At 57.0% G+C, this 115343-nt stretch carries 102 protein-coding genes and 2 pseudogenes (2 of these 104 running past the window's edge); 46 read left to right on the top strand and 58 right to left on the bottom strand.

All coding sequences use genetic code 11. The features are described from left to right. Both DYI22_RS09595 and DYI22_RS09590 read right to left on the bottom strand, forming a co-directional pair. Positions 1 to 1064 carry the 5' portion of an AmpG family muropeptide MFS transporter gene (locus DYI22_RS09595; RefSeq protein ID WP_416234585.1) on the bottom strand. Its footprint begins 310 nt before the window's first position, so 1064 of the gene's 1374 nt are visible here — the first part of the coding sequence; its start codon is at positions 1062 to 1064; the stop codon falls past the left edge of the window. A 39-nt stretch (positions 1065 to 1103) separates the two neighbouring features. After that, on the bottom strand, positions 1104 to 1586 hold the full coding sequence (locus DYI22_RS09590) for a YajQ family cyclic di-GMP-binding protein (RefSeq protein WP_213477838.1): 483 nt from the start codon (positions 1584 to 1586) through the stop codon (positions 1104 to 1106). Between the two features lie 116 nt (positions 1587 to 1702). Between DYI22_RS09590 and DYI22_RS09585 the strand changes: the two genes are divergently transcribed. Both DYI22_RS09585 and DYI22_RS09580 read left to right on the top strand, forming a co-directional pair. Beyond that, positions 1703 to 2674: a response regulator gene (locus DYI22_RS09585; RefSeq protein ID WP_213477837.1), complete on the top strand. Its 972-nt coding sequence runs from the start codon at positions 1703 to 1705 to the stop codon at positions 2672 to 2674. 282 nt (positions 2675 to 2956) lie between these two features. Beyond that, positions 2957 to 3982 (top strand): AraC family transcriptional regulator, encoded by a 1026-nt coding sequence (locus tag DYI22_RS09580; protein ID WP_213477836.1) that lies wholly within the window; start codon positions 2957 to 2959, stop codon positions 3980 to 3982. On the opposite strand, the gene DYI22_RS09575 is transcribed toward DYI22_RS09580, so the two are convergent. The 6 genes from DYI22_RS09575 to DYI22_RS09550 all read right to left on the bottom strand — a co-directional run bounded on the left by DYI22_RS09575 (position 3979) and on the right by DYI22_RS09550 (position 9515). Further along, positions 3979 to 5190, bottom strand: coding sequence for an argininosuccinate synthase (locus DYI22_RS09575; RefSeq protein WP_213477835.1), 1212 nt, complete (start codon positions 5188 to 5190; stop codon positions 3979 to 3981). The genes DYI22_RS09580 and DYI22_RS09575 overlap by 4 nt on opposite strands. A gap of 104 nt (positions 5191 to 5294) precedes the next feature. Beyond that, entirely contained in the window at positions 5295 to 6074 is a 780-nt protein-coding gene (locus tag DYI22_RS09570; RefSeq protein WP_213477834.1) for a transporter substrate-binding domain-containing protein, read from the bottom strand. A gap of 96 nt (positions 6075 to 6170) precedes the next feature. Further along, positions 6171 to 6569 (bottom strand): flagellar export chaperone FliS, encoded by a 399-nt coding sequence (fliS, locus tag DYI22_RS09565; protein ID WP_213477833.1) that lies wholly within the window; start codon positions 6567 to 6569, stop codon positions 6171 to 6173. Positions 6570 to 6598: 29 nt separating this feature from the next. Further along, positions 6599 to 7969: a flagellar filament capping protein FliD gene (gene fliD, locus DYI22_RS09560; protein WP_213477832.1), complete on the bottom strand. Its 1371-nt coding sequence runs from the start codon at positions 7967 to 7969 to the stop codon at positions 6599 to 6601. Positions 7970 to 8166: 197 nt separating this feature from the next. Then, a complete protein-coding gene (locus DYI22_RS09555; RefSeq protein ID WP_213477831.1) occupies positions 8167 to 8604 on the bottom strand; it encodes a flagellar protein FlaG in 438 nt (145 codons plus the stop codon). Positions 8605 to 8681: 77 nt separating this feature from the next. Continuing rightward, positions 8682 to 9515 carry a flagellin gene (locus tag DYI22_RS09550; protein ID WP_213477830.1) on the bottom strand — a complete coding sequence of 278 codons (834 nt, stop codon included), beginning with the start codon at positions 9513 to 9515 and terminating at the stop codon, positions 8682 to 8684. A gap of 384 nt (positions 9516 to 9899) precedes the next feature. Here DYI22_RS09550 and DYI22_RS09545 point away from each other — a divergent pair, with 384 nt between their 5' ends. Together DYI22_RS09545 and DYI22_RS09540 are read left to right on the top strand one after the other, a co-directional pair. After that, positions 9900 to 11063 carry a flagellin gene (locus DYI22_RS09545; protein ID WP_213477829.1) on the top strand — a complete coding sequence of 388 codons (1164 nt, stop codon included), beginning with the start codon at positions 9900 to 9902 and terminating at the stop codon, positions 11061 to 11063. Positions 11064 to 11085: 22 nt separating this feature from the next. Beyond that, positions 11086 to 13086 (top strand): tetratricopeptide repeat protein, encoded by a 2001-nt coding sequence (locus DYI22_RS09540; RefSeq protein WP_213477828.1) that lies wholly within the window; start codon positions 11086 to 11088, stop codon positions 13084 to 13086. 104 nt (positions 13087 to 13190) lie between these two features. On the opposite strand, the gene sbcB is transcribed toward DYI22_RS09540, so the two are convergent. The 22 genes from sbcB to cysQ all read right to left on the bottom strand — a co-directional run bounded on the left by sbcB (position 13191) and on the right by cysQ (position 38064). Then, positions 13191 to 14639, bottom strand: a complete 1449-nt coding sequence (gene sbcB / locus DYI22_RS09535; protein WP_213477827.1) for an exodeoxyribonuclease I — start codon at positions 14637 to 14639, stop codon at positions 13191 to 13193. Positions 14640 to 14696: 57 nt separating this feature from the next. Then, on the bottom strand, positions 14697 to 15581 hold the full coding sequence (locus DYI22_RS09530) for a hypothetical protein (RefSeq protein ID WP_213477826.1): 885 nt from the start codon (positions 15579 to 15581) through the stop codon (positions 14697 to 14699). Between the two features lie 320 nt (positions 15582 to 15901). Beyond that, entirely contained in the window at positions 15902 to 16270 is a 369-nt protein-coding gene (locus DYI22_RS09525; protein ID WP_213477825.1) for a histone-like nucleoid-structuring protein, MvaT/MvaU family, read from the bottom strand. A gap of 145 nt (positions 16271 to 16415) precedes the next feature. Then, entirely contained in the window at positions 16416 to 17678 is a 1263-nt protein-coding gene (gene tviB, locus DYI22_RS09520) for a Vi polysaccharide biosynthesis UDP-N-acetylglucosamine C-6 dehydrogenase TviB (protein ID WP_213477885.1), read from the bottom strand. Between the two features lie 37 nt (positions 17679 to 17715). Continuing rightward, positions 17716 to 19209, bottom strand: a complete 1494-nt coding sequence (locus DYI22_RS09515) for an MBL fold metallo-hydrolase RNA specificity domain-containing protein (protein WP_213477824.1) — start codon at positions 19207 to 19209, stop codon at positions 17716 to 17718. Between the two features lie 41 nt (positions 19210 to 19250). After that, the gene (locus tag DYI22_RS09510) at positions 19251 to 21194 is read right to left on the bottom strand and encodes a polysaccharide biosynthesis protein (RefSeq protein WP_228300935.1); all 1944 of its coding nucleotides are present in this window, start codon (positions 21192 to 21194) and stop codon (positions 19251 to 19253) included. Then, on the bottom strand, positions 21194 to 22360 hold the full coding sequence (locus tag DYI22_RS09505; protein ID WP_213477823.1) for a DegT/DnrJ/EryC1/StrS family aminotransferase: 1167 nt from the start codon (positions 22358 to 22360) through the stop codon (positions 21194 to 21196). The genes DYI22_RS09510 and DYI22_RS09505 overlap by 1 nt, the downstream gene beginning before the upstream one ends. A gap of 12 nt (positions 22361 to 22372) precedes the next feature. Then, positions 22373 to 23005, bottom strand: coding sequence for an acetyltransferase (locus DYI22_RS09500; protein WP_228300934.1), 633 nt, complete (start codon positions 23003 to 23005; stop codon positions 22373 to 22375). Then, positions 23005 to 23601 carry a sugar transferase gene (locus DYI22_RS09495; protein WP_213477822.1) on the bottom strand — a complete coding sequence of 199 codons (597 nt, stop codon included), beginning with the start codon at positions 23599 to 23601 and terminating at the stop codon, positions 23005 to 23007. Before DYI22_RS09495 ends, DYI22_RS09500 begins: the two co-directional genes overlap by 1 nt. 29 nt (positions 23602 to 23630) lie before the next feature. Further along, positions 23631 to 24899 (bottom strand): glycosyltransferase family 4 protein, encoded by a 1269-nt coding sequence (locus tag DYI22_RS09490; RefSeq protein WP_228300933.1) that lies wholly within the window; start codon positions 24897 to 24899, stop codon positions 23631 to 23633. Then, on the bottom strand, positions 24899 to 26020 hold the full coding sequence (locus DYI22_RS09485) for a glycosyltransferase family 4 protein (RefSeq protein WP_213477821.1): 1122 nt from the start codon (positions 26018 to 26020) through the stop codon (positions 24899 to 24901). The genes DYI22_RS09490 and DYI22_RS09485 overlap by 1 nt, the downstream gene beginning before the upstream one ends. A gap of 613 nt (positions 26021 to 26633) precedes the next feature. Next, positions 26634 to 27794, bottom strand: coding sequence for a glycosyltransferase (locus DYI22_RS09480; RefSeq protein WP_213477820.1), 1161 nt, complete (start codon positions 27792 to 27794; stop codon positions 26634 to 26636). Then, positions 27769 to 28962 (bottom strand): hypothetical protein, encoded by a 1194-nt coding sequence (locus tag DYI22_RS09475; RefSeq protein ID WP_213477819.1) that lies wholly within the window; start codon positions 28960 to 28962, stop codon positions 27769 to 27771. Before DYI22_RS09475 ends, DYI22_RS09480 begins: the two co-directional genes overlap by 26 nt. Continuing rightward, positions 28959 to 30125 (bottom strand): hypothetical protein, encoded by a 1167-nt coding sequence (locus DYI22_RS09470; RefSeq protein WP_213477818.1) that lies wholly within the window; start codon positions 30123 to 30125, stop codon positions 28959 to 28961. The genes DYI22_RS09475 and DYI22_RS09470 overlap by 4 nt, the downstream gene beginning before the upstream one ends. Beyond that, complete coding sequence (locus tag DYI22_RS17635) at positions 30119 to 30658, bottom strand: acyltransferase (RefSeq protein WP_213477817.1); 540 nt, start codon at positions 30656 to 30658, stop codon at positions 30119 to 30121. Before DYI22_RS17635 ends, DYI22_RS09470 begins: the two co-directional genes overlap by 7 nt. After that, positions 30655 to 31980 (bottom strand): hypothetical protein, encoded by a 1326-nt coding sequence (locus DYI22_RS09460; protein WP_213477816.1) that lies wholly within the window; start codon positions 31978 to 31980, stop codon positions 30655 to 30657. Before DYI22_RS09460 ends, DYI22_RS17635 begins: the two co-directional genes overlap by 4 nt. Continuing rightward, positions 31973 to 33106, bottom strand: coding sequence for a glycosyltransferase family 4 protein (locus DYI22_RS09455; protein ID WP_213477815.1), 1134 nt, complete (start codon positions 33104 to 33106; stop codon positions 31973 to 31975). Before DYI22_RS09455 ends, DYI22_RS09460 begins: the two co-directional genes overlap by 8 nt. A gap of 238 nt (positions 33107 to 33344) precedes the next feature. Continuing rightward, positions 33345 to 34100, bottom strand: coding sequence for a lipopolysaccharide biosynthesis protein (locus DYI22_RS09450; RefSeq protein ID WP_213477814.1), 756 nt, complete (start codon positions 34098 to 34100; stop codon positions 33345 to 33347). Between the two features lie 223 nt (positions 34101 to 34323). Continuing rightward, positions 34324 to 34803 (bottom strand): transcription/translation regulatory transformer protein RfaH, encoded by a 480-nt coding sequence (rfaH, locus tag DYI22_RS09445; protein ID WP_213477813.1) that lies wholly within the window; start codon positions 34801 to 34803, stop codon positions 34324 to 34326. Positions 34804 to 34875: 72 nt separating this feature from the next. After that, positions 34876 to 36642, bottom strand: coding sequence for an SLC13 family permease (locus DYI22_RS09440; RefSeq protein ID WP_213477812.1), 1767 nt, complete (start codon positions 36640 to 36642; stop codon positions 34876 to 34878). A gap of 16 nt (positions 36643 to 36658) precedes the next feature. After that, positions 36659 to 37261: an adenylyl-sulfate kinase gene (gene cysC, locus DYI22_RS09435; RefSeq protein ID WP_213477811.1), complete on the bottom strand. Its 603-nt coding sequence runs from the start codon at positions 37259 to 37261 to the stop codon at positions 36659 to 36661. Between the two features lie 44 nt (positions 37262 to 37305). Then, positions 37306 to 38064 carry a 3'(2'),5'-bisphosphate nucleotidase CysQ gene (gene cysQ / locus DYI22_RS09430; RefSeq protein ID WP_213477810.1) on the bottom strand — a complete coding sequence of 253 codons (759 nt, stop codon included), beginning with the start codon at positions 38062 to 38064 and terminating at the stop codon, positions 37306 to 37308. A 173-nt stretch (positions 38065 to 38237) separates the two neighbouring features. Between cysQ and DYI22_RS09425 the strand changes: the two genes are divergently transcribed. Next, positions 38238 to 39599 carry an MBL fold metallo-hydrolase RNA specificity domain-containing protein gene (locus DYI22_RS09425; protein ID WP_213477809.1) on the top strand — a complete coding sequence of 454 codons (1362 nt, stop codon included), beginning with the start codon at positions 38238 to 38240 and terminating at the stop codon, positions 39597 to 39599. Between the two features lie 66 nt (positions 39600 to 39665). On the opposite strand, the gene DYI22_RS09420 is transcribed toward DYI22_RS09425, so the two are convergent. Beyond that, on the bottom strand, positions 39666 to 41210 hold the full coding sequence (locus DYI22_RS09420) for an O-antigen ligase family protein (protein WP_213477808.1): 1545 nt from the start codon (positions 41208 to 41210) through the stop codon (positions 39666 to 39668). Positions 41211 to 41686: 476 nt separating this feature from the next. Further along, positions 41687 to 41813: pseudogene (locus DYI22_RS17690) on the bottom strand (pilin); the annotation flags it as partial. Positions 41814 to 42210: 397 nt separating this feature from the next. On the opposite strand from DYI22_RS17690, the gene pilB reads away from it, so the two are divergent. The 12 genes from pilB (at position 42211) to DYI22_RS09355 (ending at position 56198) form a co-directional block, all read left to right on the top strand. After that, positions 42211 to 43926, top strand: a complete 1716-nt coding sequence (gene pilB, locus DYI22_RS09410) for a type IV-A pilus assembly ATPase PilB (RefSeq protein ID WP_213477807.1) — start codon at positions 42211 to 42213, stop codon at positions 43924 to 43926. A gap of 2 nt (positions 43927 to 43928) precedes the next feature. After that, a complete protein-coding gene (locus DYI22_RS09405) occupies positions 43929 to 45149 on the top strand; it encodes a type II secretion system F family protein (RefSeq protein ID WP_213477806.1) in 1221 nt (406 codons plus the stop codon). Between the two features lie 78 nt (positions 45150 to 45227). Continuing rightward, the gene (locus DYI22_RS09400; RefSeq protein ID WP_213477805.1) at positions 45228 to 46103 is read left to right on the top strand and encodes a prepilin peptidase; all 876 of its coding nucleotides are present in this window, start codon (positions 45228 to 45230) and stop codon (positions 46101 to 46103) included. After that, complete coding sequence (coaE, locus tag DYI22_RS09395; protein ID WP_213477804.1) at positions 46103 to 46714, top strand: dephospho-CoA kinase; 612 nt, start codon at positions 46103 to 46105, stop codon at positions 46712 to 46714. The genes DYI22_RS09400 and coaE overlap by 1 nt, the downstream gene beginning before the upstream one ends. Beyond that, entirely contained in the window at positions 46707 to 47792 is a 1086-nt protein-coding gene (locus DYI22_RS09390) for a hypothetical protein (protein ID WP_228300932.1), read from the top strand. The genes coaE and DYI22_RS09390 overlap by 8 nt, the downstream gene beginning before the upstream one ends. Next, positions 47789 to 48520: a tRNA (N6-threonylcarbamoyladenosine(37)-N6)-methyltransferase TrmO gene (tsaA, locus tag DYI22_RS09385; RefSeq protein ID WP_213477803.1), complete on the top strand. Its 732-nt coding sequence runs from the start codon at positions 47789 to 47791 to the stop codon at positions 48518 to 48520. Before DYI22_RS09390 ends, tsaA begins: the two co-directional genes overlap by 4 nt. A gap of 49 nt (positions 48521 to 48569) precedes the next feature. Beyond that, the gene (locus DYI22_RS09380; protein ID WP_213477802.1) at positions 48570 to 50921 is read left to right on the top strand and encodes a response regulator; all 2352 of its coding nucleotides are present in this window, start codon (positions 48570 to 48572) and stop codon (positions 50919 to 50921) included. Positions 50922 to 50964: 43 nt separating this feature from the next. Next, complete coding sequence (gene yacG / locus DYI22_RS09375; RefSeq protein ID WP_213477801.1) at positions 50965 to 51162, top strand: DNA gyrase inhibitor YacG; 198 nt, start codon at positions 50965 to 50967, stop codon at positions 51160 to 51162. 139 nt (positions 51163 to 51301) lie between these two features. Then, positions 51302 to 51862: a YfaZ family outer membrane protein gene (locus DYI22_RS09370; RefSeq protein ID WP_213477800.1), complete on the top strand. Its 561-nt coding sequence runs from the start codon at positions 51302 to 51304 to the stop codon at positions 51860 to 51862. Between the two features lie 136 nt (positions 51863 to 51998). Next, positions 51999 to 54206 carry a hypothetical protein gene (locus DYI22_RS09365; RefSeq protein ID WP_228300931.1) on the top strand — a complete coding sequence of 736 codons (2208 nt, stop codon included), beginning with the start codon at positions 51999 to 52001 and terminating at the stop codon, positions 54204 to 54206. Between the two features lie 105 nt (positions 54207 to 54311). After that, entirely contained in the window at positions 54312 to 55238 is a 927-nt protein-coding gene (locus DYI22_RS09360; RefSeq protein WP_213477799.1) for a glucosaminidase domain-containing protein, read from the top strand. Positions 55239 to 55262: 24 nt separating this feature from the next. Further along, positions 55263 to 56198 (top strand): acyltransferase, encoded by a 936-nt coding sequence (locus tag DYI22_RS09355; RefSeq protein WP_213477798.1) that lies wholly within the window; start codon positions 55263 to 55265, stop codon positions 56196 to 56198. A gap of 15 nt (positions 56199 to 56213) precedes the next feature. Here the strand turns inward: DYI22_RS09355 and DYI22_RS09350 are convergent, their stop codons facing one another. From DYI22_RS09350 to zapE, 5 genes are all read right to left on the bottom strand, one after another. Further along, a complete protein-coding gene (locus DYI22_RS09350) occupies positions 56214 to 58910 on the bottom strand; it encodes a helix-turn-helix transcriptional regulator (protein WP_213477797.1) in 2697 nt (898 codons plus the stop codon). Positions 58911 to 59184: 274 nt separating this feature from the next. Further along, on the bottom strand, positions 59185 to 60546 hold the full coding sequence (locus tag DYI22_RS09345; protein ID WP_213477796.1) for a DUF1329 domain-containing protein: 1362 nt from the start codon (positions 60544 to 60546) through the stop codon (positions 59185 to 59187). Between the two features lie 33 nt (positions 60547 to 60579). Next, positions 60580 to 62433, bottom strand: coding sequence for a DUF1302 domain-containing protein (locus DYI22_RS09340; RefSeq protein WP_213477795.1), 1854 nt, complete (start codon positions 62431 to 62433; stop codon positions 60580 to 60582). A 569-nt stretch (positions 62434 to 63002) separates the two neighbouring features. Continuing rightward, positions 63003 to 64187, bottom strand: a complete 1185-nt coding sequence (locus tag DYI22_RS09335) for a thiolase family protein (RefSeq protein WP_213477794.1) — start codon at positions 64185 to 64187, stop codon at positions 63003 to 63005. Positions 64188 to 64258: 71 nt separating this feature from the next. After that, complete coding sequence (zapE, locus tag DYI22_RS09330) at positions 64259 to 65356, bottom strand: cell division protein ZapE (RefSeq protein WP_228300947.1); 1098 nt, start codon at positions 65354 to 65356, stop codon at positions 64259 to 64261. Between the two features lie 243 nt (positions 65357 to 65599). Here zapE and DYI22_RS09325 point away from each other — a divergent pair, with 243 nt between their 5' ends. Next, positions 65600 to 66046: a YhcB family protein gene (locus DYI22_RS09325; RefSeq protein WP_213477792.1), complete on the top strand. Its 447-nt coding sequence runs from the start codon at positions 65600 to 65602 to the stop codon at positions 66044 to 66046. A 189-nt stretch (positions 66047 to 66235) separates the two neighbouring features. Here the strand turns inward: DYI22_RS09325 and DYI22_RS09320 are convergent, their stop codons facing one another. The 11 genes from DYI22_RS09320 to DYI22_RS09270 form a co-directional block, all read right to left on the bottom strand. Next, entirely contained in the window at positions 66236 to 66979 is a 744-nt protein-coding gene (locus DYI22_RS09320; RefSeq protein WP_213477791.1) for a Nif3-like dinuclear metal center hexameric protein, read from the bottom strand. Between the two features lie 163 nt (positions 66980 to 67142). Next, the gene (hisC, locus tag DYI22_RS09315) at positions 67143 to 68195 is read right to left on the bottom strand and encodes a histidinol-phosphate transaminase (protein WP_213477790.1); all 1053 of its coding nucleotides are present in this window, start codon (positions 68193 to 68195) and stop codon (positions 67143 to 67145) included. Then, positions 68192 to 69502, bottom strand: a complete 1311-nt coding sequence (hisD, locus tag DYI22_RS09310) for a histidinol dehydrogenase (protein WP_213477789.1) — start codon at positions 69500 to 69502, stop codon at positions 68192 to 68194. Before hisD ends, hisC begins: the two co-directional genes overlap by 4 nt. A 239-nt stretch (positions 69503 to 69741) precedes the next feature. Next, positions 69742 to 70392: an ATP phosphoribosyltransferase gene (gene hisG / locus DYI22_RS09305; protein WP_213477788.1), complete on the bottom strand. Its 651-nt coding sequence runs from the start codon at positions 70390 to 70392 to the stop codon at positions 69742 to 69744. Between the two features lie 46 nt (positions 70393 to 70438). Then, entirely contained in the window at positions 70439 to 71701 is a 1263-nt protein-coding gene (murA, locus tag DYI22_RS09300) for a UDP-N-acetylglucosamine 1-carboxyvinyltransferase (protein WP_213477787.1), read from the bottom strand. A gap of 30 nt (positions 71702 to 71731) precedes the next feature. Continuing rightward, positions 71732 to 71974 (bottom strand): BolA/IbaG family iron-sulfur metabolism protein, encoded by a 243-nt coding sequence (locus tag DYI22_RS09295; RefSeq protein WP_213477786.1) that lies wholly within the window; start codon positions 71972 to 71974, stop codon positions 71732 to 71734. Between the two features lie 60 nt (positions 71975 to 72034). Then, entirely contained in the window at positions 72035 to 72358 is a 324-nt protein-coding gene (locus tag DYI22_RS09290) for an STAS domain-containing protein (protein WP_213477785.1), read from the bottom strand. Further along, entirely contained in the window at positions 72355 to 73008 is a 654-nt protein-coding gene (locus DYI22_RS09285; RefSeq protein WP_213477784.1) for an MlaC/ttg2D family ABC transporter substrate-binding protein, read from the bottom strand. Before DYI22_RS09285 ends, DYI22_RS09290 begins: the two co-directional genes overlap by 4 nt. A 35-nt stretch (positions 73009 to 73043) precedes the next feature. Continuing rightward, positions 73044 to 73493 carry an outer membrane lipid asymmetry maintenance protein MlaD gene (mlaD, locus tag DYI22_RS09280; RefSeq protein ID WP_213477783.1) on the bottom strand — a complete coding sequence of 150 codons (450 nt, stop codon included), beginning with the start codon at positions 73491 to 73493 and terminating at the stop codon, positions 73044 to 73046. Positions 73494 to 73551: 58 nt separating this feature from the next. Further along, positions 73552 to 74334 (bottom strand): lipid asymmetry maintenance ABC transporter permease subunit MlaE, encoded by a 783-nt coding sequence (gene mlaE / locus DYI22_RS09275; RefSeq protein ID WP_213477782.1) that lies wholly within the window; start codon positions 74332 to 74334, stop codon positions 73552 to 73554. Beyond that, the gene (locus DYI22_RS09270; protein ID WP_213477781.1) at positions 74331 to 75143 is read right to left on the bottom strand and encodes an ATP-binding cassette domain-containing protein; all 813 of its coding nucleotides are present in this window, start codon (positions 75141 to 75143) and stop codon (positions 74331 to 74333) included. Before DYI22_RS09270 ends, mlaE begins: the two co-directional genes overlap by 4 nt. 188 nt (positions 75144 to 75331) lie before the next feature. On the opposite strand from DYI22_RS09270, the gene DYI22_RS09265 reads away from it, so the two are divergent. The 12 genes from DYI22_RS09265 to yjgA all read left to right on the top strand — a co-directional run bounded on the left by DYI22_RS09265 (position 75332) and on the right by yjgA (position 84586). Then, the gene (locus DYI22_RS09265; RefSeq protein ID WP_213477780.1) at positions 75332 to 76330 is read left to right on the top strand and encodes a KpsF/GutQ family sugar-phosphate isomerase; all 999 of its coding nucleotides are present in this window, start codon (positions 75332 to 75334) and stop codon (positions 76328 to 76330) included. Positions 76331 to 76340: 10 nt separating this feature from the next. Further along, a complete protein-coding gene (locus DYI22_RS09260; protein WP_213477779.1) occupies positions 76341 to 76898 on the top strand; it encodes a KdsC family phosphatase in 558 nt (185 codons plus the stop codon). A gap of 13 nt (positions 76899 to 76911) precedes the next feature. Next, positions 76912 to 77529 (top strand): LPS export ABC transporter periplasmic protein LptC, encoded by a 618-nt coding sequence (gene lptC / locus DYI22_RS09255; protein WP_228300929.1) that lies wholly within the window; start codon positions 76912 to 76914, stop codon positions 77527 to 77529. Next, positions 77501 to 78055, top strand: a complete 555-nt coding sequence (lptA, locus tag DYI22_RS09250) for a lipopolysaccharide transport periplasmic protein LptA (protein WP_213477778.1) — start codon at positions 77501 to 77503, stop codon at positions 78053 to 78055. Before lptC ends, lptA begins: the two co-directional genes overlap by 29 nt. Next, a complete protein-coding gene (lptB, locus tag DYI22_RS09245) occupies positions 78033 to 78758 on the top strand; it encodes an LPS export ABC transporter ATP-binding protein (protein WP_213477777.1) in 726 nt (241 codons plus the stop codon). The genes lptA and lptB overlap by 23 nt, the downstream gene beginning before the upstream one ends. 139 nt (positions 78759 to 78897) lie before the next feature. Then, a complete protein-coding gene (locus tag DYI22_RS09240; protein ID WP_213477776.1) occupies positions 78898 to 80424 on the top strand; it encodes an RNA polymerase factor sigma-54 in 1527 nt (508 codons plus the stop codon). A gap of 84 nt (positions 80425 to 80508) precedes the next feature. Further along, positions 80509 to 80817, top strand: a complete 309-nt coding sequence (hpf, locus tag DYI22_RS09235; RefSeq protein ID WP_213477775.1) for a ribosome hibernation promoting factor — start codon at positions 80509 to 80511, stop codon at positions 80815 to 80817. Positions 80818 to 80916: 99 nt separating this feature from the next. After that, positions 80917 to 81387, top strand: coding sequence for a PTS IIA-like nitrogen regulatory protein PtsN (ptsN, locus tag DYI22_RS09230; RefSeq protein ID WP_213477774.1), 471 nt, complete (start codon positions 80917 to 80919; stop codon positions 81385 to 81387). Between the two features lie 26 nt (positions 81388 to 81413). Then, positions 81414 to 82301 carry an RNase adapter RapZ gene (gene rapZ, locus DYI22_RS09225; RefSeq protein ID WP_213477773.1) on the top strand — a complete coding sequence of 296 codons (888 nt, stop codon included), beginning with the start codon at positions 81414 to 81416 and terminating at the stop codon, positions 82299 to 82301. A gap of 6 nt (positions 82302 to 82307) precedes the next feature. Continuing rightward, positions 82308 to 82577, top strand: a complete 270-nt coding sequence (locus tag DYI22_RS09220) for an HPr family phosphocarrier protein (RefSeq protein ID WP_213477772.1) — start codon at positions 82308 to 82310, stop codon at positions 82575 to 82577. Between the two features lie 102 nt (positions 82578 to 82679). Next, complete coding sequence (gene mgtE / locus DYI22_RS09215; protein ID WP_213477771.1) at positions 82680 to 84041, top strand: magnesium transporter; 1362 nt, start codon at positions 82680 to 82682, stop codon at positions 84039 to 84041. A gap of 20 nt (positions 84042 to 84061) precedes the next feature. Then, positions 84062 to 84586, top strand: coding sequence for a ribosome biogenesis factor YjgA (yjgA, locus tag DYI22_RS09210; protein ID WP_213477770.1), 525 nt, complete (start codon positions 84062 to 84064; stop codon positions 84584 to 84586). Positions 84587 to 84597: 11 nt separating this feature from the next. Here yjgA and DYI22_RS09205 read toward each other — a convergent pair whose 3' ends face one another. From DYI22_RS09205 to DYI22_RS09175, 7 genes are all read right to left on the bottom strand, one after another. Beyond that, complete coding sequence (locus tag DYI22_RS09205) at positions 84598 to 85446, bottom strand: carbon-nitrogen hydrolase family protein (RefSeq protein WP_213477769.1); 849 nt, start codon at positions 85444 to 85446, stop codon at positions 84598 to 84600. Between the two features lie 38 nt (positions 85447 to 85484). Next, positions 85485 to 89216: a YhdP family protein gene (locus DYI22_RS09200; protein WP_228300928.1), complete on the bottom strand. Its 3732-nt coding sequence runs from the start codon at positions 89214 to 89216 to the stop codon at positions 85485 to 85487. Positions 89217 to 89254: 38 nt separating this feature from the next. After that, complete coding sequence (rng, locus tag DYI22_RS09195; RefSeq protein ID WP_213477767.1) at positions 89255 to 90733, bottom strand: ribonuclease G; 1479 nt, start codon at positions 90731 to 90733, stop codon at positions 89255 to 89257. 44 nt (positions 90734 to 90777) lie between these two features. Further along, positions 90778 to 91356 (bottom strand): Maf family protein, encoded by a 579-nt coding sequence (locus DYI22_RS09190; RefSeq protein ID WP_213477766.1) that lies wholly within the window; start codon positions 91354 to 91356, stop codon positions 90778 to 90780. Between the two features lie 9 nt (positions 91357 to 91365). Continuing rightward, entirely contained in the window at positions 91366 to 91842 is a 477-nt protein-coding gene (gene mreD, locus DYI22_RS09185) for a rod shape-determining protein MreD (RefSeq protein WP_213477765.1), read from the bottom strand. After that, the gene (mreC, locus tag DYI22_RS09180; RefSeq protein WP_213477764.1) at positions 91842 to 92768 is read right to left on the bottom strand and encodes a rod shape-determining protein MreC; all 927 of its coding nucleotides are present in this window, start codon (positions 92766 to 92768) and stop codon (positions 91842 to 91844) included. The genes mreD and mreC overlap by 1 nt, the downstream gene beginning before the upstream one ends. Before the next feature lie 95 nt (positions 92769 to 92863). Further along, a complete protein-coding gene (locus DYI22_RS09175; RefSeq protein WP_213477878.1) occupies positions 92864 to 93904 on the bottom strand; it encodes a rod shape-determining protein in 1041 nt (346 codons plus the stop codon). Between the two features lie 364 nt (positions 93905 to 94268). On the opposite strand from DYI22_RS09175, the gene gatC reads away from it, so the two are divergent. The 5 genes and pseudogenes from gatC to DYI22_RS09150 all read left to right on the top strand — a co-directional run bounded on the left by gatC (position 94269) and on the right by DYI22_RS09150 (position 98858). Beyond that, entirely contained in the window at positions 94269 to 94556 is a 288-nt protein-coding gene (gene gatC, locus DYI22_RS09170; protein WP_213477763.1) for an Asp-tRNA(Asn)/Glu-tRNA(Gln) amidotransferase subunit GatC, read from the top strand. 50 nt (positions 94557 to 94606) lie between these two features. Further along, positions 94607 to 96064 carry an Asp-tRNA(Asn)/Glu-tRNA(Gln) amidotransferase subunit GatA gene (gatA, locus tag DYI22_RS09165; protein WP_213477762.1) on the top strand — a complete coding sequence of 486 codons (1458 nt, stop codon included), beginning with the start codon at positions 94607 to 94609 and terminating at the stop codon, positions 96062 to 96064. A 21-nt stretch (positions 96065 to 96085) separates the two neighbouring features. Beyond that, a complete protein-coding gene (gene gatB, locus DYI22_RS09160) occupies positions 96086 to 97537 on the top strand; it encodes an Asp-tRNA(Asn)/Glu-tRNA(Gln) amidotransferase subunit GatB (protein ID WP_213477761.1) in 1452 nt (483 codons plus the stop codon). 391 nt (positions 97538 to 97928) lie between these two features. Next, positions 97929 to 98174: pseudogene (locus DYI22_RS17470) on the top strand (biotin/lipoyl-containing protein); the annotation flags it as partial. An 18-nt stretch (positions 98175 to 98192) separates the two neighbouring features. Further along, the gene (locus DYI22_RS09150; RefSeq protein WP_213477759.1) at positions 98193 to 98858 is read left to right on the top strand and encodes a carbonic anhydrase; all 666 of its coding nucleotides are present in this window, start codon (positions 98193 to 98195) and stop codon (positions 98856 to 98858) included. A 63-nt stretch (positions 98859 to 98921) separates the two neighbouring features. Here the strand turns inward: DYI22_RS09150 and rimO are convergent, their stop codons facing one another. Continuing rightward, a complete protein-coding gene (gene rimO, locus DYI22_RS09145) occupies positions 98922 to 100265 on the bottom strand; it encodes a 30S ribosomal protein S12 methylthiotransferase RimO (RefSeq protein ID WP_213477758.1) in 1344 nt (447 codons plus the stop codon). A 282-nt stretch (positions 100266 to 100547) separates the two neighbouring features. On the opposite strand from rimO, the gene DYI22_RS09140 reads away from it, so the two are divergent. From DYI22_RS09140 to DYI22_RS09120, 5 genes are all read left to right on the top strand, one after another. Continuing rightward, the gene (locus DYI22_RS09140) at positions 100548 to 100958 is read left to right on the top strand and encodes a PilZ domain-containing protein (RefSeq protein WP_213477757.1); all 411 of its coding nucleotides are present in this window, start codon (positions 100548 to 100550) and stop codon (positions 100956 to 100958) included. Between the two features lie 131 nt (positions 100959 to 101089). Next, a complete protein-coding gene (gene cysD, locus DYI22_RS09135) occupies positions 101090 to 102028 on the top strand; it encodes a sulfate adenylyltransferase subunit CysD (RefSeq protein ID WP_323132900.1) in 939 nt (312 codons plus the stop codon). Position 102029: 1 nt separating this feature from the next. Next, positions 102030 to 103688, top strand: a complete 1659-nt coding sequence (gene cysN, locus DYI22_RS09130) for a sulfate adenylyltransferase subunit CysN (protein WP_213477755.1) — start codon at positions 102030 to 102032, stop codon at positions 103686 to 103688. 108 nt (positions 103689 to 103796) lie between these two features. Continuing rightward, entirely contained in the window at positions 103797 to 104810 is a 1014-nt protein-coding gene (locus DYI22_RS09125; protein ID WP_213477754.1) for a nucleoid-associated protein, read from the top strand. Between the two features lie 18 nt (positions 104811 to 104828). Then, complete coding sequence (locus DYI22_RS09120) at positions 104829 to 105395, top strand: DUF2931 family protein (RefSeq protein ID WP_213477753.1); 567 nt, start codon at positions 104829 to 104831, stop codon at positions 105393 to 105395. Between the two features lie 8 nt (positions 105396 to 105403). Here DYI22_RS09120 and trmH read toward each other — a convergent pair whose 3' ends face one another. Then, a complete protein-coding gene (gene trmH / locus DYI22_RS09115; RefSeq protein WP_213477752.1) occupies positions 105404 to 106153 on the bottom strand; it encodes a tRNA (guanosine(18)-2'-O)-methyltransferase TrmH in 750 nt (249 codons plus the stop codon). A gap of 175 nt (positions 106154 to 106328) precedes the next feature. On the opposite strand from trmH, the gene miaB reads away from it, so the two are divergent. The 5 genes from miaB to lnt all read left to right on the top strand — a co-directional run bounded on the left by miaB (position 106329) and on the right by lnt (position 111939). Further along, positions 106329 to 107675, top strand: coding sequence for a tRNA (N6-isopentenyl adenosine(37)-C2)-methylthiotransferase MiaB (miaB, locus tag DYI22_RS09110; RefSeq protein ID WP_213477751.1), 1347 nt, complete (start codon positions 106329 to 106331; stop codon positions 107673 to 107675). 431 nt (positions 107676 to 108106) lie between these two features. Next, positions 108107 to 109090, top strand: a complete 984-nt coding sequence (locus DYI22_RS09105; protein WP_213477750.1) for a PhoH family protein — start codon at positions 108107 to 108109, stop codon at positions 109088 to 109090. Continuing rightward, positions 109087 to 109560 carry an rRNA maturation RNase YbeY gene (gene ybeY / locus DYI22_RS09100; RefSeq protein ID WP_213477749.1) on the top strand — a complete coding sequence of 158 codons (474 nt, stop codon included), beginning with the start codon at positions 109087 to 109089 and terminating at the stop codon, positions 109558 to 109560. Before DYI22_RS09105 ends, ybeY begins: the two co-directional genes overlap by 4 nt. Beyond that, positions 109557 to 110402 carry an HlyC/CorC family transporter gene (locus DYI22_RS09095; protein ID WP_213477748.1) on the top strand — a complete coding sequence of 282 codons (846 nt, stop codon included), beginning with the start codon at positions 109557 to 109559 and terminating at the stop codon, positions 110400 to 110402. Before ybeY ends, DYI22_RS09095 begins: the two co-directional genes overlap by 4 nt. Further along, positions 110392 to 111939, top strand: a complete 1548-nt coding sequence (lnt, locus tag DYI22_RS09090; RefSeq protein WP_213477747.1) for an apolipoprotein N-acyltransferase — start codon at positions 110392 to 110394, stop codon at positions 111937 to 111939. The genes DYI22_RS09095 and lnt overlap by 11 nt, the downstream gene beginning before the upstream one ends. A gap of 6 nt (positions 111940 to 111945) precedes the next feature. On the opposite strand, the gene DYI22_RS09085 is transcribed toward lnt, so the two are convergent. Further along, positions 111946 to 112494: a zinc ribbon-containing protein gene (locus tag DYI22_RS09085; protein ID WP_213477746.1), complete on the bottom strand. Its 549-nt coding sequence runs from the start codon at positions 112492 to 112494 to the stop codon at positions 111946 to 111948. Between the two features lie 296 nt (positions 112495 to 112790). Between DYI22_RS09085 and leuS the strand changes: the two genes are divergently transcribed. Beyond that, a protein-coding gene (gene leuS / locus DYI22_RS09080; RefSeq protein ID WP_213477877.1) for a leucine--tRNA ligase crosses the window boundary here: on the top strand, positions 112791 to 115343 show its 5' portion. It continues 33 nt past the right edge of the window; 2553 of the gene's 2586 nt are visible here — the first part of the coding sequence; the start codon lies at positions 112791 to 112793; the stop codon falls past the right edge of the window.

The raw sequence follows: 115343 nt of genomic DNA, 5'->3' as shown, positions 1-115343 counted from the left end.
CTGACCACCGCCGCCAGGGTATAAATGTTTGGCGGGTACTGCGCCAGGAGCACGAACAACAGATTGGTGGCTGCTGTCATGACCGCGCCCAGCAGGAGAATGTTGCGAACCCCGTAGCGCATCACCATCACGCCACCTACCAGGGAACCGGCAATAGTCATGAAAAAGCCGAAGACCTTGGTTACGTCCGCCACCTGAACTTTACTGAAACCCATGAAATCCAGATAAAACGGATTGGCCATCACCCCCATGGCGATGTCCGAAATCCGGTACACCGCGACCATCAGCAGGATCAGGATGGCCAGTTCTTTGTAGCGGCGAAAAAAATCCAGGAACGGGCCGGCGACGGCGGCGTAGAACCAGCCGATGATGCGAGCGAGCCGGGGATTCAGATGGGCGCGTTTGCTGGCCTCCTGCTCGATCTTGTGGGCGATGTCCTGGGCCGCGGCAAAATGGTTCACCGCAGGCTCACGCACCAGCAGCACGGTGACCGCCCCGACGCCCACCAGTAGCGCCATCACTTCGTAGGACACCTGCCAGGACCAGAACTCGGCCAGGTACAGGGCGCCCGCCCCGGCTACCAGCAGCGCCAGCCGGTAGCCAAAGATGTAAGTGGCTGCCAGCGCAGCCTGCAGGCGTTCTTCGGCAATCTCGATGCGGTAGGCATCAATGGCCACATCCTGGGTGGCGGAGGAAAACGCCACCAGCAGCCCGCACAGGGCCATCATCTCCGGTGCCGCAACGGCATCCACATGGGCCATCAGATACAGCCCGGTGGCGATGCCCGCCTGGGCCAGCAGTATCCAGCTACGGCGCTTGCCCAGCAGCCGGTCCAGCAGAGGCAGTTTGAGCCGGTCCACCACCGGCGCCCAGAACACCTTGATGGAATAGGTGATGCCCAGCCAGCTGAAAAAGCCGATGGTGGCCGTCTCGACACCGACATCCGCCAACCGCGCGTTCAGGGTGGAAAACACCAGCAGGAACGGCAGGCCGGCGGAGAACCCCAGGAACAGCAGGGCAATGACCTGCCAGCGGGTGTAGGTGTAAAGCGCGTCCTTGAACAGGGCCAGGCGGGTTCCGGAGTTGATGGTGCAGCCCCCGGATCAGTCGCGGAAGTTGTTGAACTGCAGCGGAATCTCAAGCTCCGCTTCTTTCAGCAGCGCGATCGCCGTTTGCAGGTCGTCGCGTTTCTTGCCGGTCACCCGCACCTTGTCACCCTGAATGCTGGCCTGAACCTTCAGTTTGGCGTCCTTGATCATCTTGACGATCTTCTTCGCCATGTCGGTTTCGATGCCCTGCTTCAGCAACAAGTGCTGCTTGACCAGCTTGCCGGACTTGCTTTCGCCGTCTTCGGAAATGGCCCGGCTGTCAATGTTGCGCTTGGCAAACGCCATGCGCAGCATGTCCAGCAGTTGCTCCAGCTGGAACTCCTGCTCGGCGCTGATGGTAATGCCCTTGTCGTCACTCTCGATATCCGCTTCCACATTCTTGAAATCCCAGCGGTTGCCCAGCTCCCGCTTGGCCTGATCCACCGCGTTGGTGACTTCGTGCATATCGATTTCTGAAACAATGTCAAAAGAGGGCATGGTCGTTATTCTCCATAAACCGTTAAGGGTATAATCTGGCCGTTAAAATAAGGGCAAAGCATAGCAAGCCCCGCACCTTACCGCATCTGACAACGGACTGGTAAAAGTAGATAACAATGCCAAATCTGGATCTCCCCATCCTTGTAGTAGACGACGCAAAGTTCAGTAGTATGGTGGTTGGCCGCACCCTGCGAAATGCCGGTTATCGCGACGTACGCATCGCCAACAACGCCCCGGCGGCGCTGGCACTGATTGAGCAGCGCCCGGTCAGCGTGCTGATTGCCGACTGGCTGATGCCGGAAATGGACGGCCTGGAGCTGACCGATCAGGTGCGCCAGCAGGACGAACAGAACAACCACTACACCTACGTTATTCTGCTCACCGCCAGGGAGAGCGTGGAAGCGCTGTCCGAAGCCTTTGATCGCGGCGTAGACGATTTCATCTACAAATCCGACATGACCAAACAGCTGATTCCGCGGATCTTTGCTGCCGACCGCATGGCCGACCGTCAGAATACCCTGTTGCGGGCCAATTCCCTGCTGATCGAGAACAACCGGGAGCTGGAAGCCACCAACATCATTGATCTGGAAACCGGGCTGTGCAACAACAAATACGCCCGTGAGCGGCTGGCTAAAACCCTGCGCCACGCTGAATCCCGCAACGGCTCCACCGCCTACGTGCTGTGCGGCATCCGCAACTGGCAGGAACTCAAGCGTAAACATCCGCCCTCGGTGATGAGCGAGCTGGCCATCGGTATTGCCCGGCGCCTCAGCCATCTGATCCGGCCCATGGACGCGCTGTGCCGGGTTGGCGACAATCAATACGCCATTGTGGCCTACTTCCCCACCAGCGATAACTGCACCGCCACGGCGTTCCGCCGGGTGTTTGACGGCATCAACCACAAGGCGCTGAAAACCACTGCCGGCTACATCTCTGTCGAGGCGGGCATGGTGCTGTGCAAATCCGACGCGCAGGCCGGCACACCCACGGTTCAGGACGTGGAACGCGCCGCGGTTCAGGGGCTGGTGGATGCCTACGAGACTCGCCGGTTCACCGAAACCGCACCAGAAATGAAAGCCGACGCCTAAAAAACAAACAGTAACACTGGGACACACTTCACAAACAGACTTGCCGGCGCGAAAGCCCTATTCTGCAATTGTGGATTTAAGCAGTATCCGCCCAATGGCGGAGGAGCCGTGTAGTACCTCCGCCGCCGTTTGGGTAACGATCCACCGGATTAACGAATTTTTCAGGCACTTTCGTTCTTTCCTTAAGTTTTGATTTCAAGCCAGCTCACATGAGCTGGCTTTTTTATTGCCTGCTTCCGCTATACTCTCGTGACAAACACTACAACAACATGCGCTGTCACCATGAAAACCCTCGGAACCGCCTCCGTGGCGGCCCTGCGCCAGTACGTGCGCGCCGCCAACGCCAACGGTATTGACACCCACACTCTGCTCGCTGACTGCGGGCTGGACCCGGCAATCCTCACCAGTGACGAGGGGCGCATCAACGGCGAACACTTCCAGGCCTTCATCCACCGCCTGTGCGAGCAAACCGGCAACCCGATCCTCGGCCTGGAAACCGGCGATTTCGTGCAACCGGGCTCTTACAGCGTTTTGGGCTACATCACCATGAGCTGCGCCACGCTCGGCGAAGCCGTGATGCGCATTACGCCGTTCGAAAAACTGGTCGGCGACATGGGCACCACCCGCATCCTGCAGGAGGGCGACTACCTGCGCCTGGTGTGGACCTGCAATTACGATGACCCGCTGATCCGGCCGCAGATGGTGGACAACGTGTTCGCCTCCTGGATCAACTACGCCCGTTGGCTGGGTGACCAGCCAGAGGCCGGTCCGGCAGAGGTGGAACTGCAGCGACCTTCGCCCGGAACCGATTACGAAGCCGCTTACAAACATCGGTGGCACTGCCCGGTCAGGTTCGGCGCGCAGCGGGATTCGGTGCGACTGCACCGGGATCTGCTCACCCTGCCCCTGCGCCAGCCCGACCCGCTGCTTCGCAAAACCCTGGAAGCCCACGCCCTGAGCCAGCTCGCCGCGCTGGAAAGCGACACCGACCTCACCTCGCGAGTGAAATACGCCATTCAACAGCAGCTGATGCATGGCATTACCCGGCAGGACTTGGTGGCGGAGCAACTGGGCATGACCAGCCGCACACTGCAACGCAAGCTGAGCCAGGAAGGCGCGGCGTATCAGCAATTACTGGATGAGGTGCGACAGCAGATGGCGGAGGACTATCTGCAGAATAGTAAACTGGGAATTCCGGAGATTGCCTTGCGGCTGGGGTACAGTGAAACCACGTCGTTTCACCGTAAATTCAAAGCGGTAGCGGGAAAGACGCCCGGAGAGTTCCGGGCGTCTAAAGCGGCCAGTTAAAGCTTGCGGCCCTTGCCAGCGGCAATACGCAGCCGCAGAGCGTTCAGCTTGATGAAGCCTTCCGCGTCTTTCTGATCGTAGGCACCCTGATCTTCCTCAAAGGTGGCGATCTTCTCGTCAAACAGCGAGTCGTCGGACTTGCGGCCAACCACGTCCACGTTGCCCTTGTAGAGCTTCAGACGCACGGTACCGTTGACGTAATGCTGTGTCTGGTCGATCAGCGCCTGCAGCGCTTCACGCTCCGGTGACCACCAGTAACCGTTGTAGATCACTTCGGCATACCGCGGCATGATGCTGTCTTTCAGGTGCGCCACTTCACGGTCCAGCGTAATGGACTCGATGGCACGGTGCGCCCGCAGCATGATGGTACCGCCCGGGGTTTCGTAGCAGCCGCGGGACTTCATGCCCACGTACCGGTTCTCGACAATGTCGAGACGACCAATGCCGTTCTCACCCGCCAGCTTGTTCAGGGTTTCCAGCACCACATGGGGCTTCATGTCCTGACCGTCGATGGCAACAATGTCGCCCTTTTTGTAGGTCAGCTCAACATAGGTGGGCTGATCCGGCGCGGCTTCCGGAGACACACTCCAGCGCCACATGTCTTCCTCGGCTTCTGCCCACGGATCTTCAAGGTTGATGCCTTCGTAGGAGATATGCAGCAGGTTGGCGTCCATGGAGTAAGGGGACTTGCCCTTTTTCTTCTCCACCGGAATGTTTCGCTCGTCGCAGTAGGCCAGCAGCTTCTCGCGGGAATTCAGATCCCACTCACGCCAGGGCGCAATCACTTTCACACCCGGCTTCAGCGCATAGGCGCCCAGCTCGAAACGCACCTGGTCGTTGCCCTTGCCGGTGGCACCGTGGGAAATCGCGTCGGCACCGGTTTCATTGGCAATGTCGATCAGGCGCTTGGCAATCAGCGGGCGAGCAATGGAGGTACCAAGCAGGTACTCGCCCTCGTAGATGGTGTTGGCGCGGAACATCGGGAACACGTAATCACGCACGAATTCCTCGCGCAGATCCTCGATGTAGATCTCCTTCACACCCAGGGCTTCCGCCTTGGCACGCGCAGGCTCCACTTCCTCGCCCTGGCCGATGTCGGCGGTAAAGGTCACCACCTCACAGTTGTAGGTGTCCTGCAGCCAGCGAACGATGACAGACGTATCCAGGCCACCGGAATAAGCCAGCACCACCTTCTTGATATCAGACATACCCTTGCTCCAAATCCTGAAATCGGGGTCAGTAAAATAAGGCGCATATTGTACGGGAGCGTGGGGGGAATGGCTATTGAACTGAAGTCACTGAAAGGGACGGGTTAATTCGCAGAGAGCAGCTTACCCGCTGACACCGGTCCCGCCTGACCAAAAAACAGACGGTTAAGCTCACCACTGCGCTCCATCGCCTGCAGTGCCTGGGCGAATTTCTCACCGTGGGCGGGATTGCTGCCACTGACGGAGCGGTACATCATCGCCGGCTGTCCCGTCACATGCTGCCGGTAACGGAAGTCACGGAAGGTCAGTCCCCGCTGCTGGATACTGCGCAAAATGTTGTGATCGCTGGCGAGGACTGCCGAGATGCGCTGCATCTTCAGCAGATCGATCGCCTGGGACACGCTGGACACCGGCACTTTGACCACATCCTGATCATACTCGAAGGCCTCGCCCAGATACGTGCCGCGAATAAAGGCGACCCGAGTTCGACCCAGCTTATTCAGATTCAGCGGGTAATCGGTATCTGCCATCGCCAACAACAACAGATTAACGTCAATAACCTTCCCGACCGGCACTGCCTTCTCATCCAGCTCGGGGCTGCGAAACAGAAAGGTAAATCCCACCTCACTGTTGGAAATTTCCATGATCACTCGCCGCAACGGGCGCAATTTGGTACGGATCGGGATTCCGGAAATGTCCGATAGGCGGCGAGCCAATTCCACCAGACTGCCCTGCTGCTGGCCTTCGGCCGACTCATATGCCCAGGGCCAGACGTCGGGCAGTGAAAACATCACCGCCTCCGGCTCGGCACGAGCCACGGCAACGCCAGTCGCCAGCAACGCAGCCAGGAAGCCGGCACAACAACGGAGCAGAAATCGGTACATAGACGGCCATCGCTCAGCTGGAACGTGTAAAGCAAGTATAGTTAAGCGGGCAAAAAAATGGCCCGTTTTACGGGCCATTTTCACTGCACATCCGGTTCAGACCGCCTGCTGCTGGTTCACCACCTCTTCGCGGATGCCGTCCCAGCCGTCTTTGATGGAGCGAAGGAGGTTGGCCACTTCGTCCAGTTTGGTGATGTCGTTTCTCATGCTGGCTTCGAGGAGGGTGCGCTCCATATACTCGTAAAGCGATGCAAGACGCTGGGCCAAATCGCCGCCCTTCTCCAGATCCAGGAACTCCCGCAGACCGCCGACAATCTCAATAGCCTTGGAGATCAACCGGCCTTTGCCTTCGTAATCTTTCGCCTGCATGCGGGCCTTCGCCATGTTGATCCGCTCCAGCGCGCCGTTGTACAGGAGCTGAATCAGCTTATGGGGATCAGCATCGGTGATGCTGGTCTGGGTGTTGATACGCTGGTATTGCTGAAGACCGTTCATAACGTGACCTCTTGGGATTTCAGCTAAAACTATTTCTGGTTGTTTTGCGGAGCCAGAGCTGCCAACTGCTGGGCAACGTAGTTCCCGCTACTCTGGATCTGTGAAATAAGCGAGTCCGCTGCGGAAAACTGCTTGATCAGGCGCTCCTCGTAGGATGCAATACGCAAATCCAGGCGATCACGCTTGTCCTGGATATCCTGCAACGCAGCGTTTAACCCTTCGGTGCGAGTTGCCAAAGCCCCGTCACTGGCCAAAAAGTCGGTCACGGTATTGACGGTGCGCTCAGCAATGCCCTCAACACCGTCCTTTTCCGCGAACAACGCCGTCATGGCTTCCGGATTCGCCTCAAGCTGTTCCGTAAACTTCGCCTGATCAAACTCCAGCTTGCCCGTGCTGGGATCGGTTTTGATCCCAACGTCTGCCAACATTCGCACCGGTGAACTTTCCAGCCCCTCGGGGATGGTAGTCAACATTCGGCGGAGCTCACTCTGGATACCGCGAACTGTCGAATCTCCACTGAGAATACCGCCCTCACCGGAAACCGAATTGAAGCCTGAGAACTTTTTGATCACGTCCTGCAGGCCGTTGAACTTGTCAACAAACTCCTGCACCCGGCCGGCCACGGCTTCCGAGTCCTGCTCCACCTTGACGGTGGATGTACCCACAGACTTGACGTCAAAGGTCACGCCGTCGATAACACCCTCAACGGTGTTGCCGGACCGAGTGATCTCAATGCCGTTTATTTCCATCACCGCGTCTTTGGCGGCGACGGTTTCTTCCATGTTCGCAACAAACTGCGTCAGATCAGCATCTGCACCAGCAACGGACATTTGAATTGCGTTCTCAGCGCCGGTCTCTTCCGAAGACAAAACCAGGCGAAAGCCCGACCCCGTATCAACAATACCCGCAGACACGCCAGCATTCGCCTCATTGATAGAAGCTGCCAGCCCCTCGAGGGTGTTGTTGGTCTCGTCGACTGTAATGTCAGTTGCGACGCCACCAACATTCAAGGTCAGCGTCCCTGTCCCTACTGCGGTTGCATCCCGGTCCGCAAAAACGTCAGACGCCAATGACTGAGCCTGGGCAAGTTGGGTTACTTCGAGACTGTAGGAGCCACGGCTGGCCTTGGTGGGATCCACCGATACTCCTGCAACCCCTTCATTCGAGGACGTTGAGGTAAACGCCTGAAGTCCCTCGGCACTGCTCAACTTCTCCATAGGAGCCCGCAACGCCTCAACGGCACTGCGAAGCGACCCGTACGCGGAAATCTTGGCCTGAGCCTGAGACTGCTCCAGATCCAGCCGCTGCTTTGCTGGCGCTCTTTCTGCGTTGACCAGCTGATCTACCAGGTCATTGCTGAAAATGCCGGAGCCCGCTCCCAACGATGTAATAGATGCCATGATTCCGCCTCCTGAAAGGCTGTGTGACTCGGTTACTCTGTATAACGGCCAAAAGCGGCAAAACTTTGCCTTTATCCATCGGCCTTTTGTTACAGAGTGTAAAATCCAAACCTGTTAAACGCATAAAGCCGCCGGACCCTTGCGGGTGCGGCGGTGCTGTAAAGCCATTACTCAACTAAACCGCAAGCGGCAAGGTATTACACCTTTGCGTTGAATAACGTCAGCGGTTCGTCCTGCTGCAAGTTCTCTGCCAACCTCAACGCCACGTCGTCCGGAATCTGCCGAATAACTTCCTGGGTGTCCTGATCCACCACACGCACGATGGTCTCACCCAGCTCATTATTCACTTCGAACTTCAGATCCCGCTGGACTGTCTGAACATAATCGTTCAGTTGGGTCACGGCATCGTCCAGCTGCTCCCGCTGCTGATCATTCCTCGCTTCCAGCCTGGCGGCTTTCGACGATTCCTGGATCTGGGAGGGCTGCACCGACACTGACCGGCCAGCTGACGAAGCTGCAAACTGAGCGGAGGCATTGCTGCCTTCGTTCTGAGGTGACGCGGGCGCCCGAGCCGGAGCTTGCTCACTGGAGCGTACCAGCTTCAGATCCGGGCTGTTCAGGTTCACGTCATTCATAGCTTACCTCGCTATCCTCTAACGGCGTGAAGCTACCCCTTCAGATCGAAAGGGTAGCTGCCGTCACGATGCCCCGATTACTGCAGGAGGGACAGAACCTGGTTAGGACGGGCGTTGGCCTGGGCCAGAACCGAGATACCGGCCTGCTGGAGTACGTTGGACTTGGCCAGCTTGGCGGATTCCGATGCAAAATCCGCATCGAGAATTCGGCTCTTCGATGCTTCAGCACTTTCCACAGATGCAGCTAGCGTGTTCAGGACACTGTCCATGCGGTTTTGAGCCGCACCGAACTCCCCTCTCTTTGCGTTAACGTTGTCCAGTGCGGTATCAATATCGTCGATCGCGGTTTGGGAGGTCGTCGCGTCAGTCACATCTTGCGACTGAGGAACAGCACTCGTTGCACCTGCTGTAGCCAAGTCCGCAAAGCCTACCGTGACAGTATCGTCTGCAGTTGTATTCGCGCCAACTTGAAAGTCCACATCAGTCGCGGCACCGCTCAACAACTTGATACCGTTAAACTCAGCAGAATTAAGTGTGCGGGTAATTTCCGCTGCGCGATCATCCATCTCTTCCTGAATTGCCGCGCGCTGGTCGGCCCCGTTACTACCGTTGGCAGCCTGAACAGCCAACTCTCGCATCCGCTGGAGGTTATTTACCACCTCATCAAGAGCGCCTTCAGCCGTCTGGATCATTGAGATTGCGTCATTAGCATTTCTTGAAGCAACAGTCTGGCCTCGAATTTGAGAGTCCAAGCTCGTTGCGATCTGCAAGCCGGCCGCATCATCTTTGGCAGAGTTAATGCGAAGACCAGAGGACAAACGTTCCAAAGCCTGAGCATTAAGACTCTGAGACTTATTCAGTTGATTCTGAGCATTGATGGAGGCGATGTTTGTGTTGATACCGAGAGCCATATTGCTTCTCCTTCGACCGATGTCGTTATTTCATGGAAAAGGTCTGGCGCCCGTTTTTTGGTTTGAAGCGCCGCCCTGTTACCTCACTTAACGGCACCCCTTTCTCATCCTTTAGAAAAATCTTCAGAGATTTTGTTAATCATTGTAAAAAGAGCCAAAAAAGCGGCAAACCACTTCCGCGAACCGCAAAAACCGATCTTCGCCACCCACAACCCCATTCCAATAAATTAATAATTATCAGTATTTTAAAAACCTAAAGACTAACATGGCACGGCTTTCGCTTTGCTCTCGTCAAACGGCAATTCCATGAATGTCCGCCGGCAATGCGTTCCCAATCTTGATCGGGCACGGGGTTACCGGCACCTCAGAGCAGGGAGAAATACTATGCCTCAGATCATCAACACGAACATCGCGTCGCTTAACGCACAGCGCAACCTTAATGCATCCCAATCTGATGCAAATACCGCGCTCGAGCGCCTCTCGTCTGGCCTACGCATCAACTCCGCTAAGGACGATGCAGCGGGGCTCGCCATATCCGAACGCTTTCAGTCGCAGATTACGGGTCTGAACATGGCTCAGCGCAACGCGAACGATGGCATTTCCCTCGCTCAGACTGCGGAAGGCGCCCTGGACGAGATTACCGCTAACCTGCAACGCATTCGTGAGTTGGCAGTGCAATCAGCTAACGGCTCCAACAGCCCCTCAGACCGGGAAGCTTTGAACTCTGAGGTCCAGCAGCGCATCGCTGAAGTTAATCGGATCGCAGGCCAGACTTCCTTTAACGGCCTCAATGTCCTGGACGGAAGCCTTCTTACTCAAACCTTCCAGGTCGGCGCAAATGCCGGCGACACTATTAGTGTTAGTGGTTTTGATAGCCGTGGCAGCCAGCTCGGCTCCGTTATCGGGCAATCAACAAATATCCTCGACCTGACCGACGGAACCGACTCACTTGAAGATATCTTTGCAGACGGACGCACGGCTGACTTTACGGTCACCCTCACTGACGCAGACGGCAACGATACCGTCGTAAGCGTCAGTGAAGCCCGTTCATTGCAGGATGCGCTTGGACAAATCAATGCCCAAACGCCAACCACAGGCATTTCCGCCAATATGAACCGTACAAACGACGAACTGATATTTTCATCACAGTTCGGCGAAGACTACGCAGTGAATTTCTCAGTTGACGGCGGTACCAACCAAGACATCGATCCGGATCCGGCGGCAGACACAGTCACGTTGAATGACACCGACATTTCCACCCAGGACGGTGCAGACCTGGCGATGATCCTCACAGATTTCGCCATCGATAGCATCAACGGCATCCGGGCCGAGCTCGGCGCGGTTCAGAACCGTTTTGAATCGACCATCGCGAATCTGAGCACCACGTCTGAAAACCTGTCGGCGTCCAACAGCCGCATCCGCGATGCGGACTTCGCTGCTGAATCCGCCGAGCTTGCCCGTACCCAGGTGTTGCAGCAGGCCGGTCTCTCCGTGCTGTCGCAGGCCAACGCACGGCCCCAGCAGGTTCTGCAGTTACTGCAGGGTTAATAAGAAAGGCAAGAGGTGTCCCATGCAAGCACAGCATCACATTCAGGCTTCAGAATCCCGGCAGGCGCATGTGGCGCGGCTGGTGTTGCAGGCAAACCTGGCCTATGGCGAGTCCAACAGCGGGGCCGGGTCGTTTGTTCAACGACTCAATGCGCGGCATGAATCCCGCAGCTACCTGGATGAGGCGCTGGCGCTGGAGCCGGATCACGCCGGTGCGCTGGGCCTGCTGGGGCGGGTGGAACTGGATGATGGTCAGCTTGAGAAGGCCCATGCGCTGTTCAACGCCAGCCTGACCCACCAGCCGGATCAGGCGCAGCAGTACGCCAACCTCGGCTACTGGGCGATGAAGAGTGAACGCCCGGCGCTGGCGGAGCAGTATTTCCTGCAGGCGCTGGAGCTTGACCGGCAATCCGCCGCCGCTTTTTGTGGTGTTGCCCACGCCAAACGGCTGCAGGGGCAGTTTGATGTAGCCTACCTGCATTACCGCAAGCTGCTGGAAACCGGCGCCCAGTGGGAATCGGTCTACAGCGGCATGATGACCTGCGCCGCACAGCTGAACGTGAACAAGGCCGACGCCACCCTGGCGCAGGATGCCATCGCGCTGCTGAACAAAGACGGCCTACCCCATCAGGAACTGGGTCAGTTTGTGGCAGCCATCATTCGCCAGCAATACGATCTGGACAATCCACAGGCCCAGATTGTGCTGGATGCGGCCAGTGAAGACGAGCTGCTGATTCTGGCGCTGGAAAAAACCTTGATGCCGGACCCGGCGGTAGAAGAGCTGGTCACCCTGCTCCGTCGAGCCGTGATTGCTGAAGTGGCGCATACCGCGGAACTGAGGGAAGAGCTGCAGCCACTCACGCTGGCGCTGGCCCGCTACGCCGACCGCACCGGCTACGCCCTGACAGCGGACGAAGACGAAGAGCGCCTGATCGACACCATCAACAACAGCATCAGTGCGCAGCTTGCAATGGGTGAACCCCAGGACGCGATCACCGGGTCTCTGCTGTTGAGCGCCCTTTACAGCGCGCTGTTCCATCAAGACTTTGCGATGGATCTTGGCCGCTGGAGCCTGGTGGACTGGCCTCTGGCGATGCAGCCGGTACTGGCCGCCAGCTACTACGACCGCGCCGCCGAAGAAGCCATCAAACAGAATTTTGACGAGAAAGCCGACGAGCTGTGCCTCGATAAGGCTGACGTGCCCCAGGCCTGGCCGAGCTGGTCACAACTGGCGTACCGCGCGGAAAGCAGCCTGAAGGTGCTAATGGCGGAAGAACTCAGACTCGCCACCGACAACCTGCCCGCCACACTGCGGATCATGGTGTGTGGCGCCCAATCCGGCCAGCGTGCCATGGAACTGGCGCACTATCTGGACGATGTGGAAGTCATCGCCGTGGACGAGTCCCTGGCCAACATCGCCAAGGCCTCCCGTATGGCCAACGACATGGGCATCGACAACATCGTTTTCTGGCCCTGGTCCATCGCCCAACGATTTGTTGCCGATGGTCACAAGGTGCATTGGGTGGAAGTGGGGCGCCTGCCCTCCACGGCGATGACCGAAGTATCCCTGGCGGCACTGGTCAGTTCAGCCACCCAGAACGGCGCCGTGGTGCACATGCACACCGCCGTGGCCGAGCAGACCGAGGGTGATCGCCGCATTCGCCAGTTGATCAGCCAGCACAAGCTCTCGCCCACCCGCACCGCCCTGCGTCAGCTTCGACGCATCGTGCTGAACAACAAAGAGGACGGCGCGTGGCAAAGCCTGCTCAACGAGGAAGACTTCTATTCCCTCGGCGGCTGCCGCGACCGCTGGTTCCGTCCACAGGACATTCACCAGCTGAAAGAAATGATGGCACTGGTGAGCAACGAGGTGGAGTGGAAACTGATCAAAGCACGGGATTCCGATGGCCATAGCCTGGCGACCGGGCCAGTACAGAAACTGGTGCAGGCCGAGGCGCTGGGCAGCGAGGTGCTAAGCCTCGTGGGTCAGGGGCTGAGCGTGTACTTCATGAAGCGGCGGTGAGGGGGTGTCGGATTACGCCTGCGGCTAATCCGACCTACGGGGGAGGTGGCAGTGGCAATAGTAGGTCGGATTAGGCAAAGCCGTAATCCGACACCGAGGCCGGGTTACATATAAGGAATCAACGACTCCCCATACAGATGCAGATCCTCCAGGATCTGCATTTTTTCTGGCGCCAGCGCCGGATCCGCTGCCAGCCGCTGCAACTCATGCCCGTAGGCCTCCAGTGAGCGCCAGCCCTTTTTCGGCTGCATCAGACGCTGGCTGCGGAAGCTTTCCCAGCGTTCCACTTCCTCGCCCATCAGACTGCCAGGATAATTCCGGGCACGATAACGGAACAGCATTTCCGGCAACCGCTCGTCGTCAAAGCGCACATCCAGTTCACCCAGGGTTTCTACCGGCTGCTGCAGCACCCAGTTCAGTTTCTCGCGATCGGTCTTGCTGATAAATCCGCCGGCATACAGCTGCTCGTCCGGATCGGTCAGGTCGCTGCCCTCAAAATCCTGATTAAAGGCCTCGGCAATGCGGGCCGGCAGGTCCGGGGCTTTCCTGAGCATCGCCAGATGGGCACGAAGTTGCTCACCATTGAGCTGCAACTCATCCAGCCGTTCCGGTGACAGGGTCGAGAGCATCGTCGGCGGCGCCAGTACCGGGCATTTGTTCAGTTGCACACCCTTGAGCGGAAATCGGCTTTTCCCCTCCCCCAACTCAGCCTGAGAAGTGAATACCCGCTCACGAATCTGGTCAACACTGGCGTCGATCAACTCGCTGGGGTCTTCCCGCAAGTCGTAAACAATCACCAGGTTCTTGTTGGTGGGGTGCTCGGCCACCGGAGCGACCATGGCGCAGCACCCGCGAGACGCAGGGTATTTGGCCGAAATGTGGAACACCGGCTTCAGGGTGGCGGTGTCCAGCATCGCCCGGGCGGAGTGTTTGTCTTTGTTGTTCAGCACAAAATCAAACAGCTTGGGCTGCTTGTCCTTTATCAGCTTGGCCACGGCAATGGTGGCTTCCACGTCAGACATGGCATCGTGCGCCGCCTCGTGGGCGATGCCATTGGCCACGGTCAGCTCTTCGAGGCGAAAGCTCGGGTTGCCGTCTTCTTTGCGCGGCCAGTTGATGCCCTCCGGCCGTAACGCGTACGTCAGCCGCACCATATCAATAATGTCCCAGCGTGAGTTCCCATTCTGCCACTCACGGCCGTAGGGATCGCGCAGGTTGCGGTACAGGGCATGGCGGGTCACTTCGTCATCAAAGCGCAGGCTGTTGTAGCCCACCACGCAGGTGCCGGGCTGACTGAACGCTTCGTTAATCTGCGCGATAAACTCGGCTTCGGGAAACCCGTCTTCCAGGGCCTTCTGGGGGGTAATGCCGGTAATCAGGCAGGCTTCGGGCGATGGCAGGTAGTCGTCCGCCGGTTTACAGTAAATCACCAGCGGGTCTTCGATGATGTTCAGGTCCGCATCGGTCCGCACACCGGCAAACTGCGAGGGACGGTCATGAACCGGGTCCACGCCGAAGGTTTCATAATCGTGCCAGTAGAAAGTGCGGATCACCGGGAAAGCTCCTGCGTCAGGTTAATGGACCAGACGCAGTGTAGTGGAATCCGACAATCAGAACATCCCCGTGCCGCGGTCGATGTAGTGGGTCTGCTCCCGCGGAATTCCGTTCTGGAACACTGTGGTTGCGTCCAGGGTCATGCTGGTCGGCAGATTGAGAAACACACCTTTTCCGGCCTCAATCACGTTACCGCCTTCGGGGCTCTGCCAGTTCACACCTTCGCGTTGGAACGAAAGAAAAAAGTCGTTGGTGAATTTGGCGGGGTCTCCCTCAGCGTCTGGCGCGTCGCCAATGTCCAGGGTGCGCAGAAAATTCAGGGGCGCGCACTGACCACCGCCGTCAACGCTGCAATCGGTGGCCGCGTCGGCAATGCCGAAATGGGTGGCGCGGAAATTGGTGGCGTTGGTGTTCGCATCAAACAGGGTTGCGGGCGTGATGGTGCCATCTGCCTGCTCGATCTGTAGGCCGATATTGCCGCTGAACGATTCCATATCCGACGAGAAGGTACCGCGGGCCTGTTTGAAGCCCATGCGGAAACCGGCCAGTTGGTTATCCACTTCCGCCAGTTCAATGTAGGGTTTCAGGCCGACGAACGGAACCGCATCGCCCTTGCTGTAAGTCTGCCCGTCAATGCGCTGAACGCCGTCTTCACGGGCAATATGGCCCAGCGCAACATTGCTGGCCTGAAAATCGGCTCCGCCATCAATGCTCCCGAGAGTGACACTGTCCGCGTTCACGCGGGTTTCCGCATCAATGGTCAGCGACATGCGCGTGAACTGATGAGTACCGTCATCCAGGTTCTCGATGCTCATGAATCCCTGCCCCTGCACCTCACTCATTTCCTGCTCGGAAATAGGTTCCAGCTCTGCCTGGGCAACGGGCACCATACCCAGGCAAGCCAGTGCAAGAACAGCGTATCCGTACGCGTTCTTTTTCATCGTTCTGTGTCTCTGATTGGTGTTGTTTGAGCCTGCTACTGCGTGTTCCGACGCCCGGCTCACTGCCTGCGGTGTTTTTTATGGAGTTCGTGCCCGCTTGGACAGGCGGCTGCTCTGATGAGCTTTGTAACGATATGTTTCTTATTGGCCGCAAATGCACTATAGCTCAGGCACTGAAGCCAATAGAGTGAGCGCCGTCACATTGGGGGATTACAAAACGACAAGGAAAGGGGGAGTTTGATGTGGGTCACAGATGATGGAAAGGAGTATGAAAAGAAGTGCGGAACGCCCTCCCCCAGCAGGAGAGGGCGCAGAGAGATTCAGTCCTGCTGCCAGCCCTGAACCGCTTCTTTACCGTGCTTCTGACGCCACTCATTCAGCGTCTTGTGATTGCCGCCACGGGTTTTCACCACTTCACCGGTGTGCGGGTTCTTGTAAGTCTTCAGGGGGCGCTTGGCGCGGGTGCCGGTGGATGTGTCGGCTTTCGCTCCGGCTACCGAAGGATCAATGGCACTCAGAATCTGCAGTACGTCTTTTGGTGCCTTATTGTACTGCTTCATCAGGTCACGAACTTTATTCTCGAATTCCAGTTCGCTCTTCAGAGCCTGATCCTGTTCCAGCTGGGCCAGTTCTTCAGAGAGCTTTTCCATAAGCTGTTTTTTCTGGTAGTAATCGTTAATCTTCGCCATGAATAAAAACCCTTATGTTTTATGACCAAAAGTCGTCACAAATAATAAGTTAAATACTGTCATTTAGCAAAGCTATTTATTTACCAAGCGGTAATAAAAAACCAGCCCGAAGGCTGGTTTTAAATAGCAAGAAACCAAATACTATTTACAGTCTTAAATCGGCTTCGCCCAAGGGAAGTACACCTTTCAGGTCGAAGAGCACGCCGTTGTCTTTCAGATAACCCCGAATTTCTTTTGAAGACAGTGCAGCGTATTCCCGGTGAGGCACGGCAAGAAGCACCGCGTCGTAGTGTGCGTTTTTCGCATTATCTATTAAAGAAACACCGTATTCATGCTCGGCTTCATCGTTGTCTGCCCAGCAATCGGTGATATCAACCGTACAACCAAAATCACGCAGCTCTTTAACCACATCAATTACGCGGGTATTACGCAGATCCGGGCAGTTTTCCTTGAAGGTAAACCCCATCACCAATACACGGGCATTGGCAATGGTATGGCCAGCCTTGATCATCGCCTTAACCAATTCCGCCGCCGCATAAGGGCCCATATTGTCATTCACGCGGCGCCCGGAAAGAATAATCTCCGGGTGATAACCAATGGCCTGGGCCTTGTGGGTCAGATAGTAAGGATCCACCCCGATACAATGCCCGCCCACCAGGCCCGGCTTGAACGGCAGGAAGTTCCATTTGGTGCCCGCGGCAGCCAGCACTTCATGGGTATCAATCTTCAGGCGGGAGAAAATCATCGACAGCTCGTTCATCAGCGCGATGTTCAGATCGCGCTGGGTGTTTTCGATCACCTTGGCCGCCTCCGCCACTTTAATTGAACTCGCTTTGTGGGTTCCCGCGGTAATGATACCGGCATACAGTGCGTCTACTTCATCCGCAATCTCCGGAGTTGAGCCGGACGTCACTTTCATAATGGTGGTAACACGGTGCTCTTTATCACCGGGATTGATTCGCTCGGGGCTGTAACCCGCATAGAAATCCTGGTTGAATGCCAGGCCAGAGACTTTTTCCAGAACCGGAACACACACCTCTTCGGTCGCACCGGGGTACACCGTGGATTCATAAATAACGATATCGCCCTTCTTGAGCACTTTGCCCACACTTTCGCTGGCCTTAACCAAAGGCGTTAAATCCGGCGTTTTGAACTCATCAATGGGCGTTGGCACGGTCACGATATAAATCTGGCAATCACGAATACCGTCCAGGGAATCCGTAAATGACAAATCACCCGCCGCGGCCAACTCCTCAGAAGACACCTCCCGTGTAAGGTCCACGCCGTCTTTCAGTTCGGCGATTCGCTTGGCGTTAATATCAAATCCGACCACCTTACGCTTTTCACCGAATGCCACAGCCAATGGCAGACCCACGTATCCCAAGCCAATAACGGCAATTGTCTTCATCATTTAGCTAATCCTATTCATTCGAGCGTTAAAGGCACTATTGAGGAATCATTATCCCTGTTAGCCCTAAACCTTGGAACCTGTTCTTCAGTGCCCGCTTGGCGGCCGGATCACCGTGCACAATCCGGATCTCCGATGGCGGCAGGCCGATACCTGCTACGAAACGAAGCAAATCAGCCTGCCCTGCGTGGGCCGAATAACCACCCACCTGGTGCACCTGCGCGCGAATGTCGTATCGTTCGCCGTCCAGCTCTACCCAGCCGCCACGGGGTCCATAATTCAGAATGTCACGCCCAGGCGTGCCGGCCGCCTGGTAACCCACGAACAGCACATCGTTGCGCTCATCCCCCAACATCGCCTTGAGGTAATTCACCACCCTTCCCCCGGCGCACATGCCGGAACCGGCCAGCACCACACAGGGCCGGTTGGTACGGGCCAAATAATCCACCGCTTCCAGATGATCCCGGTGATCGTCAATGACTGTCAGTTGCTCGAACGACAACGGGTGGCGACCTTCGCGAACCAGTGCCATTGCCTCATCATCCCAGTATGGCCGTAGCCGGTCATAAATCCGGGTGAACTCCGCAGCCAGAGGGGAATCCACCACAATTTCCAGGTTATTCCAAGTTAAAGGCTGATTTGTCGGATTACGGCATTGCCTGATCCGACCTACAGGTTCGCCTTCTTCACCGTAAGTCGGATTAGCGTCGCCCCGCGACGCGTTATCCGACTTCCCGGCATCAATGGAATCATCCCCGAACTCCTCAATCAGGCTTTCAATCTCATACAGCAACTCCTGCGTACGCCCGATACTGAAGGCAGGCACCAGCACCGTACCTCCATCCGCCAGCGCATGCTCCAGTATCGCCTTCAAGCGGTAACGCCGGGTTTCCCGATCTTCGTGGTCCTTATCACCGTAGGTGCTCTCGATGACCAGGCGATCGGCCTTTTCAGGCGGCTGAGGCTCCGGTAGCAGCGACGCATGGGGCGCACCGAGATCCCCGCTGAACACGATACGCTCCCGGGCGGAACATGCATGGGCATCGCACTCAACATACGCTGACCCCAGAATGTGCCCGGCCCGCTGTAACCGAACCTGCAGCGCAGCGTCGTCCTCATCAAACACCGAATGCCACTGGCCGTAGGGCACTGCCACAACCCGCGAGCGAATCAGGCCAAGAACCCGTTCGATCAGAGCACGGTCCCGGGTAAACCCAATTTTGAGCGCATCCTCCAGAATTTCCGGCAGCATGATCGCGGACGGTTCCGAACAGATGATCGGCCCGTCAAAACCGGCAGCCAGCAGATAGGGAATACGCCCCACATGATCAATGTGAACGTGGGTTACGATCAACGCACGAATGTGCTCAATGGGAAAATCGATGGCGAGATTATGGGCGCCTGAGCCATGGCCTTTTTCCTCGCCCTGGAACAGCCCGCAATCAATCAGAACGCCTGAATTACCGACGATGAGTTCGTGACAGGAGCCGGTGACGCCTGCGGTGGCGCCGTGGTGTTTGATATCAATCATTACAACGTCCGTGTTTAAGAGGGAAACTTATCCGGGAAAAGCTACACCGGTAATCGACGAACATTGCCTTCATTCGTCACAGCAGGTGGCTGCGTAGACCCCACACACCAAACCAGATCCGCCACCTCACCATTCGGCGCGTACCCGGTAGGTGCCGTACGCAGCACCTCCACCACAGAGCGGCAGTCAAAGCTCTGGCTAGCCCGCATCAGCTTATCAAGTGTAGCTTCCACCTCCGTCCACGACATGGAAGCTTCCCGCGCCATCATAATGCGCGGGTGGGCGGTACCCTGCGGGTCGTCGCCGATCAGCAGCTCCTCATACAATTTCTCGCCGGGGCGCAAACCGGTGTATACCACCTCCACGTCACCATCGGGATCGTCCTCGGTTTTTTCTTCCAGACCCATCAGGTGAATCATCTTCCGGGCAAGGTCGGCAATTTTCACCGGCTCGCCCATGTCCAGCACAAACACTTCACCGCCGACCCCCATGCTGCCGGCTTGCAACACCAACTGGCTTGCCTCCGGAATGGTCATGAAATAGCGGATGATATCCGGATGGGTCACCGTAAGCGGGCCACCGTCACGAATTTGATCGCGGAACAATGGAACTACGGAGCCGGAGGAACCTAGCACATTGCCAAACCGCACCATGGAAAATACCGTGTTAGTCTGGCGCTGGGCCAGGCCCTGTAAAACCAGCTCCGCCAGGCGCTTGCTGGCCCCCATAACATTGGTAGGCCGCACCGCCTTATCAGTGGAAATCAGCACAAAGCGCTCAACATCTGCGGCCACTGCTGCTTCGGCTGCATGCCAAGTGCCGAACACATTGTTCTGAACACCTTCGATCACATTGTGTTCTACCAGAGGTACATGCTTGTACGCCGCGGCGTGATAGACAGTCTGAATTCCAAAGGCTTTCATGACGGTTTCACAGCGGCGACGATGCGAAACACTCCCCAGAAGGGGGTGCAACTCTACCCCGAGCCCCTCGACTAAGTTGATGGACTGAAGTTCCCGCTCAATGGCGTACAGAGAGAATTCCGATTGTTCGAACAGCACCAAAGTGCGGGGCTTGTGACGAAGAATCTGGCGACACAACTCGGACCCGATGGAACCACCGGCGCCGGTTACCATTACCGCCTTCTGATACAGACTGTCCGCGACAATGGCAGTATCAGGCCGCACTGGGTCACGACCCAACAGATCCTCAATTTCCAGATCACGAATATCATTAATACGTGCCTGACCGGCCACCAGCTCGGACATGGAAGGCACCGTTTGCACCGGCAAGGAGAGAGGCTCAAGTTGTTTCAGGAGCGCCTTCCTATCCACTCGGCTATCCGCGTCCAGTGCCAAAAGCAAGCGCTGAACCCGATGTTTGGCCGCGTGCTTAGCAATGTGATCAACACTGACCACCGGCAGACCATTGATCATGGCCTTATGATTGGCCCGCTCAAAGGTAACAAACAACACTGGACGGTATTCGGTACCCTGGCTCAGAGCAGAGGCCAGCTGCATGCCAGTCTGACCCGCGCCGATTATAGCAACAGCCTCCTTGCGGCGTTGGCGGGGGTGATTTACCAGCATACGCACACCAAGGCGAGAGCCACTGACAAACAAGAAAGCCAGGGCGCCGTATATGACTGGCACCGAGCGCGGAACAAATACCTGCAGGAGGTACCCAAGTACAATCAGAGAAAGGCTGGAGAGAGCCACGCCATAAATAATGGTCAGGAAAGCCTTGTCACTCAGATAGCGGATGACCGCACGGTACAACCCCAGACGGATAAACGCCGCGATTGTAAAAAAAACAGTCACGGCTGCGACAACTACCTGATCCCAGTTTGGCACCCACAGATGTTGCTCCAGGCGCAAAGCGAACGCAGCCCAGATAGCGAAAAAAAGAACCACCATGTCAGAGACCACCGAAATGATTCTTTTCTGATATCTGGGGAGATTAAGAAACGTCTCAATCACGCTCATTACAGAAAGTCCCGATTAAGTTCCATCACGACGTCCGTCATCACGTCACAGGTTTTATTTATTTCTTCCCCGGTTAGTGTCGGATGGACCAAAAACATGAGGCTGGTTTCACCGAGCTCCCTCGCAGTCGGGAGTGGCTTCTCCGGGCGCCAACTGGTGTTATCAAATGCCCTTTCAAGATAGACCTCAGAGCACGAGCCTGAAAAACAGGGAACACCGTTCTCATTGATTGCCCTCATTATGTCGTCCCGATTGCCCGACTCAACAAAAACATAGCATTTGTAAGCGCCGTGCTCGACACACTCCGGCACCTCCGGCACACGCATCCCTGGTAAATTCCGGGCCGTTTCCCAGATCCTCCTGGCATTGTTCAAACGGATACTATGCCACTCATCCATTCGCGTGAGCTGCACACGGCCAATCGCCGCTTGCATTTCTGTCATCCGCCAATTAGTGCCGAATGAATCATGCAACCAACGGAACCCCGGGGGATGCTCCCGCTCATAGACGGCCTCCCAGCTCTTGCCATGATCCTTAAATGACCACATTCGGGACCAAAGCGCGGAGTCATTGGTAGTCACCATACCGCCTTCTCCACCAGTGGTCATGATCTTATCCTGGCAGAACGACCAGCACCCCACATCGCCAAGCCCACCGACCGACCGCCCACTGTACTTCGCGCCGTGGGCCTGCGCACAATCTTCAATCAGAAACAGTCCGAATTCGTCCGCCAGTGCCCGAAACGCTTCCATTTCACAGGGCCAGCCCGCCAAATGCACACAGACAATTGCTTTGGTCTGCCGTGTCAGAACCAATCGAACAGTGTCTGGAGTGACGTTTTGTGAATCACGATCAACATCCGCAAATATTGGTGTCGCTCCGGCTGTTACGATAGCCGAAACGGAAGCCAGAAAGGTTCGGGATGTAACAACGACTTCGTCTCCGGGCCCGATACCGAGCCCCCTCAAAGCCAAATCCAGCGCTACCGTGCCGTTCGCAACTGCAATGGCGTATTCCGTCTCAGCGAACTCTGCAAATTCCCGTTCGAACTTGCGCCCCTCCTGACCAGTCCAGTAATTGACTTTATTGGACAAAAGAACGTTCTTTACGGTACAGGCTTCCTCTTCAGTGAATGAGGGCCATGGCGAAAACGATGAACTCAACATACTTGACTCAAATTAGGAGATTTTTCGATTAAGAACCCGGGCCGGGCTACCAATCACAGTCGTGCCAGCAGGAACATCACGGGTAACCACTGCGCCCATACCCACAACCGAAAATTTACCGACCTCAACTAACTGCTTAACGGACGCAGAAGCTCCAATCCAGCTCCCAGCACCTATCTGTACACCGCCCGCCAACACCGCATTAGGGCTGATATGAACGAAGGCATCAAGCTGACAGTCATGCTCGATAACAGCACCAGTATTGATAATGCTGCCCTCACCCACCATCGCGCAAGCATTTACCACGGCATTGGCAAAGACGACAGAGCCCGCCTTTATCAGGGCGTAGCGACTGACGTGGGCCGCAGGATGCACAATGGTCACCAACTTTGCGCCAAGCCCCATCAGCTGTTGCTGCTTCTGCCTTCGAATTCGGTTATCACCGATTGCGACGACTATCCCATCAAACCCGCTCATTCTGGCAAAAAGCTCAGCATTCCCCCCCTCAACCGTCCAAGGACCATTTGACTCGAGATTTGGCCAGGCATCATCAAAAAAGCAAACCTCTTGCCAGCCACTTAACTCTGCAGCGTCTGCAACTACTTTACCGTGACCGCTGGCTCCCAATATAGCAAGGCGCATCATCAGTCTTTGTTCCCCGTAAAACGAGACATTGTCACCTCACCTTCGCCCCTGATCCCATCCCGAATCAGCACTTTCTTGAGAGTGAAAAACAAAATTTTCAAATCCAACCAGAGACTACGGTTATCCACATACCAGACATCGAGTCGGAACTTTTGCTCCCAAGAAATAGCGTTGCGACCATTTACTTGCGCCCAACCCGTTAAGCCAGGCCTGACTTCATGGCGGCGGTATTGCATCTTGGAGTAGAGAGGAAGGTATTCCATTAGTAAAGGGCGAGGGCCTACCAAACTCATTTCACCTCTGAGCACGTTCCATAATTCAGGCAATTCATCGAGGCTAGTTGAACGCAGAAATCTACCGAATTTCGTCATACGCTGATTATCAGGAAGGAGTTTACCCTGCTTATCTACGCCATCCAGCATGCTTCGGAACTTAATCATCAGGAAAGGCTTACCATCCTTTCCCGGGCGAATTTGACGAAAAAAGATGGGAGAGCCGAGCTTTCGACGAACCTGGACAGCGACAATAGCAATAACCGGCGCTAAAAGTAAAAGACCGATTCCAGAAGCGATAATATCAAAAAGTCGTTTAAGCATTTAACCCAATGACTCTTATGACCATGAAATTAATGTGGCTTGAAATGATAATGGCCGGGCGCAATTGCAGATGCTTGTTGAGCACGGTCAGCTACAGCTGACTCCAACACTTCAATTAACTGGGCCGCCAATACCTCGCGGTCGAAGTATGTCTCTGCCAAATTTCGCGCAGCTAGCCCTGCTTGCACCAGCCACTCTCGATTATGCATCTTTTTGTCCAGTGTTTCTGCAACCTCATCAATTGACTTTTGCCACACGGCTAAACCGCAATCGCGTGCGTTAATCAGTTCATGCATCCATCCACCATGGTTAACCAAAATCGGTTTGCCTGCGGCCAAGGCATCAAAAAACTTATTAGCTGAATTTGCCCGAGCTTCTGGCAAATCGGTAACAAGATTGGACGCAACCGTTGCAGCACTCAGCAAGCCTGGCATCTTTTTCTTGGGCAAAGGATCCTCAATGAAAAGATTCTTCTGAAAGACTCCTGCCTTAAACGCAGCGTCTTTCACGTTAAATCTCTCTGCCCCTTCTCCCACAAGGAGAATACGAACATCAGATCCTCGGGCCAGTAACGCTCTTGCTAGATCCACCATATAGTCAACGCCATTTACTTTACCGAAGGTGCCCGCATAGACCAATAGTGGTTTCTGTCCCAACCAATCTCTTTCAGCGCGAAACTTCTGCGCCGCGTCCGCATCATAGGAGAACTCCTGAATGTCGCTACTGTTGGGGATGACAGCAACTTTCTCAGCAGGGTAACCACTACGCACCACACCCTCTTTCATCCCTGGCGACAAAGCAACTACCGCAGACGAGTTTTTGTATGCCCATCGTTCTAACCATTGTGCTGCGAAACGCAGCAGAGGATTATTTAGCGCCCCCATTGCAATCGGCATTTGAGGCCAGAGATCACGGACCTCAAAGACCATTGGAATCTTCTTTTTCCGGGCGGCAGGTATAGCCGGTAGCGCAATGGTCAACGGTGTACTTGTCGCGAATATCACATCTCCTTCCAGCTGGATCGTTTTTCGACGAGCAGCTTTGGCGAAGGACAAAAACGCTGAAATGCGCTCCTTATAACTCATATGGTTCGAATAGGGTACGGGATACCAATGAACATAAATCCCGGCTTCTTCAGTGTCGAACCATCCTTTGCACTGGCTGTTAGATTCGCGGAAGCTAGTCACTATGTGAACTTCATGCCCCGCCCTGACCATACGACGTGCCATTTCATAAGAGCGAGTACCACCTGCCATTTCCGGAGTATTAAAGTACTGGTGTAAATAGATAACCTTCATTAAGGCTTCTCCCCCTTTAACAACTTAGAACAATACTCTCTAGCGATAGCTGCCCAAGAAAATCGATCGCGATAATACGCACTAACACATTCATCAAGGCGTATTCTAGAAGCCTCCAAAATCGCTTCTGCAATCGACTCACTCGAGGAAGGATCACACCTTCGCCCGTGTTCTTCACCCACCAACCCATCCACCCCTTGTCCGCGAGTGTAAACAACTGGCATTCCACATGACAGCGCCTCTATGAATACGAGACCAAATGTTTCATGAAACGAAGGGACTACCAAAACTCCGCCGCCGCAATATTCAGCGGCTAAGCGTTCCTTGCTCACTATACCGTAGGTATTGACGGACATATTCGATAGCAACTCAGCGTCCTTAATAGTTTTATCCAGAAACTCAGGATCTACTGCGCCAAAAACATCAAACTGTACTTTAGAAAACGGCCTTTTCTCTGCCAATAAGATCAGCGCCTTAATCAAGCCCACTAGATTTTTATTCGGACTATCATTACCAACAAAAATAATCCTAAGCACGCTGTCTTGAAAGGCCACGTTCCGAGATCGATAAACTGGATCAATCCCGTTCGTAATTACCGAACTCTTATCACAAAATTCGTTACCATAGATATTCTCAAAGTTTTCCCTCATCGCAATGCTTGGAAATATTACCGACTCGGCATTCTTCAATATTAATCGGCCACAGCTCTTCGAAAAAGGAAAGTATCTCAGATAGAAAAAAACATCACTGTTTCGCACGGTCACAATCAATCGTTTCTTGAAAAAACAAGAAAAAGCGAATCCAACAACCCCATCTGAGAAAAGCGTGTGAGCATGAACGAAGGTCGCCTTTTTTGCGAAGCTACGAACCTCACTATTTCGTAAAAACACCAGAAACTTAAAAATTCCTTTTAACAATATGAACGGACCAATAATACGTGGAACTTTTGAGAAAAAATAATATTTTACACCAGGACTGTCCGCCGCATTCAAAGTTGATCCAGGTTTTGCGGCACATAGCACAAGTTGTTCATTGACGGCGTAAGTTTTACTTAAAGATAAAAACAAATCATTATACACTGAGGAGCCGACAGCATAATTCGCAACGTGAATAATATTCAATCAACCTCCATTTAACTATTTATTGACCCAATTTAGCATAGTTTCACCAAAAAATAAAAAATATTAATATATTTCACAATAAACACTTACACAAAAAAACAGACCAATAACCTGGGCGAAGACTGATTAAATCGTAATCTAATTTTTACCATTTAAGCAATATACCTATGGGACCAGTGACGAAATTAACAATATAAGACCTTCATAACCCGCGCACTAACCCTCTTTAATATCACATCTAAAACAGACAAGATTCATTATCACTCCAGAACACCTTTAAAATATTGATTCTGCACCAGAGGATAAAGCTTTTTCCACGACTACGCTCACCCAAGTTGTTTATAATAAACAAAAATTACTTATACATTCCTGACTGGTGGAGCTTACCTTTTCCGCATTGATTTATACTACCCCTAAAAAAACCGCACCACCACTAAGAAGGCGTAGCCAAAGGTGAAATCGGTACATTATACCTTTTAACGAAAAATAAAACGCCTCGCCGGATAAATTGTTAGTGGATCTAAATAAATGCGGAAAACTAAAAATCAAAATGAATATAGAGTTTAACTTCAGGAATTTCTGAGCCCGAATTCAAGCTCTCTAAGAGAAGCGCTCAGTCATTAGCCAACGAATAAATCTCTGACAGTTTTGTTTTGAATGATTCGCTGGATAACTCATGAATTCTCCTTGGACTTTGCGCGGTCGTTTTAGGTGAAACCAATTCCAACCTGACATCTAGAAGAGCTCCAACCAACTCTTTAACCGAATCTTCTTTGAATACACGGCCCCAACTAGCGTACTGAGCTGTATCCGGCAAACCGCCGACATCGCTCACCACAACCGGCAATCCCATTACAGCTGCTTCAGCCACAGCAAGCCCAAATGATTCTTCCTGCCCTTTTACAGTATCGATCCTAGATGCTTGTACTAGCACATCATTTGCAGCGTAATAAGCTGGAATATCTGCGTGAGCTATATCACCAATGAATGATATTTGTGAGTCCAGACCAAGCATCCTTACCAACCTATCGAGCTCATCTCGCAGATCGCCACTTCCGATGATGGTCATTTGGACCGGAAGCCCTTTGTCCCGCAACTCTCCAATTGCCTCGATAACTAGGTCATGACCTTTACACCTTATCAGACGGCCAACGCTCAGAACCTTAAGAGATGCCGCCGAGGTCTTTGCTGCAGCATCACCTGGTAGCCTTCTCGAAAAGAAAACCTCGTTAACGGGGTTTGGTAGTACGTGTACTAGCGACGAGGGAATACGCATCAGTCTAATCGCCTTGTATCTCAAGAAATGAGAGGGCGTTATAACGGAAACAGAAAATTGGCATTCGGAAAAATCAAAAGCAGCATGATATGCTCTAAACCAACTGTGAGATCTTCTGACATCAGTTCCATGCAGACTTACGACGAGGCGTCCTGTGTAACGAGTCTTTTTCAAAGCTAGAACTGTTTCCGGCACAGACCAACCAAAGTGACAATGCACAACGTCGGGGGAAAGCTTCTGTACAGCCTTTTGAATCGAACGAACGCCTCCAATTTGTCGCCAAAAGCCAAGTCTATACAAAATTTTGATTAAAAAACTGAATCTAAAGAAAAATAGGAACCTAAAAGACTCGACTGATTCAGTTACAGACTTCTTTCGGTAAGGAACTCTAGAAATAACCAAGACCGTTTTCGATATCTGCGAAGAAATCGATACCTGATCTCGTACGAACGTTTCTGTAACACCAGAAAAATCATGCACAACGTGAAGAATGCGCATCAACCTTTTCCTTATACCTAGCTAAAACTGTTATTAAAAAAATATATAAAGGAAACACCGTGTTATGATAAAAAAACGGAGCCACAAAGCAGTACAAGGTTAGACAAAACCCAAAGACCAAATAAATAAAATTTAACTCTAAACGCTTTGCAAAGAAAAAAGGACAATAGACTAATAAAAGCAGCAAGATCACGCCAACAACACCATACAACCTCCAAATATATATCCATTCATTATCCACGGTTATAAATGACTCAAGCCTAGTCGGCCCGATACCAAAAATCGGGAACTCATTTCGAACGATTATGTCAAGAGATTCTCTCCAGTTATCAAACCTTGTCAGCAAACTACCATCTGACAAAGGATCTAGTACGGCTAGCAATCTAAAGAAAACACTTTCGGCAATAGCAAAATTCAGATAACTTGAAATTAAGGTGAAAAAGGTTAACAAACAAAGAGTAAAAAATAAGCTAAAGCGAAGAAGCATAAATAAAACAAAAATAAGAGATATTCCTAAAACGCTGCGTGACATCGTAATCGCAGAGCTCAGCATCAGGAATAAAGTTACGAAAAATAAAACAAAAATTTTATTTTTTCCTCCATACCAAAAAACGTAAAGAGATAATCCCAGCATGAATAACGCCAATCCGAAGGCATTAGGATTTCCAACCATCCCTATTGCCCGAGGATAAGGGTAGCCATCTAGAAGAGTGAACGCGTGAACATTTGATACATATGAAATATAATATGAATTGACTCCTAATGGATTAAACCACTGGATAATGCCTAACGCCAAGGCACCAACGGAAATCCAAGTGATGGACTTTCGAAATTGCATCCACTCTTCGAAACTTCGACTACTGGAACTAGAGACCAAATAAATCACTAATGAATATTTAACGAAACGAATAATTTGATTGAGATCTTGAAAACCAGCCGTCCAACCTTGAAAAAGGCCGTTAAATACCGAGCATGCCCACACAACCGAGAACAGAAAAATAATAAATAAAATGAAGAGTTCAAGCTTGGAAAAATCTATTTTATTATTAGCCATTAAACAACGGTAAAAAAATATACTCAAAAGCAAAGGATCTTCTAACCTGAACGCAGGCCCGAAACCAAGCGAAATCTCTGGAGTAAAAACTACGGCAAGTAAAAGATATATCATGAAAAGTTACGCTTCAAAAAGCTATAAATACGCTTCCTCTTGCTTAACGCATGACTTTCATAACCGCTAAATTCCTCGTTAGACATCATATCGTACATGACTTCCAACCTCTCAAGCACATCTGTATCTTGAGTTGATGATGTTTTCAAACTCGCGGCCAAAGCCGAAAATATCCAGGCCTCAGAACGAACCATATAGCCATGATCGATAATACGCCCATCCAATGAGAAGGCATCTGCATAGTAACCGGAAGGCAACAGCAAGTCGTTCAAGAGAGATATGTGTCGATTCACTATATCATCGGACTTTGGAAACTTACTTCTAACTAATGGATGAGAAAACACTGATATCACTGAAACATAGCCCCATGTTTGGTGGAACCCTCCAGAATACTGATCTCTATTATAATAAGGGACAATCTGAGTCGCGTAGAGAGAATAAATATAACTCACTACTTCTAGCGCAATACGCTCTTGCAGCTCACTCTTATAAATGTCGTTGCTGATAAGATGGACTTCGGCCTGTTGGAGCGCGTGGTAGTTATCTATTTTTTCTTTTGTATATACATCCAAATCGTTTCTATCTTGATCATTATAAAACCAAACAGCCCCCTCTACTTTGAGGTCTCGATGTAATGCGCTATCCAAAAACTCAAGTAACTCTTCAAAAATTTTGACTTCTTGCTCACTTTGTTTGGTAACACCTAGACACGCTCCGAGTGCAGAAGCAGTAAATGATGTACCGTTGTAAACATACAGTTCATGCGAGTTTTCTGGAGAGTAAGGTGTGTAGGTACCTCTTGCAGTTTTCTGAATCGCGTTTACAATCCAATTGACTGATTTATTTAGGCTAGGGGATACATTAATCGCGCCACCAATCCTCGCGTAGTAGCATAGCACCAAAGCAGCATACTGTTCAGGTGACGTTGGCATACCTCTCTTATGAAGCAAACCGAAATTAAAATCGTATCCTATGTCAAATCCACCATCGGATTTCTGAGCATTGACCAGAAGCTCAGCTAAGTGATCTGCACGGTTCAACCATTTACAGTTTTGCGTCACCTCATAAAGTCGGCAGCATCCTAGCAACGCTTGGTAAAGCGTTTGCGAACAATGTTCAACATAAACGGGGCGCTGAATAAATCGCTTTATCGCTTTCAACATTCGTTCACCATTCTAATTAAACGAGCAGGGATGCCACCATACATTCCACCGGATTTTAGTTTTCCTTTCACCAAAGCTGAAGCACCAACAATAACTCCCGCCTCAATTGTTGATCCAGCAGTTATTACCACATTTGCCCCGATCCAGCTACCTGCTCCTATTTTTATGCGCTGCGAGATACCATCAGCAAAACGAGCGCTTCCATTCTTCATTTGATGGTTATTGGAAACAACTTTGACACCTGCGCCAAACATCACTTCTCTTTCAATAAAAACACCTTCACCAATACAGGAAATCCAAGAGCCTGTACCAATGAAAACATCATCCCCAATCGTTAAATTCTCAGGATGCTCAATGACCACGTTCTGGGCAACTTGAAAGTTTTTTCCAATACTTTTTATTTTTCTACCATACCACCAGCCTCTTATCCGATTTCCCGAAATATCGTTGGGCAATCGATTCATGATACTCTCAAAAAAGGCACACGGGAGACAGCTTAAAAATCGAAAAATATCATAAATAACAAACTTCACAATTCGGCCCCATATACAAGAAAGTAAATAAGAAAAACGAATATAAAAATAATGCTTTGGTGAAACCAAGCGCTGTTGCCTAATGTTTTTGATACAATGTATGTCAAGCCAAGCTGTCCACTTAACGTCGCTAGCGCTTTCGCAGCAATTAGCCCTTTGATTCCATACAAAGGAGCAAGTAGTGCTATTGAGAATACCTGCACTAAAATCAGTGCCATTGAATTAAAAAAGTGCAGCCGCGCTTCGCTCTTTGCGAGGGAGTACATACTATTGACAGGCCCCAGACAACCAAGCAAACCGACTAATGATAACAATACTAATATTTCAGAGTATGAGGCTGCCCAAGAGCCAAAAAAAGGAAGGATCAGCTCATTTAACCCATAAATAAGAGTAAATACGAAAACTGACAAACCAATGGTCAATCCTCCTACAACAATATATCGACGATATTCATCCTGCCCCTTTATCTTAACGAAATACCTCAGTATTACATGTGACATTTGCTTGGGCAGAAAGGTCACTAGTTGAGCGATAGTTACAGATACAAAATATCCAGCCAGACTCTTTTTATCAAAGAAAAGCAAGATGTAAATCTGATCGATTCGCATATAAACAAAAGAAATAACCCCCGAAAAGTAGCTATATCGGAGAAACGATCTAATTTCTTCCATTTCAGGCTTTATAACATCAACAAGCTCGCTTTTCCCCAAAGGGTCGTTCGAGAGAACAAGCAGCAGGACCATAATTTTTATTAAAACAAGAACAACCAAAAGGCTATCGACGCTTACATTTAATCCAAACAACCACAAGCAAAAAAGGATAGCCGACAAAGAGAAAACTTGGTGATTCACATACAATTGGTAAACCAAGTTCTTTTCATATCCAGCTAAGCGTTGTGCGTAAATCTCTAAAAACCCAGATAACGAAAAGTATGCTAACACCAAAAGCAGAACCGTGCTTTGAGACAAACTTTTATAAGCAACAGCATCTTTGAAATTAAAAATGTATGAAAACAATGTTAGAAAGAATCCAAAAAGCATCAAAGCTAAGCTTATTCTAAAAATATAGTTAGCGAGCCAAGCTCTTTTCGCTTTATTCATCGTTGGGTAAAACCGCGAATAGCTTAACGGTGTACCAAAGATACATATAGAGGTTGCGAACTGCGAAATAAGGAGAGTCGTTGCCAGGGTAGCTATCAAGTCAGCACCGTCAGGCTGTTGACCCAACATAGCCGTACGAAAATAAGACAAAGGCAGAACCAGAGCGACCATCAAAGTGCTTAGAAGCAAGTCAAATTTTCTTCCAAACTTTACATCAATCATTGGAAGTCACTTGCGATACAAAGGACTCCCAACAGAATGATTTTGCCATATTTTCTCTATGTGCCTCTTTGTCACTTTTTTCAAGTAGTACAGCGTTCTCCCTTAGAACTTCATTAATCTTATTACCCAGCCCGGCGGCGGACAACGATTCAGATTGATAAATTCGTCCAAAGTCTCGAAAATCATCGAGGGCGTTTATGCAGCTTACACCATTCGACTTGAAACCAATAACGGGCGTCAAAAAATATAAGCTCTCTAAAACGACGTGCCCGAAAGATTCAAAGAATGTTGGTAAGACTGTAGCTTCAGAGTCTGAGTATTTTTCAACGAGCTGCTGTTTAGACTGATAGCCGAGAAATAATATTCTCGAACTTAAACCTGATTCGTTAACCTTTCTTTCAAGATCTTTTCTGGCTGGCCCATCGCCTACTAACCACAATGCTGCATCACCTTCAACGTGTTTCATTGCTTCTAGTAGAATATTGATATTCTTCCTAACATCGAGTCGTCCGACATATAAGAGATATCTACTGGTAGTTTTTCTCCCCACCTCTCTTCGGCTCAAATCTAAAGACTCAAAAGAACAACCTGGACGCACATGTTCAAGCGAAACTCCTCGGTAATAGTTTTCAATAGATTCTCTTATTGACTCACTGAATACAAAACATCGAGCGCGCTTTAAGACAATCCTCTCTATACAATAAGTTATCAGATACTGAATACGCCAATCTATAAATTTTAGGTTTACTGACAACGGCCGCACAGGATACATATCCATCTTTACAAATGTCGGCGCCACGAATCTCACCTTCTTTCCGAAGAATAGGCATAGCCCAAAGGCAAGAAACAGGTCTCTAGAAATGATGACATCATCTTCATTAGGCCTGAGGGTAAAGCCTAATTTCAAACCAACGTAAATCAGGTATAGCTTTTTAAAGAGGCTGCTTTTACCACGATATGGTCTCAGCGAGAATTCTACCTCACCGGTCATTCCTACCCTCGTCACCCTACATCCTTGAGTTACTAAGGTTTCCCGAATTTTCTTGAGTGTTGTCTCCACACCGCCACTATTACTTGAGAAGTTTTGGCTTACTAGAAACACATTTTTTTGATGCTCAGAAATCACTTAAATATTCCAATCAAAGTTTTGGCATGATGCTTGGCTGCTCTTAAACTGGCTGCACAAGATCCGCCTTGTTAGTAATGATATCAGGAGACATTTTGTGGTAGCTGACAATCCTACAGTACTTAAAACTCACAGATTATTTCTCATTTGAAACAGGTAAGACAGAGACTTGGCGCCCCAACTTCACCGGAAAATAGGATCTTTAAAGTTCCGCGTTCGCGCTCACTGACCTTTCCCGTCACGTTTCGGAGACCTTCTCCCTCACTAAACCTATGAATTCAGTAAAAAACGCAAGGAAAACGCCTCCCAGTATCCCGAGCACGGCGGAGAGAACGACAATAAGCCGGCGAGCAGGTCCGGTGCTTTCACCGCTCCGCCGGCCTACTACAAGCGTCTCCGCAGGCACAAGCGAATCAAGTTCTGCTTCAAGTGATAGCTGCTTCTCTATAGATGCAGCTATGGCCTCGCCTGTCTCCTGTCCGCCTTCAAGCATAGCGATAGTTCCGCCCAAAGATTCAATACCTTTTTCTAAGCTTTTTCTCAGTTTAGCAAGGGCCTGTTTCTGATCTGTCGTTATTCGTTCAATAATTTGCTGGTGGCTGCTAGCGATAAGCTCTTGAGTAGATGATGATGCCTCTGAAACAATTCGTACCAAACCGGTATTTTCAGGGTTACTTGCTGAAATTTTAAAGGGCAGATTCCGGTCATGCTCTGCATGATGGGTGGCCCTCAGGTTCGGTACCCAAAGATTTTCGAGTTCGGCGATAATGGTGGCGGGCTTTTCTATATATTCGCCGCTCGACTTCTGAGCCAACTTCACAAGTGAAACGTATTGATATCTGTCGGGTGTCATCAGTGCGTAAACCAAACCAGCAATAGTGACGAGAACAAAAAAACCAAAAAACACTCGCCGGTGTTTCAGGAATATGGTGGCTACGTCAACTAAGCTAGTTTCGTATCCAGTTTGACGTCTACGTTCCGGAATATTTTCCATCAATATTTGTCCGCTCTTTGCTCGTGTTGTTCGTGCAGGCACGCTACCGCCCCACCGGCCTTTTTTAGTGCGTCAGGCGCAAGCGGTTCTCAGTGAAAACCGGCTTGCTGGGGTATGTGCGTCAGTTAGGATTTTCGGATTCTACGGGATCTTAAAGAGATTTACAGTTACTCACTGTCAGGGGATCCTTGAAACTGTCGTGCGAATGGTAAAATCCTGTTAATCACGGCCGAATAACCGATAACGGCACTGAGATCGATTGCTGCTTCTGTAAAAAACCGATCAAAACTATGGCTCGCTCCTCCCCATCGTAACCCTGGAAAATAGCATTCAATCCTTGAAATGGCCCCTCGTTCAATCCCACTGGCTGGCCCGACTTTATATCCCCCTGTTCTGCAACAATAAGCAAGCTATCCTTGATGTGCTGTATAACTTCATCACCAATCGTCGCTGGCTTGTGAGCAAAGCTGACCACACGCAATACACCACGGGTAGAGCGCAATTTCGACCATATTGGATCCGTTTTTTTGAGGTTGACGAACAGATAGCCCGGAAATAACGGCTCTAGCTTTTTGGCGCGTTTGCCAGCCTTGATCTTCTCAACGCTGATTTTTGGGTAGAAGCATATTATGCCCTGATTTTGCAGGTGTTCCAGTGCACGGTCACCTTGGGAAGGCTTATGTTGCAGGGCGTACCAGGTCATAGGGGCACTCTAACCATCGGTTGGAAAATTGCTGGCGCAATTGTACCACTTCCGCATTCCGGATCGGATGGGTCAGAAGGTCCAGACCACAGGAATAATACCTATCGCCACCACCGCCACCAACAAACTCAACGGCACCCCAATCCGCACATAGTCAGTAAACCGATACCGACCCGGTCCATACACCATCAAATTCGTCTGATAACCCAGCGGCGTAATAAAAGAGGCGGAGGCGGCAATCATCACCGTGACCGCAAAGGGCAGCACGCTGACACCAAGCTGATCGGAGGTAGCCAGCGCAATCGGAAACATCAGTACCGCCGCCGCGTTGTTGGTGATGACTTCAGTGAAAGCAGCGGTCAGCAGATAGATCAGCGCCAGCATGACCCAGGGCGAAAACTCGCCAAGGCCCATCAGGCTTTGCGCGACCCATTGCGCCGCGCCCGTCTCGGTCATAGCACTGCCCAAGGCAAAGGAGGCCGCGATCACCACCAGCACCGGCAAATCCAGGCTGCGCCTGGCGCGACTGGCGGTGAGGCAACCGGCCACCAGCATGGCTCCGGCGGCCAGGAAGGCAGCTTCCAGTATGCTGAGCAGGCCGCTGGCGCTGGCGATGACCATCAGCAGCAGAATGCCCAGGGCCCGCGGGGCTTTGTGAAAATCCGGCGGGGTGGAGTCGTTCAAGGCGCTGACCAGCAGAAAATCCCGGCGGAAGCGGTATTGCTCGGCGAATTCGTGGCTGGCTTCCAGCAACAAAGTGTCGCCCATTTTGAAGGTGATGTCCCCCAGTTTGCCCGGCACCCGTTTGCCCTCTCGCGACAGGGACAGGATCACCGCGTTGAAGCGGGTCCGAAAACGGCTGTCGCGGATGGTTTTACCCAGTGCCGGAAATTCCTGGCCCAGTACCACTTCCACAAGGCAGCGCTGATGGTTGGCTACTTCCAGCTTGTGCACGCTGCCGTTGGCCGGCTTCAGGCCTTGAATGCGCCGCAGTTCGCTGGCGCATTCCGGGGCGCCCACGAAATAGAGCTTGTCTCCAGCCTGCAGGGTTCGGTCTGGCTCCACGGCGGTTATCAACCGGCCGCCGCGGTCAATTTCCGTGAGGTAGCCATAATTCAGCGCCCGCAGACCGGCTTCGGCAATCGTCAGGCCCACCAATGGCCCGGGGCTGTCCACTTCCACTTCCACCCCGTATTCCCGCACCTGTTCCAGCTCCTCGGTCACGCCGCCGCGATCGGGCAGTAGCCGCCCAGCGAACAGCACCAGGAACGCTCCGCCGACAATCAACAAAGGTATTCCAATCCACACCAGATCGAACAGGCCCAGATGGATATCCAGCTGGCTCTGCAGCAGGCCATCGACCACCAGGTTGGTGCTGGTGCCGATCAGGGTGCAGGTGCCACCGAGGATGGCGGCGTAGCTGAGCGGGAGCAGCAATTTGGAGGCGGGTATGCCCAGGCGCTGGGCCCAGTCCTGAATAGCGGGGATGAACATGGCCACCACGGCGGTGTTGTTCATAAAACCACTGAGCAAACCGGTGGGTGCAATCATCCGCAATTGGGCGCCGCGGGCGGTCTGCGGATGACCGAGCATCCGGCGGGCAATCCATTGCACCGCACCGGTTTCTTTCAGGCCAGCAGCCACCACGTAAAGGACAGCAATGGTGACGACGCCCGGGTTACCAAACCCGGCCAGCGCCTGGGCCGGGGCTAGTATGCCGCTGACCAGGAGAAACGTCATCGCCGCCACCAACACCAGATCCGCCGCCAACCGGGTGAAGATCAGCGTGCCCAGCACCGCGGCCAGGGTGCACAGGGTGACAATTGCATCCCATTCCATCCTCGGTGCGCCCCGCTCAGACCTGAGTAATCAGATTGCGCTCAAGCAGATAACCGATCAGCTTGTCTACACACTGATCGACGGACATCACCGAGGTATCCAGCCGCACTTCCGGCCTTTCCGGCGCTTCGTAAGGGGAATCAATGCCGGTGAAGTTCCTGATCTCCCCTGCCCGGGCTTTTTCATACAGGCCTTTGGGGTCGCGCTGTTCACAGGTGTCCAGCGGTGTGTCCATGAACACTTCAATGAACTCGCCGGACGGCATCAGGTTGCGCACCAGCAACCGGTCACTGGTAAAGGGGGAGATGAACGCACTCAATACGATCAGCCCGGCGTCGGTAAACAGTTTGCTGACCTCGCCGATGCGCCGGATATTCTCCACCCGGTCCTCGTCGGAGAAGCCCAGATCCTTGCACAGGCCGTGGCGCACGTTGTCGCCGTCCAGCAGGAACGTATGGTATCCACGGTTGTGGAGGGCCACATCGAGCGCGTTGGCGATGGTGGATTTACCCGACCCGCTGAGGCCGGTGAACCAGAGCAGGCAGGGTTTCTGGTTTTTGTTAACGGAACGTTCCGCGCGGGTAATTTTATGGTCGTGCCAGACAATGTTATCAGCCAAGATTCTTTCCTTAGATTCCGGGTGTGTCCGTTAATGCTGGTTGGCTAGCAGCCGTAGGCAACGAACCAGGGATTCAGCACATCTTCCTTGCCATAGTGTAGTGGCTTTCCTTCCAGAGTCTCCACTTTTCCGCCGGCGGCGACCAGCACCGCGTGGGCAGCGGCGGTGTCCCATTCGCAGGTGGGACCCAGGCGGGGGTACACATCTGCCCCGCCTTCGGCAATGCGGCAGAATTTCAGGGAGCTACCAGCCTGCACAAGCTCGTGCTCGCCGAGTTTTTCGATGAACTCGCGAGTGCCTTCGTTCAGGTGGTTCTTACTGGCCACGACGCGTTTGACCTTACCAGGTTCGGCGGTGCGTATTGGCCGGGTCTCACCCTGAGCGTCACGCTTACTGGCGCCCTCACCTTTGGCGCCCCAAAAGGCCTCATTCAGGGCGGGCGCAGTCACCACGCCCAGCACCGGCTCGCCGTTCTCGATCAAGGCGATGTTGACGGTGAATTCCCCGGAACGCTGGGTGAATTCCTTGGTGCCGTCGATCGGATCGATCAGCCAGAAGCGCTGCCAGTGCTTGCGCTCTTCCCAGGGTGCATTGGCCTCTTCTTCCGAGAGCACCGGAATATCCGGGGTGAGCTTGCCCAACTCTTCCACAATCACATCGTGGCTGGCGACGTCTGCGGCGGTGATCGGGGATTCGTCTTCCTTGTACTGGACTTTGAAGTCGGACCGATAAATAGGAAGTATGCGCTCACCGGCTTCGTCGGCAATGCGGACAATATCGGGGAGGAGGTGGCTGTATGGCATTCGGTGCGTCCTGCAGGTGAAGTTTGCAGTAGTTTAACGGACTCTTGGAATGGGTGTTAGAGGTGGTTGACGGATTGCGCTACGGGAATACGACACCAGACCGACCTACATCAATTCTTGCCCTGAAACTTTCAGCTAAGCTGAATACCAGCACACACTGAAAGGATTCAGCCATGAAACTCCGCTTCCTCGGCGGCACCGGCACGGTTACCGGTTCGCGCTATCTGCTGTCCGATGACAACCACCGCCTGCTGGTGGACTGTGGCATGTACCAGGGCGTGAAAACCCTGCGCAAACGGAACTGGGCGCCCTTTCCCGTCGAGCCTTCCACCATTAACGCAGTGGTACTCACCCACGCCCACATTGACCACAGCGGCTACCTGCCGGCACTGGTCAGGAACGGCTTCAAGGGTAAGATCTTCTGCACCAAAGCTACTCACGAACTGTGCAAGGTGCTGCTGCCAGACGCCGGCTTTCTGCAGGAGGAAGACGCGAAATACGCCTTCCGCAAAAAATTCTCCAAACACGAGCACCCGGAGCCGCTGTTTACGGAGAAAGACGCCTGGGAGGCACTCAAACACTTTGAATCGCTGCATTACCACGAAACCTTCGAGCCAGTAAAAGGCATGGAGGTGATGTTCACCCCGGCTGGCCATATTCTCGGGTCTTCCTGCGTGCATGTGACCCATAAACCCAGTCAGCGCACGGTGGTGTTCAGCGGCGACGTGGGCCGGCAGAACGACGTGATCATGCGCCCGCCGGAACCCATCGCCACAGCGGACCTGCTGATCTGCGAATCCACCTACGGTGACCGCGCCCATGCAGAATCCGACCCCGAGGAAGACCTGGCCCGCATCATCACCAAAACCGCCGGCCGCGGCGGCATCGTGCTGATCCCAGCTTTCGCGGTGGGCCGTGCGCAAATGCTGCTATACCTGATCCTGAAAATCATGGGCGAGAAGCGCATTCCCAAGCTGCCGGTGTTCCTGAACAGCCCCATGGCCATCAAGGCCACGGAAATCTTCTGCAAGCACCACAAGGAACACAAACTCAGCGCCGCTGAGTGCCAGATGATGGACGACCAGACCCACTTCGTCCGCACCGTGGAAGAGTCCATCGAACTGGATTCCGCCCGCTACCCCTGCGTGATCATCTCCGCCAGCGGCATGGCCAGCGGCGGTCGAGTACTTCACCACCTGAAAACACTACTCCCCAATCCTCGCAACAGCGTGGTGTTTGCCGGATTTCAGGCCCCAGGCACCCGCGGGGATGCACTGGTGAACGGGGCGGATTCTGTGAAGATCCACGGCGAGTACTGGCCGGTGAAGGCGGAGATTTACAATATGGAGACGCTGTCGGCACATGGGGATTACAACGAGATCCTGGCGTGGCTTGAGCAAGGAGCGTTAAAGCCAGAGCGGGTTTATGTGACCCATGGGGAGATGGTGGCTAGTGATGTGATGCGGAAGCGGATTGCTGAGCGGTTTGGGTGGGAGGTTGAGGTGCCGGAGTTGTTTGATGAGGTTGGGGTGTAGGGATTGGATAAACAGAGCGAACTCACGCATTAACTATAAGCTGATTCAACTCCGCAGCGAGTTCCGTTACCTCGGAAAGTTTCCATGCATCCAAAACCGAGGGTATGTGGCTTTACCCACCTCTTCGGCATAGCTTTTACTATCGGCCCTCATGTCGATGTAATAATTTGACACTACTTGGACCCAAAGAAGCCAACTAGAAAACAAGGCAACAGACAGAATCAGAACAATTGTCGAGTGAAGCCCAAACCGTTTTCGCATTCCCGTGCTCGTCAATGCATTGGATTTAACTGGAACAATAAGCGCCCAAAACATTATTAGGACAAACAACCCAATGAGCATTGAGCCCGGAGCTAAAAAGACTGCAGACACACCCCCATGAAACAAAGTAGCAGAAACCGATGCAGTGAAGGCCACTAGGGAGTACATAAATTCATCAGAGGTTTTCCCTGTAGCACCGCTCAAGACAGCGGCCCGGACTACCCAAAAATAACGAATCGCCTGCAGAACCAACAATCCCAGAAACAGAAGCAACAACCAACCATACTCTGCTGCCCAGAGAAGATACATGTTATGCGGGTGGCCGAACTTTAAACTGGAAGCGTAGTCGGTGGTCAGCGGCTCCACTGTCAGCCACGACTGGGGCCCCAAACCGAACGGAAAGTTCTGCAGACTCCTTTGCCAAGCTTCCAGGAACAGTGGCAACCGCCCTGATGCTCCAGAGTGAAAAACCCGAAGCTGGTTTTCTCCGTCATATAGCGCAGAAGGAATAAGTATTGATAGGAGAAGCCACAAGAATATCCCCACTGCCAGTTGTAGCAGAAGGGCTTTAAGCCACAGCGATGCCCTCTTCCCGAAGAGCAACGTTGCCAAAAAAACACCAAATGCAATCCCGAGCAGAGACCCTCTGCCCATACTCTGTATGAGAACCCACCACCACAATCCCGCTCCAGCCAGCACGAATAGGCGCCAAGTTCGCTTATGTTTTAGCGGGCCTATCAAGACTGCAAGGGGAAAGAGGGGAAGACACCAAGTGGCAATGTGACTCCAGTAACGAATACTGCCAAAGCCATGTGGTATATGGCTCCCGAAGCCGGGGTTGCCATCAACTAGCGCAAACAAGTAAATATTGACGCAACTCAATCCATAGATAGTACAGGCAGCAACCATACCGATTAGAAAAGACCGGACGAAAACCATGGTCATGCCCGTACCTTTCAAAAACAGACCAACTAGATTCATGGTTAGGAAGAAAAACGCGTACATTCCGGGCTCAGCCCACACATACGCATTCTCTCTAAACGGAAGTGCAAGTAGCAGAAATGCAGAACAGAGCAGAACGGTAGGGAATAAAAGCTTTGCTAGGCAGGACACTTCTAAAGGGCCTTTCAGGGCCCATGCGATGATAGAGGAAACACTTAACACACCTACTATTATTGCAAATGTAAACCGCTGACTAGCATATGACCCCAGGTTCCCTGGAACCAGGTACTCACCGAAAAGGACGAGAATCAGAGAAAAAACACCTACTCCGCCGAACGAACAAGTCATAAAAGACAATGCTTTTACGGACCAATCACGGCTGGCGTCATATACTCGCCGTTGTTCCATGAGCTTTCTCGCCATACAAAGTCGGAACTTTTCACACAGTTGAGCACTAGCAAACGCAAAACGGCCCGAGGCAATACACCATCGGGCCGCTTGATCAAAGCCAGACTGTCATACGTCTGGCGTCGATTATTAAGATCTTTCAAAACCAGTGTTAGAGGCGCCACAGGTAGCCGGGCTTCCGCCATCAACTACGATGTCCCAATTAATGGCCTGCACACTTGCGTTGGGAACCATAGTAACGTCACATCCGCCGACTTCAGCTGAACCACTGATATTGATAGCTGCAGTGTTTGCGGTAAGAGTCGGCGTGCCATCCATGAATTTGCCTTGCTGCAGGGCATAGGTTTGCGGAAGGTCACCGGTAGCCTGGAGCTCTGCAATAGTGTCACACGAATCCAGCGCCTGCATTCTGTTAACACATGAGGCAACAGCGACCTGAACCGGGCGAACAGATGAGATGCTGTCTGTCCACTTGGTGCGGGACACGTAATCTTGATACTGCGGAATGGCTACGGCAGCGAGAATACCGATGATGGCCACAACGATCATCAGTTCGATCAGAGTGAAGCCTTTTTGCGCGTGATTCATTTGAATGTTTTTCATTATTCGACCTCTGTGTTTGTCGTTTGTTCAAACTCGAGATGGCATCGGGGACCGGTGGAGCTATGCCCTGCAACCGGAATGAGCCTGCACGGGTATAAGCAGCCTGCGTGCCAAGTTAACAGAATAATTTAGACCCCTCTGTTTTCAGTGACTTGAGGATGTCACGTGACCTGCATCACAGAGGCTTCAAATGTAAAAAAACGTCAATCACCGTCACTGAGTGACAAATTTGGTCATACGGAGAGATCTCTGAACTGACCGGCTTTGTCAGAATTTGCATGCACTGGTTCCAGCTTTACAGTTCGTGACTTTCCAAACGATTGCCGGCCATCTAAACTCTTGTACATTCACTCTCAGCTGAGTTTCAGCCACTTACGCAGCACTCTTTATACCCTTTATGGCAACTAACAAAAGCAATGTAACGCTCACAGGCCTCGCACGCCGATTCGTCGAGGACGGCCTGCTTGATGAAGCAACCGCAAAAGACGCCTTTCTTCAAGCTTCGCAAAACCGCATACCGCTGATCACCTATCTGGTTCAGAACAATCTTGCGGACAGCCGCGGATTGGCTTTTTCGGCCGCCATGGAATTTGGGGTGTCGGTGTTGGATTTGGGAGCATTCCTGCCGGAAATGCTTCCGGAGAAAATAGTTGATGAGAAGTTGGTTCGAAAGCACAACGCCCTTCCCCTGTACAAGAGAGGAAACCGGCTCTTTATCGCTGTTTCGGATCCTACCAACATTCAGGCTCTGGACGAGATCAAGTTCAACACCGGCCTGAGCACCGACGCGGTTCTGGTTGATGACGCCAAGCTAAGGGAATCCATAGATAAGTATCTCGAGTCTCAGGACACCACCATGGGCGACCTGGACGACGCAGATCTTGAGGGCGTGGAGACTGAAGGCGGTGATGGAGAGGACGATGGGGCTGTATCCGCGACGGAGGTTGATGATGCGCCCATTGTCAAATACGTCAATAAAATGCTGCTTGATGCTATTCGCGGCGGCGCTTCCGATATTCATTTCGAGCCTTACGAGAAGATCTATCGTGTACGCTATCGAACCGATGGCATGCTGAAAGAGATGTCACGCCCTTCAATCAAGCTGGCACCAAAGATATCCGCCCGCGTGAAAATCATGGCGCAACTGGACATTTCAGAGCGCCGGGTGCCCCAGGACGGCCGAATCAAGATGAAGCTGTCCAAGACGAAGGCGATCGACTTCCGCGTGAATACGCTCCCTACCCTCTGGGGCGAAAAAATCGTTCTGCGGATTCTGGATCCCAGCCAGGCCAAGATGGGCATCGATGCACTCGGCTATGAAGAGGATCAGAAGCAACTTTATCTCGACGCACTCAAGCAGCCGCAAGGTATGATTCTGGTAACCGGCCCCACCGGTTCCGGTAAAACCGTTTCACTCTACACGGGGCTGAACATCCTCAATACCGCTGAGATAAACATTTCAACTGCGGAAGACCCGGCAGAAATCAACCTGGAAGGCATCAACCAAGTCAATGTGAACACCAAGGTGGGGCTGGGATTCGCGGAAGCGCTACGCGCGTTTCTGCGCCAAGATCCAGATGTCATCATGGTCGGTGAGATCCGGGACCTAGAGACCGCAAATATTGCCATCAAGGCGGCCCAGACAGGCCACATGGTTCTATCCACCCTGCATACCAACAGTGCTGCAGAAACGCTGACACGGATGATGAACATGGGCGTACCCGCGTTCAACATAGCCACATCGGTCAGCCTGATCATCGCCCAGCGACTTGGCCGACGACTCTGCGCAGCCTGCAAAGAACCCCTGAAAGTTCCCACCGAGATCCTTTTGGAGGAGGGGTTCACACAGGAACAAATTGATACAGGCTTCACATTGTACCGCCCCAAGGGCTGTGATAAATGCAATGGAGGATACAAAGGCCGCGTCGGTATTTATGAGGTGGTCAAGATTACAGATGAGCTGGCCAACATGATTATGGAAGAGGCCAGCTCCATTCAAATTGCAAAACAAGCGCAGGCGCAAGGCTTCCGGAATCTTCGCCAGTCCGCCCTAAGAAAAGTAATTGAGGGTGTGACCAGCCTTGAAGAAGCCAACCGCGTGACGAAGGATTAAGCATGGCAGAAAAAGCACAAAAGCTGGAATCGTATGTTTGGGAAGGAAAAGACCGCAAAGGTAATAAATCCAAGGGGGAGCTGGCAGGCGCCAACCTCGCGCTGGTAAAAGCGCAACTTCGCAAACAGGGCATTATTCCGGATAAGGTGAAGAAAAAGCCAAAGCCCTTGTTTGGCGGCAGCAAGAAAATCACACCATTTGACATTGCCATGTTGACTCGCCAGCTCGCGACTATGATGAAGGCAGGTGTACCGCTGGTGCAGAGTTTCGATATTGTTGCGGATGGTCTGGAGAACAAAGGTCTGCAAGAGCTAGTGATGAATATCCGTAACGATATTTCGTCCGGCACCAGTTTTGCGGGCGCATTGCGTAAACACCCGAGGCACTTTGACGATCTTTACTGCAACTTGGTTGATTCAGGTGAAAAAGCCGGTGCGCTGGAGCAAATGCTTGATCGCATTGCGACCTATCTGGAAAAAACTGAGCTTTTGAAAAAGAAAGTTAAAAAGGCAATGACCTACCCCATAGCCGTAGTCGTAGTCGCAATAATCGTTACGGCTATCCTCCTCGTAAAAGTGGTGCCTCAGTTTGAAGCTCTCTTCCAGGGATTCGGCGCCGATCTCCCTGTTTTCACACAAATGGTCGTCGAACTGTCTGAGTGGATGCAAAGCTGGTGGTTTGTTGTTCTGGTATCCGGCATCGGCCTAATTTTCGCGTTCAAAGAGGCGAAACGGCGATCCCAGCGTTTTTCAGATTTCGTCGATAAGGCTACTCTTCGCATTCCTGTGATGGGGGAAATCCTCGACAAATCCGCTGTAGCTAAATTCGGTCGCGTTCTCTCAACGACATTCGCCGCTGGTGTTCCACTTGTTGATGCTCTGGACTCAGTTGCGGGGGCTACCGGCAATGCCGTCTATCGAGATGCCATTCAACAAATCAAGAATGATGTTTCCAGTGGCACGCAGCTTCAGGCTTCAATGCGACAAGTCAACGTTTTCCCCGTAATGGCTGTCCAATTGACGGCCATCGGCGAGGAGTCCGGTAATCTTGATGAAATGCTCAAGAAAGTTGCGGAGCACTACGAGGCAGTAGTTGACGACATGGTTGATAACCTCACCGCCCTGATGGAGCCTATGATTATGTCGGTACTTGGCGTACTCGTAGGCGGCCTGATTATTGCCATGTATCTCCCTATCTTCCAGATGGGTTCGGTCATCGGTTAATCTCTTTTGCCGTGGTGTCGGGTTGCCCTGCGCTAACCCGACCCACAGTTTCTTATCTCCTGTATTTCGGATTCCCCCATGCAAATTCTCGAGGCCCTGCTGGCCACGCCCTGGCTGTTATATCTCACGGTTATCTTCTTCTCCCTCTGCATCGGCAGCTTCCTCAACGTCGTCATCCTGCGCCTGCCCAAAATGATGCAGCAGGAATGGCGCTGTCAGTGCGAGGAATTTCTCGAACTGCCGCACGGCCAGCGCAAACCGGAAACCCAGATCACCCTCTCATCCCCGGCATCCACCTGCCCGTTCTGCGGCCATCGGATCCGTGCCTGGGAAAACATTCCGGTGATCAGCTACCTGGTGCTGGGCGGTAAATGCGCGGCCTGCAAGACTCGCATTTCTCCCCGCTACCCGATCATTGAAGCGCTGACCGCGGTATTCTCGGTAGTGACCGTGGCGCTGCTTGGGCCGTCAGAGTCTGCTCTGTGGGCGCTGCTGCTGGTATGGTCGCTGGTGGCGCTAACGATGATCGATTTCGACACGCAGTTGCTGCCGGACAGCATTACCCTGCCGCTGATGTGGCTGGGGCTGGTGCTGAACTATTTCGGGGTGATGACGGATTTCCAGAACGCCTTCTGGGGCGCAGTGGCCGGTTACCTGTCGCTGTGGTCGGTGTACTGGCTGTTCAAGCTGGTGACCGGCAAGGAAGGCATGGGCCATGGTGATTTCAAGCTGCTGGCCGCGCTGGGGGCCTGGCTGGGCTGGCAGTTGCTGCCGGCGGTGATTCTGCTGTCCTCAGTGGTTGGCGCGGTGGTAGGCATCAGCCTGATGGTGTTCCGCCAGCACGGGCGTGAGGTGCCGATTCCGTTCGGGCCGTACCTGGCGGCAGCCGGGTTGCTGTGCCTGTGGTTTGGCACCGACATTCAGCGCTGGTGGTTTGGGTTCCTGGGGGTTTGATGGAAGTTATTGGCCTGACTGGCGGGATAGGCTCCGGCAAATCCACCGTAGCGCGCATCTTCGGTAAGCTCGGCGTGCACTGGGTGGATGCGGACGATGTGGCCCGCGAAGTGGTCGAACCCGGCACACAAGCGCTGGCGCGTATTGCCGCGCATTTCGGCGAGGGCATTCTGCTGGACGATGGTGCCCTGAACCGCGCAAAACTTCGCACCGTGGTGTTTGAAAACCCCGACGAGCGCGCCTGGCTGGAGGCGCTTCTGCACCCGGTGATCCGCGACGAGCTGATTCGCCAGCTGCATTCGAAAGATACCGACCCAGGCTATGCCCTGCCCTACGTGTTGCTGGTCTCCCCGCTGCTGCTGGAAACCAACCAGCACGAGCTGACCGCCAGGGTGGTGGTGGTGGATGTACCGGAAGAGATTCAGATTGAGCGCACCATGGGCCGGGACACCAACACCCGTGAGCAGGTGGAGCGTATCATTGCCGCCCAGATGCCACGGGAAAAGCGACTGCAAAAAGCGGACGAAGTGGTCGATAATACTCAGGAATTGAGCGACGTGGAACGTCAGGTTGGTGAGATACACAAAACGTTTGTGGTGGCCTTTGGGTAAGCTGCTGAGCAAGGCAACGCTGACTGTCCTGGGATTGGGTTGTATTTTTACCGTAGCGAAAGTGCAGGCTGCCGAGCCCGTCTTTGTGGTGCAGGATCCTGCCGTCAGTGACGTGCTTTCACCAGAAGCGCTGCCACCTGCCTTTTACGACTTTACGCCCGACGAGTACTGGCTGGAGCCCAGGGATTCCTACTGGCTGAAATTCAGCAATTGGGTGCTGCGACAGGAGCGCACCCAGGGCGCGCGCATTCAGTCGCTGGGCATCTGGGCGGATCGCACCTTCTCCGGCGCCGAAACCGGGCTACCCCACAACGAAAGCTACCTGCGGCTCGGCTTTGCCACGGAATCCGAATACGGCGACCCGGCCCAGTTCGATCCGGAAGCCCGGTTCCGCCTGGACGTGCCCACGGTGGAAGAAAAGCTGCGGCTGGTCATCGAGAGTGAAAGCGATGAACTGATTCCCCTGTCAGAACGTCGCCGTGACCGCCAGTTGACTGAAGATGAACGCTCGGAGACCGAAGCCACCGGTGCGCTGCGTTACCTTTCCGAGGTGGGCGACGCCATCAATCTGAGCAACGACGTGGGTGTGCGCCTGCGCTTTCCCACCGATGCGTTCTGGCGAGCGACCGCGGATAAAACCTGGCAGCTCGACGACGACTGGGCCCTGGAAGCGGAGCAACGGCTGTACTATTTCCATCAGGACGGCTGGGGCGCGCGCAGCGCCATTGGGGTCGGCCGTGACCTTGGCAACGGATGGGATTTCCTGTCGGCCAGTGAATTGGAATGGATACACGACGATCGCAAATTCGAGATGGCGCAAACCTTCAATTTCTTCAAGCGCCTGAACAACCGCGCTACCCTTAACCCGCGTCTGGGTATTCTCGGCGAAAGTCAGCCCACCTGGCGGCAAACCAACCTCTTCGCGGATCTCACCTACCGCTACCGCCTGCACAGTGACTGGCTGTTCGGCGAGATCATCCCGGCGATGGAATTTCCCCGCGATGAAAGTTTCAAGGATCGCGGGTCGCTTATCCTGCGCATCGAACTGTATTTCTCAGGCAGCATCGACCGACAATGACCTACAGCCCCCAGGACGCCCTGACACTAACCCCGATCGCCTATACCCGCTCCTGTTTCAGTGACAAGTTCGGGGTACCGCGCCAGCCGGGGCTGACCCGATACGCCCGCGCGGACCTGGTGATTGAAGCGCCGTTTGATCGCGAAGACGCCTTCCGCGGCCTGGAAACCGCCAGCCACCTGTGGCTGACCTTCCAGTTTCACGAAGCGGTACGGGAAGACTGGAAACCGGTGGTGCGGCCGCCGCGCCTGGGCGGCAACCGCAAGATGGGCGTGTTCGCCAGCCGTTCCCCTTTTCGCCCCAACAGCCTGGGGCTATCAGTGGTGCGCAACGAGGGCCTGTGCCGCCGCAACGGACGGCTGGTGCTACAGATCCGCGATCACGACCTGATCGACGGTACGCCGATTCTGGACATCAAACCCTACCTGCCGTTTTCCGACGCCATTCCCGACGCCGCGCTGGGCTGGGCAGACACGCCCCCCACCGACCGCCTGCCGGTGGTCTTTCTGGACGAAGCGGATGACCAGCTTGCCCGACTGCCCGCCGAGGACTACCCCGACCTGCGGGAACTGATAGCGGACGTGGTGAGCTACGATCCCCGGCCTTCGTTTCGCCGCGGCCGGGAAGAAGCGCGTATCTACGGAGCACACCTGTACGATCTGAACGTGCGCTTTCGCTTTGTACAGGATGTGACCGGAGAACGTGTCGAAGTGCTAACTGTCTGTTAAACTGGCGACTCTTTGGGCAATTGTTCATCAGTCACAGGGAATAGGTGTCTTGCCTCTGAACCGGTTATTCAAACGAATAGGTGTACGGCCACTGGCGGCGCGGCTTCTGGTGTATGTGTTGTTGTTCAGTCTGGTGCTGTCGCTGGCGGCTACCGGGCTGCAGATGATCGGCGAGTATGAGCGCCGCACTGAGGACCTCCGCTCCACGCAGCAGAAATCCGCTGAGCTGATCTCCGGCACCATGAGCAACAACATCTGGCTGATGAATTTCAGCGAGGTGGCCAACAGCCTCGACGACATGCGCGCCATGCCGGTGATTCAGCATGCCCGCGTGGTCACCTCCAGCGGCGAGGAATTCAGTACCGGCACCTACCCCGAAGGCCGGGTGATTACCCAGTCGTTTCCGCTGATCTTCGATCGCCCTTCGTTTCCCGGCTCCCGTAATCTTGGCACGCTGACGATCACCTCGTCGGTTGAGCAGGTACACGACGAGCTGATGGATCGGGCGTTGCTTACCCTGCTGTTCCAGTCGCTTATTGTGACCCTGGGCACCCTTGGCCTGCTCCTTATTGTGCGCCTGACCCTGACCCGCCATCTGGAGACCATGGCGGATTACGCCGCCCGGCTGAACCTGGACGCCCTGATTGAGCCGCTGAAGCTGCGGCGCAAGGCTCCGAGAAGCGCGGATGAACTGAGCGAACTGGAGCAGGCGCTGAACACCATGCGTCTGCAGTTGCTGGAAGACACCCGTTCGCTGCGCCAGACCACCCTGCAATCCCAGGGCGAGCGCGACGAAGCGGTGCGGGCCAATCACGCCAAAAACCAGTTCCTGGCCAACGTCAGCCACGAACTACGCATTCCTCTGCAATCGGTGCTTGGCTATGCCACCTTGCTGGGCGACACCCCGCTGGATCAGGAACAGCGGGAATACGTGCAGACCCTGCTCAGTGCCTCGGAGAGCCTGTCGGCCATCATCAATGACCTGCTGGATATTTCCAGTATGGAAGCCGGCAAGCTGGTGCTCGACGACCTGCCGTTTGATCTGCGGGAAACCCTGAACGATCTCGTCCACATGCTGGGCACCCGCGCCCGGGAGAAGGGCCTGGCGCTGGAACTGCGGGTGGACGAGAACCTGCCCTGGGCGCTGCGCGGCGATCCGGTGCGCCTGCGCCAGGTTCTGCTGAACCTGACCTCTAACGCCATCAAGTTCACCGATTCGGGCCACGTGCTGATCAGCATCGAAGTGCTCGGCCGCAAAGACAACCGGGTGCGACTGCGACTGGCGGTGGAAGACACCGGCGTGGGCATTAACCCCGAAGACATCCCGCTGGTGTATGAGCCCTATGTGCAGCTGGGCCAAAGCTTTCAGCGCCAGCTACCCGGCGCGGGTCTGGGGCTGACCATCTGCCGGCAGCTGGTGAAGCTGATGGAAGGCTCGATGGATGTGGAGAGCCGCCCCGGCGAAGGCACCACCTTCTGGGTGGAAGTGTCGCTGCCGGTGGCGCCCGAGAGCACCACCCGGGTCCGCCCCGATACCCGCATGATTGCGGGCAAGCGCATACTGGTGGTGGACTCCTACGAGCTGTCCCGCAAGATCACCCTGGAAATGCTGTCCCGTCATCAACTGCACATTGAAGCGGTGAAGGCGGCAGGCGAAGCGCTGACCTCGGTGCGACTGGCAGCAGATAACCACGAAGCCTATGACGCCATCGTGCTGGATGGATTCGTGCCCGATATGGACAGCGATCTGCTGTGCCGGCAGATCCGCAGTAACCCGCTGTGGGGCGACACCCGCCTGCTGGTGCTGTCGTCCAACCCCCAGCGCGGAGACGCCGAGCATTTCCGCCAGGCCGGCGCCGACGCCTTCCTCAGCAAATCGCTGCGGGAGTCCTGCCTGACCCCGATCCTGCATCAGCTGTTTGCCGACCGTGCGACCGGCGAGCGCCGCTTCCTGACCCGCTTCTCACTGCAGGCAGTGAGTGACACCTCCCGCCGCCGGGAACTGCCCTGCGGACGCATGAAAGTGTTGCTGGTGGAGGACAACCCGGTCAACCGCACCCTCACCCGCCGCCTGCTGGAAAAACTGGGTTGCGACGTGATGACCGCCAACGACGGCGAAGCCGCCGCAAGTCTGTGGCAATGGCACCCGTTCGATCTGGTCTTTATGGACTGCGTGATGCCCCGGGTAGACGGCTTCGAGGCAACCCGACGGCTACGCCAGTGGGAGATCGACAAGGGCCGTGAGCGGGTGCCGGTGGTGGCGTTGACCGCCAGTGCCATGGAAGAGGACGAAGAACGGTGCCGGGTTGCCGGGATGGATTCCTTTGTTGCCAAGCCTGTCAATATTGAAATGTTGCGGGCAGTGCTGGAACAATACTGCAAGGTGTCCGCGCCATCCTGAGGTCACCGCGGCAACCATTTACCGGCACAAAACGAAGGTCGTCATGAACGTAGAATGCCCCAACTGCAAGAAATCCGTGGAATGGAGCGAAGACAATCCGTTTCGCCCGTTCTGCTGCGAACGCTGCAAACTCATTGACCTGGGCGCCTGGGCCAATGAAGAGTATCGGGTTCCTGCCCAGAACGTCTCGCCAGAGGATCTGGACCAGCTTGACTCCCTTGACGAGAACACCCGTCACTAAGGCACTGTTAACAGGGCCTTACCCCATTTTAAGTTGAGCCGCCTGCTCGCTCCCGTTACCATGCGCTCACCTGAACCTATCGTGAATGCTGGCATGTGCCGGCTTCCCATTCCGTTCAATGACCCATAAAGGTAGAAGAATGAAAGTAACCCGTATGTCCGTTCTTGCCCTGTCACTGGCCGCCGCACCGGCTTTGGCAGCTGATCTCGACCTGAGCCTGACCAACGATTCGGTCAAGGGCCAGGTGAATTTCTTCGGCGTGAATTCTGACTTGCAGTTGGGTACCGGCTACACCTACCACGAGGGCAGCCGTCACATCGGCAACGTGGATTTCCACGCTCAGGGCCGCACGGCGCTTGGCAACCTGCCAACCACCGCCGGCATCGGTATGCGCGGTTTCGGCTGGGAAGACGATGATCTCGACGGCGGCGCCGTAGCCCTCGGTGGCTTCGCCACCGTGAACATTCCGGACGTACCGGGTCTGTCGCTGACCGGCGGCCTGCACTACGCCCCCAGCATTCTGTCTTTCGGCGATTCCGAAGACCTGACCAGCCTTGAGCTGCGTGGCAGCTACCGGGTGATCCGCAACGCGGAAGTGTTTGCCGGGTACCGCTACCTCAACACCGACCTGGATTCCCCGCTGCGCGGCGACGTGAATCTGGACGAGGGTGTGATGGCGGGTATGAAGATTTTCTTCTGAGCCTGAGTCATCATCGCAGTACCGGAACGGGCGCTTGAACAGACGCCCGTTTTCGTTTCGTGCCCTGCCTCACTCTTTACTGCCCCTGCCCTTGCTAGACTGCCTTCACATGTTTCGGGAATGGACTGTCACTGGCATGACGCTGCAATCACTTTGTACTGATATATTCTTCACCCGTCGTTACTCCCGGCGGCTGCCCCTGCTGCTGTCCGCCGTGCTGATCGCCGGCTGTGGCGGCCAAAGTGCGGTGGATGAAGCCGGCTCCCGCGGGAACTCTTTCCCACCCGCAAAGAACGCGTTGGACGACTTCAATTCCGGCAGCACCGGTGATTCCAACAACACCAATGGGCTCGCCGCCAACGAGGTGCGCGTGACCATGGAGGTTCCCGCCGCCGTTGCCCCGAACGGAGAGCCCACCCGCCGCAATCTGCGGATCGTGACACCCGACCGGATCGCGGTGTATCGCACTGACACCAGCCTGAGCAGCCTCGGTTCCGTGAACGTAAGCCGCCGCACCGAAGACAACGGCCGGGAAGTGATCACCTTCGAGAATGGCCTTCCGCTGGCGCCCGATGTTGTGATCGAAGCGGCTTACGGTAACACCCGCATGCGGGCGCTGGCCGCCGACTCCGACCGTGACGTGAAGGTGAACCCCTTCTCCGAGTACCTTGTCACCAACACGCTTACCAGCTACAGCAATGAGCAGTTCCGGGCCATTCTCGACTGCGTCAACGACGCCGGCGGCGAGCTGTGCCTGAATAAGTATGTGTGGTCGACCCTCGCCGATCAGGTCCACGATTTCGAGATCGACATTCCGGGTAACTTCAGCCTCGGCCAGGCCCTGGACCTGCTGGATGAGCGTGGTGACTTTTCCCGTTACGTCGACAGCATGGCCGATTACGCGGTGCTGGACGAACAGTCGTCCGGGCGCATCAGCGCCAGCTCGGCCGACTATAATTCGGTGTTCCTCGGCATTGAGCTGGGGCAGACATTCCGCGAATCCACCCTCGCCGGGTCCGGTCAGTGGGGGGTGCGCACGGCACAGGAAGAGAGCATAACCGACGCCAATGGCACCGGGTACGTCTATCCCGCGCTTACCCTGACCACCTTTGATGCCTTCAACATCCGCGTGACGTCGCTGGCCAACGACATTCCCTATGACCGGGAAGCGTTGATCCACCGCAACGGCAACGACTTTTTTGCCAGGGGTTCCTCTTTCTGGGACCTGAACACCCACGCATCCGCTCCCGGTGCCGCTACCCTGGTAGAAGGCACTCGCCTGCTGGCAGGCCGCGCGCTTTACCAGAGCGTGACCGGCCAGGGCAGTTCCGAAATCATCGGCTGGACCCGTAACCCTTATTATCTTGACGGATTTGTCAGCGCCACCGGCGACAGCAATGAACCACCTGACCGGGTGCTAAGCGGATACTTCAGCGCCGGCAAGGCCATTGAATTGGAGTCGGTATCCGGGGAACTGAAACGCCGCGCCACCCTCGAGAATCATTACCTGTCGGTGCTGGAAATCAACCTGCTGCGGGAACAGGGCTTCAGCCTGGACAGCCTCGATGGCAAAACCTACAACGTGGTGTTCCTCGCCTCCCGGTTCGGCGACACCAACGAGCCGGTCATTATCGAATCCGGTGTAGGTAGCTGGACGGTGAACGGCACCGATGTCACTCAACTTATGCCCACGCGCACCATTGCCCGGGACAGCGACGGCACCGTCAATGGCCCCGTCGCCGGTAACCGCGATGCCACCTGGACTGTTCGCACGCGTCCTTCCCGGCTCAGCGTTGGTGACCGGGACATTGGCAGGCTGAACCTGGAGATCGGCAGTTCAGCCGGTCAATTCGGTCGACCGGACCTTGGCATCGGCGCCAGCAACCCGAACGGTTCCCTGCTGGCGTTCAACCTGGATAACGGCGACACCGGTGACGGCCTGCTGGTGGCCGCGGAGCAGGCGACAGCCGCCCCCACCAGCGGGCGCTACCGGTTGCAGGGCTTTGCCATGGGCCTGGAAGACGGCCGCAACCGGCTCCGGCATTTCGATAACACCGTGCTGACCATCAACGACGCCGCCACCGCCACACTCGAGCGCAGAGCCCTGGATGTGATCCATTCCGTGAGTGATGAAACGGTGTCGGCGCCCTTCCCTGTGGATGAAGAGGATCTCAGCCTCGCCTACACCGACGGCGGCAACGGCCGGGTGACGTTTACTGCCGGCAACCTGACCCTCGACGGGTTCGTGGTCGATGAGCAGGACCAGATCTTCCTGCGCCTGAGTGACACCCTCGGCGGTGAACAGAGCCAGGGCCTGGTGATGGCAACCCGGTTGCCAGACTGATTGTCGGGTTAGCGCCCGCGCAACCCGACAAACGTCACCCATTTAGCCTATGCCCACGTATAACCTGTTATAATTCAAGTCATATCGAATGTAACGAGAGGTTGTATGTCGGCAGGTATCCGGGCGTTTTCGCTGGTTTTCCCTTTGGTGGTTTTTGCAGTCTGGGGCATTTTTCACACACCGGATCCAGACAGCACATACGGTGACAGCGACGACGATGGCTCTGAGCTGGTTCTGTCGTCCCTCCCTTCACTGCCGTCATGGGCCGGCGCAAAGCTGCCGGATTTTTCCCGCTACCGTGACAGCACCGAGCGTAAGGCCGCCTTCTTTTCGTTCCTGTATCCACGCATCGTTCTGGCCAACTCCCGCATTCTGATCGAACGGGCGTATCTGGATGCCCTGTCCCAGCAGGAAACCCTGAGCGACTCCGAACGCCAGTGGCTGAAAGACCAGGCTCAGCGCCTGCGGGTGGACGAAGAGCCGGGCAGTCCGGAGCTGTTCGAACGCCTGCGCAAACGCCTTGATGTCATTTCGCCATCACTGGTGCTGGCGCAGGCGGCGAACGAATCCGCCTGGGGCACCTCCCGTTTTGCTACCCGCGGCAACAATCTGTTCGGCCAATGGTGTTTCTCCAAAGGCTGTGGACTGGTTCCGTTGGGGCGCGTTGAAGGCGCCACCCATGAAGTGGCGAAATTTGCCTCCCCCTACCGATCAGTGCGGGCCTACATCCAGAACCTGAATCGCCACCCCACCTACCAGCAACTGCGCGAGGCCCGTATCAGGGCGCGAGACAACGGCGAGCTGGCAGCCGGCACTGCACTGGCCGCGGGCCTGATCGGCTATTCCGAACGCGGCGAAGACTATGTAGAAGAGATCCGCAGCATGATCCGCTACAACAATCTCAGCTACTTTGATCTCGCATTCAATGACACGGTCGGCGATGGCGACAGCGAGACACTCAAAGAACTGGCCTCGACCACCGATGAAGCCAGCCTGCTGCCGTCGCGTCGCAAGCAAGACCAGGCCGACTGACGCCTTATTCGGGGACGATCGAACATGCTCAATTTCCTGCCCGCACCGCTGAAGGGATCTCTGGCGGTGCTGTTGATTCTACTGAACACCCTGACCCTGTTTCCGGTGCTGATGCTATTTGCGCTACTGAAACTGGTGATACCCGTCACCCCGGTCCGTAAACTCTGCACCCGCGCCCTGAACGGCGTTGCGTTTATCTGGATTGGCTTCAATAACCGTTTTCTGGACCTGCTCCACTGCATCGAATGGGACGTCCGCGGCGCGGACAACCTGAGCCGCGAGCACTGGTATTTTGTCACCTGCAATCACCAGAGCTGGGCCGACATTCCGGCCATCCAGTACGTTCTGAACAGCCGGATTCCCCTGCTCAAGTTCTTCCTGAAGAAGGAGCTGATCTGGGTGCCGTTTCTCGGTGTCGCCTGGTGGGCGCTGGACTTTCCGTTCATGCATCGCCACACCAAGGAGCAGATTGCCCGCCGCCCGGAGCTCAAGGGCAAGGACATCGCCGCCACCCAGGCAGCCTGCGAGAAGTTCCGTTACACACCGGTCACTATCTTCAACTTCATGGAGGGCACGCGTCTGACGCCGGCCAAGCACGCGGCCCAGAAATCCCCCTACCAGCACCTTCTCAAACCCCGTGCCGGCGGCACTGCCTTCGTACTTGGCGCCATGGGTGACATGCTGCACACCATGCTGGATGTCAGCATTGTGTATCCGGATGGCCATTCGGGATTCTGGGACTTCCTGTGCGGGCGCACCGGGCGCATTGTGATCGACCTTCAGGTGCGTGAGATTCCAGCGCGTTTTCTGGGTATGGATTACGAAGGCAGCCGCGAAGTGCGGACCGATTTCCAGCGCTGGGTCAGCCAGCTGTGGGCGGAGAAAGACGCCCGCATTGATGCCCTGAAGAAAGAAACCGAAGGCAAGCAAAGATCCGTAGGTCGGGTTAGCGAAGCGTAACCCGACTTGCTTGGTTCAGAGCAGTCCCAGCTCCCGGGCGCGTACGATCGCCTGGGTGCGGGATTTCACCTCCAGCTTGGCATTGATTCGACGCGCGTGGGTTTTCACCGTGTGCAGAGAGATATGCAGCCTGTCGGCAATTTCCTGATTGGAGAGACCCCTGGCAATCAACTCCAGCACCCCCTGCTCACGGTCGCTGATGGGTTCCGCCAGAGGCGCCGCCTTGACCTTGGCCGCCGACAGCCCATAAAGCTCCCCAAGGGCACGGGTGAACTCACCTTCGGGCAGATGCTGGTAGACTTTTTCCATCAGCTCGCTCATTTCCGAGCGCAGTTCGGCAAAGGGGCTGATGAAATGCTCCCGCGACGCCAGGCTTACCGCCTGGGACAACAGCTTCTGGGCAGCCCCGACACCTTTCTCACGCAGAGCCACCATGCTCTCCAGCAGCCTGAGATGCAGATCCACCGCAAAAGGGGTGACCCGACTGCCAGTCAGGCGAACTTGTCTGAGCGTGTCTGCAGCCTTCAGATGATCGCCGCGGGCCAGCTCGATGCGAACCTGAAGGGAATCCAGCAAGCCCGGCATCATTGGAATCAGTTCCGGGACACAACCGGTGGCGCGGTAGGGTAACAACCGCTCCATAGCATGGCTGGCGCTTTCTATGTTGCCGGTTGCCAACCAGCAACTGGCTTTCAGCGCCTCCAACACGGGAAAATACACCGATTCGTCCACTTGCCAGGCGTGCATGGTGCGCTCCGCCCGCCCGATCCACACAAACGCGTCTTCCAGACGGCCCTGGGTACGGCAGATCAGCACCCGCAGCGCCATCGCCAGTAACAAGCCGAGATCACGGGTCTGTTCAGCGTGCCGCCCGCAGGTCACCAGCAGACGATCCGCCTCGGCTTCGCGACCCTGATGCCAGAGCACCAGCACCAGATTCAGCTGCAGGCGGGTTTCGCCCACTCGGGTGGGTCGCGACGCTTCATTCATCACCGTATCAAGGCCGGTGCGAAGCAGCTGCTCCGCGTGTTTCAGAGAGCCCTTGCCAAGTTCGATCCGCGCGTGGGCGTACACCGCCAGAATCTCCGCGCCCGAATCCTCCGCCTCCCGGGCCAGGCGTGTGGTAGCGCGATTGGCTTCCCGCGCCTCGGCAAACCGGCCGGCGGCACAGAGGGCGCTTGAGCGTACAATCTGGGTCACCAGTTGCCCCTGGGTAGACAGCGCCTCGGCCGTCAGCGCCTGATCGGCGACTTCCAGGGCCTGCTCCACCTGCCCTTCACCACGGAGGATGAACGCCCGTAGCGCGTTGATGCGACCGGACATGGCCTCTCTATCGGCCTCCGATAAACCGTCAAGCAGTGCTCTCGCCTGGCGGAACTGACCGCCGATAGCGTGTACCCAACTGTATACCACCCGCAGCCGCGCACTTTGCTCAAGCAACCCCAGTGGCAGCGAACGACGCAACCGCAGCAAGGATGCCGTATCCTGCCCGATCAGCAGGGCTTCCGAGCCTTCGGACGCAATCCGCACGGCCTCTTCTGCATCCTCCGACATCAGGGCATAACGAAGGGCCTCGGGCAACTGGTTACGCTGACTGAACCATCGGCTCGCCGCCAGCGCCCGGTCTGCGGCGCCATCCAGAAACGAGCTTCTCAGCCATTCATGTAGCAGCGGGTTGAGGCGAAACCAGCGCCCCCGCCCCGGCAGCGAACGCAGGGGTAGCCCCGCCTCGGCGGCCACCGAAGGCCGGAAGCCCGCGTCGCAGAAATGATCGGCCAGACAACCGAAAAGATCGTCCGAGATCAGGTCCATCTCCGCCATGACACGCAATGCCCGCTGCTGGGGAGGTGTCAGCCTCGCCATCACCGAATCCCGGAGAAAGCGCTCGACACTGGTGGTTTCCTGAATCGGCACCCGTGACTCCGCCAGCGCCGACAGCTCGCGCTGATAAAGCGCCAGCGGGGTGATCCATCCGTCGGTGACAGAGTAAAGGTGATCAACCGCCAGCGTAGTGAGCTGACTGGTGGCCAGCGCGCGACTGTAAAACTCGAAGGTTTCCTGCCTCGACAGTTCCAGCGATTCAGGACCAAAGCGGGTAAAGCGACCTTCCAGTTCCGACTTGTGAGTTTGGAACGGCAGGGGCTTGCGAGATACCAGAGCCAGGGAAAGGCCTTTCGGCAAGTCGGTGACGACCTGCTCGAGCAGTTCAACCACCACGGGATGACTCAGGCAACCGAGGTTGTCGAGGACCAGAACGCCGTTTCGTTCCTCGTGTCGCCAGTAGTCATCGGCCAACAGCAGCGACAGGGCTTCGCTGTGGTCCATGGAGGACGGGAAATGCAGATTGTCGGAGCGCGCCCGGGGATCGAGGGCGATGCCAAGGAGGGTCATCAACCTCGAGGGCTCGTTATCCTGGGCGGTGAAGGCAATCCATTTCACCGATTCCTGGGGCCGGCCTGACTCGTGAAGCGCAGCTAGCAGTGCGTGCGATTTACCGTACCCGCTGGGGGCTTCCAGACAGGCGACCGAGCCAGGTTCCAGAGCCGCCTGGATGCGCGCATTCAGAGCCGGACGCTTCAGATCATCGGAGGGCGGAGACGGAATCCGCACCCGCTGGCGTAACAGATCTCTGACCAGTTCCCCACGATATCCGCCGGTGGCAACTGACTGGAACTCATCGTTGGCGGCACTGCCATCATCAAATGGTTTCACACTTCGCCCCGTTCAGGTCCGGATCACGGGCAGCACCCTGTCAGGCCGCTGCGCTTCCGGAAAATGCAATCTGTGCACATTTCTGCGGGTACCGTCTTCGGGTACGCCTTTAGTATGAGAGAGAGGTTAAACCAAATGCGGGGTAAGCTGCAAAACTTTGACGTAACAGACTGTTTTGCGGTGTCGAATTTACAGCGCGGACGTATCAGAGGGTTTTCTGAGGACAAAAAAAGCGGCGGGCCTGAGCCCGCCGCTTCCAGCCGAACGCGTCGTCTTACCGGGTACCGGCGCGACGCAGGGCCGCAGGCGTGTACTCGCGGGAGTTACGCTCGACACCGAAGGTGTACGGGTCGTTCTCTTCGTTGGTCAGGCCCAGGGCCAGATACCGACCAGAGAGCAGATCATACAGAACTTCGATGGCGTACCAGGGGATTTCCTGATCGTAGAACTGCATGGCGTGGGCTTCGGCAACACGCCACAGCTCGCCACGGCCATCGTAATGGTCGATCACGCTGGCCTGCCAGGTGTCTTCATCAATGTAGAAGTCACGCTGGGCATAGATGTGACGTTCACCTTCCTTGAGGGTGGCGCGCACGTGCCACACGCGGTGCAGCTCATACCGGGTCAGATCCTGGTTAATGTGGCCTGCCTTGATGATGTCATCGTAGGACAGGTCACGATCGACCAGCTGGTAAGAGTTGTACGGGATGTACATCTCTTTCTTGCCGACCAGCTCCCAGTTGTAGCGATCCGGGGCACCGTTGAACATGTCGAAGTTGTCTGAGGTACGCATGCCGTCGGCCGCTGTACCCGGCCCGTCATAAGCAACCTGCGGGGCACGACGGACGCGACGCTGACCGGCGTTATATACCCACGCACGACGCGGCTCGGCGACCTGGTCGAGGGTTTCATGAACCAGCAGTACGTTACCCGCCAGACGGGCCGGCGCAGTGATGGCCTGCTTGAAGTAGAACAGAACGTTGGGATCCTCATCCGGAGCGTAGTCCTCCAGATAGGCGCGCCACGTCAGTTCGTCCTGGAACTTGACCACACTGTAAGCCCCGCCCTCGGTCGGTGTTACCTGACCCACGTTACGCTGTACAGAACCGCCACGGTAGCGGGTGATGTGGTTCCAGATAGCTTCCACACCGTTGTTCGGAATCGGGAACGGCGTGGCGTCCTGATAGTTGGCAATACCGTTGCCATCCTTGATCAGTTCGGCGCTGGTCGCGTTCTTTACGGTCTCGTCCATCACCGACTGCGGATAGGCCGCAGTCCGACGGGTCTGGTAGACCGGGATCTTGTAGTCGTCGTACTTGCGGATCATCGCGACCTGCCCGGGGGACAGCTTGTCGGCGTATTCGTCGACGTTGCTCTGATCGATAGTGAACTGCACTTCGTCGTTCGGGAACGGATTGATGTAAATGCCATCATTGTTGTAGCCAGCCGGCGCCTCGGTCAGACCACCATCCCACGCCGGGATGGCACCGCCGTTACCGGCTTTTTCCGCGCCCATCGGGGTCAGGGAATCGCCAAGTTTGGCCGCTTCCTCTGCGGATACTGCGCCGAAGGCATTGCCCGCAAAAAGAGTTGCGGCAATGACACCTGAGGCCAGTAGTTTCTTGTTCAGTTTCATTTAAATTACCTCGTTAAACGAATTCGTTCCGGTTCAGAAGGAGTAGGAAACGCTCGCACTCACGAAATCACGGTCGGTCAACTCGTTATACGGTTTGCCGCCGAAAAAGTTTGTGTAGCCGATGTTACCGGTAATCTTGTTCTGGTAGACGCCCTGCAGCGATACACCGATTGCCTTCTGGTCTTCATTGAACGCACCACCCGGCTGCGGACCATAGCCCTCCACGTCATGGCTCCACGCCAGCTGTGGTGACAGGTTGATACCTGCGATGGCGTTCGGGTAATCCCAGACCAGACGGGTGCGGTAGCCCCATGAGAAGTCTGTCACGAAGCCATCCTGGGTGCAGTAGCTGGCGTTGATGTTCAGAGCTGCACCGGTTGCGCCGGTGCCATCACAGGCGCCGCCCGGCAGCTCACCGATACCGAAGGTACCTGAACGACCGTAACGGGCTTCGTCCTGGTCCGGCAGATCGTGAACGTAGGTCGCGCCGAATTCAGTGATCAGCGACAGACGGCTGGCGCCCATTACCTGGTCAAAGAACTTGATCAGGGTGAACTGCGCCTGAGAAACGTTGAAGCGGTCGTAGCCTTCCACTTCCTGGCCGCGCAGATCCGCACCGCCCGCCTCTTCTTCACGCTGGACCTGCAGCAAACTGGCCGGCTCGCCGGTTTCCGGGTTGACCTGCTGAAGGCCACCGTAGATCAGCTCGAACGCGTTCCACTGGATCGGCATGTTGTCGCGGAAGGAATATTCCGCACCCAGCGACCAGCCACCCGGTGTGGTGGTGTTGATGCTGACACCGTACAAGTTGATGTTTTCCGGGTACTCGATGAAGTAGGACGGGAAACGCTCACCTTCACGGTCGTCACGCACGGTACCGCTGACGTACGGCAGACGGCTGTTGTACTTGATGTAGTAGAAACCCAGCTCGGAATCGTTCAGCGCAGGCACGTACCAGCGCAGTGCCACACCGAACTGATCCCGGGAATCCGCTTCCTTGTCGCCCAGACGCGGCGCAATGAAGCCCTGCGCCAGAGCCTGCGAATCGGGCAACTGACCGGCCAGCAGAACCGGACCACATCCATCGGCGGCAAAGTCGTTGGTGGAGAAGAAAGTACCACAGTCATCCGGACGAACAGGCTCCCAATCGGCCTGCACGAAAGTTTCCACGGTGACGTTTTCGGTCACACCGGCGGACATGTAGAACATTTCAACCGGCAGCAGAGCGTCTTTCAGCTCGGAACCGGGCGCACGAAAAGCCGGCACGTCGACCGGGTTGATTACGTTGATGCCACCCTGAATGAAGGTGCTCTCACCCCAGCTCAGTACCTGCTTACCGTAGCGCAAACTGACCGGCACGTTACCGAAGTACCAGTCGGAGAATACGTAGGCGTCGAGGATTTCGCCGCCAGAGGCGTTGTCTTTGGCTTCGTCGTTCAGTTCACGCTGCTGGCCTACGTCATCAACGGCGCGGTCGCCGTCTTTGAGTTCAAAGTCGTACCAGTAGCGGCCACGCAACAGGCCACCGACGCGAGTCAGGTACTGGCCGTCAACGTTGTAGTTCAGGAACAGTTCACTGTTGCCTTTGGCCACGTGGGAAACCACATCGCCTTTTTCGAAGTTGAGGTTGCCGTCGTCGTAGTTGTTGGTTGAAGCGCCAACGGTGGTGTTCGCAAATTCAGGACCGAGGTTACCCTGGGCGATCAGGCGACGGTCACGCTCCTGTGTCCGCCAGGTAGCGCCGTATGACAGCGTGGTGTTGAACTGGGCTTCTACGTCCCCCATGTAAAACGAATAGGCAGCTGCCTGACCGGACATACCGGCTGCAACCGCTACGGCCAGCGGCAATTTGGTCCACTGCTGCCATTGTTGTGTTTTTCTTGTCATTGGAAGGCTACTCCATTGTTGTTCTGAGTCGCTGCTCTGATTATTGGTGTTCACGATGTTTGGAGGCTTCATGCACAGTGCTCGTGATGTTGGCACTATAGCTAACGCCCTCGGGCGCTTTGATCAGTCAAAAGTATGATTTTGCTTTCACACCCTTTTTTAACCGCCGGGTTCCCTCGCACAGAATCACTATAGACAACAAAATTGAATGCAACCACCTTGTTTATTGACCCCTTTTCCGCGGCGTCAGCATCCTTAACTTGGGTGCAAGCACAAAGGGGCGCTTTTCTCCCCGGGAAACGCTACAAGCACATCCCTGTGCGCTTGTTCTCCGGCCATCCATGGCCTCCGACTTTCCCGGGGAGAAAAGCGCCCCTTTGCGCCCCTGCTAAGAAAGGGTCTTCTTGCAAGTCGCTTGAAGGTAACTCAAGGCTTGATGGGGAGGGGGGAATCTCTCTCCAAAACTGTGCGGAGCCATGGATGGCGGAGCCCAAGCGTCACATGGATGTGCCGAAGGAGCGTGTTTTGGAGAGAGATTTCCCCCTCCCCAAAACACCAAGATCCGTAGGTTACAGCAGCTCGATAGCCATCGCAGTCGCTTCGCCACCACCAATACACAGCGCTGCCACGCCTTTTTTCTTGCCGTAGCGCTGCAGCGCGTACATCAGGGTGACCAGAAGACGGGAGCCAGTAGAACCCACCGGGTGCCCCTGGGCGCAGGCGCCACCGTGGATGTTCACTTTCTCCGGGTCCAGGCCCAGTTCGCGGATTGGCATCATGGCTACCATGGCAAAGGCTTCGTTGATCTCGAACAGATCGACATCTTCCTTGCTCCAACCAGTCCTGGCGAACAGCGTCTCAATAGCGCCAACCGGGGCACAGGTGAACTCCGAGGGATGCTGAGACTGCGTGCTGTGGCCAACAATGCGGGCCAGCGGCTTGAGACCACGCTTCTCGGCTTCGGATTCGCGCATCAGCACCAGCGCCGAGGCGCCGTCGGAGATGGAGGAAGCGTTCGCCGCAGTCACGGTACCGTCTTTGGCAAACGCCGGGCGCAGGCTCGGAATCTTTTCAATATTGGCGTTGTGGGGTTGCTCATCGTCTTCCACCACCACATCGCCCTTACGGGTCTTCACGGTAACCGGAATGATTTCGTCCTTCAGCAGACCCTCTTCGATAGCCTTCTTGGCGCGGGTCAGGGACGTGATCGCGTACTCGTCCATCTCTTCACGGGTGTATCCCTTCTTGTCCGCCATTTCCTGAGCGAAGGCACCCATCAGGCGACCGGTCTCGGCGTCTTCAAGGCCGTCCAGGAACATATGGTCCTGCGGTGCCTGACCCGGCCCCATACGGTAACCCTTGCGCACACCCTGGAGTACATAGGGAGCGTTGGACATGCTTTCCATGCCGCCGGCTACCATAATGTCGTTGCTGCCGGCCTTGATCAGGTCGTGGGCGAACATGGCGGCCTTCATGCCAGAGCCGCACAGCTTGTTGATAGTGGTGGCACCGGTGTGGTCGGGCAGACCGGCCTTGCGCATGGCCTGACGGGCCGGACCCTGCTTGAGGCCGGCGGGCAGCACGTTGCCCATGATGACTTCCTGCACATCCGCCGGCTGCAGTCCGGCGCGCTTTACCGCTTCAGCAATGGTGATGGCGCCGAGTTCCGGAGCGCTGACGTCTGCCAGGCTGCCCTGAAAGCCGCCCATGGGGGTCCGTACGCCGCTGACGATCACTACGTTGTCTGTGCTCATAACTGAATCTCTCTTTGATTGGTTACGTGTTTGTTTGGTCGATTGGTCGGGTCACGCTGCGCTGATCCGCACTACGGCTTGTGCGCCGCTTCCAGATATTCCCGGGACTGCATCTCCAGCAGCCGCGATTCGGTCCGCTCGAATTCGAAGCTCAGCCGGCCGCCGGCATAGAGCTCGGTGATGGCCGCCGCTGCAGAGATGATGACTTTGACGTTGCGGTCGTAGAACTCGTCGATCATGTTGACGAAACGACGAGCCTGGTCGTCCTTGTCACCACCGAGCACCGGGACATTACTGATGATGATGGCGTGGAACTGGCGGGCCAGCTCGATGTAGTCATTCTGGCTACGCGGGCCGTCACACACATCCTTGAAATCAAACCAGACCACGTCGTCGGCGTGAGCGATCGCAGGAATCTTGCGGCCGTTGATCTCCATGGTTTTGCTGTGCTTGGCGGCTTCGACCGCAAGGGCATCGTAACTCCGACGAAGGCTGACGTCGGCCTCATCGTCCAAGGGGAAGTGGTACAGCTCAGCCTGCTCGAGGGTACGCAGACGGTAGTCCACGCCACCATCGACATTGACCACTTCGGTGTATTTTTTCACCAGTTCGATGGCCGGCAGGAAGCGCGCGCGCTGCAGACCATCTTTATAGAGGCCGTCCGGAACGATGTTGGAGGTGCAGACGAGGGAAACGCCGCGACTGAACAGGCCATCCATCAGCGTGGCCAGTATCATGGCGTCGCCGATGTCGGAGACGAAGAATTCGTCGAAACAGATCACCCGGGTTTCGTCGGCGAATTTCTTCGCCACCAGATCCAGCGGGTTCTTTTCCCCTTTCAGGGATTTGAGTTCGTGGTGAACGCGCTGCATGAAGCGATGGAAATGCACCCGCATTTTGCGATCAAACGGCAGCGATTCGTAGAAGGTGTCCATCAGGTAGGTTTTTCCGCGGCCTACCCCACCCCAGAAGTAGAGTCCCTTGACCGGCTCCTGCCTGCCCTTTTTCAGTTTTCTGCGAAGTTTTGCCAAACCGGTCTGACGTTCGCTTTCGGCCGCCACCAGTTTGTCGTAAAGTGACTGCAGTCGCTGGACAGCATCGGCCTGGGCCGGGTCTTTCTGGAATTCCGGGCGTTCGAGATCCTGCTGGTAGCGTTGCCAGGGGGTCATTTGAGCGGTCATCAAGGCTGTTCCCGAAGTGTGGACGTTCATTTACGGCGGCGTATTGTGGCCGATTTTCGGCGTTTACGCCACGCCAGCGCCGGCCCGACGGTGGATGCCGCCGCCGGCGGGATGGCTGTACGATGCAATACGACGATTGGCGCAGGCTTTGCGGATGGGCGCAGGCGACTTGGAACGTTATACTCCGTCAAAGAGTTGAGCTCTTCATCTTGTTAAAGGACGACATATCTTATGACGAACCTGATTCTGGCAGCCATTGCCGCACTGGTTGTTGGCGTTGTCATCGGCGTACTGGTGGGTCGCTCGGGGCAGACGACCAATCTCCGCCAGCGGCGCGTGGAGCAACAGATTGAAGAACTGCGTAGTGAGTACACCCGCTACCAGGCTCAGGTGAATGAGCACTTTATGGAATCCGCTCACCTTTTACGTCGCTTCAACGATGCCTATCGCGATGTGAATCAGCACATGGCGCGCGGTGCGAACCGGCTGTGCAATGATGAGGACTGGATGGATGAGCTGGAGCAGGAAGCCTCCCGCGCCCGTCTCGAGGGTACCAGCGACAGTGGCGTAGAGCCGCCCCGTGATTATGCGCCCAAGGCTGGCCCAGAAGACAAGGGTACCTTGGCCGAGGATTTCGGACTCAAGAAGGGCGACAAGCCCTCTACTTCTCAGGCCTGATTCAGCTTGGGCCGTCTGGCCCTCGACATTTTGTGAAGCGGCTGACTGGCTTGTTCCTTCCAAAACACGCTCAAGCACATCCATGTGACGCTTGGGCTCCGCCATCCATGGCTCCGCACAGTTTTGGAAGGAACAAACCAGCCAACCGCCCAACCTCTGGCGTTAGCTTCCCCAAGGCCTCTCTGATCGTTACACCGGGTTGTCGCAATCTATGAACCGGTGAGTTACCCCGAACTCTTTTTCCAACGCCTTCCCCAGCGCCTTCACACCGTATCTTTCCGTTGCGTGATGACCGGCCGCGTAGTAGTGGATGCCGCATTCGCGCGCGGTATGCGTCGTCGGTTCTGAGATTTCCCCGCTGATATAGGCATCCAGCCCCGCTTCCAGAGCAATATTGATAAAGCCCTGCGCCGCACCGGTGCACCAACCTACCCGCTTGATCTGCGGCTTGCCCTCGCCCACCCATAGTGGCTCCCGATGGAGCTTTTCAGAGATCTCCTGACCAAACTGTTCCGGGCTCATCGCCTGTGGGAGTTCGCCTTCCCACACCAAACCACCGAGCGGTCGCGGGTTCTGGATTCCCAGAACATCGGCAAGTTGGCGGTTGTTGCCGTATTCCAGGTGATCATCCAGCGGCAAATGGTAGGCGACCAGGTTCATGTCGTGGTCGAGGAGCTGTTTGATGCGCTGACGTTTCATGCCCTGGATACGCTGATCTTCGCCTTTCCAGAAGTAGCCGTGGTGGACGATGATCATATCCGCGTTGGCGTCGATGGCGGCATCAATCAGGGCTTTGGAGGCGGTGACGCCAGTGACGATGGTTTTGATCTCGTCTTTGCCCTCGACCTGGAGGCCGTTGGGGCAATAGTCCTGGAAGTTTTCTGGCTGGAGCCATTGCTCGATGGTTTTGAGAATTTCGTTGCGGTGTGCCATGCAGTCTCCGCCTTTCTTCAGACTTTGGAGTTATCGGCCAGCAGGGAGGGGTGTTCCGGGAAACGCTACAAGCACATCCCTGTGCGCTTGATCTCCGGCCATCCATGGCCTCCGACATTCCCGAAACACCCCTCCCTGCCGGCCTCTATCTAACCTGAAAGGTTTACAGAGCTCTAATACCCTCAATCAAAGCATCATTCTGCTCTGGCGTTCCTATCGTGATTCTCAGGAACTCACTGATTCGGGGCTTATTGAAGTGACGCACAATGATGCCCTGCTCTCGCAGGCCTTTGGCCAGCGCTTCGCCAGCCTGTGTCTTATGGCGGGCAAAAATGAAGTTGGCTTTCGAGGGCAGCACTTCAAAGCCAAGGCTTTCCAGTGCACTGGTGACGCGCTCGCGCTCGGAAATCACGCCATCGCAGCATTTCCGGAACCAGGCCTCGTCTTCGTAGGCGGCCTTGGCGCCCGCCAGGGCCAGGCGGTCCAGGGGGTAGCTGTTAAAGCTGTTTTTGACGCGATTCAGGGCTTCAATCAAATCCGGATGGCCCACGGCGAAGCCGACGCGCAAGCCGGCCAGTGAGCGGGCTTTGGAAAGCGTCTGCGAGACCAGCAGGTTCGGATAGTTGTCGACCAGTGTGATTGCACTTTCACCGCCGAAGTCGATGTAGGCTTCATCAACCACCACCACACGGTCCGGGTTCGCCTGCAGAATCGCTTCCACGTGCTCCAGGCCGAGATAGCGGCCGGTGGGTGCGTTCGGATTCGGGAAGATCACGCCGCCGTTCGGTTGCCGGTAATCCGCCGGATTGATCTCGAAGGTGTCCGTGAGCGGCACGGTCTTGCCTTCAATATTGTAGAGGCCGCAGTACACCGGGTAGAAGCTGTAGGTGACATCCGGAAACAGAACCGGCGCGCCATGCTGGAACAGGCCATAGAAAATGTGGGCCAGCACCTCGTCTGAGCCGTTGCCCAGGAACACCTGCTCCGGATTGACGTTGTGGTAACCGGCAATGGTCTGGCGCAGGCTTTCGCCTTCCGGGTCCGGATAGAGGCGAAGGCTGTCGTTCAGTTCGGCCTGGATGGCTTCGATGACTTTGGGCGACGGGCCGAACGGGTTTTCGTTGGTGTTCAGCTTCACCAGGTTGGCCATCTTCGGCTGCTCACCCGGCACGTAAGGCACCAGGTCGTTAACCAGCGGACTCCAGAATTTACTCATTTGTCACCTTTAACGCGGTATTCCGCGGAGCGGGCGTGGGCCGTTAGCCCTTCGCCGCGAGCCAACACCGATGCCACCCGCCCCATGCGATCAGCCCCTGCGGCACTGAAACCGATAATGGACGAACGCTTCTGGAAATCGTATACCCCCAGCGGCGAGGAGAACCGCGCCGTCCCGCTGGTTGGCAACACGTGGTTGGGGCCGGCGCAGTAGTCGCCAAGAGCTTCGGCGGTGTAGCGCCCCATGAAGATGGCGCCCGCATGCCGGATCTCCTCCACCAGAGCTTCCGGATTCTCCACGGAGAGCTCCAGGTGCTCCGGCGCGATCCGGTTGGATACCTGGGCAGCCTCACTGAGGTCAGCCACCTGGATCAGCGCGGCGCGGTCGGCCATGGACGTGCGAATGATGTCCGCGCGCTCCATGGTCGGCAGCAGCTTGTTGATGCTCGCTTCAACCGCATCCAGGAAATCCGCATCCGGGCTGATCAGGATGGATTGCGCCTGCTCATCGTGTTCGGCCTGGGAAAACAGGTCCATGGCAATCCAGTCCGGATCGGTTTTGCCATCGCAGATCACCAGGATTTCCGACGGGCCGGCGATCATGTCGATGCCGACGGTGCCGAACACCTCGCGCTTGGCGGTGGCGACAAAAATATTACCCGGCCCCACGATCTTATCCACGGCCGGAATGGTTTCCGTGCCGTAAGCGAGCGCTCCCACCGCCTGCGCACCACCCACTGTGAACACGCGATCAACGCCGGCAATCGCCGCAGCCGCCAGCACCATGTCGTTCACCACGCCATCGGGCGTTGGCACCACCATGATGACTTCGCCCACCCCGGCCACTTTCGCGGGAATGGCGTTCATCAACACCGACGACGGGTACGCCGCCTTACCGCCCGGAACGTACAGCCCGGCGCGATCCAGCGGTGTCACCTTCTGACCCAGCACCGTGCCGTCCTCATCTTCATACTGCCAGGACTTCTGGTTCTGCCGCTCGTGGTAATCGCGGACGCGCTCGGCGGCCTTTTCCAGTGCCGCACGCTGATCCGGGGGAGTCGACTCGAGCGCCTGTTGCAGGCGCGCCTGATCCATTTCCAGCTCGGCAACACTGCCCACCGTCAGGCGATCAAACTTCTCGGTAAACTCCAGCACCGCCTGGTCGCCGCGGGTTTTCACCTCATGCAGGATATGACGCACCGACTCGTTCACCTGATGATCCACACTGTCGTCCCAGGCCAAGAGATTGGCCAGTGCACTATCAAAGTCACTTTGGGAGGCGTTTAATCGTTTGATGCTTACGGTCATGAATCAAATCCTGTATGGGATCAACGGCTTTGAAATGCTTGAATCTCTATGCCCACTAGTGGAGTGCTCTGCATAGCTGTCCAGAACAACTTTAAGTCAGACGAAGGGATCGGGTAAGGCTTTCCAAAACTGTGCGGAGCCAGGGATGGCGGAGCCCAAGCGCCACATGGATGTGCTTGAGCGTGTTTTGGAAAGCCTTACCCGCTCCCTTCAGCCCCAAAACTCAAACTGGACAGCGGTTACACCGAAGCATCCCTACGCTTTTCTACGGCAGCAGACATCTTCTCGATTATGGGGTTAATCTGGCCATGTTTCATCTTCATGGACGCACGATTCACCACCAACCGGCTACTGATATGCTCGATCAGATCCCGCGGTTCAAGGCCGTTGGCCTTGAGGGTATTGCCGGTGTCGACAATATCGACAATCTCATCCGCCAGATCCAGAATCGGCGCCAGCTCCATCGCGCCGTAAAGCTTGATGATGTCCGCCTGACGACCCTGCGCTGAGTAATATCGCCGCGCCAGATTCACAAATTTAGTGGCCACTCGGATTCGACCAGCCGGCGCCGGCTTATCCTTGGGGCCGGCGGTCATCAAACGGCAGCGGGAGATGTTCAGGTCCAGCGGCTCGTAGAGGCCGTCCCCACCGTGTTCCATCAGGACATCCTTACCCGTTACACCGAGATCTGCCCCGCCGTACTGAACATAGGTCGGTACATCGGTAGCGCGGATGATCAGTACCCGCACGTTGGGAGCCGTGGTGGGGAACACCAGCTTGCGGGATTTCTTGATGTCGTCGACCAGCTCAATGCCTGCCTCTGCCAGCAGAGGCAGGGTTTCATCGAGAATGCGTCCCTTCGACAAAGCGATGGTGATGGAGTCGGTCATTGGTCCTTCCGGTTGCCAGGCCACGCTGTTGGCGAGGCCGTTTCAATCATGCTGGTAGGCGGCGGATGCTCGCGCCCAGCAGCTGCAGCTTCTCTTCAATACACTCGTAGCCGCGGTCAATGTGGTAGATACGGTCCACAATGGTGTCACCGTCGGCCACCAGGCCGGCGATCACCAGGCTGGCTGACGCCCGCAGGTCGGTGGCCATCACCGGTGCCCCGGTCAGATGCTCAACACCCTTGATGATGGCGGCGTTACCCTCAAGGGTAATGTCCGCCCCCATGCGGATCAGCTCCTGCAGGTGCATGAAGCGGTTCTCGAACACCGTTTCCACGATGGTACCGGTGCCTTCGGCGACCGCGTTCATGGCCGCAAACTGGGCCTGCATGTCGGTCGGGAAGGCCGGATACGGCGCCGTGCGCAGGTTAACCGCTTTCGGCCGGTTGCCCTTCATGTCCAGCTCGATCCAGTCCGGGCCGGTGGTAATGTGGGCACCGGCCTCTTCCAGTTTGAGCAGCACCGCTTCCAGCAGATCCTCACGGGTGTCTTTCAGCTTTACCCGGCCGCCGGTCGCGGCCGCCGCCACCAGATAGGTGCCGGTTTCCACACGGTCCGGCAACACGTTGTAATGGCAGCCGTGGAGACGCTCAACACCGTTGATCTCGATCGTCGCGGTGCCATGGCCCTTGATGTCAGCGCCCATGGCGATCAGGCATTCCGCAAGGTCGACCACTTCCGGTTCACGGGCGGCGTTTTCCAGGATGGTTTTACCATCCGCCAGCGCCGCCGCCATCATCAGGTTTTCCGTACCGGTCACGGTCACGGTGTCCAGGAAGATGTGGGCCCCCTTCAGGCGACCGTTGGTTTTGGCCTTGATGTACCCGTTCTCGACCTTTACTTCCGCGCCCATCAACTCCAGGCCATGGATGTGCAGATTCACCGGGCGACTGCCAATGGCGCATCCGCCCGGCAGTGACACTTCCGCCTCTCCGAAATGGGCCACCAGCGGCCCCAGCACCAGAATCGACGCCCGCATGGTCTTGACCAGCTCGTACGGGGCGTGGAAATGCTTGATGGTGTTGGCGTGCACTTCCACGCTCATTTTTTCATCAATCAGCAATTCAACGCCCATGCGACCGAGCAGCTCGATCATGGTCGTCACGTCGTTCAGGTGTGGCAGATTGCCCACAGTGACCGGCTCGTCCGCCAGCAGGGTAGCGGCCAGAATGGGCAGCGCGGCGTTTTTGGCACCGGAGATCCGGATTTCGCCATTCAGGGGCTTGCGGCCCCCGATCAGAAGTTTGTCCACAATCGTTGTCCTGTAATTGGCGGGCTGCAATCAGCCCTGGCGCGCGGCCCACTCAGCCGGTGTAAATGCTTTCGGGTGCAGAGCGTGTATGGAGCCGTCCATGATCTGCTGGAACAGCGCCTTGTTGATCAGTTGCTGCCGCTTGATGGTCGGCAGGCCTTCGAAGACCTCCCCAACCACAACGACCATGTAATGGGTGCCATCGACCTGAACCTGAACCTCACAGTCCGGCAGGGCCTGCTTTACCAGCTCGGTAACTTCGGCGGCTTCCATAGAAAATCCTCGGGTGTTTTAAAATCAGGGGCGAGATTGTAACCAATTCCGCGGCCCGGGTCAGCCGGGCGTTTTTTCACGGAAGCCTGGAAACTGATCATCCAGGTTACTGAGGGAGGCGAGAGAGGCCAGCCGGTCGCTGGCACCGGAAAACACCAGGGTTTTGCCCTGGCTCGCCGCCTGGCGCTGCCAGCACAGCAGCAACGACAGCACCACACTGTGGGCGGCACCCATGGCGGTCAGGTCGACGCTCAGATCACCACCGGCGGCGGCGATCAGCGATTCACCCTGCGCTCGCACCGGAAGGACATTGAGCGGACCGATATCTCCGCTCACTGTCAGGGTGTCACCGGCAATCTCAACCCGGGCCGGGGCCACGGTCATGACTTGTCGACTTCCTCTTCCAGATTGAGGGATTTGACCGCATCGCCCCAACCATCGATCACCGCTTCAATCTGCCCGCGGTTCTGCTCCATTTCCTGAGAGAAACGATCGCGGAAGGCAAGACCGATGTTGATGCCTTCGACAATGACGTTCTCCATCATCCAGCGGCCATCGTCGCTCCGGTACATGGAGTAGGTGACCGGGTACCGGTTGCCGCTGGCGGTCTGCACCTCCATCGCCACCGACGCCCGATCACTGTTACTGGCGTTGATCTCCGCGTCTTTCACTTCGATGGTGAAGTCATCGGCACTGACCAGCGCCTGGGCGTAGCTGTCGAACAGGCTGCGCTTGAATTTCTCGACAAACTCATCGCGCTGCTCCGGAGAGGTCTGGCGGGCGTAACGCCCCATAACGCGGGCCGCGATCCGCCGGAAATCCACAAACTCCCGGAGCTCCTTGTCCATGCTGGTGTAGAAGGCTTCGGGATCACGCTGGTACAAGCCTTTCTCTTCATTGAGCTTGTCGACCAGGCGCTGGGTATTCTCGTCCACGTATTGCACCAGATCTTCTTCCGGCCCGGCGTAAGCAGGCATTGCCAGCGCTGCCATCAAAAAAGCGACAACAAGCATGCTGTGTCTGATCAGAACCATGTGTTTCTCCTGTGACATTCGATCCTTTTCTCTCGTTATTTGCCCGACGCAAAGTTGGTGATCAGGCGTTCGAGATTCATGGCCGACTGAGTTGAATAGAAGCGGTCGCCCGGCTGAAGCGACTCCATATCTCCGCCAATGGAGATATCAATGTACTGCTCCCCGAGCAGGCCGGATGTACGTATGACCGCTGCGCTGTCGGCGGGGATATTATCCACTTCGGCGTCAATCGCAAGCTCTACACGCGCCTGCAGGGTTTCCCTGTCCAGGGTCACGCTGCGGACCGAGCCGACGGTCACCCCCGCCATGGCCACTTTCCCCCGGGGCGCTATGCCGCCCACATCGTTGAAGTTGGCATACAGTGTATACGTGTCGGTGTCGCTTTTCGGTGACAATCCGCTAACCTGCAACGCCAGAAACACCAGCGCAGCGAGACCGGCAATGATAAACAGACCCGTAACAATTTCAGTGGTTCTTTGCGCCATGTCCTGCTCCCGATAAACGCTGTTGAATTCCCTGCCTGATAAACCCGCGCACGACTCGTCAGAAATCACCAAACATCACGGCGGTGAGCACAAAGTCCAGACCCAGCACCGCCAGTGAGGAATACACCACGGTTTTGGTGGTGGCCGAGCTGATTCCGGCCGATGTCGGCACACAATCGTAGCCCTGGAACACCGCAATCCAGCTGCACACGAACCCGAACACCACGGTTTTGAACACGCCGTTGAGCACATCCTCGGTAAAGCTCACGGATGCTTGCATATTACCCCAGAATGACCCTTCAAAAACGCCCAGCCATTCCACCCCTACCAGCATGCCACCCCAGATACCCACCATCGAGAAAATGGCGGCCAGGATGGGCAGGGCAATAAAACCGGCCCAGAGCCGCGGCGCAATAACCCGACGCAGTGGATCGACACCCATCATTTCCATGCTGGAGAGTTGCTCGGTGGCTTTCATCAGGCCGATCTCGGCGGTCAACGCCGAACCGGCACGCCCGGCGAACAGCAATGCGGTCACCACCGGCCCCAGCTCCCGTACCAGCGTAAGCGCAATCATCTGCCCGATGGCCGCTTCCGAACCGTAATCACTGAGAATGGTGTAGCCCTGAAGCCCCAGCACCATGCCGATGAACAGGCCGGATACCACAATTATGGCGAGTGACAGCACCCCGACGGAATACAGCTGACGCACCAGCAGCGGAAACCCGACCGACGGGCGGGGCACGCCAACCAAAACCCCGGTGAGAAACCGCCCCGCCCTTCCGACGGTCGCGATCACGTCCAGCCCCAGGCGCCCGAGCGCTGCTATGTTATCCATCATGCCGAGCCTCCACCCAGTCCCCAGTCCGAGCCGATATCGGCGGCCGGGTAATGGAACGGCACCGGCCCGTCGGGCTGACCCTGCAGGAACTGCTGCACGCGCTCCGACGAATGCTGACGAAGCTCGTCCGGCGTGCCTTCACCGATGACCTGACCGTCGGCAATGATGCAGGCGTAATGGCAGATACTCAGCGACTCCGGCACATCGTGAGACACCAGCACGCTGGTCAGCCCCATCGATAGGTTGAGATCGCGGATCAGTTTGACCAGCACCCCCATGGCAATCGGATCCTGGCCGGCAAAAGGTTCGTCATACATGATCAGTTCGGGGTCCAGGGCAATGCTGCGGGCCAGCGCCACCCGGCGGGTCATGCCCCCGGAAAGCTCGGCGGGCATGAGTCGGCGAGCGCCCCGCAGCCCCACCGCTTCCAGCTTCATCAGAACTATGTCGCGAATCATGTCGTCCGGCAGCGACGTGTGCACCCGCAGCGGAAACGCCACGTTCTCGAACACGCTCAGATCAGTGAACAGAGCGCCACTCTGGAACAGCATGCCCATTTTCTCGCGGAGGGTGTAGAGCGCCTTGCGCTTCAACTTCGGAACCGACTCGCCGGCCACCAAAATCTCTCCCGAATCCGGCTTCAGTTGCCCGCCGATCAGCCGCAGCAAGGTGGTTTTTCCGGTGCCGCTCGGCCCCATGATAGCGGTGATTTTGCCACGGGGAATGTCCAGGCTAACGCCGTCGAAAATGCGTCGGCCTGAGCGGGAGAACACCACGTCCCGCAGCGTTATATAGACGCCTGAATCCATATCCGTTCCCTTTCAAACAGGGGGTAACAGTATGCGAAGCCGGCGGCAAGCTCAATCCGCACAGAGTAAAATGTCCTGATGGCAATGATCAGTTTCCCTGAACAAAAGCCCGGTGGCGACGGGAAGTGATATACTCTCGCCAACCCGAACAGTCTCCCCATGACGACAAGGTGCAAGCCGGAAACAGCATGAGCAACAGCAGCAAGCCCACAGCCGACATCGCGCAAACCTACCGGAACTCGGCCATCCGTGCGATCGACATCGAAAAAGACGCCATTGCCGCGCTTTCCGATCGCATCAACGACCATTTCGTGCGCGCCTGCGAGGTCATCATGGCCTGCAAGGGCCGGGTGGTGGTCACCGGCATGGGGAAATCCGGTCACATTGGCAATAAGATCGCCGCCACGCTGGCAAGCACGGGAACACCCTCATTCTTTGTCCACCCGGGCGAGGCCAGCCACGGCGACCTTGGCATGATTACCGGGCAGGACGTGGTGCTCGCCATTTCCAACAGTGGCAACACCAGCGAGGTCATCACCATCCTGCCGCTGTTGCGCCGCATGGGCGCGCCGCTGATTTCCATGACCGGCAATCCGGAATCCACGCTGGCCCGTGAGGCGGTCGCGAATCTCGACGTCTCCGTGGCGCTGGAAGCCTGCCCCCTGGGCCTGGCGCCGACCTCAAGCACCACCGCCACACTGGTGATGGGCGACGCCCTGGCCGTGGCGTTGCTGGAGGCCCGGGGGTTCAGCGCCGAGGACTTTGCGTTCTCCCACCCGGGTGGCAGCCTGGGGCGTCGCCTGCTGTTGCGGGTCTCCGATATCATGCACACCGGCGACCGGATTCCGCGGGTGACCGGCGACACCACGCTCAGCGGCGCGCTGCTGGAAATTTCGCGCAAGGGCCTTGGCATGACCACCGTGGTTGATGACACCGGCGCACTGACCGGCGTGTTCACCGACGGCGACTTGCGCCGCACGCTGGACAAATCCATAGATGTACACACCACCCCCATCCGCGAGGTGATGACCCATAACGGCAAGACCATTGAGGCCGACCACCTGGCCGCCGAAGCCCTGAACATCATGGAAGAACTGAAAATCAACGCGCTGCCGGTAACCGATGGCGACGGTCGCCTGGTGGGCGCCATTAACATGCATGACCTGCTGCGCGCAGGCGTAATCTGAGGAGCCGGCCATGACTGACTCCATGCGGCCTTGCTGGCCCGAGGCCATTCTGCAGAAAGCCGCCGGTATTCGCCTGCTGGCGCTGGATGTCGACGGCATCATGACCGACGGCAAGCTGTTCTTCAGCGCCAATGGCGATGAACTCAAGGGCTTCAACATCCTTGACGGTCTTGGCCTCAAACAGGTGATGGCGGCGGGTATTACCGTGGCGGTCATCACGGGGCGCTCCTCCCCCCTGACCCAGAAACGCATGAGCGATCTGGGCATTCCCCACCTGATGCAGGGCCGGGAAGACAAAAAAGTAGCTCTCCAGGAACTGGTGGATACCCTTGGGGTGGCCGCCAATGAAATTGCCTATATGGGGGACGATCTGCCCGACCTGCCGGCCATCCGTTTCGCCGGGCTTGGCATCACCGTTCCCAATGGCTACTGGCTGGTGCGGGAGCAGGCGGATGTCTGCACATCGCTACCCGGCGGCAGCGGCGCGGTACGGGAAGCCTGCGACCTGCTGCTGACCGCCTGCGGACAGCTGGACCGCAGTCTGGCACCCTACACTCCAGCAACGTGAAGGCACTTACAGGATGAGTGGCAATCTGGTAGCGGCAATGACACTGGCGAACCACCCTCTAATGAGGGCGTTTGCCCTCGGCTGTGCGGCGGTGGCCCTGTTCACGCTGATGTGGCAGAGTGACGAACCAAAAGAACCGGTGGAGGCCGCGGCACTGCGCGGACAGTCCGAACCCGATGGCTTTGTGGTGAAAGGCCGCTTCATGTCCTTCGACGAGACCGGACGGCTGACGGTTCGGTTTGAAAGCCCCCGCATCGAACAGTTCGAGGACCGCAATCTGGCCACCATGGAATCACCCCGGGCCCTGGTCTTCGGCGAAGGCGAGCCGGACCCGTGGCGAATTACGGCCGACTCCGGCACCGTCAGAGACAGCACCGAAGTGGTGGAACTGGAAGGCAACGTGAAAGTGGTTCGCCGCACCGAAAACAACCGGCAGGCTACCCTGACAACCTCCCGGCTGACGCTGAACAACGTTGACCGCACGGCCTATACCGATGCTCCGGTTGAGCTGACCGACTCGTTCAGCGTAACCCGGGCCATTGGCATGAAAGCCTGGATGGACGACCGCATACTCGAACTCGACTCACAGGTGGAAGGACGCTATGAGCCTGGCCAACAAGCCAATCCGTAACATTGTCGCCGTAGTGGCAGCGCTGCTGTTGGCCGGCCCGGCGGCGGCATTCAACCTCGACTCCGATCTTCCCATTACCGTCAACGCCGACAACGCGCGGCTGGACGACGGCCGGGGCATCGCCACCTACACCGGCGACGTCATCATGACCCAGGGGGAAACCGAACTGACCGCAGACCGGGTGGTACTCTATCGGGATGAAGCCGGCCTGCAGCGCATAGAAGCCAGCGGACGCCCGGCCCACTACCGTCAGCCGGCACAGGATGGTCAGGGCCGAACCGATGCCCGCGCCCTCAACATCACGTACTCGGCCCCCGACAGCCGGCTGACCTTTGAAAACGAGGCAGTGATTGAACAGAACGGTAACCTGTTCCGCGGCGACATCATTCATTATGATAGCGTCGCACGGGTCGTTACCGCCGAAGGGGCCGCCAGTGACAACAACGGCCGCGGCCGTGTCGAAATGGTTATCCAGCCACGCAGCCAGAACAGACAGGAATCGGATGGCAGTTCTCAGGGCCAGTAATCTGGCGAAAAGCTACAAGCAAAAGAAAGTGGTCATTGACGTTTCCCTGGAGATCCGCAGCGGCGAGATCGTCGGCCTGCTGGGCCCCAATGGCGCGGGCAAGACCACCTGCTTCTACATGATTGTGGGCCTGGTGCCGGCGGATCACGGCCGGGTGACCATCGACAGCCAGGACATCACGCCACTGCCGATGCACGGTCGCGCCCGCAAGGGCATCGGCTATCTGCCTCAGGAAGCCTCGGTGTTTCGCAAGCTGACGGTGCGCGACAACATCATGGCCATACTGGAGACCCGCAAGGACCTCGGCAAGGCAGACCGCGACGCCAAGCTTGAGGAGCTGCTGGAGGAATTCCACATCACCCACATTCGCGACAGCGTTGGCATGGCCCTGTCCGGCGGCGAGCGTCGGCGGGTGGAGATTGCCCGTGCCCTGGCCATGGAGCCGGCGTTTATTCTGCTGGACGAGCCCTTTGCCGGGGTAGATCCCATCTCCGTGAGCGACATCAAGCAGATCATCCGTCACCTGCGCGACAAGGGCATCGGAGTGCTGATCACGGACCACAACGTGCGCGAAACTCTCGACATCTGTGAGAACGCCTACATCGTGTCCGGCGGCCACATCATCGCCTCTGGCAATTCCGCGGCAATTCTGGCGAACCAGCAGGTGAAAGAAGTGTATCTCGGCAATGAGTTCCGGCTCTGACCAGACGCCCAATTGTCATGATGAAGACAAGCAAGTACACTCGGCAAAGAACTTGCTTGTTATGGCAAGTAACTAGCATACAAAGATTTTTTCGCAAGCAGCCACACAACCGGTGTTATCGGGTTACGGATCCTGAACCATGGTTATGAAAGCGTCATTACAACTGAAGATGGGTCAGAGCCTGACCATGACGCCCCAATTGCAGCAGGCGATCAGGCTTCTGCAGTTGTCTACCCTGGACCTCCAGCAGGAGATCCAGCAGGCGCTGGATTCCAACCCCATGCTGGAAACCCCCGAGGACGACGACGTTGCTGACGGCAACGAGAGCAGCCCGGAGAACGACAGCGACGACCAGGGCGAGGAAACGGCGGCTGCGACCGAATCAGCTGCCGATTGGGACGAATCCGAGAACGGTCCGGACTGGGCCTCGGAAAACGACATCCCGGATAACATCCCGGACGACCTGCCGGTGGACACGGCCTGGGATGACATCTATCAGTCTGCGCCGGCACCGGCGGCCCGCAACGACGACGAGAACGACAGCGATTTCGAAACCCGCAACTCGCCGGCGGAAACCCTGCAGGACCATCTGGAGTGGCAGCTGAATCTGACCCCCATGAGCGAGCGTGACCAGGCCATTGCCCACGCCCTGATGGATGCCGTTGACGAGCGTGGCTACCTCACCTCCCCTATCGAAGAAATTCATTCTGGACTGGCGGACGACAGCGAAGACGACCCACTGGAACTGGACGAGGTGGAAGCCGTGCTGCACCGGCTCCAGCACTTTGACCCGCCTGGGGTTTTCGCCCGTGATCTGCAGGAATGCCTGCTGATCCAGCTGAATCAGCTGCCGCCGGACACGCCGTGGCTGTCGCAGGCCCGCCTGGTGATCACCCACTACATCAACCTGCTGGGCAACCGCGACTATGCGCAGTTGCTGCGCCGCAGTCGCCTGAAGGAAGATCAGCTACGGGACGTGCTCGCGCTGATCACCGGACTGAATCCGCGACCGGGGGACTCCGTGGACCGGGCCGAGCCGGATTACGTGATCCCGGACGTGATCGTGCGCAAACACAACGAACGCTGGCGCGTGGAGCTGAACCCTGAAATCGCCCCGCGGATACGGGTCAACGCCAGCTATGCTTCACTGATCAAGCGCGCGGACAGCAGCGCCGACAACACCTACCTGCGCGACCAGCTGCAGGAGGCCAAATGGTTCATCAAAAGCCTGCAAAGCCGTAACGAGACCTTGCTTAAGGTGGCCACGCGAATTGTGGAGCATCAGCAGGGCTTCCTCGATCATGGCGAGGAAGCGATGAAACCGCTGATCCTCTCCGACATCGCCCAGGCGGTGGAAATGCACGAGTCCACCATTTCCCGGGTGACAACCCAGAAGTATATGCACACGCCTCGCGGCATTTTCGAGCTGAAGTACTTTTTCTCCAGCCACGTCAGTACCGACGAGGGCGGAGAGTGTTCCTCCACCGCAATCCGTGCCATGATCAAAAAACTGATTGCGGCAGAAACTCCGAAAAAGCCGTTGAGCGACAGTAAAATTGCAGCCATGCTAGGAGAACAGGGCATCAAAGTGGCCAGGCGGACGGTAGCCAAGTATCGGGAGGCTATGCACATTCCGCCCTCCAATGAGAGAAAACGGCTGGTTTGACCCGCAAGGATCCGCCGGCGGAGCAATGCGCCGGCACACCGCCGACCCGCGACAGGGCCGGCACGATGACAACAGGAGACGCCTATGCAACTCAATATTTCAGGCCACCATGTAGAATTGACCCCCTCCCTGAAAGATTACGTGTCAGGCAAGTTTGAAAAGCTCGAGCGCCACTTCGACCACATAAGCAACTGCCAGGTTACGCTGGAAGTTGAGAAGGTGCGCCAGCTTGCGGAGGCGACCCTCCACGTCATTGGTGGTGAAATTCACGCAAAGGCAGAAAATGAGGATATGTACGCGGCTATCGACGCACTGGTCGACAAGCTGGATCGGCAGATCCTCAAACACAAGGAAAAGAACGTCGATCGTATGCACGGCAACGGCGCCCGCTAAGGCACTGTTTGCCAGCGTGCAAACTAATCGAGCTGCGGCACGGCTGAACGTGCCGCAGCCTTTTTTTTACGGAACTCTTCACGGAACTACAGTCGATCCATGAGCGACACGTCCCTGACTATCGAAACCATTCTCGCACCGGAGCTGACCCTGTGTCGGGTTCCTGCGTCCAGCAAAAAGCGGGTCCTGGAGTTTATCGCCGAACAGGTAAACCATCAGGATGAAACCCTGAGCGAAACCCAGATCTTCAATAACCTGATCTCCCGCGAGCGGCTGGGCAGCACTGGCATTGGCCAGGGCATCGCCATTCCCCACTGCCGATTGGAAGGTCTGGACCGGGTGGTGGGCGTGCTGCTGACCCTGGAGGAAGGCGTTGGCTTCGATGCCATCGACAACCAGCCGGTGGATCTGGTGTTTGCCCTGATCGTGCCCAAAGAAGCGACCAGCGAACACCTTGAGCTGCTCAGCCAGCTTGCCGAAAAGTTCAATGACCGGGGCTTCTGCGACCAGCTCAGACAATGCACCGAGGCCAGCACGCTCTACAGCCGGATGACCGAAAACCCCGGCTGACCACTTCCAAGCAGAGGCAACAGGCGATGAAACTGATCATAGTCAGTGGCAGATCCGGGTCGGGAAAGAGTACAGCGCTGCACGTGCTGGAAGATCTGGGTTTTTACTGCATCGACAACCTGCCCATCGGCCTGCTGTTCCCCCTGACCACCGAGGCGGCCAACCACAGCGCCTCCCCCGGGCGGTTGCGGAAAATGGCGGTGAGTATCGACGCCCGCAATCTTGCTGGCGAACTGTCGAATTTCGAGACCATCTATCACCAGTTGCACGAAACCGGCGTCACCGTTGAAATCATCTATCTGGACGCCGATGAACAGTCCCTGCTGCAACGCTTCCACGCCACCCGCCGCAAGCACCCGCTGAGCGATGACAAGACCTCGTTACGGGAAGCCATCGGCAACGAGAAAAAACTGCTGGAGCCGTTATCCAAGCTGGCCGATCTCTACATCGACACCACCGGCCTGTCCATGTACGAACTGCGGGACATGGTCAAACAGCGGATTGTCGGGCGCAAAGATCAGGAACTGGCCCTGCTGTTCCAGTCGTTCGGCTTCAAGCATGGGGTGCCGCTGGATTCCGATTACGTATTCGATGTGCGCTGCCTGCCGAACCCCTACTGGGACACCAGTCTGCGCCAGTATGTAGGCACTGACCAACCGGTCATCGAGTTTCTGGAGAAAGAACCCCTGAGCCGAAAAATGGTCGCGGACCTCACGGCCTTTCTGGAGAACTGGCTGCCGTCTTTCGCCGACAGCAACCGCAGCTACATGACCATTTCCATCGGCTGCACCGGCGGGCAGCACCGCTCAGTTTATGTGTGCGAGCAACTCGGCCATTACTTCCGCACCAAATACAATAACGTCCAGGTGCGGCACACCGAGCTGCCACACCTGCAAAGCCGCGAGCAGGCCTGATCCGCGATGATGCGCAGAACCATCACCATCATCAACAAGCTGGGGCTGCACGCGCGCGCCACCGCCAAACTGGTGGCGACCGCCTCGGCCTACCAAAGCTCCGTGCGCATCAGCGGCAAGGGGCGGGAAGTGGACGCCAAGAACATCATGCAGGTCATGATGCTGGCGGCCAGCCAGGGCACTGAGGTAGAGCTGATCGCCGAGGGTCCGGACGAACAACTGGCCATCGAAGCCCTGACCGAGCTTATCAACGACTATTTCGGCGAAGGTGAGTAATCGGCCGTTGGCCGGTTTGCTGTGACATTCACCTACAACTCTTTCTCACCTGTGGCGCCTAACTCCGCTATAATGCGAAGGTTTTCTGACTGTGGGTGACCCATGACCGATATTCTGGAAAAAAGCCAGGCCCGACAGCGCCTTCGCTCACTCAGCGAAGCGCTGGACAGTGGTGCGCTGAAACAGGTCGCGCGCATCCTGAACGGTGGCCTCAGCCCCAGCGATATCGCCCACCTGCTGGAATCGTCACCACCCCGCCAGCGGGCCCTGCTGTGGAATCTGGTCGACAAGCAACTGGAAGGCGAAGTTCTCCAGTACCTGAGCGACGACATCCGCGGCTACTTCCTCAGCCAGCTCAACGCCCAGGAACTGGCCGACATCATCGAGGACTTTGAGTCCGATGATCTCGCGGATTTGCTGCAGCAACTGCCTGACACGGTGATCCAGGAAGTCCTGGACACCATGGACGAGCAGGACCGGCAACGGGTCGAGGAAGTACTCTCCTACCCGGAGGACACCGCCGGCGGCCTGATGAACACCGACACCATCACGGTGCGACCGGACATCAGTATCGACGTGGTATTGCGCTATCTTCGCCGTCACCGCAACCTGCCGCCGATGACCGACAGCCTCATCGTGGTCAGCCGGCGCGATGAGTTCATCGGCATGCTGCCTATCACCAAGATGCTGGTGTCGAACCCAGCGGCGACCGTGCGGGAGGTCATGGACACCGACATCGAGCCGATCCCCGTGTCGCTCTCGGACACCAAGGTGGCCACCCTGTTCGAACGTTACGACCTGATCTCCGCGCCGGTGGTCAATGACGATGGCCACCTCCTCGGCCGCATCACCATCGATGACGTGGTCGACGTTATCCGCGAGGACGCCGACCATTCGTTGATGAGCATGGCGGGTCTGGATGAAGATGAAGATACCTTCGCCCCCATTCTGAAAACCACGCGACGCCGGGCTATCTGGCTGGGTATCAACCTGCTGACCGCGTTCACCGCCTCGGCGGTCATCGGACTGTTTGAAGAGACCATCGCCAAGGTGGTGGCCCTGGCGGTGTTGATGCCGATTGTCGCAAGCATGGGCGGCATTGCCGGCAGCCAGACCCTGACTCTGGTGATTCGTGGCATGGCGGTGGGTCAGATCAGCGGCGCCAACGTGGCCTGGCTGCTGAACCGGGAGTTTGTTGCCGGCATCCTCAATGGTCTGCTCTGGGCTGCAGTAGTGGCGACGGCGGCCACCCTCTGGTTCCAGGACATTCTGATCGGCGCGATCATCGCCGCGGCGTTGGTCATCAATCTGGTGGCCGCCGCCCTGGTCGGTACCGTGCTGCCGCTCTTTCTCAAATCACGCAATATCGATCCGGCACTGGCCGGCAGTGTGATCCTGACAACGGTGACCGATGTGGTAGGCTTTATGTCTTTCCTCGGCCTGGCCACCATTTTTTACGGGTAATCCGACCTACAGGCAACACTATGACAACGCATCAGGACGACAACGACGCACCGGAATACCTGGGCCCCAGCAAATCCCAGCTGAAGCGGGAGATGCACGCCCTCCAGGACCTTGGCAAACGCATGCTGGAATTGAGCAATGACCAGCTCGACACCCTGACCATCAGCGACACGCTGCGGGCGGCCATTGAAGAGTCCCGGCGCATCCGCCAGAACGAAGCCAAACGCCGGCACCTGCAGTTCATTGGCAAGGTGATTCGTCAGGAAGACGACCCTGACGCGCTGAAGCGCGCCATTGACGCATTCGACGCCGGCAGTGAGGAACATACCCGTCGCCACCACCTGGCAGAGCGCTGGCGCGACCGCATGATCAGTGACGGTGATTCGGCTGTGGGAGAGTTCGTGGACTATTGCCCGGGCGCCGACATTCAGCATCTGCGCAACCTGGCCCGCAATGCCCGCAAGGACCTGGAGAAGCAAAAAAACACCGGGCAGGCGAAGAAACTGTTCCGCTACCTGCGCGAGTGCATTGACGAGGTATCCTAGACCCCGGCGGGCTAGCGGGTCACAAGACGCCGGTGCTCCCACACCGGCATGCGGCTTCGCACATTGGCCAGATGATCGGCATCCAGCTCCGCAGTAATCACACCAGGGCCTTCGTCGATTTCCGCCACCACTTTGCCCCAGGGATCACAGATCAGACTGTGACCATAGGTGCGGCGGCGCTCGCTGTTCTGACCGCCCTGCCCGGGCGCCACCACCCATACCTGATTCTCGATGGCACGGGCTCGTATCAGCGCGTGCCAGTGGGCATCGCCAGTCTGCCAGGTAAATGCGCTGGGCAGGCATACCCAGTCCACCTGCTGTTCCCGCAACGCCCGAAACAGCTCCGGGAACCGCAGGTCGTAACAGATGGCCAGCCCCAGGCGGCCAACCGGAGTTTCGACGCTGACGACGGCATCGCCCGGCTCGAAGGTATCCGACTCACGATACTGGCCATGGGCGTCCTCGACCTGGGCGTCAAACAGATGGATCTTGTCATAGCGGGCAACCTCCCGCCCCTGATCATCAAACACCAGACAGGTGGCGCGGACCCGGTCGTCAATCGATGAACCGTCGGCGCGGTCTGCCAACGGCAGCGAGCCACCCACGATCCACATTCCCAGAGCCCTGGCCTGCTCTGCGAGGAAGCGACGGATGACCGGCTGTCCTGACACTTCCTGCCGGCCACAGGCCACCATCTGCGAGGTCGCCAATACGGCAAAGTTTTCCGGCAGCAGGGCCACTGCCGCGCCGCGGCGAGCGGCTTCTGCCAGCAGCCGGCGGGCCTGGTCAAGATTGGCCTGAAGATCGTGGGTGCTTACCATCTGGATGGCGGCAACCGTGCGGCTCGAAGGACTGGACATGGCATACTCCCGCGTGTTGTATAGGTGTGCGCCGGTAGTTACTCGCCGTCGCCGAACACCCGGCGCAGGTTAACCTCCGGCTCATCCCAGCTACCAGTAACACTATAGGATGCACTGGTCAGTTTACTCAATGGGTCACCGAGTATCTTGTCGAGTACGAACAACGCGCCGCCAATGGGCGCACCGGCGCCCATCAACAGGGCGGCCAGTGGCAGGTTCTGGGTCAATGGCAGCACCACCACAAGCTGCATGTCCAGACTTTCCTGTGTCATGTCCGTAGTGCCGGACAGCCTGAACGCTCCGGAGGGCCCGACAACCTGCAGTTCCGGATCCCAGCTGAGCAGGCCCCGGGTAAGCACCGCCTTACCGGAAATGGCATCGAACGCAACGCCGGCTTCGTAGAGGTCGGAGAAATCCAGCCGCAGGCGACGCCAGAGCGTGTCCGCGTTCAGCAGGTTGAACACCCGGAACAGTTGCGCGGTATTGTTGCGCTCGAGGATCACCCCGTCGTCCAGCCGCAGGCTCACGGAGCCGCTCAGCTCTTCCAGTCCGATATCGTTGGGGCGTCCCGGCCAGTCGAGGTCCAGCTCAATGGCGGTTTCTTCATTACGTAACGGCATCTCTGCGCCGAACAGATTACCCAGATCGGCGAGGGTTCCCCCGTTCATCTCGCCGGTGAAGCGGGTGGTTTCCCGGTTATCAACAATGCTCCAGACCATCTCACCGATCAGCTTCAGGGAATTAAGCTGACCTTCGATGTCTTCCACCTGCAGGCGATACGGTTGCGGTCGCAGGCGGAACGACCAGGCACCCAGATCATCCCCGTTGAGACTCAATTGCGCGATGCGCACGTTGATGTCCGGCCAATCGCCCAATCTCAGCGCACGGAAGGCTTCCAGTTGCTGGTCGATCGTGAGCGCGTCCGGCTTGCTTTCGGCACTGTCATCGCGAGCCAGGCGCAGACGCTGGACATCAACGGTGATGGGTTGGTCGCCCGCGGGTACCACAATCCTACCGCTCGCCCGCTCAGACTGCGTGTTGATAACCCAGCGGTCCCCCAGATCACTGGCACTGATCTCGATATCGGTCAGCAACTGGCGCCCCAGCCATAGCTCACTGAACGCCACTTCATAACCACTGTCGCTGCGAAGCACATCGACCGCCAGCCGATTCTCCCAGGTGGCGGCGATGCCCACCCCGTTTTCCCGGGCCGGATCAATGGTAATTTCCAGAGGTACTTCCTCGTCCGCCGTTTTTGCCAGCGGCTCCGGCCAGCTCACCGATGTGCCTTTCAGGTTGGAGCGCAGGGTAATGACAGAGGCCGTGTCCGCGCCTACCTCGAGTGTGGCGGTGTAAGTGGACTCACCCTCCAGCCCCAGGTTTGCACCAGTCTCCAGGCCGCTGCGCTCGAACAGTTCGGGAAACCTGACCCGCCCCTGCTGGACTATGGTCAGCGATTCACCGCTGCTCCCCCTTTCGAAACTCACTGTGACCGGCTCATCCATCAATCGGGCACTGACTGGCTCACCGGAAAACCCGGTCTCGGTGCTGAAGCGGACGGTGCCTTCCACCTGCTCCCATATCAGCCCGGCTTCGCGATAGGTGATCTGACCGTTGGACGTTGAGATGGTGGTGTCCACTTGCGGCCCGGCCGGCCCTTCCTCCCCGAGGGGCAAGCTCAGGTCCAGAGCCAGCGCATAGTCGCCGTCAATCCCGACGCTGTTGCCGGCATCACCGGCCATGTCACCCAGCGGGCTGTTCTGCAGCCAGTAGGCAACGGCAGTCCCCGGCATGCGTGCCGCCGCATCCACCTGCAGCGTGAGACCGCCATTTGCGGGCGTCACCCGCACTTCGCTGGGCGCCAGCGCCAGCTGTCCGGTGGTTGCCTGATCGAGGGCCACCCGGGTCAGACCGTCGTGTATGAAAACCTCTCCGCTGGCGTTCTCCACCGCCGGCCAGCGCTCGTCGTAGCGAACCCTGGCATTGTCGAAGCGGTAGCGCATGGACGATACAAACGAACCCGGCGGAGCATCCCGGTCAATCTGACCGTGACCGTAGTAGACGCCGTCGGTAATGTCTGCTTCGGTGATCGCCGTGGTCAGCCACGCATACAAATCCGGATCGACGGTCCTGACCGGTACAAAATCCGCCAGCATCCCGGCGTTGCCGTCGCGGACACCCACCCGCAGGCTGAGGTTGTCCTCGCCGTCGCGATCCAGGCGCAAATCAAAGGCCCCGTTGAAGCTTGGGTCGCCGCCGTATTCCATCTCCAGCTCGTCGGACCATACCCTGGTCACGCTGTCTTCGAGCTGCCACGCGACCCGCCCCCGAAACCGGGAAAGCAGCCAGTTGTCGCCGAACAGGTTCGGAAAGCCCAGCGTCACGCCCGTGCTGTCGGCCTCCACATAGCCCTGATGGGCTGTCATCACCAGTTTGCCATCAAGCCCCCGAAGCTCTGGCGCCCCCTGATAAGGCTCCACCGTGAGCGCGTCGAGAGTGGCCGACAGATGGAACCAGTCGTCGGAATCCTTGTCCAGGCGGAACCGGAGGTCATCAAGCTGCCCACCAGGGCGATAGTTCTCCAGGGCGCGCTGCGCGATCGACGGCAGCAAATCCAGATTGCTCATGACCCGGCGCAACGGGCGCAACGGAACGTCATCGGCCACAAGCTCGATACCCCGTTCCCGCTGCAGGATACGAAGGCTGAAAGGCGAGACCTGATCGCCGTCCCAGGTCCACTGCAGATTGGTGAGGTGAATTTCACCGGCATCCGCCAGGCTCTCGAGATCCACCGGAGCGGCCTGGGTAAGTGCGTTTTCGCTGCGGCGCCAGCCAAAGCGGGCGCGGATGTTTTCCAGCGGGGCCAGAGAAGCCTGACCAACTCCCAGTTGCAGGTAAGGGGTTTCGACCGATCCGGTCGCCTGTTCCAGCCGGCCATTGCGGAACGTGAGCCAGGCCTGGCCGCCGAGATCAAACCCCTCGACCCGGATGTTCCGCCAGGCGTATTCCTCGATCAGGCCGTCGAACAGGCGCCCGGAATTCACGTTGACGTGCACCTGCCCGTTGAAGCCACCTCTGAAAAAGTGCTGGCCAAGCAGGCTGAAACTGGCGAGCTGCTGGGTGGTACCTGGTTGCATGGCCCGCCCTGAGGCGTGGAACAGGCCGCGCTGATAGACCAGATCCAGTTGCGGGATATCCACAAAGCGGATCTTGCCATTATTGTCCCGTATGCCGAGATTAACCCGGGTAATCCTGACACTGGGATCAGACAGCCACGCCCCGGCCCGGTCCAGCCAGAATTTGAGGTCGTTGGTCACCGGTTCGGGCAGATCCGCCCCCTCCACCGACACTTCGCCACGGGGCGTCTGATTCAGGGTAAGTTCCAGACCATCCGCTTCGAAATCGGCAAACACGATGCGCAGGCGGAACAGCGATGCCAGGGTGTCGAGGCGGATACGCAGGTGTTGCAGCGAGGCTACAAGGTCATCGCCCTCATCGCTGCGGACGTGGAGGTTGCGGGCTTCCAGGGAGGGGTCGAGCCAGTTCCAGGAAGAACTCAGCGAGCCGATGCTGATGTCATGACCCAGCTCCTCCGACAACCGGGACTCGATGTCGCTGCGGAAATGATCAATGTTCTGGGTCAGCTGGCGACCAACGCCGGCGTACAGAGCCAGCAGCACCAGCGCCACCAGCAACAGCCACCAGACCAGGCCGGCCAGTCTCGACACCAGCCGGATCGGGGTATTCTCCGGATCCTGGTCAATGCTCATGGGTGACATCGCCTGAATAGGGTCAGACTGCAACCGGCTTACAGCAGAACCACGTCATACTGTTCCTGGCTGTAGAACGGCTCAACCTGAAAACGAATGGTTTTCTCAATGAAGGTTTCCAGGTCAGCGACGTTATCGGATTCTTCATCCAGCAGCCGGTCCACCACACTCTGGGAGGCCATCACCAGATAACTCTCGGCATCGTAGGCGCGGTTGATGCGCAGGATCTCGCGGAAAACCTCGTAGCATACGGTTTCACTGGTTTTCAGGAAACCACGGCCATCGCAGATCGGGCACGGTTCGCACAGGACCTGTCCCAGGCTTTCGGTGGTGCGTTTACGGGTCATCTCCACCAGACCGAGCTCTGAAACGCCGGTAATCTTGGTCTTTGCGTGATCCCGTTCCAGCATCTTTTCCAGCATCCGGTGCACCTGGCGCTGGTGTTCGGAATCTTCCATGTCGATAAAATCGATAATGATGATGCCACCGAGATTACGCAGGCGCAGTTGCCGGCTGATGGCGCGGGCCGCTTCCAGGTTGGTCTTGAAAATGGTCTCTTCGAGGTTGCGGTGACCGACAAATGCGCCGGTATTGATATCGATGGTGGTCATCGCTTCGGTCTGGTCAATGATCACGTAACCGCCGGACTTCAGCTGGACCTTGCGGCTCAGGGCCTTCTGGATTTCGTCCTCGACCGAGTACAGATCGAAGATCGGGCGCTCGCCGGGGTAATACTCCACCTTGTCCGAGAATTCCGCGACAAATTCGCCGACAAACTCCATCACCCGCTGGTAACTCTCACGGCTGTCAATGCGCACCTTCTCGGTCTGCGGCCGGATCAGGTCGCGGATGGTACGGATGAACAGCGGCAGATCCTGATAGACAACCGCCGGTGCCTGCACCCGGCCAATGCGTTCGTGAATGGACTGGCTCAGGCGATGGAGGTATTTCATATCGCCGATCAGATCCTCTGACGCGGCGGCTTCGGCGGCAGTTCGGATGATATAACCGCCCTGCACGTCGGTCTGCTCCCCGGCGGCGGTTTCCACCAGGGATTTCAGGCGCGTGCGCTCGTTTTCATCTTCAATGCGCTGGGAAATACCGATGTGACAGACCCCGGGCATGAACACCAGGTAGCGGGAAGGGATGGACAATTGGGTGGTGAGGCGCGCCCCTTTGGTACCGATCGGGTCTTTGGTGACCTGCACGACGAGGGACTGGCCTTCGCGCAGCAGCGTGCGGATATCCGGCACCACCTTCGGGCTATCGTTCCCCGAATCGGATGACTGACCGTTGACCACATCGGAAGCATGAATGAAAGCGGCCCGCTCCAGACCGATGTCGACAAACGCGGCTTCCATACCGGGCAAGACCCGGACCACCTTCCCCTTGTAGATATTGCCGACAATGCCCTTGCGACTGGTGCGCTCGATGTACGCTTCCTGCAACATGCCGTTTTCGACAAGCGCCACCCGCGTCTCGACCGGGGTAACGTTGATCAGTATTTCTTCACTCATTGCGATCCCTTTCCCATCGATGGGGGCCAGTCAATACGAGCCAGTCAATGCCAGGTTTGCCAGACCGGGTAACCAGCCTGCGCCAGCAGTGCTGCGGTCTCCTGCAGTGGCAAACCCACCACCGAACTGTAACTGCCACGGATTTCCTTAACAAAAATACCACCAAGCCCCTGAATTCCATAACTTCCCGCTTTGTCCATCGGCTCACCGGTTGCCACGTAGGCCTGTATTTCCTGCTCCGAGAGCGAGCGGAAGGTGACGTCAGTGGTGACCACGCAGGCGGTACAGACACCGTCTCGGACCAGTGCAACGGCGGTCATCACCTGATGGGTCTGCCCGGACAACCGCATCAACGTCGCGCTGGCATCGGCCGCATCCACCGGTTTGCCGAGGATCTCGCCAGAGAGGACCACCGACGTATCGGAACCAATCACCAGCTCTCCGGCATCGCCGGCCGCCGCGAGGGCTTTTTCCCGTGCCAGACGCTCGACATAGGCCGACGCAGGCTCGCTGGCTTGTACCGTTTCGTCGATACCCACCGGGCGGGTGATGAATGTAAGGCCGATCTGGGACAGCAGTTCGGCACGTCTCGGGGAGGCAGAAGCCAGAACAAGGGTATGCACGGGAAATTCCTATCCCAGTTTACGATTCAGGTTGTCCAGCAGAATACAGACAACCGGCCACACCAGAGCGCTGGTCAGGGCCGGCCACAAGTAGCTGAACCCGGCGTCTTCGGCGCCCAGCGTCTGCTTGATGAAGTGCACCAGCATCTGATTGATGCCCAGCAACAGGAACACCATCAGGCATTGCTGTGGCATGGGGTACATACGCAGGCGCTGATGGATGGTGAGCACCAGGAACGCAATCACCGCCATCGCCAACCCGTTGACGCCCAGCGGCGTGGCCTCAAGCACATCCAGCAACAGGCCGGCACACCAGGCCAGCAGGATGCCGAACTGGGCAGGCGCGCGGAACGTCCAGTAGAACACCATCAGCCCGAGCCATTCCGGGCGGAATTCGAACCAGCCCATGGGAAACAGCGAGATGCTGAACACCAGCGCAAGGATGAGGCTGAGCGCGAAAACCGGATAACTGATTACGGATAACATCAGCGCACCTCGCCTGTGCCGGGTTCAAGACCGATATTGACGGGCGGGTCTTCCTGACCTGGCCCATTACCGTCGGCATCGGGCTCACCATCGGGAGAGAACACCACCAGCACCAGGCTGCTCTGATTCAGGCGGGCCTTCGGGGTGGCTTCAATATTCACAAATGGCTCACCGGGTTCCTTGGTGATACGGGCGACTTCCGCCACCGGGTAACCTTTGGGAAAACGGCCGCCAAGGCCGGAGCTTACCAGCAGGTCACCCTCGCGAATGTCGGCGGTGTCCGGCACGTGGACCAGCTCCAGAGAATTGATATCACCGTTGCCAAGGAGAATGGCGCGCAGGCCATTGCGAACCGCTTCCACCGGTACCGCATGACTGCTGTCGGAAACCAGCAACACCCGGGAGGTGAAACTGCTGGTCTGTTGCACCTGCCCCATCAGGCCATGGGCATCAAGGATGGCCTGACCTACGGTGACGCCGTCACGGCTGCCTTTGTTGATGATAACTTCGTGGGAAAACGGATCGGGCGACACGCCGACAATCTCGCCAACAATCACCCGGTCGTCCAGCACCTCGGAGGAATTCATCAGGCGCCGGAGCTCGTTGTTTTCGGAGGCCAGGGCCGCGTATTTGAGCGCCCGCCGTTCGAGAATCAGCAAACGGGCCTTGAGGTCCTCGTTCTCTGCCAGAAGATCGTCCCGGGTGGTGAACAGGCCCGCAACCCAGTCCTGCAACTCGTAGGGCGCATTGCCCAGCCAGTGCACCGGAGCCAGCCCGGTTCCGATGGCACTGCGTACCGAGGTGACCCTGTCGAAACGGGCATCCGCAACAATCAGCACGGCCGATATGACAATCACCAGCAACAGGCGAAAACCCGGAACGGGGCCTTGAACAAAGATGGTTTTAATGGCTGCGCCCCCCGCCATTATTTACCCGGCAGATACGACGACCGCCGCAGTGGTAGTCCACTTGCGGCGGTCGGGGGCGGAGAGGTGTCAGGCGAGATGCCGGTACCACGGTTTTACCCCTCCTGGGAGAACATTCCGATCCCGCCGCGGTCGATGACTTCCAGTGCCTTGCCGCCGCCACGGGCAACACAGGTCAGCGGGTCTTCGGCGATGATCACCGGCAGGCCGGTTTCCTCACTGATGAGCTTGTCCAGGCCGCGCAGCAGGGCGCCACCACCGGTCAGCACGATGCCGCGCTCGGCAATGTCAGACGCCAGTTCTGGCGGCGACTGCTCAAGCGCACTTTTTACGGTCTGAACGATCTGGGCCAGCGACTCCTGCAGTGCGTCGAGGATTTCTTCGCTGTTCAGGGTAAATGCCCGGGGTACGCCTTCGGCCAGGTTACGTCCGCGCACGTCGATCTCGCGAATTTCCAGCCCTTCGTAGGCGCAGCCGATTTCGTGCTTGATCCGTTCGGCGGTGGAATCACCAATCAGGCTGCCGTAGTTGCGGCGCACGTAGGTCACGATGGCTTCGTCAAATTTGTCACCACCAACGCGGACCGATTCGGCATAGACAATGCCGTTGAGGGAGATGATGGCGATTTCGGTGGTGCCACCGCCAATATCAACGATCATTGAGCCGCTGGCTTCTTCCACCGGCAGGCCGGCACCGATTGCGGCGGCCATGGGCTCTTCGATCAGGAACACTTCGCGGGCGCCGGCGCCGAGGGCGGATTCACGGATGGCCTTGCGCTCGACCTGGGTGGACTTGCTCGGTACGCAGACCAGTACCCGCGGGCTTGGCGTAATAAAGCTGTTCTCGTGCACCTTGTGAATAAAGTGCTGAAGCATTTTTTCGGTGACCACGAAGTCGGCGATCACGCCGTCTTTCATCGGGCGGATGGCCGTGATGTTGCCCGGGGTACGACCCAGCATCCGTTTGGCTTCGGAGCCGACTGCCGCGACCATTTTCTGGGAACCGCTGGTACGGATGGCCACTACGGAGGGCTCATTCAGTACGATGCCGCGCTCACGCACGTAGATAAGGGTGTTGGCGGTGCCCAGGTCGATGGACAGGTCGCTTGAGAATAAGCCTCGGAGTCTTTTAATCAACATTCGTGTAGTTTCAACCTGAGAGTTGCAGTCGCAGAGAAAAGATGCGGCAACTTTAGCAGCGAGCACCCCGGCAGGCAAGGCACGATCGGGCCCTGAGCCTATCGGTTAACACTTTGCCACAAAAAGCCACACCCTCCCGCTGTTGCCGGAATCTGTTACCATATCGCCTCTGTTTTTGGCAGTTGGTGCAAGAGCTGCCGGGAACGATCTTTCCGAAACACGCTGTGAATACGTCCGTGTACGCTTGGGCTCCGCCATCCATGGCTCCGCACAGTTTCGGAAAGATCGTTCCCGGCAGCTCCCATATCTTGAACACCCTGCCACTTAAGTTACTGAAATTTCACCTACCCTGGGAGGCAATGTGACCATTTCCCGCAAGGACATAGAGAAAGTCGCCGTGCTCGCCCGCATTCGCGTGGACGAGGAGCAGGTTTCAGCCCTGGAGACGGATCTGGGCAACATCCTGGACCTGGTCGACCAGCTCGCCGCAGCCGACACCGCCAATGTCGAGCCGATGGCTCACCCGCTCAATGCCGTCCAGCGCCTGCGCGCGGACGAGGTGACAGAGACCAACCAGCGGGAAGCCTTTCAGGCCATCGCACCGGCGACCGAGAACGGCCTATATCTCGTGCCGCGGGTCATAGAGTAAGTAACCAGAATTGAGCGATCGGACGAACAGCGACTCAAGCAGGACGTATCATGCATAACAAATCGGTAGCAGAGCTCTCGCGGGAGCTGGAAAGTGGCAAGATTTCCAGCCTGGAGCTTACCCAGCAGTTTCTTGACCGCATCAAGAGTGAAGACGGCCAGTTCAACAGCTTTATTACCGTCACTGAGGAACAGGCGCTGGCAGACGCCAGGTCGGCAGACGAACAGCGTGCGGCGGGCAAAGCCACGCCGTGGACCGGGGTTCCCTTTGCCCACAAGGACATTTTCTGCACCAACGGTGTTCGCACCACCTGCGGCTCAAAGATGCTGGAGAACTTTGTACCGCCCTACGATGCGACGGTCACCGAGAATTTCCGCCGGGCCGGTGCGGTGTGTGTGGGTAAGACCAACATGGATGAGTTCGCGATGGGCTCGTCCAATGAATCCAGCTATTTCGGCGCGGTCACCAATCCCTGGGGCCTGAACCAGGACGAAAAACGGGTGCCAGGTGGCTCCTCCGGCGGCTCGGCGGCGGCAGTCGCGGCACGGCTGGTGCCGGCGGCGACGGCAACCGATACCGGCGGTTCCATTCGCCAACCTGCAGCGTTGTGCGGCATTACCGGTCTCAAGCCCACCTATGGGCGGGTTTCCCGCTACGGGATGATCGCGTTCGCGTCCAGCCTTGATCAGGGCGGCACCATGGCCCGCACGGCGGAAGACAATGCCTTGATGCTGAATGTGATGGCGGGGTTTGATCCCAAGGACTCCACGTCCATCGATCGCGACGTCCCGGATTATACCGCTACGCTCAATGAGCCCCTGAAAGGCCTGAAAATCGGCCTGCCGCGGGAATATTTCAGCGACCAGCTCAGTCCGGCGATGGAGCAGCAGGTCCGCAATGCGGTGACGGAGTACGAGAAACTGGGCGCGACGGTGAAGGAAGTGTCACTGCCGAACGCAAAACTCGCCATCGCAGCCTATTACGTGATCGCTCCCGCTGAGGCCTCCGCCAACCTGTCACGCTTCGACGGGGCTCGCTATGGCTATCGTTGCGAAGCGCCGAAAGACCTGATGGACATGTACACCCGCACCCGCGCCGAAGGCTTCGGTGCCGAGGTGAAGCGCCGGATTCTGGTGGGCACCTACGCGCTGTCCGCCGGCTACTTCGACGCCTATTACCTGAAGGCGCAAAAAGTCCGCCGCTTGATCCAGCAGGACTTCATCAATGCCTTCAAGGAAGTGGACGTGCTGATGAGCCCGACCACACCTTCGCCTGCCTTTATTCAAGGCGAGAAAACCAGCGACCCGGTGACCATGTACCTGGAAGATGTGTTCACCATCGCCATTAACCTGGCGGGGGTGCCGGCCATGTCAGTCCCCGCCGGGTTCGTGGACGGCCTGCCGGTCGGGCTGCAGATTATCGGGGATTATTTCTCCGAGGCCCGACTGCTGAACGCCGCCCATCAATTCCAGCAGGTGACCGACTGGCACCAGCGTGAACCACAATAAGCCCGGGACAGGAGAACGAGTATGCAATGGGACGTTGTGATCGGGCTGGAAATTCACGTTCAGCTCGCCACCAAGACCAAGATTTTTTCCGGCTCCAGCACCGCCTACGGCGCCGAGCCTAACACCCAGGCCAATGCGGTTGACCTGGCCATGCCCGGCACCTTGCCGGTACCCAATGAGCAGGCTTTCCGCTATGCAGTAATGTTCGGCCTGGCGGTGAACGCCGAGATCGAACGTCGTTCGGTGTTCGAGCGCAAGAATTACTTTTACCCGGACCTGCCCAAGGGCTATCAGACCACACAGCTGGAACGGCCGATCGTAGGGCCAGGTTATGTGGACATTGATCTGGCCAACGGTGAAAGCAAGCGTGTACGCATCCACCACGCCCACCTTGAAGAAGACGCAGGCAAGTCTCTGCACGAAGACTTTCACGGCATGACCGGCATCGATCTGAACCGTGCCGGTACGCCTCTGATTGAAGTGGTCACTGAACCGGATATGACCAATGCGGAGGAAGCGGTGGCGTTTGCCAAGAAGCTGCACGGCATCGTGACCTCGCTGGGCATTTGCGACGGCGACATGTCCCAGGGTTCCATGCGGTTTGACGTCAACATCTCGCTGAAACCGAAGGGTTCAGAGACGCTGGGCACCCGCACCGAAACCAAGAACCTGAACTCTTTCCGTTTCATGGAGCAGGCCATTGCCCATGAGGTTGAACGGCAGATGGACATCCTTGAAGACGGCGGCACCATTGTGCAGGAAACCCTCCTCTACAATGGCGACCGGGACGAATCCCGTTCCATGCGCACCAAGGAGGAAGCCAACGATTACCGCTACTTCCCCTGCCCCGACCTGCTGCCGGTGGAAATTGATGAGGCCTTTATCGAAGACGCCCGCAACCGCCTTCCGGAGCTGCCGGATGCGCGCAAGGCGCGCTTTATGGACCAGTACGGCCTGAACGACTACGACGCGGGCCTGCTGGCCGGCGACTCGAAACTGGCCGCGTTCTTCGAGGAAGCCGTGAGCCATGGCAAAGACGCCAAGTTGACGGCAAACTGGATTCAGGGCGAGCTTTCCGCGCGACTGAACGCCGAGGAAAAATCGGTGGCAGAATCCCCGATCACCGGCGCCCAGCTTGGCTACCTGGTGGTACGCATTGCCGACAACACCATTTCCTCCGCCGGCGCGAAAAAGGTGTTTGAAGCACTGTGGTCCGGCGAGAGCGATAACGTAGACGCCATCATCGATGCTAAAGGGCTGAAACAGATGTCAGACACCGGTGCACTGGAATCGATGGTCGACGAGGTGCTTGCGGGCATGCCGGATCAGGTGGCCCAGTACCAGAACGAGGAAGATCCCAAGAAGCGCAAGAAGATGCTGGGTGGCTTCATGGGGCCGCTGATGAAGGCGTCCAAGGGCCAGGGGAATCCGAAGCTGTTTAACGAGATTCTTGTTAAGAAGCTTGGGGGTTAAGGGATTATCTCTGGGTTTTGCCTGCAAGGCATGACCCTAGCCTGCCTGGCCTGGGGAGGGGCGTGCTTGATGCCCCTTCCCAAAAACCGCTACGAGCACATCCATGTGCGCTTCTCTCCGGCCATCCATGGCCTCCGAAATTTTTGGGAAGGGGCACCAAACACGCCCTACCAAGCTCGACAATCATCGCCAAAGGCAACGCTCGTCGGATTATGCTTCGCTAATCCGGCCTACAAAATGTGAGTTCGTTGGCACTATCGCGAAATTCGAAGTCCTTGGCGGGTGGACCATACATCAGCTACGTCGCAGGGAAAATCCGGTGAGGCTCAGGGTGGGCAGCGCCGCTAGGGCCAATCGGCGGCTCGAATGCGCACCGAAGATATGCTGCCGATCTGCGATAAGCGCGACCAAATGGGCCACAGACCCCGGCCACATCACCACCACCATGCCCGGAAATCTAGTGGATGTGCTGAAACAGGAAGGCGATACTGTCACCCAAGACCAGGCCGTGCTGATTACCGAAGCGATGAAAATGGAAAGCGAAATTCACACCAGCGTTGGCGGCACAGTGCAAGCGGTCCACGTCAGCAAGGCTGACCGGGTAACCCCGGGCGAAGTTTTGATCGAGATTGCCTGACAGACAAAAGGAGATACCATGGACCACATTGTTCGCGGCGTATTGGATTTTCGCAAAAACGTCTACCCGGAGCATAAGGATCTTTTCGGAGCCCTGGCCGACAGCCAGAATCCAGACGTGCTTTTCTTCACCTGCTCGGATTCGCGCATCGACCCGAACATGGTGACCGGTTCTAATCCCGGGGACCTGTTCATCTGCCGCAATGCCGGTAACGTGATTCCGCCCCACAGCAACGAAACCGGCGCGATGACCGCCTCCATCGAGTATGCGGTGGCCGTTCTTAACGTGCGCCACATCATCGTCTGCGGTCATACCGACTGCGGCGCCGTGAAGGGCGCGCTGAACATTCCGGCGCTCAAGGGGCTGCCCCACGTCAAGGAATGGCTGGGGCATTGTCGCTCGGCCATGGAAATCGTGCGGGAGCGCCACAACATTGCCGCCGATGAACCACTGGACCCGAAATACCTGAACGAAGCCATCGAGGAAAACGTGCTGCAGCAGGTTCAGCACCTGCGCACCCACCCGGTGGTGGCGGCGAAGCTGGCCACAGGCAAGATCGAGATCCACGGCTGGGTCTACGACATCAAGTCAGGCAACATTCGCTGCTGCGGTCGCGACAGCGTCGAGTTCAGGCACTTTGATGACTACTACGCGGATATTATCGCTAACGTCGGCAACGACTGAGCCAGAACGACGAAGCCCCGGAATCATCCGGGGCTTCGTGCTTTCAGGGAGCAATCGGCGCGTTCACACCAGCACAGCCCAGAGATCGTGTTCATCAGCGTTCTCGACCACCGCCTGAACGATCTGCCCAGGCTGCAGTTCGGTTTCACCGTTCAGATACACCATGCCGTCGATTTCGCGGGCATCGGCTTTTGACCGACCAATCGCGCCTTCCTCATCGACCTCATCAATCAACACATCGATGGTCTGGCCGATTTTTGCCCGCAGCCTGGCCGCGGAAATTTCTGCCTGTTTGGCCATAAACCGGGCCAGACGCTCCTCCTTCACCGCCTCCGGAACAGCGCCTTCCAGCTCATTGGCTTTCGCGCCATCCACGGCGCTGTAGGTAAACGCGCCAACCCGATCCAGCTGGGCCTCGTCCAGCCAGTCCAGAAGGTACTGGAAGTCTTCCTCGGTTTCGCCGGGGAAGCCGACGATAAAGGTCGAACGGATGGTCAGCTCAGGACAGATTTCCCGCCATGTGCGGATACGCTCCAGGGTCTTGCTGTCGTGGGCTGGGCGCTTCATGGCCTTCAACACCCGCGGGCTGGCGTGTTGGAACGGGATATCCAGATACGGCAGGATCTTGCCTTCGGCCATCAACGGGATGATGTCGTCGACGTGAGGATAGGGATAAACGTAGTGCAACCGCACCCATACCCCCATCTCGCCCAATGCCTCACACAGTGACTGCATTTTGGTTTTCAGCGGCCGCCCCTGCCAGAACCCGGTGCGGTATTTGGTGTCCACGCCGTAGGCGGAGGTGTCCTGGGAGATCACCAGCAGCTCTTTGACCCCGGCATCCACCAGGCGCTGGGCCTCGTCCATGACATCACCGATGGGGCGGCTCACCAGATCGCCGCGCATGGACGGGATGATGCAGAAGGTACAGCGGTGGTTGCAGCCTTCAGAAATCTTCAGGTAGGCGTAATGCCTGGGGGTCAGCTTGATGCCCTGGGGCGGGACCAGATCGGTGAACGGGTCGTGTTCTTTCTTGGGGGGTACAAACTGATGCACCGCCCCGACCACTTCCTCATAGGCATGGGGGCCGGAAACCGCCAGCACGCCGGGATGGGTGTCGCGGATCTTGTCCGCTTCCACGCCCATGCACCCGGTGACAATGACCTTGCCGTTTTCATTAATGGCTTCGCCGATGGCGTCCAGGGACTCCTGTTTGGCAGCGTCGATAAACCCACAGGTATTCACCACCACAATGTCAGCGTCGTCGTAGGTTGGCACTACGTCATAGCCATCGAGCCGCAGCTGGGTCAGGATGCGTTCGGAATCGACCAGTGCCTTCGGGCATCCAAGGCTGATAAAGCCGACTCTGCCACTGCCGGTTACGGAGGTTTGGGGCTTGTCTGTCATAAACTCTGTCAGGTTTCCGTTCAGATTGAGGGGCAAGTCGCCCACCGGGATGTCGAGCCGCACAGTCTACCTCACGGGATGGAACGCCTGAAGCGAAACAGGGGTAAATCCTGATCGAAAATTACGCAGAACATACGCCTGGCCCGCAAAATCTTTGACGCCCTGTTCAGAAACGTTTCACAAAACTGACACTAACAACGACAGACATCTTGCTGATCAGTAATTAAACAACTAAACTTTCAACTGGTTATAGATAAAACTGTCCATATAAAAAGAGTCAGAATGAAACCAGTTGCTACGAAACAGAACCTTCGCAATCAACAACGCGTCGATGTCTCGGCCGATGCCGTCATTGAAAAAACCGACGGCAGCTATCTTGACTGCAAAATCACCAACCTGTCGCGCTCCGGCATTATGATTTCCTGCACACAGGCCACCATCAAAGAACTGGTACCCGGGCAGAAAGCGCCGATTCCCGGCAACTGGATTCCGGTGAAAGCAAAATTCTCCGTGCCGGTCGTGGCAACCCAGCCCGTGTCCGTGATTGCGGAAGGTAACATCGTTCACCTGCGCCGCATCGCCCGGGACGAGTATCAGGTGGGCATTCAGTTCGCCGAGTTCGAGGGCAACGGCTACGACTATGTAGATGGCTACGTCAGCAAACTGCTGGCCTCGTCCACCACCCTGTCCTGACATCCCGGGGCGCTCCCCCATAGAACCGCGAACATGCTCGCGATATATTCTTATAGCACCAAACTCTAGTTGCATACCTTCTTATACCCTAATGGCCTCTGGTATAGTTGCGCTATTCACACGCAAAGCCCATTCGGCACGCAAGGCGGCAACAGAGTACGATGACCACATACAATCTGACCCATCTCAAGCAGCTGGAAGCTGAAAGCATCCACATCATCCGGGAGGTCGCAGCCGAGTTCGATAACCCGGTGATGCTCTACTCCATCGGCAAGGACTCCGCGGTCATGCTGCACCTGGCCCGCAAGGCCTTCTACCCCGGCACGCCACCGTTTCCTCTGATGCACGTGGACACCACCTGGAAGTTCCGCGACATGATTGAATTCCGCGACCGGAAGGTGAAGGAATACGGCCTGGACCTGATCGTTCACAAGAACGAAGACGGCATCCGGCAGGGTATCGGGCCGTTTACCCACGGCAGCGCCAAGCATACCGATGTGATGAAAACCCAGGCCCTCAAACAGGCACTGGACAAGTACAAGTTTGATGCCGCCTTTGGCGGTGCCCGTCGGGACGAAGAGAAGTCCCGCGCCAAGGAACGGGTGTACTCGTTCCGCGACGAATACCATCGCTGGGATCCGAAGAACCAGCGTCCGGAGTTGTGGAACACCTACAACGGCAAGATCAACAAGGGCGAAAGCATCCGCGTTTTCCCGCTGTCCAACTGGACCGAGCTGGATATCTGGCAGTACATCTACCTCGAAAACATCGAGATTGTTCCGCTGTACTACTCCGCTGTACGGCCCGTGGTCGAGCGGGATGGCACCCTGATCATGGTGGACGATGACCGCATGCCGCTGAAGGAAGGCGAAAAACCGATGATGAAATCCATCCGTTTCCGCACCCTCGGCTGCTACCCCCTCACCGGCGCCATTGAGTCCGAAGCCACCACGTTGCCTGAGATCATTCAGGAAATGCTGCTGGCGACCAGCTCCGAGCGCCAGGGTCGCGTGATCGACCACGATTCGGCGGGCTCCATGGAACAGAAAAAGCGGGAAGGGTACTTCTAAGATGTCACACCAGTCTGATCTGATCGCCGAAGACATTCAGGCCTACCTGAAGCAACATGAGAACAAGGAACTGCTGCGCCTGCTGACCTGCGGCAGTGTCGACGATGGCAAAAGCACCCTGATCGGGCGCCTGCTCCACGACACCAAGATGATCTACGAAGATCATATGGCCAGCCTGAAAACCGACAGCGCCAAGATGGGCACCACCGGCGAAAAGCTGGACCTGGCGCTGCTGGTCGACGGCCTGCAGGCGGAACGGGAACAGGGCATCACCATTGATGTCGCCTACCGCTATTTTTCCACCGACAAGCGCAAGTTCATCATTGCCGACACACCGGGCCACGAGCAGTACACCCGCAACATGGCAACCGGCGCCTCCACCGCCCAACTGGCGATTCTGATGATCGACGCCCGCCACGGTGTGCTCACCCAGACCCGGAGGCACTCGTACATTGCCTCATTGCTGGGCATCCGCCACATTGTGGTCGCCATCAACAAGATGGACCTGGTGGATTTCAGCGAAGAGCGTTTCAACGAGATCAAGGACGAGTACATGGCCTTTGCCGCCAAGCTCGGCCTGAAGGACATCCGCTTTGTGCCGATCTCGGCCCTGGAAGGGGATAACGTGGTCAACCGCAGCGAGAACACGCCCTGGTTCACCGGGCAGCCGCTGATGGAAATCCTGGAGACGGTGGAAGTTTCCCGCGACAAGAATCTGGAGCATTTCCGCTTCCCGGTCCAGTACGTCAACCGCCCCAACCTCAACTTCCGTGGGTTCTGCGGCACCATTGCCTCCGGCGTGGTTCGCCCCGGAGACGCAGTCATGGCCCTGCCCTCGCGCCGCACCAGCACCGTGAAGGAAGTAGTGACCTTTGAAGGCAACGTGGACGAAGCCTACATCGATCAGGCGGTCACCCTGACCCTGACCGATGAAATTGACGTCAGCCGCGGCGACATGCTGGTCAAGACGGAAGACGAGCCGGAAGTCGGCAACCGTTTCAACGCCAATATTGTGTGGATGACGGACGCGCCGCTGGAAACCGGCCGCCTGTACGACGTCAAGCTGGGCCCGACCTTCACCTCCGCAACGGTCAAGAAGATCCATCACCAGACCGATGTGAATACGCTGGAGCAAAGCACCAACCCGACGGCACTGCAACTGAACGAAATCGGTTTGTGCGAGCTCACCCTGAGCCAGCCGGTGGCCTTCGACGCCTATCCGCGCAATCACGCCACCGGCAGCTTCATTGTCATCGACCGGCTGACCAACGTGACCATCGGCGCCGGCATGCTCGCCGGCACCGCCAGTGATGTGGAATCCCTGGAGCCGGTCAGTGCCGAAGAACGCGGACGTCGCCTCGCCCAGAAGCCTGCCATCATTGCCTGCAACGGCAAGAAGGCCCAGGCCCTGGCGCTTGCGGTGGAACGTGCACTGTTCGACCAGGGCAAAACCACCGTCGTGCTCAGCGAGGACAACGCCGGTGACCCGGACGACCGCCGTCGCACCGCACAGCTGTTGTCAGCCCATGGACTCATTGCCGTCGCCGTAAACCTGGGTACAGACGTGGCCAGTGCGGCCGTGGCGGCGGACAGCGATGAGCAGATCCCGGCTGCGGTGAATGAACTGGTGCAGGATCTGGTTCGCAACAAACGGATCTGATACATCCGCTTTGGCGGATTCACCGCACCCAGAAAATCGGTACAATGCCAGGCCCTGAAGGTCCGCCTTCAGGGCTTTGTTTGTTTACCAACCAGGAAAAGCGATCTCATGGCCATCAAGCAGCTTCGCACTCTTTTCGCCAGCCAATACCAGCCCGGACAACCGGCACGGATCCGTCCAGGCGAGGCGCTGTCCGAGCCCGGTGGCGACTATGAAGGTCTTCACAAGCAGATGAAGCGCCTGTTCAACAGCAAGCCTGGCAAGAAATACGGGCGCTTCTCGGACGACATCGGCGAAAGTCCGTTCAGCAGCTGGCTGAAGGATTACCTGGAAGACAAGCAGTCTTTTGCCGCCTTCACCGATCGCCTGTTCGGCCAGTGGCAGGAACTTCTCAACGGCGCCCAGGAAGAATTCGAAGGCCACCTGATGATCGTGCACGAGGCGCTCGCCGACTCGGAGGTGGTCTACCTGCTGGTGATGGAAAACGACAGCGCCATGCGCTTCGATGCCAAGCAGACTCTTGATGCCACGGACATCCTCAGCCTGTCCCGCCTTAACCTGGCGGTGCGCATCGAGCTCGATGACTGGCGCGGAGACAACCCCGGCGAGAACTACCTGACCCTGGTGCATTCCCGGGGCACCGGTGAAGGCGGCGATCTGTTCATCAAGCTCTGCGGCTTCACCAATCAGGTGGATGTGGAAAAGGAAACCCTGACCTTCCTGGATGCCGTGGAAGCCTTTGCGAAAACCTCCGAGCCGGAGGAAGCCGGCAAGGTGCGCGCCCGCGCCTATGAATTCTGCAAGGAACAGCATGCACTCGGCGAGCCGGTGGCCATCGAGGCACTGTCCGGTTATCTCGACGAGAGCCAGCCGGAGCGGTTCAAGGAGTTCGCCTCCCAGACCGCCGAGCTGCCCGAAAGCGGCGTCCTGCACCCCGACCATCGCAAGGTCAAGAAACTGGTGCGCATCGCGGGCTCGGGCGGCGGCATGAGCGTGTCTTTTTCCTCAGACCTGGTTAACCAGGCAGTCTATTACGACCGGGACAAAGACGCTCTGACCATCACCCGCCTGCCCAAGGCCCTCAGGGAACAGCTGCAGAGATACCTGGAAGACCGAAGTTAATACCGCCAAGGAGGCCCCATGGAATTACGCACGATGCGTTGCATTATCCTATTGGTCATTACGTCAGCATTGGCAGGCTGCGCGTCTCAACCCGCAGCGGACAGTACCCGCCAGTTGCACGTAGCCACACCAGAACACTATAACGTATGGGTGTTCGACATGATGCTTGAGCGCACTGGCGAACCGGTCAGGGCTCAAAGTGTTGGCAACGTCGGTTGTTGCTGGAAGGGAGAATCGGGCGCCGGCGGTCAGGAGATAACACTGGCGCATTATCCGGAGCAGCTCTGGGTACACTGGTTTTCGTTCGCAGAACAGGCGTTCTACTCCCGCATGATTCACCTTCCTGCCGGGTTGAACCGGTCCGGGGGGACGAACGAGCTCCAGAGTATGACCCTTGGCCTCGCCCCCGGCGGCACCATCGTTCTCTGGCACCCTGGCCATGACGGCGACCCAAATGAGATTGCACGCCTCCAGGCCCAGGAAATCAGCGGCGATCCGGTGGATTTCAGGCAGCGAACCCAGCGCTATAACAGACAGCATGCCGACCATGTGGAGCGTTACGGCCTGCAGCTGGAGCGCTGGTAACCAGCGGCTTAGTCCGGCTTCAACTCTGCCGTTGCGGCATTGCCCGGCAATTCATCCCATCGAGTGCGATGCTTCCTGAGCTCCCGCACCCCCTGCATCCAGCCCACGCCATCGATCAACTCGCCGGTGGCGGGGTCAATTGGCGGGTATGGCAGATTGCGGTCGTCGCAGTAGCGCTTCACGGTGGGCTGGCACCAGCAGAATAACAGGCGGTTGTATTCGTCGTCCGGCAACCGCCTGACGTCGTACAACCCTGCCGCTTTGCGCTGGCGCTGTGCTTCGGCAAGAATAATCGCACAGGCCGCCGACACGTTCAGGGACTCCACCATGCCCATCATGGGAATCACGATGTGCTCGTCCGCCTGGTTCGCGGCATCCTCGCTAACCCCATCCACCTCGTTACCCAGAATCACGGTACAGGGCACCGTGAAGTCCACCTCCCGGTAATCAATCGCGCGCTCGGAAAGCTGTGCGGCATAAAGTTTATGCCCCTGCCCTTTCAGCGAATCGATGGCGCTGTCCATGGTGCGGTGGGTGTGGGTAGTCACCCAAGTGTAGCTTCCGCCAGCGGTTTTTCGAAAGGCGCGGAAACCGTCCCGGGGCCACACTGTGTGCATGTGAGCCAGGCCAAAGGCGTCGCAGGAGCGGATGATGGCCGACAGGTTTCGTGGCTTATGGACCTGGTCGGTGAGTACGCTGAGATCCGGTTGGCGGGTATTCAGGGTTTGTTTGATTCGGGCTAGGCGTTCAGGGGTCATAGTCTGTATCGGATTGCTCAAAAAACCGGATAATACCACAGCGGGACTAGCAACAAGCCAAGACAGAGGTGGTTGCGGATTGATCACCCCGTTATAATACGCAGTTCCTTTTTGCTGGCGCCTTTTCCTGGCCACCCAGTTCCCGGCGCACCACCCATCAGATTACGTGAGACCCATGGCCAAAAAGCTGTACATCAAAACCCACGGTTGTCAGATGAACGAGTATGACTCGGCCCGCATGGCCGACCTGCTCAAGTCCGGTGAAACCGTCGAAATGACGGACACACCCGACGACGCCGACATCCTGCTGCTGAACACCTGCTCCATTCGGGAAAAGGCCCAGGAGAAGGTCTTCCATCAGCTCGGGCGCTGGAAAAAGCTCAAGAGCAAGAAGCCGGATATGATCATCGGTGTCGGCGGCTGCGTGGCCAGTCAGGAAGGGCAAGCCATTCTCGACCGCGCGCCCTACGTAGACATGGTCTTCGGCCCGCAAACCCTGCACCGCCTGCCGGACATGATCACCGAAGTGCGCGCCAAGGGTAATGGCGTGGGTGTGGTGGATGTCAGCTTCCCGGAGATCGAGAAGTTCGACAACCTGCCCGAGCCCGGCGCCGACGGCCCCTCAGCCTTTGTTTCCATCATGGAAGGCTGCAGCAAATACTGTACGTTCTGCGTGGTGCCTTACACCCGCGGTGAGGAAGTCAGCCGCCCGGCGGATGACGTGATTGCAGAAGTCGCCCATCTGGCGAGCCAGGGCGTGCGGGAAGTGAACCTGCTGGGCCAGAACGTGAACGCCTACCGCGGCGAAACCCACGACGGCGACACCATGGATCTGGCGGAGCTGATTACCCTGATTGCGACCATCGATGGTATTGATCGCATCCGCTACACCACTTCACACCCGGTGGAGTTCACCGACGCCATGATCGAGGTGTACGAGCAGGTGCCGGAACTGGTCAGCCACCTGCATCTGCCGGTACAGAGCGGGTCGGATCGCATCCTGGCGGCGATGAAGCGCGGTCACACGGCGCTGGAGTACAAGTCCAAGCTGCGTCGTCTGCGCAAGATTCGCCCGGACATCAGCTTCTCTTCCGATTTCATTATCGGCTTCCCGGGTGAAACCGAGAAAGACTTTGAAGACACCATGAAGCTGATCAACGACATCGGTTTCGACATGTCATTCAGTTTTGTCTACAGCGCCCGCCCTGGTACCCCGGCGTCCGATCTGCCGGACGACACGCCGATGGAGGTCAAGAAGCAGCGCCTGAGCATTCTTCAGGACCGGCTTAATCAGAACGTGATGGACATCAGCCGCAAGATGGTGGGTTCGACACAGCGCATTCTGGTGACCGGTCTGTCGAAAAAAGACCCAGGCGAATACGCTGGCCGGACCGAGAATAACCGGATCGTGAACTTCCGACATGAGAATCCGGCGGTGGTCGGCAACTTTATCGATGTCGAGATTGTTGAGGCTTATCCCAACTCTCTTCGGGGCGTTCCTGTGGGCTCTGAGCTGTTTTAAACTTGGGCTCGCATGCATCGGGGCAAGGTGCATGGCGAGTGATGGGCTTTCCCTCCCAAAAACCGCTACGAGCACATCCATGTGCGCTTCTCTCCGGCCATCCATGGCCTACGAAATTTTTGGGAGGGAAAGCCCATCACTCTCCGCAGAGTTCAAACGTGCCTGACTGAAAAAAGTTCAAGGACGAATTGAGACTTTGACGAAGTCAGCCTACTTGTTTTTCTCGCTGAAGGCCTGCACATAGATTGATCAGGGAGAGGGCCGGAACGGCTTTCCAAAAACGTGGAGCGCCAGGGATGGCGCGACCGAGCCCTACAGGGACGTATTTACGGGCGCTTTTTGGAAAGCCGTTCCGGCCCTCTCCCGTTGCAACCAAATCAGATATACCTACTCCCGAGAGCAACCAGGGGAGTAAACAAAACGGAGCACCTTTGAAAGCCAACGATTCCAGACAATTTGACCTGCATCCAGTCGATCAGAGCCGGCTGACTACCCTGTGTGGCCAGTTTGATGAACACCTCAAGCACATTGAGCGGCGCATGCAGGTCAGGATTGGCCGCCGCAATCACCACTTCCGGGTGGAAGGCGAAACCGAGCACGTGGCCGCCGCGGTGGAAGTCATACGGCACCTGTACCGTGAAACCGAAGCCACCAACGACATTTCTCCGGATACCGTTCACCTGTTTATCCGTGAGACCGGTTTCGAGCGGCTGCCGGAAGACGTACCGTACGACGGTGCGGTGACCGTTATCAAAACCCCCAAGCTGCAGGCCAAGCCGCGCGGGGTCAACCAGCAGAAGTATGTGCACAGCATCCGCACCCATGACATCAATTTCGGCATTGGCCCGGCCGGTACCGGCAAGACCTGGCTGGCGGTGGCCTGTGCGGTCGAGGCGCTGAAGGACGAGCAGGTCAAGCGTATCCTGCTGGTTCGGCCCGCGGTGGAAGCCGGCGAAAAGCTCGGCTTCCTGCCGGGTGATCTGGCCCAGAAAGTGGACCCATACCTGCGCCCGCTTTACGACGCACTGTATGAAATGCTGGGGTTTGAGCAGGTCACCCGACTGATCGAGAAGAGCGTGATCGAAATCGCGCCGCTGGCGTTCATGCGGGGGCGCACCCTGAACAACTCGTTCATCATTCTGGACGAAAGCCAGAACACCACCCGCGAGCAGATGAAGATGTTCCTGACCCGCATTGGCTTCGGATCGACGGCCGTGATTACCGGTGACACCACCCAGGTGGATCTGCCCCGCGGCCAGAACTCCGGCCTCATCCACGCCGCCGGCGTGCTGAGCAAAGTGTCCGGCATCGGCTTTACCCGCTTCGAAGCCAAGGATGTGGTTCGTCATCCGCTGGTGCAGCGTATTGTGGAAGCCTACGATGCCCTTGATGACGGGAGCGTAAGCGGCCAGTGAATGAACTGACTGTCGATCTGCAACTGGTGCTGGAAGGCCCCGGCATTCCATCGGGAAGCTCGTTCGAACGCTGGGCCCGCAAGGCCTGGCTGGGCGATGGCCCATCGGAGGTCACCATTCGCATCGTGGGTGATGACGAGTCCGGCCAGCTCAATGGCCAGTACCGTGGAAAAAACGGCCCCACCAACGTGCTGTCCTTCCCATTTGAAGCGCCAGCGGGTATAACAGTTCCGTTGGCCGGAGATCTCGTCATTTGTGCTCCGGTTGTAGAAAAAGAAGCAAAAGATCAGCACAAAGCGCTCGAAGCCCACTGGGCTCACATGGTGGTGCACGGCATGTTGCACCTTCAGGGCTATGATCATATTGACGACAATGATGCCGAGGCCATGGAAGCCCTCGAAGTCCGGCTGCTGGCGCAGCTCGGGTATGGCAATCCTTACGAATCAGAGGAAACGGAAAAAGACTCATGAGCGACGATCAGTCGAGTCGCAGTCAGGGCAACAAGTCCTGGCTGGAGCGTATATCACAGGCCTTTTCCAGCGGGCCTGAGTCCGTAGAGGACGTGCTGGAAATCCTGCGGGACGCCGAGTCCCAGAACATCATCGACACCGATGCCATGAGCATCATCGAAGGCGCCATGCAGGTCATCGACATGCGCGTCGATGAAATCATGATCCCCCGTTCCCAGATGGTTACCGTCAAGGCCTCCCAGGACCCGAAAGAATTTCTGGGCGAGATCATCGCATCCGCCCACAGCCGTTTCCCGGTCATCGGCGACAGCCAGGACGACGTGATCGGCGTGCTGCTCGCCAAGGATCTTCTGCCACTGGCGCTGAATAACGAGCTGGACTGGAACCACACCCGCGAAATTCTCCGGCCGCCCACCTTCGTCCCCGAAAGCAAGCGCCTGAATCAGCTGCTCAAGGAATTCAAGGAAAACCGCAACCACATGGCGATCGTGGTGGATGAATACGGCGGCACCGCCGGCCTCATTACCATTGAAGACGTCCTCGAACAGATTGTGGGCGAGATCGAAGACGAGCACGATTTCGATGAAGAAACCCACATCAAGGCCCGCGGCGATGGCACCTTCGCGGTCAAAGCCGTCACGCCGGTCGACGATTTCAACGAGTTTTTCCAGACCGAGCTGGACGAAGAAGAGTTCGACACCATTGGTGGCGTTGTGCTCAAGGAATTCGGTCACCTGCCCAGACGGGGCGAATCGGTTGCATTTGGCGGGCTGCAATTTACTATTGCGAACGCCGATAACCGAGTCATCCGTCTGCTGCAGGTAACCCGAAGTGAGCAATAACGAGACCAAAGCCCGAACGACCGACACCCCCCTGTCCGAAAACCGCTGGCTGCTGGCCGTCACGCTGGTGGCTGCCGGCGCATTGCAGACGCTGACCTTCTCGCCCTTCCACTGGTGGTGGCTCGGGCCGGTTTCCATTGTGTTGATTCTGCTCGCCTGTGTGCCGCTGGCATCCCGGAAGCTGTTCCGGGCTGGCTGGCTGACCGGCCTCGGCCTGTTCGGCAGCGGGGCAAGCTGGGTTTACATCAGCATCAGCGAGCACGGCAACACCTCGATTCCGATCTCTATTCTTCTGACGTCGCTGTTTGTCGCCGGGCTGGCGCTGTTTCACGCGCTTGCCTTCTGGGGCTGGGGCAAGCTGGCAAAGGAAAGCCGGGTGCGGCGCCTGCTGCTGTTTCCCGCGGTGTGGATCCTTGGTGACTGGGTACGCGGCTGGCTGCTCACCGGCTTTCCCTGGCTGTACCTCGGTACCGCCCACGTCGATGGTCCCCTGGGCGGGTTTGCACCGGTTGTTGGTGTTCACGGGATCACCTTCTGGATCACGGTGTCCGGGGTGGCGCTTTACGCCTGTTGGTGGCTGGGACTGAATCGGCGCGCCGGAGCTGCCGCTCTCGTGGCGATCGTCGCGCTCCTGCCCTGGGTCAGTGGCCCGCTGGTTGCCAAAATCGAATGGACAACCGTCAGCGATAAAACCATCACGTTCGCCTCCATGCAGGGCAACATCCCCCAGCAAATCAAATGGGATCCGGATTTTCTGCGGGACCAGATCGTGGTGTACCTGGGGCTCACCGAGAACGAGTGGGATACCGACCTGATCCTGTGGCCGGAAACCGCCATTCCCATTCCCCAGGACAGTGCCGGCAAGATCATCGAACACATCAGCGAGCAGCTGGGTGACAACAGCACCCTGATTACCGGCATCCCCTGGTACGGGTTCAGCAACCGGATTGAAGACTTCACGTTCCACAACAGCATCATGGCCATCGGCAACGGCGAGGGCATGTACCACAAGCAGAAACTGGTGCCTTTCGGCGAATACGTGCCGCTGCAGCAATGGCTGCGTGGCCTGATCGGCTTTTTCGATCTGCCCATGTCCAGCTTCAGCCGCGGACCGGCCAATCAGTCACCGCTGATGGCCAACGGCAACCGGATCATGCCGTTTATCTGCTACGAGGTGGCCTATCCGGATTTTGTCGCCCACAACGCCCGCAACGCCGACATGCTGCTGACCATCAGCAACGACGGCTGGTTCGGCGATTCCATCGGCCCCCTGCAACACCTGCAGATTGCGCGGATGCGGGCACTGGAAACCGGCCGCTACATGCTGCGTGGCACCAACAATGGCATGACCGTGATTATTGACCAGCACGGTCAGATCACCGAAGCCATCCCCCAGTTCACCCGCGACACGCTGCGGGGCGAAGTGTTCGCCGCAAGCGGAAACACCCCGTACATGCTGTCCGGCTCCTGGCCGGTGCTGACCCTGGCGCTGATCCTAATCGTTTTCGCCAGAGAGCGGATCATCCCCAGGCCATAGATCGGGTCATTCCGATTTGCGGGGCCAGCGGCTGGTCACCCGCTCGTAATAGTGGGAGCCACAGGCCTCGCAGGGTTCCAGATGACTGGTCGCGGTCAGGCAGCGCATGTGGCTGCAGTTCAGGCACTGAAACATACCGGCGGTCGCCACTTCGCCGGAAATGTAATGACCTACCTCCTGGTTCTCCAGCTTCTGCCGCAGTTCCAGCGTGTCCACCAGCGTCTTGTCCGCCACCGATAGCAACTTGTCCGAGAGCTCGTGTTCCAGCAACGCAATGTCCAGCTGCAACCACTCCTTCAAGCCTTCGCCGGTCTCTTCGACAAAATGCAACAGATGCTGCAGATCCCGCTGAAGGTATTCCCCCAGCAGATCCGCCTCCTCCCGGGTCATTTCTTCCAGCTCGTACTCAACTTCGACCGCTTTGCGGATTTCTTCTTCGAGGGTCTGCAGGGACGTCTCCTGCATCTCGTTCAGGCGCGACTGCACCCGTTCCAGCATGCGGTCATACACTTCCAGGGCTTTGCCTGAGAGATGGCTTCGTTCTGGTGCTGTCATAGTAACTCCCTCACGCCGGATTCAGCTGCAGGGTATGCAAGCGCTGTCGGGTGCGGCTTCCAGAGACTGTGCGCAGCAAGGACGCTGCGCCCAAGCCTACAGGGATGTAGTTCCGGCGTGTCTCTGGAAGCCGCACCCGACAGCGCTCCCCCCCACAGTGTAAGTCTGGCACAGGAACGGGAATTTGGCAGACTACCTGTTGCGCCTTGTGTGCGTTAGAATGTCCGGCCCGCTCCGGACATCGTTTTGATACAGGGTTTTATTTTTCACACAAGGTAATTTCGGCAATGGCAGGAATGGACGAGCAATACAATCCACGTGACGTAGAACAGAATGCCCGCACGTTCTGGGAAGAGAACGAAACCTTCACCGTCAGGGAAGAGCCGGGCAAACCGAAATACTACTGCCTGTCCATGTTCCCCTACCCGAGCGGCAAGCTCCATATGGGCCACGTCCGCAACTACACCATCGGTGACGTGATCTCCCGCTATCAGCGCATGCAGGGCAAGAACGTCATGCAGCCCATGGGCTGGGACGCCTTCGGCCTTCCGGCGGAGAACGCCGCCATTGCCAACAAGACCGCGCCTGCCAAGTGGACCTACGCCAACATCGAATACATGAAGAACCAGCTCAAGCAGCTGGGCTTCGGCTACGACTGGAATCGTGAACTGGCCACCTGCCGGCCCGATTATTACCGCTGGGAACAGTGGTTCTTTGCCCGACTATACGAGAAGGGCCTGGTGTACAAGAAAATGTCCACGGTGAACTGGGATCCGGTGGACCAGACCGTTCTGGCCAACGAACAGGTCGTGGACGGCCGTGGCTGGCGCTCCGGTGCTCTGGTTGAACAGAAAAAGATTCCCCAGTGGTTCATTCGCATCACCGACTACGCCGAAGAACTGCTGAATGATCTGGATCAGCTGGAAGATTGGCCCGAGCAGGTCAAGACCATGCAGCGGAACTGGATCGGCAAGTCCGTGGGCACCGAACTGACCTTCCCGCTGAAAGACAGCGATGACGGCCTCACCGTGTACACCACGCGCCCGGACACCCTAATGGGTGTCAGTTACATGGCGGTGGCCGCAGAGCATCCGCTGGCGAAAGCAGCCGCTGAACGCCATCGGGACGTAGCGGAGTTTGTCGAGGAATGCCGCAACAGCAAGGTGGCGGAAGCCGAACTCGCCACCATGGAAAAGAAAGGCATCGACACCGGCTTCAAAGCCATCCATCCGCTGACCCAGGAAGAAATTCCGGTCTGGATCGCCAACTTCGTGCTGACCGATTACGGTACCGGCGCCCTGATGGCGGTTCCCGGCCACGATGAGCGCGACCACGAGTTTGCCCTGAAATACCGCCTGCCGATCAAGCAGGTCATCGCGGCACTGGATGGCCGGGATATCGACGTTCAGGAGAAGGCCTTCACCGAGAAAGGCACACTGGTGTCCTCAGGCAGATACAGCGGGCTGACCAGCGATGAAGCCTTCGAGGAAATCGCCAACTATCTGGAAGAGCACGCTATTGGCCGTCGTACCGTAAATTACCGCCTGCGGGACTGGGGGGTGTCACGCCAGCGGTACTGGGGCGCGCCGATCCCGATGATGACGCTGGAAGACGGCACCGAGCGCCCGGTTCCGGACGACCAGCTGCCGGTGACCTTGCCGGAAGACGTGGAAATGGATGGCGTGCAATCGCCAATCAAGGCCGATCCCGAGTGGGCGAAAACCACCTTTGCGGGGCAACTGGCAACCCTGGAGACCGATACCTTCGACACCTTCATGGAGTCGTCCTGGTATTACGCCCGGTTCTGCAGCCCCAACTACGACAAGGGCATGCTGGACCCGGCCGCCGCCAATTACTGGCTGCCGGTTGACCAGTACATCGGCGGCATCGAACACGCCATCCTGCACCTGCTGTACGCCCGCTTTTTCCACAAACTGCTGCGGGACGTGGGGCTGGTAAACAGCTCAGAGCCGTTCAACCGCCTGCTTTGCCAGGGCATGGTGCTGGCCGAAACCTATTACCGCGAGGACGCCAATGGCGGGAAGACCTGGATATCACCGGCCGACGTCACCGTAGAGCGTGATGGCAAGGGTCAGGTGGTAGGCGCGACCCACAAACAGGACGGCCAGCCCGTCGAAGTGGGCGGCGTTACCAAAATGTCCAAGTCCAAGAACAACGGCATTGACCCCCAGGCGATCATCGACCAGCACGGTGCGGATACCGTGCGCCTGTTCATGATGTTCGCGGCACCGCCGGAACAGTCCCTGGAGTGGTCAGACAGCGGCGTGGAAGGCGCCCATCGCTTTCTCAAACGGCTCTGGCGCATGGTGAGCGAGCTGGCCTCCGGCGGCGACGTACCGGCACTCGATACCAGCGACCTGACCGACGCCCAGAAAGATCTGCGCCGCAAGACCCATGAAACCATTGCCAAGGTCAGCGATGACATCAGTCGCCGGCTAACGTTTAACACGGCTATCGCCGCCGTGATGGAGCTGCTCAACGAAGTAGGCCGGCTGGGAGACGATGCGCCACAGAGCCGTGCGGCCCGCCGCGAAGCACTGGAAGCGGCGGTGCTGATGCTCTCGCCCATCGTGCCCCACATCTGTCATAACCTCTGGCGGGCCCTTGGCCACCACACACCGGTGGTCGACGCCCCGTGGCCGGAAGCCGACAAAAGCGCCATGGTCCGCAGCCAGATTCAGGTGGTTCTCCAGGTCAATGGCAAGGTCCGGGCCAAGGCCGACGTTCCGGCAGACATCGACAAGGCGAGCCTGGAAGAAATGGCCCTGGCGAACGAAAACGTGGTCCGTTTCATCGAGGGCCAGACCGTTCGCAAGGTGATCGTCGTG

The organism is Marinobacter lipolyticus (assembly GCF_018424605.1).
Taxonomy (GTDB): Bacteria; Pseudomonadota; Gammaproteobacteria; order Pseudomonadales; family Oleiphilaceae; genus Marinobacter; species Marinobacter lipolyticus_B.
The sequence above is the reverse complement of the archived record's forward strand: the minus strand, read 5'-3'. Positions and strand labels throughout refer to the sequence as shown.

Bases quoted from the DNA above. Each gene is read 5' to 3' on its own strand.
- hpf (WP_213477775.1), top strand. From the start codon at position 80,509: ATGCAACTCAATATTTCAGGCCACCATGTAGAATTGACCCCCTCCCTG.
- mlaD (WP_213477783.1), bottom strand. From the start codon at position 73,493: ATGGCGCAAAGAACCACTGAAATTGTTACGGGTCTGTTTATCATTGCC.
- DYI22_RS09205 (WP_213477769.1), bottom strand. From the start codon at position 85,446: ATGTCCAGTCCTTCGAGCCGCACGGTTGCCGCCATCCAGATGGTAAGC.
- DYI22_RS09470 (WP_213477818.1), bottom strand. From the start codon at position 30,125: ATGTTGAAAGCGATAAAGCGATTTATTCAGCGCCCCGTTTATGTTGAA.
- cysQ (WP_213477810.1), bottom strand. From the start codon at position 38,064: ATGCCATACAGCCACCTCCTCCCCGATATTGTCCGCATTGCCGACGAA.
- DYI22_RS09575 (WP_213477835.1), bottom strand. From the start codon at position 5,190: ATGTCTGATATCAAGAAGGTGGTGCTGGCTTATTCCGGTGGCCTGGAT.
- DYI22_RS09320 (WP_213477791.1), bottom strand. From the start codon at position 66,979: ATGGCACACCGCAACGAAATTCTCAAAACCATCGAGCAATGGCTCCAG.
- DYI22_RS09295 (WP_213477786.1), bottom strand. From the start codon at position 71,974: ATGGAAGCCGCCGAAGTTACCGAGCTGGTAAAGCAGGCCCTGCCGGAC.
- DYI22_RS09525 (WP_213477825.1), bottom strand. From the start codon at position 16,270: ATGGCGAAGATTAACGATTACTACCAGAAAAAACAGCTTATGGAAAAG.
- rfaH (WP_213477813.1), bottom strand. From the start codon at position 34,803: ATGACCTGGTACGCCCTGCAACATAAGCCTTCCCAAGGTGACCGTGCA.
- zapE (WP_228300947.1), bottom strand. From the start codon at position 65,356: ATGACCCCCTGGCAACGCTACCAGCAGGATCTCGAACGCCCGGAATTC.
- DYI22_RS09355 (WP_213477798.1), top strand. From the start codon at position 55,263: ATGCTCAATTTCCTGCCCGCACCGCTGAAGGGATCTCTGGCGGTGCTG.
- DYI22_RS09475 (WP_213477819.1), bottom strand. From the start codon at position 28,962: ATGATATATCTTTTACTTGCCGTAGTTTTTACTCCAGAGATTTCGCTT.
- DYI22_RS09510 (WP_228300935.1), bottom strand. From the start codon at position 21,194: ATGAGCGTGATTGAGACGTTTCTTAATCTCCCCAGATATCAGAAAAGA.
- DYI22_RS09500 (WP_228300934.1), bottom strand. From the start codon at position 23,005: ATGATGCGCCTTGCTATATTGGGAGCCAGCGGTCACGGTAAAGTAGTT.
- DYI22_RS09570 (WP_213477834.1), bottom strand. From the start codon at position 6,074: ATGTACCGATTTCTGCTCCGTTGTTGTGCCGGCTTCCTGGCTGCGTTG.
- DYI22_RS09265 (WP_213477780.1), top strand. From the start codon at position 75,332: ATGAGCAACAGCAGCAAGCCCACAGCCGACATCGCGCAAACCTACCGG.
- DYI22_RS09260 (WP_213477779.1), top strand. From the start codon at position 76,341: ATGACTGACTCCATGCGGCCTTGCTGGCCCGAGGCCATTCTGCAGAAA.
- DYI22_RS09405 (WP_213477806.1), top strand. From the start codon at position 43,929: ATGGCAGAAAAAGCACAAAAGCTGGAATCGTATGTTTGGGAAGGAAAA.
- tviB (WP_213477885.1), bottom strand. From the start codon at position 17,678: ATGAAGACAATTGCCGTTATTGGCTTGGGATACGTGGGTCTGCCATTG.
- DYI22_RS09290 (WP_213477785.1), bottom strand. From the start codon at position 72,358: ATGACCGTGGCCCCGGCCCGGGTTGAGATTGCCGGTGACACCCTGACA.
- DYI22_RS09460 (WP_213477816.1), bottom strand. From the start codon at position 31,980: ATGATTGATGTAAAGTTTGGAAGAAAATTTGACTTGCTTCTAAGCACT.
- DYI22_RS09270 (WP_213477781.1), bottom strand. From the start codon at position 75,143: ATGGATTCAGGCGTCTATATAACGCTGCGGGACGTGGTGTTCTCCCGC.
- DYI22_RS09200 (WP_228300928.1), bottom strand. From the start codon at position 89,216: ATGAGCATTGACCAGGATCCGGAGAATACCCCGATCCGGCTGGTGTCG.
- DYI22_RS09345 (WP_213477796.1), bottom strand. From the start codon at position 60,546: ATGAAACTGAACAAGAAACTACTGGCCTCAGGTGTCATTGCCGCAACT.
- DYI22_RS09150 (WP_213477759.1), top strand. From the start codon at position 98,193: ATGGACCACATTGTTCGCGGCGTATTGGATTTTCGCAAAAACGTCTAC.
- ptsN (WP_213477774.1), top strand. From the start codon at position 80,917: ATGAGCGACACGTCCCTGACTATCGAAACCATTCTCGCACCGGAGCTG.
- DYI22_RS09490 (WP_228300933.1), bottom strand. From the start codon at position 24,899: ATGAAGGTTATCTATTTACACCAGTACTTTAATACTCCGGAAATGGCA.
- DYI22_RS09095 (WP_213477748.1), top strand. From the start codon at position 109,557: ATGAGCGACGATCAGTCGAGTCGCAGTCAGGGCAACAAGTCCTGGCTG.
- yacG (WP_213477801.1), top strand. From the start codon at position 50,965: ATGAACGTAGAATGCCCCAACTGCAAGAAATCCGTGGAATGGAGCGAA.
- DYI22_RS09370 (WP_213477800.1), top strand. From the start codon at position 51,302: ATGAAAGTAACCCGTATGTCCGTTCTTGCCCTGTCACTGGCCGCCGCA.
- rng (WP_213477767.1), bottom strand. From the start codon at position 90,733: ATGAGTGAAGAAATACTGATCAACGTTACCCCGGTCGAGACGCGGGTG.
- DYI22_RS09285 (WP_213477784.1), bottom strand. From the start codon at position 73,008: ATGGTTCTGATCAGACACAGCATGCTTGTTGTCGCTTTTTTGATGGCA.
- DYI22_RS09120 (WP_213477753.1), top strand. From the start codon at position 104,829: ATGGAATTACGCACGATGCGTTGCATTATCCTATTGGTCATTACGTCA.
- DYI22_RS09550 (WP_213477830.1), bottom strand. From the start codon at position 9,515: ATGGCTCTCGGTATCAACACAAACATCGCCTCCATCAATGCTCAGAAT.
- DYI22_RS09530 (WP_213477826.1), bottom strand. From the start codon at position 15,581: ATGAAAAAGAACGCGTACGGATACGCTGTTCTTGCACTGGCTTGCCTG.
- DYI22_RS09325 (WP_213477792.1), top strand. From the start codon at position 65,600: ATGACGAACCTGATTCTGGCAGCCATTGCCGCACTGGTTGTTGGCGTT.
- yjgA (WP_213477770.1), top strand. From the start codon at position 84,062: ATGACAACGCATCAGGACGACAACGACGCACCGGAATACCTGGGCCCC.
- DYI22_RS09580 (WP_213477836.1), top strand. From the start codon at position 2,957: ATGAAAACCCTCGGAACCGCCTCCGTGGCGGCCCTGCGCCAGTACGTG.
- DYI22_RS09440 (WP_213477812.1), bottom strand. From the start codon at position 36,642: ATGGAATGGGATGCAATTGTCACCCTGTGCACCCTGGCCGCGGTGCTG.
- hisG (WP_213477788.1), bottom strand. From the start codon at position 70,392: ATGACCGACTCCATCACCATCGCTTTGTCGAAGGGACGCATTCTCGAT.
- gatA (WP_213477762.1), top strand. From the start codon at position 94,607: ATGCATAACAAATCGGTAGCAGAGCTCTCGCGGGAGCTGGAAAGTGGC.
- lptB (WP_213477777.1), top strand. From the start codon at position 78,033: ATGGCAGTTCTCAGGGCCAGTAATCTGGCGAAAAGCTACAAGCAAAAG.
- hisD (WP_213477789.1), bottom strand. From the start codon at position 69,502: ATGACCGTAAGCATCAAACGATTAAACGCCTCCCAAAGTGACTTTGAT.
- DYI22_RS09590 (WP_213477838.1), bottom strand. From the start codon at position 1,586: ATGCCCTCTTTTGACATTGTTTCAGAAATCGATATGCACGAAGTCACC.
- lptC (WP_228300929.1), top strand. From the start codon at position 76,912: ATGAGTGGCAATCTGGTAGCGGCAATGACACTGGCGAACCACCCTCTA.
- rimO (WP_213477758.1), bottom strand. From the start codon at position 100,265: ATGACAGACAAGCCCCAAACCTCCGTAACCGGCAGTGGCAGAGTCGGC.
- DYI22_RS09240 (WP_213477776.1), top strand. From the start codon at position 78,898: ATGGTTATGAAAGCGTCATTACAACTGAAGATGGGTCAGAGCCTGACC.
- DYI22_RS09555 (WP_213477831.1), bottom strand. From the start codon at position 8,604: ATGAATGACGTGAACCTGAACAGCCCGGATCTGAAGCTGGTACGCTCC.
- gatB (WP_213477761.1), top strand. From the start codon at position 96,086: ATGCAATGGGACGTTGTGATCGGGCTGGAAATTCACGTTCAGCTCGCC.
- cysN (WP_213477755.1), top strand. From the start codon at position 102,030: ATGTCACACCAGTCTGATCTGATCGCCGAAGACATTCAGGCCTACCTG.
- trmH (WP_213477752.1), bottom strand. From the start codon at position 106,153: ATGACCCCTGAACGCCTAGCCCGAATCAAACAAACCCTGAATACCCGC.
- rapZ (WP_213477773.1), top strand. From the start codon at position 81,414: ATGAAACTGATCATAGTCAGTGGCAGATCCGGGTCGGGAAAGAGTACA.
- DYI22_RS09505 (WP_213477823.1), bottom strand. From the start codon at position 22,360: ATGTTGAGTTCATCGTTTTCGCCATGGCCCTCATTCACTGAAGAGGAA.
- DYI22_RS09495 (WP_213477822.1), bottom strand. From the start codon at position 23,601: ATGCTTAAACGACTTTTTGATATTATCGCTTCTGGAATCGGTCTTTTA.
- DYI22_RS09545 (WP_213477829.1), top strand. From the start codon at position 9,900: ATGCCTCAGATCATCAACACGAACATCGCGTCGCTTAACGCACAGCGC.
- mreD (WP_213477765.1), bottom strand. From the start codon at position 91,842: ATGTTATCCGTAATCAGTTATCCGGTTTTCGCGCTCAGCCTCATCCTT.
- fliD (WP_213477832.1), bottom strand. From the start codon at position 7,969: ATGGCATCTATTACATCGTTGGGAGCGGGCTCCGGCATTTTCAGCAAT.
- pilB (WP_213477807.1), top strand. From the start codon at position 42,211: ATGGCAACTAACAAAAGCAATGTAACGCTCACAGGCCTCGCACGCCGA.
- DYI22_RS09420 (WP_213477808.1), bottom strand. From the start codon at position 41,210: ATGGAACAACGGCGAGTATATGACGCCAGCCGTGATTGGTCCGTAAAA.
- DYI22_RS09450 (WP_213477814.1), bottom strand. From the start codon at position 34,100: ATGGAAAATATTCCGGAACGTAGACGTCAAACTGGATACGAAACTAGC.
- hisC (WP_213477790.1), bottom strand. From the start codon at position 68,195: ATGAGTAAATTCTGGAGTCCGCTGGTTAACGACCTGGTGCCTTACGTG.
- DYI22_RS09340 (WP_213477795.1), bottom strand. From the start codon at position 62,433: ATGACAAGAAAAACACAACAATGGCAGCAGTGGACCAAATTGCCGCTG.
- DYI22_RS09400 (WP_213477805.1), top strand. From the start codon at position 45,228: ATGCAAATTCTCGAGGCCCTGCTGGCCACGCCCTGGCTGTTATATCTC.
- DYI22_RS09425 (WP_213477809.1), top strand. From the start codon at position 38,238: ATGAAACTCCGCTTCCTCGGCGGCACCGGCACGGTTACCGGTTCGCGC.
- DYI22_RS09365 (WP_228300931.1), top strand. From the start codon at position 51,999: ATGACGCTGCAATCACTTTGTACTGATATATTCTTCACCCGTCGTTAC.
- mlaE (WP_213477782.1), bottom strand. From the start codon at position 74,334: ATGATGGATAACATAGCAGCGCTCGGGCGCCTGGGGCTGGACGTGATC.
- tsaA (WP_213477803.1), top strand. From the start codon at position 47,789: ATGACCTACAGCCCCCAGGACGCCCTGACACTAACCCCGATCGCCTAT.
- DYI22_RS09540 (WP_213477828.1), top strand. From the start codon at position 11,086: ATGCAAGCACAGCATCACATTCAGGCTTCAGAATCCCGGCAGGCGCAT.
- DYI22_RS09585 (WP_213477837.1), top strand. From the start codon at position 1,703: ATGCCAAATCTGGATCTCCCCATCCTTGTAGTAGACGACGCAAAGTTC.
- DYI22_RS09140 (WP_213477757.1), top strand. From the start codon at position 100,548: ATGAAACCAGTTGCTACGAAACAGAACCTTCGCAATCAACAACGCGTC.
- fliS (WP_213477833.1), bottom strand. From the start codon at position 6,569: ATGAACGGTCTTCAGCAATACCAGCGTATCAACACCCAGACCAGCATC.
- DYI22_RS09360 (WP_213477799.1), top strand. From the start codon at position 54,312: ATGTCGGCAGGTATCCGGGCGTTTTCGCTGGTTTTCCCTTTGGTGGTT.
- lptA (WP_213477778.1), top strand. From the start codon at position 77,501: ATGAGCCTGGCCAACAAGCCAATCCGTAACATTGTCGCCGTAGTGGCA.
- DYI22_RS09085 (WP_213477746.1), bottom strand. From the start codon at position 112,494: ATGACAGCACCAGAACGAAGCCATCTCTCAGGCAAAGCCCTGGAAGTG.
- coaE (WP_213477804.1), top strand. From the start codon at position 46,103: ATGGAAGTTATTGGCCTGACTGGCGGGATAGGCTCCGGCAAATCCACC.
- DYI22_RS09220 (WP_213477772.1), top strand. From the start codon at position 82,308: ATGATGCGCAGAACCATCACCATCATCAACAAGCTGGGGCTGCACGCG.
- DYI22_RS09480 (WP_213477820.1), bottom strand. From the start codon at position 27,794: ATGCGCATTCTTCACGTTGTGCATGATTTTTCTGGTGTTACAGAAACG.
- DYI22_RS09515 (WP_213477824.1), bottom strand. From the start codon at position 19,209: ATGATTGATATCAAACACCACGGCGCCACCGCAGGCGTCACCGGCTCC.
- mreC (WP_213477764.1), bottom strand. From the start codon at position 92,768: ATGGCGGGGGGCGCAGCCATTAAAACCATCTTTGTTCAAGGCCCCGTT.
- DYI22_RS09125 (WP_213477754.1), top strand. From the start codon at position 103,797: ATGGCCATCAAGCAGCTTCGCACTCTTTTCGCCAGCCAATACCAGCCC.
- miaB (WP_213477751.1), top strand. From the start codon at position 106,329: ATGGCCAAAAAGCTGTACATCAAAACCCACGGTTGTCAGATGAACGAG.
- DYI22_RS09335 (WP_213477794.1), bottom strand. From the start codon at position 64,187: ATGAGCACAGACAACGTAGTGATCGTCAGCGGCGTACGGACCCCCATG.
- mgtE (WP_213477771.1), top strand. From the start codon at position 82,680: ATGACCGATATTCTGGAAAAAAGCCAGGCCCGACAGCGCCTTCGCTCA.